General features: G+C 46.4%; 105 protein-coding genes and 1 pseudogene (2 of these 106 running past the window's edge). 75 read left to right on the top strand and 31 right to left on the bottom strand.

The genetic code is table 11. The features are described from left to right. Together GJB61_RS16835 and GJB61_RS16830 are read left to right on the top strand one after the other, a co-directional pair. On the top strand, nucleotides 1–300 hold the final stretch of the coding sequence (locus tag GJB61_RS16835; RefSeq protein ID WP_154119951.1) for a carbohydrate ABC transporter permease. It extends 588 nt beyond the left edge of the window; the window shows 300 of its 888 coding nt (coding positions 589–888); the start codon falls outside the window, past its left edge; its stop codon occupies nucleotides 298–300. A 47-nt stretch (nucleotides 301–347) separates the two neighbouring features. Continuing rightward, nucleotides 348–2,426, top strand: a complete 2,079-nt coding sequence (locus GJB61_RS16830; protein WP_154119949.1) for a glycoside hydrolase family 76 protein — start codon at nucleotides 348–350, stop codon at nucleotides 2,424–2,426. Between the two features lie 120 nt (nucleotides 2,427–2,546). Here the strand turns inward: GJB61_RS16830 and GJB61_RS16825 are convergent, their stop codons facing one another. Then, nucleotides 2,547–4,106: an IS1182 family transposase gene (locus GJB61_RS16825; RefSeq protein ID WP_154119947.1), complete on the bottom strand. Its 1,560-nt coding sequence runs from the start codon at nucleotides 4,104–4,106 to the stop codon at nucleotides 2,547–2,549. Nucleotides 4,107–4,468: 362 nt separating this feature from the next. Next, the gene (locus GJB61_RS16820) at nucleotides 4,469–5,575 is read right to left on the bottom strand and encodes a glycoside hydrolase family 88 protein (RefSeq protein ID WP_154119945.1); all 1,107 of its coding nucleotides are present in this window, start codon (nucleotides 5,573–5,575) and stop codon (nucleotides 4,469–4,471) included. Between the two features lie 258 nt (nucleotides 5,576–5,833). Here GJB61_RS16820 and GJB61_RS16815 point away from each other — a divergent pair, with 258 nt between their 5' ends. Next, nucleotides 5,834–7,420, top strand: coding sequence for a GH39 family glycosyl hydrolase (locus GJB61_RS16815; RefSeq protein WP_154119943.1), 1,587 nt, complete (start codon nucleotides 5,834–5,836; stop codon nucleotides 7,418–7,420). Nucleotides 7,421–7,424: 4 nt separating this feature from the next. After that, the gene (locus GJB61_RS16810; protein ID WP_154119941.1) at nucleotides 7,425–8,867 is read left to right on the top strand and encodes a glycosyl hydrolase family 28 protein; all 1,443 of its coding nucleotides are present in this window, start codon (nucleotides 7,425–7,427) and stop codon (nucleotides 8,865–8,867) included. A 7-nt stretch (nucleotides 8,868–8,874) separates the two neighbouring features. Here the strand turns inward: GJB61_RS16810 and GJB61_RS16805 are convergent, their stop codons facing one another. Then, nucleotides 8,875–9,729, bottom strand: coding sequence for an AraC family transcriptional regulator (locus tag GJB61_RS16805; RefSeq protein WP_195724363.1), 855 nt, complete (start codon nucleotides 9,727–9,729; stop codon nucleotides 8,875–8,877). Nucleotides 9,730–9,848: 119 nt separating this feature from the next. Here GJB61_RS16805 and GJB61_RS16800 point away from each other — a divergent pair, with 119 nt between their 5' ends. Next, entirely contained in the window at nucleotides 9,849–11,441 is a 1,593-nt protein-coding gene (locus tag GJB61_RS16800; RefSeq protein ID WP_154119938.1) for a glycoside hydrolase family 43 protein, read from the top strand. Here the strand turns inward: GJB61_RS16800 and GJB61_RS16795 are convergent. Together GJB61_RS16795 and GJB61_RS16790 are read right to left on the bottom strand one after the other, a co-directional pair. Continuing rightward, nucleotides 11,431–11,880, bottom strand: coding sequence for a GNAT family N-acetyltransferase (locus GJB61_RS16795; protein WP_195724366.1), 450 nt, complete (start codon nucleotides 11,878–11,880; stop codon nucleotides 11,431–11,433). The genes GJB61_RS16800 and GJB61_RS16795 overlap by 11 nt on opposite strands. A gap of 115 nt (nucleotides 11,881–11,995) precedes the next feature. Next, the gene (locus GJB61_RS16790; protein WP_154119934.1) at nucleotides 11,996–12,664 is read right to left on the bottom strand and encodes a TetR/AcrR family transcriptional regulator; all 669 of its coding nucleotides are present in this window, start codon (nucleotides 12,662–12,664) and stop codon (nucleotides 11,996–11,998) included. Between the two features lie 186 nt (nucleotides 12,665–12,850). Between GJB61_RS16790 and GJB61_RS16785 the strand changes: the two genes are divergently transcribed. The 7 genes from GJB61_RS16785 to GJB61_RS32590 all read left to right on the top strand — a co-directional run bounded on the left by GJB61_RS16785 (nucleotide 12,851) and on the right by GJB61_RS32590 (nucleotide 21,746). Then, nucleotides 12,851–13,612: an SDR family oxidoreductase gene (locus tag GJB61_RS16785; protein ID WP_154119932.1), complete on the top strand. Its 762-nt coding sequence runs from the start codon at nucleotides 12,851–12,853 to the stop codon at nucleotides 13,610–13,612. A gap of 263 nt (nucleotides 13,613–13,875) precedes the next feature. Next, nucleotides 13,876–15,408, top strand: coding sequence for a glucose-6-phosphate dehydrogenase (zwf, locus tag GJB61_RS16780; protein WP_338115890.1), 1,533 nt, complete (start codon nucleotides 13,876–13,878; stop codon nucleotides 15,406–15,408). A gap of 244 nt (nucleotides 15,409–15,652) precedes the next feature. Then, nucleotides 15,653–16,336 carry a response regulator transcription factor gene (locus GJB61_RS16775; RefSeq protein ID WP_154119929.1) on the top strand — a complete coding sequence of 228 codons (684 nt, stop codon included), beginning with the start codon at nucleotides 15,653–15,655 and terminating at the stop codon, nucleotides 16,334–16,336. Then, on the top strand, nucleotides 16,329–17,705 hold the full coding sequence (locus tag GJB61_RS16770) for a sensor histidine kinase (protein ID WP_154119927.1): 1,377 nt from the start codon (nucleotides 16,329–16,331) through the stop codon (nucleotides 17,703–17,705). Before GJB61_RS16775 ends, GJB61_RS16770 begins: the two co-directional genes overlap by 8 nt. A gap of 68 nt (nucleotides 17,706–17,773) precedes the next feature. Beyond that, complete coding sequence (locus GJB61_RS16765; protein ID WP_154119925.1) at nucleotides 17,774–20,797, top strand: efflux RND transporter permease subunit; 3,024 nt, start codon at nucleotides 17,774–17,776, stop codon at nucleotides 20,795–20,797. 1 nt (nucleotide 20,798) lies between these two features. Further along, complete coding sequence (locus GJB61_RS16760) at nucleotides 20,799–21,443, top strand: class I SAM-dependent methyltransferase (protein ID WP_195724362.1); 645 nt, start codon at nucleotides 20,799–20,801, stop codon at nucleotides 21,441–21,443. A gap of 195 nt (nucleotides 21,444–21,638) precedes the next feature. Then, entirely contained in the window at nucleotides 21,639–21,746 is a 108-nt protein-coding gene (locus GJB61_RS32590; RefSeq protein ID WP_420819754.1) for a DUF3885 domain-containing protein, read from the top strand. Nucleotides 21,747–22,020: 274 nt separating this feature from the next. On the opposite strand, the gene GJB61_RS16750 is transcribed toward GJB61_RS32590, so the two are convergent. Next, on the bottom strand, nucleotides 22,021–22,776 hold the full coding sequence (locus tag GJB61_RS16750; protein WP_154119924.1) for a DeoR/GlpR family DNA-binding transcription regulator: 756 nt from the start codon (nucleotides 22,774–22,776) through the stop codon (nucleotides 22,021–22,023). 335 nt (nucleotides 22,777–23,111) lie between these two features. Here GJB61_RS16750 and GJB61_RS16745 point away from each other — a divergent pair, with 335 nt between their 5' ends. From GJB61_RS16745 to GJB61_RS16690, 12 genes are all read left to right on the top strand, one after another. Continuing rightward, complete coding sequence (locus tag GJB61_RS16745) at nucleotides 23,112–24,263, top strand: iron-containing alcohol dehydrogenase (protein WP_154119922.1); 1,152 nt, start codon at nucleotides 23,112–23,114, stop codon at nucleotides 24,261–24,263. A gap of 258 nt (nucleotides 24,264–24,521) precedes the next feature. Next, entirely contained in the window at nucleotides 24,522–25,997 is a 1,476-nt protein-coding gene (rhaB, locus tag GJB61_RS16740; RefSeq protein ID WP_154119920.1) for a rhamnulokinase, read from the top strand. Nucleotides 25,998–26,022: 25 nt separating this feature from the next. Continuing rightward, nucleotides 26,023–27,279 (top strand): L-rhamnose isomerase, encoded by a 1,257-nt coding sequence (rhaA, locus tag GJB61_RS16735; protein WP_154119918.1) that lies wholly within the window; start codon nucleotides 26,023–26,025, stop codon nucleotides 27,277–27,279. A 61-nt stretch (nucleotides 27,280–27,340) separates the two neighbouring features. Beyond that, nucleotides 27,341–28,186, top strand: coding sequence for a rhamnulose-1-phosphate aldolase (rhaD, locus tag GJB61_RS16730; RefSeq protein WP_154119916.1), 846 nt, complete (start codon nucleotides 27,341–27,343; stop codon nucleotides 28,184–28,186). Nucleotides 28,187–28,356: 170 nt separating this feature from the next. Next, a complete protein-coding gene (locus GJB61_RS16725) occupies nucleotides 28,357–29,451 on the top strand; it encodes an NADH:flavin oxidoreductase (protein WP_154119914.1) in 1,095 nt (364 codons plus the stop codon). A 240-nt stretch (nucleotides 29,452–29,691) separates the two neighbouring features. Next, complete coding sequence (gene miaB, locus GJB61_RS16720; protein WP_154119912.1) at nucleotides 29,692–31,278, top strand: tRNA (N6-isopentenyl adenosine(37)-C2)-methylthiotransferase MiaB; 1,587 nt, start codon at nucleotides 29,692–29,694, stop codon at nucleotides 31,276–31,278. A gap of 63 nt (nucleotides 31,279–31,341) precedes the next feature. Further along, nucleotides 31,342–31,758: a YlbF/YmcA family competence regulator gene (locus GJB61_RS16715; RefSeq protein ID WP_154120012.1), complete on the top strand. Its 417-nt coding sequence runs from the start codon at nucleotides 31,342–31,344 to the stop codon at nucleotides 31,756–31,758. A 163-nt stretch (nucleotides 31,759–31,921) separates the two neighbouring features. Next, nucleotides 31,922–32,692, top strand: a complete 771-nt coding sequence (locus GJB61_RS16710) for an NUDIX domain-containing protein (RefSeq protein ID WP_420819752.1) — start codon at nucleotides 31,922–31,924, stop codon at nucleotides 32,690–32,692. 20 nt (nucleotides 32,693–32,712) lie between these two features. Continuing rightward, nucleotides 32,713–33,252: a cysteine hydrolase family protein gene (locus GJB61_RS16705; RefSeq protein ID WP_154119910.1), complete on the top strand. Its 540-nt coding sequence runs from the start codon at nucleotides 32,713–32,715 to the stop codon at nucleotides 33,250–33,252. A gap of 23 nt (nucleotides 33,253–33,275) precedes the next feature. Next, a complete protein-coding gene (locus GJB61_RS16700) occupies nucleotides 33,276–34,727 on the top strand; it encodes a nicotinate phosphoribosyltransferase (RefSeq protein ID WP_154119908.1) in 1,452 nt (483 codons plus the stop codon). 409 nt (nucleotides 34,728–35,136) lie between these two features. Then, nucleotides 35,137–36,147, top strand: a complete 1,011-nt coding sequence (locus tag GJB61_RS16695; protein WP_338115896.1) for a 2-oxoacid:acceptor oxidoreductase family protein — start codon at nucleotides 35,137–35,139, stop codon at nucleotides 36,145–36,147. Nucleotides 36,148–36,173: 26 nt separating this feature from the next. Then, complete coding sequence (locus GJB61_RS16690; RefSeq protein ID WP_154119906.1) at nucleotides 36,174–38,480, top strand: thiamine pyrophosphate-dependent enzyme; 2,307 nt, start codon at nucleotides 36,174–36,176, stop codon at nucleotides 38,478–38,480. Nucleotides 38,481–38,611: 131 nt separating this feature from the next. On the opposite strand, the gene GJB61_RS16685 is transcribed toward GJB61_RS16690, so the two are convergent. From GJB61_RS16685 to GJB61_RS16675, 3 genes are read right to left on the bottom strand one after another with little or no spacing between them, the layout of a single operon-like run. Beyond that, nucleotides 38,612–39,700 carry a GerAB/ArcD/ProY family transporter gene (locus GJB61_RS16685; RefSeq protein WP_154119904.1) on the bottom strand — a complete coding sequence of 363 codons (1,089 nt, stop codon included), beginning with the start codon at nucleotides 39,698–39,700 and terminating at the stop codon, nucleotides 38,612–38,614. 42 nt (nucleotides 39,701–39,742) lie between these two features. Beyond that, nucleotides 39,743–40,978 (bottom strand): Ger(x)C family spore germination protein, encoded by a 1,236-nt coding sequence (locus tag GJB61_RS16680; protein WP_154119902.1) that lies wholly within the window; start codon nucleotides 40,976–40,978, stop codon nucleotides 39,743–39,745. Nucleotides 40,979–40,989: 11 nt separating this feature from the next. After that, nucleotides 40,990–42,600, bottom strand: coding sequence for a spore germination protein (locus tag GJB61_RS16675; RefSeq protein WP_154119900.1), 1,611 nt, complete (start codon nucleotides 42,598–42,600; stop codon nucleotides 40,990–40,992). A gap of 186 nt (nucleotides 42,601–42,786) precedes the next feature. Here GJB61_RS16675 and GJB61_RS16670 point away from each other — a divergent pair, with 186 nt between their 5' ends. Both GJB61_RS16670 and GJB61_RS32200 read left to right on the top strand, forming a co-directional pair. Next, entirely contained in the window at nucleotides 42,787–43,302 is a 516-nt protein-coding gene (locus tag GJB61_RS16670; RefSeq protein ID WP_154119898.1) for a hypothetical protein, read from the top strand. A 90-nt stretch (nucleotides 43,303–43,392) separates the two neighbouring features. Further along, nucleotides 43,393–43,497 (top strand): annotated as a pseudogene (locus GJB61_RS32200) (nitrogenase iron protein); the annotation flags it as partial. 136 nt (nucleotides 43,498–43,633) lie between these two features. Here GJB61_RS32200 and GJB61_RS16660 read toward each other — a convergent pair. From GJB61_RS16660 to GJB61_RS16640, 5 genes are all read right to left on the bottom strand, one after another. Next, complete coding sequence (locus GJB61_RS16660) at nucleotides 43,634–44,452, bottom strand: ABC transporter permease (RefSeq protein ID WP_154119897.1); 819 nt, start codon at nucleotides 44,450–44,452, stop codon at nucleotides 43,634–43,636. Beyond that, a complete protein-coding gene (locus GJB61_RS16655) occupies nucleotides 44,449–45,468 on the bottom strand; it encodes an ABC transporter ATP-binding protein (protein ID WP_154119895.1) in 1,020 nt (339 codons plus the stop codon). Before GJB61_RS16655 ends, GJB61_RS16660 begins: the two co-directional genes overlap by 4 nt. A 22-nt stretch (nucleotides 45,469–45,490) precedes the next feature. Continuing rightward, complete coding sequence (locus tag GJB61_RS16650) at nucleotides 45,491–46,288, bottom strand: ABC transporter permease (RefSeq protein ID WP_338115888.1); 798 nt, start codon at nucleotides 46,286–46,288, stop codon at nucleotides 45,491–45,493. A 37-nt stretch (nucleotides 46,289–46,325) separates the two neighbouring features. Further along, the gene (locus tag GJB61_RS16645; RefSeq protein WP_154119891.1) at nucleotides 46,326–47,363 is read right to left on the bottom strand and encodes an ArsR/SmtB family transcription factor; all 1,038 of its coding nucleotides are present in this window, start codon (nucleotides 47,361–47,363) and stop codon (nucleotides 46,326–46,328) included. 180 nt (nucleotides 47,364–47,543) lie between these two features. After that, nucleotides 47,544–48,059: a MogA/MoaB family molybdenum cofactor biosynthesis protein gene (locus GJB61_RS16640; RefSeq protein WP_154119889.1), complete on the bottom strand. Its 516-nt coding sequence runs from the start codon at nucleotides 48,057–48,059 to the stop codon at nucleotides 47,544–47,546. A 184-nt stretch (nucleotides 48,060–48,243) separates the two neighbouring features. On the opposite strand from GJB61_RS16640, the gene GJB61_RS16635 reads away from it, so the two are divergent. The 6 genes from GJB61_RS16635 to GJB61_RS16610 all read left to right on the top strand — a co-directional run bounded on the left by GJB61_RS16635 (nucleotide 48,244) and on the right by GJB61_RS16610 (nucleotide 52,602). Further along, complete coding sequence (locus GJB61_RS16635) at nucleotides 48,244–49,281, top strand: CobW family GTP-binding protein (RefSeq protein ID WP_154119887.1); 1,038 nt, start codon at nucleotides 48,244–48,246, stop codon at nucleotides 49,279–49,281. A gap of 93 nt (nucleotides 49,282–49,374) precedes the next feature. Then, nucleotides 49,375–49,722 (top strand): four-helix bundle copper-binding protein, encoded by a 348-nt coding sequence (locus GJB61_RS16630; protein WP_154119885.1) that lies wholly within the window; start codon nucleotides 49,375–49,377, stop codon nucleotides 49,720–49,722. 165 nt (nucleotides 49,723–49,887) lie between these two features. Continuing rightward, nucleotides 49,888–50,763, top strand: a complete 876-nt coding sequence (locus tag GJB61_RS16625; RefSeq protein ID WP_154119883.1) for an ATP-binding cassette domain-containing protein — start codon at nucleotides 49,888–49,890, stop codon at nucleotides 50,761–50,763. Beyond that, nucleotides 50,760–51,473 (top strand): hypothetical protein, encoded by a 714-nt coding sequence (locus GJB61_RS16620; RefSeq protein ID WP_154119882.1) that lies wholly within the window; start codon nucleotides 50,760–50,762, stop codon nucleotides 51,471–51,473. The genes GJB61_RS16625 and GJB61_RS16620 overlap by 4 nt, the downstream gene beginning before the upstream one ends. Before the next feature lie 59 nt (nucleotides 51,474–51,532). Beyond that, complete coding sequence (locus GJB61_RS16615) at nucleotides 51,533–51,997, top strand: hypothetical protein (RefSeq protein WP_154119880.1); 465 nt, start codon at nucleotides 51,533–51,535, stop codon at nucleotides 51,995–51,997. 2 nt (nucleotides 51,998–51,999) lie between these two features. Further along, nucleotides 52,000–52,602 (top strand): class I SAM-dependent methyltransferase, encoded by a 603-nt coding sequence (locus GJB61_RS16610; RefSeq protein WP_154120010.1) that lies wholly within the window; start codon nucleotides 52,000–52,002, stop codon nucleotides 52,600–52,602. An 85-nt stretch (nucleotides 52,603–52,687) separates the two neighbouring features. Here GJB61_RS16610 and GJB61_RS16605 read toward each other — a convergent pair whose 3' ends face one another. The 3 genes from GJB61_RS16605 to GJB61_RS16595 form a co-directional block, all read right to left on the bottom strand. Further along, nucleotides 52,688–53,950 (bottom strand): winged helix-turn-helix domain-containing protein, encoded by a 1,263-nt coding sequence (locus GJB61_RS16605; RefSeq protein WP_154119878.1) that lies wholly within the window; start codon nucleotides 53,948–53,950, stop codon nucleotides 52,688–52,690. Between the two features lie 145 nt (nucleotides 53,951–54,095). Next, the gene (locus tag GJB61_RS16600) at nucleotides 54,096–56,174 is read right to left on the bottom strand and encodes an ABC transporter ATP-binding protein (protein WP_154119876.1); all 2,079 of its coding nucleotides are present in this window, start codon (nucleotides 56,172–56,174) and stop codon (nucleotides 54,096–54,098) included. Between the two features lie 22 nt (nucleotides 56,175–56,196). Further along, the gene (locus tag GJB61_RS16595; protein WP_154119874.1) at nucleotides 56,197–57,945 is read right to left on the bottom strand and encodes an ABC transporter ATP-binding protein; all 1,749 of its coding nucleotides are present in this window, start codon (nucleotides 57,943–57,945) and stop codon (nucleotides 56,197–56,199) included. Nucleotides 57,946–58,439: 494 nt separating this feature from the next. Here GJB61_RS16595 and GJB61_RS16590 point away from each other — a divergent pair, with 494 nt between their 5' ends. Then, the gene (locus GJB61_RS16590; RefSeq protein ID WP_154119873.1) at nucleotides 58,440–58,757 is read left to right on the top strand and encodes a HesB/YadR/YfhF family protein; all 318 of its coding nucleotides are present in this window, start codon (nucleotides 58,440–58,442) and stop codon (nucleotides 58,755–58,757) included. An 88-nt stretch (nucleotides 58,758–58,845) separates the two neighbouring features. On the opposite strand, the gene GJB61_RS16585 is transcribed toward GJB61_RS16590, so the two are convergent. Next, entirely contained in the window at nucleotides 58,846–59,361 is a 516-nt protein-coding gene (locus GJB61_RS16585; RefSeq protein WP_154119871.1) for an ADP-heptose synthase, read from the bottom strand. Nucleotides 59,362–59,486: 125 nt separating this feature from the next. On the opposite strand from GJB61_RS16585, the gene GJB61_RS16580 reads away from it, so the two are divergent. Beyond that, nucleotides 59,487–61,235, top strand: a complete 1,749-nt coding sequence (locus GJB61_RS16580) for an ABC transporter ATP-binding protein (RefSeq protein WP_338115885.1) — start codon at nucleotides 59,487–59,489, stop codon at nucleotides 61,233–61,235. Nucleotides 61,236–61,502: 267 nt separating this feature from the next. Here GJB61_RS16580 and GJB61_RS16575 read toward each other — a convergent pair whose 3' ends face one another. Continuing rightward, nucleotides 61,503–61,946, bottom strand: coding sequence for a DUF441 domain-containing protein (locus GJB61_RS16575; protein ID WP_154119869.1), 444 nt, complete (start codon nucleotides 61,944–61,946; stop codon nucleotides 61,503–61,505). Nucleotide 61,947: 1 nt separating this feature from the next. Continuing rightward, nucleotides 61,948–62,952: a YpdA family putative bacillithiol disulfide reductase gene (locus GJB61_RS16570; RefSeq protein WP_154119867.1), complete on the bottom strand. Its 1,005-nt coding sequence runs from the start codon at nucleotides 62,950–62,952 to the stop codon at nucleotides 61,948–61,950. 194 nt (nucleotides 62,953–63,146) lie between these two features. On the opposite strand from GJB61_RS16570, the gene GJB61_RS16565 reads away from it, so the two are divergent. From GJB61_RS16565 to rsgA, 4 genes are all read left to right on the top strand, one after another. Next, nucleotides 63,147–63,743, top strand: a complete 597-nt coding sequence (locus GJB61_RS16565; RefSeq protein WP_338115884.1) for a DUF2087 domain-containing protein — start codon at nucleotides 63,147–63,149, stop codon at nucleotides 63,741–63,743. Between the two features lie 121 nt (nucleotides 63,744–63,864). After that, entirely contained in the window at nucleotides 63,865–64,320 is a 456-nt protein-coding gene (locus GJB61_RS16560) for a DUF3939 domain-containing protein (RefSeq protein WP_154119865.1), read from the top strand. Between the two features lie 176 nt (nucleotides 64,321–64,496). Further along, nucleotides 64,497–65,168 carry an HAD family hydrolase gene (locus GJB61_RS16555; RefSeq protein WP_154119863.1) on the top strand — a complete coding sequence of 224 codons (672 nt, stop codon included), beginning with the start codon at nucleotides 64,497–64,499 and terminating at the stop codon, nucleotides 65,166–65,168. 419 nt (nucleotides 65,169–65,587) lie between these two features. Further along, nucleotides 65,588–66,673, top strand: coding sequence for a ribosome small subunit-dependent GTPase A (rsgA, locus tag GJB61_RS16550; protein ID WP_154119861.1), 1,086 nt, complete (start codon nucleotides 65,588–65,590; stop codon nucleotides 66,671–66,673). A gap of 873 nt (nucleotides 66,674–67,546) precedes the next feature. Here rsgA and GJB61_RS16545 read toward each other — a convergent pair. Then, complete coding sequence (locus tag GJB61_RS16545) at nucleotides 67,547–68,173, bottom strand: FMN-dependent NADH-azoreductase (RefSeq protein ID WP_154119859.1); 627 nt, start codon at nucleotides 68,171–68,173, stop codon at nucleotides 67,547–67,549. Between the two features lie 214 nt (nucleotides 68,174–68,387). On the opposite strand from GJB61_RS16545, the gene GJB61_RS31765 reads away from it, so the two are divergent. Continuing rightward, nucleotides 68,388–68,525 carry a hypothetical protein gene (locus tag GJB61_RS31765; protein ID WP_229521849.1) on the top strand — a complete coding sequence of 46 codons (138 nt, stop codon included), beginning with the start codon at nucleotides 68,388–68,390 and terminating at the stop codon, nucleotides 68,523–68,525. Between the two features lie 115 nt (nucleotides 68,526–68,640). On the opposite strand, the gene GJB61_RS31760 is transcribed toward GJB61_RS31765, so the two are convergent. Continuing rightward, the gene (locus GJB61_RS31760; RefSeq protein WP_154119857.1) at nucleotides 68,641–68,880 is read right to left on the bottom strand and encodes a hypothetical protein; all 240 of its coding nucleotides are present in this window, start codon (nucleotides 68,878–68,880) and stop codon (nucleotides 68,641–68,643) included. 170 nt (nucleotides 68,881–69,050) lie between these two features. Here GJB61_RS31760 and GJB61_RS16535 point away from each other — a divergent pair, with 170 nt between their 5' ends. Further along, nucleotides 69,051–69,710, top strand: a complete 660-nt coding sequence (locus GJB61_RS16535; RefSeq protein WP_154119856.1) for a hypothetical protein — start codon at nucleotides 69,051–69,053, stop codon at nucleotides 69,708–69,710. On the opposite strand, the gene GJB61_RS16530 is transcribed toward GJB61_RS16535, so the two are convergent. Beyond that, complete coding sequence (locus GJB61_RS16530) at nucleotides 69,707–71,425, bottom strand: alpha-amylase family glycosyl hydrolase (RefSeq protein WP_154119854.1); 1,719 nt, start codon at nucleotides 71,423–71,425, stop codon at nucleotides 69,707–69,709. The two genes, GJB61_RS16535 and GJB61_RS16530, sit on opposite strands and share 4 nt — an antisense overlap. A gap of 375 nt (nucleotides 71,426–71,800) precedes the next feature. Between GJB61_RS16530 and GJB61_RS16525 the strand changes: the two genes are divergently transcribed. From GJB61_RS16525 to GJB61_RS31225, 7 genes are all read left to right on the top strand, one after another. After that, on the top strand, nucleotides 71,801–72,823 hold the full coding sequence (locus GJB61_RS16525; RefSeq protein ID WP_154119852.1) for an ABC transporter substrate-binding protein: 1,023 nt from the start codon (nucleotides 71,801–71,803) through the stop codon (nucleotides 72,821–72,823). A 58-nt stretch (nucleotides 72,824–72,881) separates the two neighbouring features. After that, a complete protein-coding gene (locus tag GJB61_RS16520) occupies nucleotides 72,882–73,658 on the top strand; it encodes an ABC transporter ATP-binding protein (RefSeq protein ID WP_154119850.1) in 777 nt (258 codons plus the stop codon). Between the two features lie 56 nt (nucleotides 73,659–73,714). Further along, nucleotides 73,715–74,494 carry an ABC transporter permease gene (locus GJB61_RS16515; protein WP_229521897.1) on the top strand — a complete coding sequence of 260 codons (780 nt, stop codon included), beginning with the start codon at nucleotides 73,715–73,717 and terminating at the stop codon, nucleotides 74,492–74,494. A 135-nt stretch (nucleotides 74,495–74,629) separates the two neighbouring features. After that, the gene (locus tag GJB61_RS16510; RefSeq protein WP_154119845.1) at nucleotides 74,630–75,613 is read left to right on the top strand and encodes an aromatic acid exporter family protein; all 984 of its coding nucleotides are present in this window, start codon (nucleotides 74,630–74,632) and stop codon (nucleotides 75,611–75,613) included. Between the two features lie 219 nt (nucleotides 75,614–75,832). Beyond that, nucleotides 75,833–76,855 (top strand): HD-GYP domain-containing protein, encoded by a 1,023-nt coding sequence (locus tag GJB61_RS16505; protein WP_154119843.1) that lies wholly within the window; start codon nucleotides 75,833–75,835, stop codon nucleotides 76,853–76,855. Nucleotides 76,856–77,005: 150 nt separating this feature from the next. Further along, on the top strand, nucleotides 77,006–77,563 hold the full coding sequence (locus GJB61_RS16500; RefSeq protein WP_154119841.1) for an outer spore coat protein CotE: 558 nt from the start codon (nucleotides 77,006–77,008) through the stop codon (nucleotides 77,561–77,563). An 851-nt stretch (nucleotides 77,564–78,414) separates the two neighbouring features. Beyond that, complete coding sequence (locus GJB61_RS31225; protein ID WP_338115881.1) at nucleotides 78,415–79,329, top strand: putative amidoligase domain-containing protein; 915 nt, start codon at nucleotides 78,415–78,417, stop codon at nucleotides 79,327–79,329. Nucleotides 79,330–79,363: 34 nt separating this feature from the next. On the opposite strand, the gene GJB61_RS16490 is transcribed toward GJB61_RS31225, so the two are convergent. Next, entirely contained in the window at nucleotides 79,364–80,161 is a 798-nt protein-coding gene (locus tag GJB61_RS16490; RefSeq protein WP_154119837.1) for a GNAT family N-acetyltransferase, read from the bottom strand. Nucleotides 80,162–80,442: 281 nt separating this feature from the next. On the opposite strand from GJB61_RS16490, the gene mutS reads away from it, so the two are divergent. The 11 genes from mutS (at nucleotide 80,443) to GJB61_RS16435 (ending at nucleotide 95,221) form a co-directional block, all read left to right on the top strand. Continuing rightward, nucleotides 80,443–83,169, top strand: a complete 2,727-nt coding sequence (gene mutS, locus GJB61_RS16485) for a DNA mismatch repair protein MutS (RefSeq protein WP_154119835.1) — start codon at nucleotides 80,443–80,445, stop codon at nucleotides 83,167–83,169. 33 nt (nucleotides 83,170–83,202) lie between these two features. Further along, on the top strand, nucleotides 83,203–85,239 hold the full coding sequence (mutL, locus tag GJB61_RS16480) for a DNA mismatch repair endonuclease MutL (RefSeq protein ID WP_154119834.1): 2,037 nt from the start codon (nucleotides 83,203–83,205) through the stop codon (nucleotides 85,237–85,239). Nucleotides 85,240–85,283: 44 nt separating this feature from the next. Then, on the top strand, nucleotides 85,284–86,063 hold the full coding sequence (locus GJB61_RS16475; protein WP_154119833.1) for a class I SAM-dependent methyltransferase: 780 nt from the start codon (nucleotides 85,284–85,286) through the stop codon (nucleotides 86,061–86,063). Beyond that, on the top strand, nucleotides 86,053–87,033 hold the full coding sequence (gene miaA, locus GJB61_RS16470; protein WP_154119832.1) for a tRNA (adenosine(37)-N6)-dimethylallyltransferase MiaA: 981 nt from the start codon (nucleotides 86,053–86,055) through the stop codon (nucleotides 87,031–87,033). Before GJB61_RS16475 ends, miaA begins: the two co-directional genes overlap by 11 nt. A gap of 19 nt (nucleotides 87,034–87,052) precedes the next feature. Then, entirely contained in the window at nucleotides 87,053–87,292 is a 240-nt protein-coding gene (hfq, locus tag GJB61_RS16465; RefSeq protein ID WP_019910673.1) for an RNA chaperone Hfq, read from the top strand. Between the two features lie 140 nt (nucleotides 87,293–87,432). Continuing rightward, a complete protein-coding gene (locus GJB61_RS16460; RefSeq protein WP_154119830.1) occupies nucleotides 87,433–90,021 on the top strand; it encodes a transglycosylase domain-containing protein in 2,589 nt (862 codons plus the stop codon). A 192-nt stretch (nucleotides 90,022–90,213) separates the two neighbouring features. Then, the gene (locus tag GJB61_RS16455; RefSeq protein ID WP_154119828.1) at nucleotides 90,214–90,768 is read left to right on the top strand and encodes a ribonuclease FAU-1 family protein; all 555 of its coding nucleotides are present in this window, start codon (nucleotides 90,214–90,216) and stop codon (nucleotides 90,766–90,768) included. A gap of 1 nt (nucleotide 90,769) precedes the next feature. Next, nucleotides 90,770–91,426, top strand: a complete 657-nt coding sequence (locus GJB61_RS16450; RefSeq protein ID WP_154119826.1) for a YdcF family protein — start codon at nucleotides 90,770–90,772, stop codon at nucleotides 91,424–91,426. Between the two features lie 94 nt (nucleotides 91,427–91,520). Then, the gene (locus GJB61_RS16445; protein WP_154119824.1) at nucleotides 91,521–92,486 is read left to right on the top strand and encodes an AAA family ATPase; all 966 of its coding nucleotides are present in this window, start codon (nucleotides 91,521–91,523) and stop codon (nucleotides 92,484–92,486) included. A 45-nt stretch (nucleotides 92,487–92,531) separates the two neighbouring features. Then, complete coding sequence (gene hflX, locus GJB61_RS16440) at nucleotides 92,532–93,821, top strand: GTPase HflX (protein ID WP_154119822.1); 1,290 nt, start codon at nucleotides 92,532–92,534, stop codon at nucleotides 93,819–93,821. Between the two features lie 134 nt (nucleotides 93,822–93,955). Beyond that, nucleotides 93,956–95,221 carry a methionine gamma-lyase family protein gene (locus GJB61_RS16435; RefSeq protein ID WP_154119820.1) on the top strand — a complete coding sequence of 422 codons (1,266 nt, stop codon included), beginning with the start codon at nucleotides 93,956–93,958 and terminating at the stop codon, nucleotides 95,219–95,221. Nucleotides 95,222–95,322: 101 nt separating this feature from the next. Here GJB61_RS16435 and GJB61_RS16430 read toward each other — a convergent pair whose 3' ends face one another. Then, on the bottom strand, nucleotides 95,323–95,865 hold the full coding sequence (locus GJB61_RS16430; RefSeq protein ID WP_154119818.1) for an NADPH-dependent FMN reductase: 543 nt from the start codon (nucleotides 95,863–95,865) through the stop codon (nucleotides 95,323–95,325). Nucleotides 95,866–96,039: 174 nt separating this feature from the next. Between GJB61_RS16430 and GJB61_RS16425 the strand changes: the two genes are divergently transcribed. The 4 genes from GJB61_RS16425 (at nucleotide 96,040) to GJB61_RS31755 (ending at nucleotide 98,571) form a co-directional block, all read left to right on the top strand. After that, nucleotides 96,040–96,300: a YolD-like family protein gene (locus GJB61_RS16425; protein ID WP_154119815.1), complete on the top strand. Its 261-nt coding sequence runs from the start codon at nucleotides 96,040–96,042 to the stop codon at nucleotides 96,298–96,300. 241 nt (nucleotides 96,301–96,541) lie between these two features. Beyond that, the gene (locus tag GJB61_RS16420) at nucleotides 96,542–96,952 is read left to right on the top strand and encodes a MerR family transcriptional regulator (RefSeq protein WP_154119813.1); all 411 of its coding nucleotides are present in this window, start codon (nucleotides 96,542–96,544) and stop codon (nucleotides 96,950–96,952) included. A 30-nt stretch (nucleotides 96,953–96,982) separates the two neighbouring features. Then, complete coding sequence (gene glnA / locus GJB61_RS16415; protein WP_338115880.1) at nucleotides 96,983–98,311, top strand: type I glutamate--ammonia ligase; 1,329 nt, start codon at nucleotides 96,983–96,985, stop codon at nucleotides 98,309–98,311. 164 nt (nucleotides 98,312–98,475) lie between these two features. Beyond that, the gene (locus GJB61_RS31755; protein WP_229521847.1) at nucleotides 98,476–98,571 is read left to right on the top strand and encodes a YjcZ family sporulation protein; all 96 of its coding nucleotides are present in this window, start codon (nucleotides 98,476–98,478) and stop codon (nucleotides 98,569–98,571) included. Nucleotides 98,572–98,644: 73 nt separating this feature from the next. Here GJB61_RS31755 and GJB61_RS16410 read toward each other — a convergent pair whose 3' ends face one another. Continuing rightward, nucleotides 98,645–99,223 carry a hypothetical protein gene (locus GJB61_RS16410; protein ID WP_154119811.1) on the bottom strand — a complete coding sequence of 193 codons (579 nt, stop codon included), beginning with the start codon at nucleotides 99,221–99,223 and terminating at the stop codon, nucleotides 98,645–98,647. A gap of 556 nt (nucleotides 99,224–99,779) precedes the next feature. Here GJB61_RS16410 and GJB61_RS16405 point away from each other — a divergent pair. From GJB61_RS16405 to GJB61_RS16395, 3 genes are all read left to right on the top strand, one after another. Continuing rightward, a complete protein-coding gene (locus GJB61_RS16405) occupies nucleotides 99,780–100,826 on the top strand; it encodes an ROK family transcriptional regulator (RefSeq protein ID WP_154119809.1) in 1,047 nt (348 codons plus the stop codon). Continuing rightward, nucleotides 100,826–102,022, top strand: a complete 1,197-nt coding sequence (locus GJB61_RS16400; RefSeq protein WP_154119807.1) for an MFS transporter — start codon at nucleotides 100,826–100,828, stop codon at nucleotides 102,020–102,022. Before GJB61_RS16405 ends, GJB61_RS16400 begins: the two co-directional genes overlap by 1 nt. A gap of 95 nt (nucleotides 102,023–102,117) precedes the next feature. Next, entirely contained in the window at nucleotides 102,118–102,345 is a 228-nt protein-coding gene (locus tag GJB61_RS16395) for a hypothetical protein (protein WP_154119805.1), read from the top strand. A 57-nt stretch (nucleotides 102,346–102,402) separates the two neighbouring features. On the opposite strand, the gene GJB61_RS16390 is transcribed toward GJB61_RS16395, so the two are convergent. From GJB61_RS16390 to lexA, 3 genes are all read right to left on the bottom strand, one after another. Further along, nucleotides 102,403–102,783 carry a hypothetical protein gene (locus GJB61_RS16390; RefSeq protein ID WP_154119803.1) on the bottom strand — a complete coding sequence of 127 codons (381 nt, stop codon included), beginning with the start codon at nucleotides 102,781–102,783 and terminating at the stop codon, nucleotides 102,403–102,405. A 146-nt stretch (nucleotides 102,784–102,929) separates the two neighbouring features. Then, nucleotides 102,930–103,268, bottom strand: a complete 339-nt coding sequence (locus GJB61_RS16385) for a L,D-transpeptidase (RefSeq protein WP_154119801.1) — start codon at nucleotides 103,266–103,268, stop codon at nucleotides 102,930–102,932. A gap of 187 nt (nucleotides 103,269–103,455) precedes the next feature. Beyond that, complete coding sequence (gene lexA / locus GJB61_RS16380) at nucleotides 103,456–104,082, bottom strand: transcriptional repressor LexA (RefSeq protein WP_154119800.1); 627 nt, start codon at nucleotides 104,080–104,082, stop codon at nucleotides 103,456–103,458. A 251-nt stretch (nucleotides 104,083–104,333) separates the two neighbouring features. Here lexA and GJB61_RS16375 point away from each other — a divergent pair, with 251 nt between their 5' ends. The 4 genes from GJB61_RS16375 to GJB61_RS16360 all read left to right on the top strand — a co-directional run bounded on the left by GJB61_RS16375 (nucleotide 104,334) and on the right by GJB61_RS16360 (nucleotide 106,461). Next, the gene (locus GJB61_RS16375) at nucleotides 104,334–104,747 is read left to right on the top strand and encodes a LysM peptidoglycan-binding domain-containing protein (protein ID WP_154119798.1); all 414 of its coding nucleotides are present in this window, start codon (nucleotides 104,334–104,336) and stop codon (nucleotides 104,745–104,747) included. Between the two features lie 111 nt (nucleotides 104,748–104,858). Then, nucleotides 104,859–105,068, top strand: a complete 210-nt coding sequence (locus GJB61_RS16370) for a DUF896 domain-containing protein (protein WP_154119796.1) — start codon at nucleotides 104,859–104,861, stop codon at nucleotides 105,066–105,068. Between the two features lie 50 nt (nucleotides 105,069–105,118). Further along, on the top strand, nucleotides 105,119–105,640 hold the full coding sequence (locus GJB61_RS16365) for a hypothetical protein (protein ID WP_154119794.1): 522 nt from the start codon (nucleotides 105,119–105,121) through the stop codon (nucleotides 105,638–105,640). Nucleotides 105,641–105,675: 35 nt separating this feature from the next. Continuing rightward, complete coding sequence (locus tag GJB61_RS16360; RefSeq protein ID WP_154119792.1) at nucleotides 105,676–106,461, top strand: HAD family hydrolase; 786 nt, start codon at nucleotides 105,676–105,678, stop codon at nucleotides 106,459–106,461. A 576-nt stretch (nucleotides 106,462–107,037) separates the two neighbouring features. Here the strand turns inward: GJB61_RS16360 and GJB61_RS16355 are convergent. Further along, nucleotides 107,038–107,337 (bottom strand): hypothetical protein, encoded by a 300-nt coding sequence (locus GJB61_RS16355; RefSeq protein ID WP_229521845.1) that lies wholly within the window; start codon nucleotides 107,335–107,337, stop codon nucleotides 107,038–107,040. Nucleotides 107,338–107,585: 248 nt separating this feature from the next. After that, a complete protein-coding gene (locus tag GJB61_RS31220; protein ID WP_195724357.1) occupies nucleotides 107,586–107,792 on the bottom strand; it encodes a hypothetical protein in 207 nt (68 codons plus the stop codon). Between the two features lie 254 nt (nucleotides 107,793–108,046). Between GJB61_RS31220 and GJB61_RS16350 the strand changes: the two genes are divergently transcribed. From GJB61_RS16350 to rnz, 6 genes are all read left to right on the top strand, one after another. Continuing rightward, entirely contained in the window at nucleotides 108,047–108,244 is a 198-nt protein-coding gene (locus GJB61_RS16350) for a WYL domain-containing protein (protein ID WP_154119788.1), read from the top strand. Next, a complete protein-coding gene (locus GJB61_RS16345; protein ID WP_154119787.1) occupies nucleotides 108,237–109,499 on the top strand; it encodes a DNA polymerase IV in 1,263 nt (420 codons plus the stop codon). The genes GJB61_RS16350 and GJB61_RS16345 overlap by 8 nt, the downstream gene beginning before the upstream one ends. After that, the gene (locus GJB61_RS16340; protein WP_154119785.1) at nucleotides 109,496–109,975 is read left to right on the top strand and encodes a YhjD family protein; all 480 of its coding nucleotides are present in this window, start codon (nucleotides 109,496–109,498) and stop codon (nucleotides 109,973–109,975) included. Before GJB61_RS16345 ends, GJB61_RS16340 begins: the two co-directional genes overlap by 4 nt. Before the next feature lie 409 nt (nucleotides 109,976–110,384). Continuing rightward, on the top strand, nucleotides 110,385–110,804 hold the full coding sequence (locus GJB61_RS16335; protein ID WP_154119783.1) for a FixH family protein: 420 nt from the start codon (nucleotides 110,385–110,387) through the stop codon (nucleotides 110,802–110,804). Between the two features lie 179 nt (nucleotides 110,805–110,983). After that, nucleotides 110,984–114,361 (top strand): methionine synthase, encoded by a 3,378-nt coding sequence (metH, locus tag GJB61_RS16330; protein WP_420819753.1) that lies wholly within the window; start codon nucleotides 110,984–110,986, stop codon nucleotides 114,359–114,361. 221 nt (nucleotides 114,362–114,582) lie between these two features. Beyond that, nucleotides 114,583–115,343 carry the 5' portion of a ribonuclease Z gene (gene rnz / locus GJB61_RS16325; protein WP_154119779.1) on the top strand. The gene runs 178 nt beyond the window's last position, so only the first 761 of its 939 coding nucleotides appear in the window; its start codon is at nucleotides 114,583–114,585; its stop codon lies beyond the right edge, outside the window.

Here is a 115,343-nt window from a genome sequence, read left to right as displayed (position 1 = left end):
GGGGAATTCAAGATTTTCTGGCGCATCTATCTGCCGCTGACGAAGCCTGCGCTTGCAACGCTGAGTATCTTCACCTTTCAGGCAGGCTGGAACAGCTTTTTGTGGCCGATGATTGTGCTTAATGATCCCGACAAGGCCACCATTCAGATGGGACTGCAAGCCTTCTCTTATAATTTCCAGACCGATTACGGGCCGATGATGGCCGGTGCTCTGGTGGCGATCCTGCCCATTCTAGTGCTGTTCCTGGCATTGCAGCGTTATTTTGTACAGGGAATAGCGTTCAGCGGTATCAAAGGATAAGGAATTCTAGACCAACAGAATAATTAGAGACTAGGGAGAGAAAACATATGAACCCATTGAAGTTTGGTGATTGGGAGGAACGGGCAGATCAGGCGCAGGAAGCGCTGGATACTTTATTTTGGAATGAATCGATCGGTATGTACAACATTGAGACCCCATGCCCAAACGGGGAGAGCGACACGATTTTTCATTATTGGTGGATGGCGCATGCTGTAGATGTGCTGGTGGATGGTCTACAGCGGACGGGTGATAAGCGGTATACGGAGCGGCTGGCAGCCTTGCATGAAGGTCTTCGAAAGCGTAATGGCGGGAGTTGGCCTAACGAGCTATATGACGATATGGAATGGATGGCTCTGGCCTGGCTTCGTGCATATCAAGCAACAGGACAGGAAACGTATAAAGAAACGGCAATTATTCTCTGGAAGGATATTCAGACCGGCTGGAATGGGCATATGGGCGGCGGCATCGCTTGGCAAAAGTCACAGCTGGATTATAAGAACACACCGGCTAATGCTCCGGCTGTCATTCTGGCAGCGCGCCTGTATCAAGCGTTCGGGGATGTTAAGGACCTAGAATGGGCACAGACCATTTATACTTGGGAAAAAGAGCATCTGGTAGACATTGAGACGGGTTTTGTATGGGATGGGATGAACCGTACAGGCGATGGTTCAATCGACAAAGAGTGGAAATACACCTATAACCAAGGGGTGTTTATCGGCGCGGCTGTAGAGCTCTATCGAATCACTAATGATCCTGCCTATCTGGACGATGCCCGTCGAACCTTGGCTGCGGCTATACAGGAGCTTGTTGATACCGACTTTGGGTTGCTGCCGGACGAGGGGAATGGAGATGCTGGACTTTTTAAAGGCATTCTGGTCCGCTATACGGCTGAGCTGGCGAAAGCAGATCCTGCGGCGGATGGGGCAGTCAGTGTGCTTCAGACGAATGCCAAGATTCTATGGGAAAAAGGGAAATCCGCAGATAAGACGTTGTTTGGAACAGATTGGAGTTCTACTCCTGTAGGAGTCATCTCACTTAGCTCACAGCTCAGCGGCATCATGCTGCTGGAGATGAGGGTTGGGCTGACTAATAACTGGAAGGAGCGAGCCGAGTGGTTCCAGCAATGCCTGCAGCATAACTATTTCAATGAAGAGACTGGCATCATGAACCAGTGGTATCCCCGGGATTACAACAAGAAAGACGATAATTTTTATTATTGGTGGCAGGCTCATGTTATTGATATTCTGGTCGATGCCTATGAACGGACGCATAATTCTGTCTACGCCCTTAGAATTCAGGATCTCAGCCGAAGTCTTCGGTTATATAACGGTGGAACGTTCTCTCATAATTACTATGACGATATGGAATGGACCGCACTTGCGTTATTGCGTGCTTATCAGGTTACAGGCAATGAACAATATAAACATGATGTGCTTGAGTTGTGGTCTGATATCAAGACAGCTTGGAACGATCATTTCGGTGGCGGAATGGCGTGGAAGAAGGATCAGATCGATTATAAAAACACTCCGGCCAACGCTCCAGCAGTCATACTAGCTGCCCGCTTGTACGAAATATTACAGGAAGAGGAATATTTAAAATGGGCGATCCGCATTTACGAGTGGAATAAAGCCCATCTGGTTGATCCAGTCACTGGCTTTGTCTGGGACGGAATGAACAGGCTTGGCGATGGCCGGATTGATTACGACTGGGAATTCACTTACTGTCAGGGAGTATTTCTGGGTGCTGGCCTGGAATTGTACCGAAACACAGGGGACAGTAAGTACGCGGAGGACGCAACTAGGACCGCTGAAGCCTGTATGAATCGGCTGTGTGATCCCGTTACACGGATGCTTCCTGATGAGGGCATTGACGACACCGGTTTGTTCAAAGGCATTCTGATCCGCTACTTCTTGCAGCTGTACCGGGAATTTCCGCAGAATACAGAGATCCGTGAGGTAATCCTGCTCAATGCCGGGCAGTTATGGGAGAAAGGCCTGAACAAAGAGCTGGGTTTGTGCAGTCCGTCGTGGGAGAAGGTGCCAGTGTTGCCCACACAGTTGAGCGTCCAGCTCAGTGGGCTTATGCTGCTGGAGGGTGCAGCCGCCCTTCAAAAAATGACGGAATAAGCAGGGAAGAGCAACGGAAATAGTAAAAAGGGGCTGTCTCAAAAGTAGATTTTCTACGAGCAGAGACAGGCCACCTTCAATCTCAAAAGCATAAAAGTCAACAGAGCAGCACACCTCCTGTTATTGGAGGAGTGCTGCTCTATGTTTTTGGTCTATGGCTGCTCGCTTCAGTAAATTGTGGGCAAGCGAAAGCCACCCGACCTCAAGCGTCACTTTTTCCATGCCGCGAAGCAGAAAGCGCCGGAAGCCCCGGTTATTTTTCAGTTGTCCAAATACACTTTCCGGTTCCGTCATTCGGCGTACGGCCAGAGCGTAACCTTCCTCACTTCGCAAGATCTCACGAGCCTGCTTTTGATAACGCAGTCGTTCTAAACTAACAACCACTTCCCGATCTCCGGCTGCCTTCGTGCAGCGTTCCTTCAGCGGACAGCCCTCGCAGCTCTGACTTCGGTAATGACGTTTGTGAATTTCATATCCACTCTGTGAGATTTCCTTGCTTTCTCTGCGGAAATGCAGCACTTTCCCGGCGGGGCACGTCCAGTTATCCTCGGCTGCATCGTATGTCCAGTTCTCGATTTTACCAACATTCGCTTTCCAGGCTTTGCTCTTTTCCTTGTGGTAGCTGCCGTATTTCACCACCGCCTGAATCTCTTTCTTTTCCAGGTAGGCGTAGTTTTCTTCGCTGCCGTAGCCTGCATCCGCAATGACTGTCTTTGGCAGTTTTCCGAGGATCTGCTTCGCTTTTTCCATATGCGGCTCTAAACAGCGGGTGTCGGTCAGTCTTTGGTGTAAACTGTAGGCTAAAATAAATTGGTTTTCGGTCCCGATTTGCACATTGTATCCCGGTTTCAGCTGGCCATTTCGCATGTGGTCTTCTTTCATCCGCATAAACGTTGCATCTGGATCTGTCTTACTGAAACTGTTCCGGTCACCAAGGAGCTTTTGGTATTGTTCGTACTTCAGCAGTCGCGGAAGCCAATCCTTGCGCAGCGTCCGAACAGCCTTTTTTAAGGGCCTATCTTTCGGTTTTTGAGCCAGCTGAGCTTCGAGCTTTTGCACCACCTGTTCAAGTTTCACGCTGCTCACTTCGGAATCTGTGCCGAGTTCAGCCAGGTCTTTGCCTGAATTCTCTTGTTCTTCCTGTTCTTCTGCCGTTTCAATGTCAGCGAACAGGGCCTGCACCTTATCTTGCAGTTTGACTTTGTGTTTACTGACGGCTTTCCCCCAAACAAACGTGTAGCGATTGGCGTTCGCCTCGATTTTGGTTCCGTCCACAAAGTAATGCTCCAGGGAAACGTATTTTTCGTCAGCCAGAAATTGAAGCACGGCGGTAAATACGGTTTGAAGGACGTCTTTCATCCGCTGGGAACGAAAACGGTTGATCGTGCGGAAGTCTGGACGTTGCCGTCCGGCCAGCCACATGAAGGGAATGTTTTCGCGTACCGCTTTGGCGATTTGTCGAGAGGAGTAGATGCGCTGAGTGTAGGCGTAGATGATGATTTTGGTGAGCATTTTGGGGTGGTAGCTGTCGCGGCCACCGCCGGGATAGGCAGCGTCAAAGATGGCGTCATCCAGCCGGTTAACGGCGGTATTGACGACACGAACGAGATGATTTTCTGGAATGTCGTCCTCTAAATCCATTGGCAAGCAAAGTTGGTCCATGGTATATTGAATGTACAAAAGAAACCTCTCCTTGATTTAAAATGGTTGGTCGCACTTCCATTTTACCAAAGAAAGGTTTCTTTTTTTATGATTTTTAGAAGGACTGTAGATACGAGTCCCGCTTAAACAGCGGAGAGGACGGAACGATTGTGGAAAAGCGATAGCGTTCGCCTTGGTCTCCGGATTTTCACCGCTAAGGGGAATGAAAAAAATCTGGAGACCACAGCGATTGAAACAACGGTCCGTTCGCGGAGCGTCCTCACAAGCGCAACGTCTATCTGACTCCAAAAAAAGAGCTGTCCCAAGCAGCCATTTCATGGCTTATGGGACAGCCTGTATTTGTTTAGCTGAGCTGAATGTTTATGCCCTGGATATTCTTCTTAGAAAATCCGGTGCTTCCAGCCGTTTAATTTGGCAACAGCTTCGACGTAATAGTAATCTCCATAAATGACCGACACATCTATGAAGGAGGTACCGCTGCCTGTTGCATGCAGCAGAATAGCTTCATGCTCCGGCTGATCCCAGGTAGCATAGTTCTCGGTCAGTGAACGCAGAATGCGCTCTGCTGCGCAAGCATACAGATTTTGTTCTCCCAGAGGTACGATATCGGCAAGCTCAAGTAGACCCGATGCAGCTATCGCGGCCGCCGAGCTGTCTCTGAACATCCGTTCATCATCCTCAAGCCGAAAATCCCAATAGGGAACTTGATCCTCAGGCAGGGCAGAAATGAAATAATGGGCAATCCGTTTGGCCGTATTCAGGAAACGTTCATCCCCTGTATGACGGTAGGTGTTGATGAAGCCATATAAGCCCCAAGCCGTTCCACGGCTCCACGACGATTCAGGAGAGTAGCCCTGACCCCCAAAGTTCTCGATGTATGCTCCTGTTTCAGCATCGAAGGAGAGGATATGCTTGGTTGAGCCATCTTCACGGATTCCATACTGCATAGCCGTTTCAGCATGGCTGGTGGCAATATGCTTATAGCGGGGATCACCTGTTACTTTACTAGCCCAGAACAGCAGAGAGATGTTTAACATACAGTCAATGATGACCCAGCCGTATTTATCTTCATTCCAGGCTCGAATGAACTTGCCAACAGGATTATAACGGGCAGCCAAGAAGTTGGCAGCTTCAATTCCTCTACGCAGTGCATCCTCATCACCAGTGAGGGTGTGTTTGATAACGGCGGTCGGGAGAAACTGAAAGCCTACATCATGATGCAGCTCAACCGTGGGCTTAACAAACCATTCCTCTAAAGTACCATCCCAGTGCCAAGCCGCCTCTTTGTAGGAATCTTTTCCGGTCATGTCATGCATAATCCAGAGGATACCCGGCCAGAATCCGGTTGTCCACCAGTCGGAGCCGATATCGTCAAATTTGCCGTCTTCACCGGCGAAATGGGGACATTTATCACCGATTTGCTCTATCATGCGTTCAACCTTCGTATCAAGCTTGCTCATCATTTCCTGCCAATACGGTAAATTCATTATTGCTGCCTCCAGTATTTTAGATTGTGTCATGAGTATAGCCCGCAAATGGCTGTGGAAGTTGTAATTTTATATTAGAAAATATTCTAATATTGTCATGATGCTGATAATAACAATATAGCAACATTTCTTCATAACACATTGAAACTTTGTTCCATAAGTAAGCGATATAATGAGGACGAAATACAGGAACTGATACTAAGATGTATGAAAAAGTGGACAAATAGAGCGTTACGTAACTAGGAGGAATGTTTGAAAATGACTCATATTATTTACGCTGGAGCCAAAGATAAGGCCAAGACATTGGTTCCTTATTGGAGCCACTGTGTGGGTGCAGGCCGTGCTCACGAGGGGCTGCGGGTGAACTGGCTGGAGCAGTTGAAACGGGCGGTTAAGGAATGTGGTTTCAAGTATATCCGCTTTCACGGACTGCTGCATGATGAAATGTTTATCTGCAAGAAACGGGATGGAAAAATGGTATTTAACTGGCAGTATGTAGATGAACTGTTTGACCGTCTGCTCCACATCGGCATCCGTCCGTTTGTAGAATTTGGCTTTATGCCTAAGGAGCTTGCTTCAGCAAAAGATACACAGTTCTGGTGGAAGGGGAACGTTACACCACCTGCCGATTATAGCGAGTGGAATTTGTTGATCCGCAGCATCACTCAGCATTGGATCGATCGTTACGGACTTGAAGAAGTTCGTAACTGGTATTTTGAAGTATGGAATGAACCCAATCTCTCTGCTTTCTGGAAAGGGACCAAAAGTGAATACTTCCGGCTCTACAAAGAGACCGTCATAACTCTTAAAGCGCTTGATGCAGGACTTCGGGTCGGAGGTCCGGCAACTAGCAATTTTGTGCCAGATGAGCGTTTTGAGGGGGATAAGGAGGATCCTTCCAAGCACAGAACCTTTCAGGACAGCAATATTGACCATGCGAAATGGCGTCCGGTGTGGGTTCGAGACTTTCTGATTTATTGTCAGACGGAAGGTCTTCCAGTGGATTTCGTTTCCACCCACCCTTATCCTACAGATTTTGCCCTGGACGGCTATGGGAAGACGCGGGGATTCAGTCGTTCAGTTGATTCTACTCGCAATGACTTAAAGTTACTTAAAGAGATTGTAGCTGCAAGTGCTTATCCTACTGCTGAAATTCATTTGACAGAATGGAGCTCCAGCCCTTCACCACGTGATCACAGTCACGATCATCTACCAGCAGCTGCTTTTGTCGTCAAAACAAATCTGGACGCCTCCGGTTTGGCGGACTCACTCTCATATTGGGTCTTTACCGATGTATTCGAAGAATCGGGTGCTGGAGATAGCATCTTCCATGGCGGATTCGGGATGATTAATTTTCAGGGAATAGCCAAACCGACCTACCATGCCTATCGTTTCTTAAATGCACTGGGCGAAGAAGAGCTATGCCGCAGTGAAGCAGGAATTGTTACGCGGCATGCGGTGAACGGAAGAATTACAGCGCTTCTCTATCGATATGATGAGGAGGTTACTCCGACAGCCGTACCGCTTACTGGTAGCTTGAAAGACGCACTGAAAATTCAACAAAAAGGGACATCGCTGGCGTTCACTCTTGAGATTCGTGATTTGCCACCCTATGCGGTGTTCGATCAGGAGATAGTTGACTCTAATCATGGTTATGCGGTGCCTTTATGGGAGGAGCAAGGAACGCCGGAGCCTCCGACACGCGAACAACTGCAAAGTCTTAGGGCTCGTGCAAATAATACTTCCAGTGGAGAATGCCAAGCCGATGCACAGGGCACTCTCAAGCTTCAGCTGGAACTGCCTTCGTGGGGAATTGTACTAGTTAATCAGCAAGGGAGAGAATAGCCTTATGAGTTATTTACAAGTATATGAAACCTTCAAAGGTGTACCGGAACGAGAGGATTTTAAGGTCAGGGTACGCCAGACTGGAGGAGAGTGGCAACCACTGTTTATCTATGAAGTTAAGGTAGACATGCATGAGGTTCGTCCTGCATCTGTGGTTTCTTTTGATCTGGAGGGTGCTGCTGAGGTGGAAATTACATGCCTGTACACAGAAGTCAAAAGCGTAAATATCGCTCCGGCCTCACGGAACATTGCCTTCGTACAGAGCGGACAGACCTTTAGCTTTAGTCTAAGCGGTCCGCAAAAGCTCTCGATTGAAATCAATGGGGATCTCTTTAGAAATCTGCATCTCTTCGCTAATCCACGTGAGGTGGAACCACCGCTGCCGGGTGAGTCTAATGTAGTTCTAGTGCAACCGGGCATTCACCGCATAGCAGATTTATTGCGGTTGCTGAATACTCCAGCATTGAGCACAGGTGTTAAACCAGAGGTGCTGTATTTCACTTCAGGCGCACACTATATAGAAGAAACAGTACTGCCGATTCCCTCAGGAACAACGGTTTATCTTGCGGGAGGTTCAGTGTTGGTGGGCTCTTTGGTCTGCGAAGGTGTTCAGGATGTCAACATCCGTGGGCGCGGAGTGATTTATCTGGCCGCCTTTCACCGTTACTCGGCCTTCCGTGGTGTACGAATTATATTCTCGCACAATGTAAGTGTAGAGGGGATTATGGTTATCGATCCGCCACATTATAGTATTTTTATTGGACAGTCAGAGAAGATAGAGATTACTAATTTCAAATCGTTCAGCACGCGGGGCTGGTCGGACGGCATCGATATCATGTCCAGTTCTGATATTATGATCCGGGATGTCTTTATGCGCAATTCAGATGATTGCATCGCTATATACGGTTCACGGTGGGATTTCTATGGGGATAGCCGCAATATTAACGTACGCGATTCCATTCTCTGGGCAGATGTTGCTCATCCGCTGATGATCGGCACACATGGTGAACATCAGCGCAATGGGGATGTTATTGAAAATATCATATTTGAGAACATCGATATTCTGGAGCATCACGAGCCACAGGAGAATTATTGGGGGGCATTGGCAATCAACGCTGGCGACCGTAATACAGTGCGCAATGTCCTCTACAATAATATCCGGGTGGAGCGGATCGCGATGGGGCAGCTGTTCGATCTACGCGTCATCCGCAACAAGGATTATAATCCTGAACCAGGGACATTGATCGAGAATATTACCTTTCGTGATGTCCAGTTTAACGGGAACAACGTCAATCCCTCAAGAATTTACGGATTTGACGATGAGAGAGTAGTTAAGGGTGTAACCTTTATCAATTTGAAGATCAATGGGGAGCTGCTGGCAGCGCCACGGTCGGAGTGGATAGAGATCAATTCCTACACAGAGGAGATAAAGTTTGTTGTTGAATAATCGCTCGCTAATTACTTTTTCTGTATTTTAGCGGAGTCGTCCCGAGCACTCTTTTGAATAGCTGATTGAAGTAGGAGGCATTCGGAAAACCAACAGCAATGCCAATCTGCTCCACAGGCAGGTCTGTTGTTCCCAGTAGACGGCAGGCCTGTTTAATTCGTCGTGCAGTCAGGTAGTCAACAAGCCGGCCGCCTGTTTCCTGATGGAATATCCGTGAGACATAGGACTTGGACAAATGGGTTTCCTCAGCCAGCTGCTCCAGATTAACCTCCTCGTGGTAATTCTCCTCGATCCAGCTCATGATTTTCTCGGAATAACGGAGGGCCCGTAGTTCACCTGAATGGAGTAGGGCTTGGTCTCCGGTGCCTATGCTGCTTAATAGTTGCAATAGAAACACGGTGATGTTCTCTGTATCTTCTTCTGTACTGCGACTGCACTGCTCATAATTCTCGTATATCCACTCCACAATATCCCTACGGTCCTGAAGATCGAATGCACTGGGGGTCTCCTGACCCTGCCATAATGCTGTGAATAGAGTTTTGCGTTTGGCAAAGCCTTGCAGGAGATTCTCGGCAATATGGGGATCGATATAAAAGATAGAACGTTCAAAAGGAGAATCGGGAGAAACATCTGAATAAATCCGGTGCAGCTGATAAGGCTGGAAAAAAAACAGCATGCCTGCGCGGATATCATACATTTGTTGATTGACGACCACGTTTCCTTGTCCAGCGTGCACATACATAATTTCACAGCATTGATGCCAGTGATAGTAGCCTTTGTAATAGTCGTCCGTATAAATTTTGTAATCCAATATTAAAGTTTGGTGATCCACGAATAAGACAGGTTCAAATAGCTGCTTCATAGCTCCTCCATCATGACAAAATATAAACATTTTCTTATATCTTAGTATAACTTCATTCTCAATGTAAGCGATACAATAAAATCAAAATAATCTGTTCAAAAATTTAGGAGGAATTTATCATGGCTCAAATGATAGTTAATCCGGTGCTGACCGGCTTTCATCCCGATCCGTCTTTTATACGCGTAGGTGATGACTATTATATTGCTACATCAACCTTTGAATGGTTTCCAGGCGTAGAAATCCATCATTCCCGAGATTTGGTGCATTGGCATTCTCTTTCACGTGTGCTCACCGAGTCTGTACAGGTTGACCTGCGTGGTAACGGAAGCTCAGGTTCGATTTGGGCGCCAGCACTTTCCTTTGATCATGGCATTTATTATTTGCTGTTTACTGACGTGAAATCCCGGAAAAGTGTATACAAGGATCTACATAACTATTTGATTACGGCGACTGATATTATGGGGCCGTGGAGTGAACCCGTAAGGCTGAATGGCAGCGGATTTGATCCGTTCCTATTCCACGACAGTGACGGCAGAAAATGGCTGCTGAACATGCGCTGGGATTTCCGCAAGAATCATAGCAGCTTCTCCGGCATTATTATGCAGGAATACGATTCGGAGGCAGGTCAACTGACCGGGCCTATTCATGAAATATATAAAGGAACGCCTATAGGCGTAACGGAAGGCCCACAGTTGTATAAGCGTGACGGCTATTATTATTTGCTGGCAGCTGAAGGCGGCACCGGAGTGAATCATATGGTCACGTTGGCGAGAAGCCGCTGCTTAACCGGACCTTATGAAACGGACCCTAACTATCCTATTATGACAACGGCTCATGATCTGACTTTTCCATTTCAGCAAGCAGGTCACGGATCACTCGTAGAGACGCAGTCTGGTGAATGGTACATGGCTCATTTGTGTACACGTCCGATTCCGGGAACGGCAACGATGAATCCGTTGGGGCGTGAGACAGCGATTCAACGCTGCGAATGGACAGAAGACGGCTGGCTGCGTCTGGCACATGGCGGTAAGTTGCCTGCGCTCAAGACACAGGCGCCGGACCTGCCGGAGTGTCCTTTTCCTGTGCTGCCCGATCGAGATGATTTTGAGGCCACAGAGCTGGGTTATCCGTATCAGAGCTTGCGCGTTCCCTTTGCGGAATCGTGGGTGAGCCTGAGCGAGCGCCCGGGATTCTTGCGGCTTAGAGGGAGAGAGTCACTAGCTTCGTTGTTTGATCAGAGTCTGGTGGGCAGGCCGATCCAGCATTTTGAATGCTCCATATCGACCTGTCTGGAATTCAAACCGGATAATTTCCTGCAAATGGCGGGGTTGGTGCTCTATTACGATGATAGCGATTATTATTATTTGCGTGTGACGGCTGACGAAATCAGAGGGACAAGTCTGGGTGTCGTACTGTGCAAAGGAGGCAAATATGATGAAATCTCCTCGATGCAAATTTCGGTCAAGGATTGGGCTCGTTACTATTTACGAGCGGAGATTTCCGGGCGTGAGCTAATATTCTACGCTTCCCCAGACGGCGAACAATGGACGGCTGTCTGTACACCGCTTGATTTCGGTACCCTTTCGGATGAATATGGCGGGAAGTTGGGTTTTACCGGCGCATATGCCGGCATTTGTGCTCAGGATATGGATCAACAGGCGAAACCGGCATATTTTGACTATTTTGAATATAAAAATATCACTATGGAGTAGCAATAAAGCCTGTTTTCACACCCATTTGGAAACCTGCATTTTCATAGAATTTTAATGTTCCTTCTTCTTTTGAACCTGTCAGCAGCATTACCTTATAGCAATTATGCTCCCATGCAATATCTAGTGATTTTCTTAACAGTTTGGTTCCATAACCTTTTCTTTGGAAATCAGGATGAGCTACAACATTTTCTATTATCCCGTATGGACGGGCGTTTCTGGTTAAATTTGGAATGAGGATTAACACACATGAGGCCACCAATCGCCCCTCTACATCGACTACCAAGTAATGCAAATTCTTGTCATTGTATATTTGCTCCCACAGTGATTGTATCTCCAATAGGTTAAGTTCAGGATCTTCTTCATGTAAGTATTTATATAACTCTAGTAGTTTATGTACTTCATCTTGTTGGATAGATCTAATAACAGCGTTTTTGTTCAACGTTAGTTCACCCCTTAGTTTTCTTGTATTATATACTGAGCCAAAAAGTAAAGCCTCACAAGCGCGGTACAAAAGCTTGTGAGGCTTTATTTTTCCATATGGTTTGTATGTTAGACTACAAGGCTCGATTAAACTTTTCCACAAGAAGTTCAATAACAGGCTCCATTTTAGAGTCGTCGAGCATCGGCAGTTTTTCAGCTTTGAACAATTGTATTTTTTTGAATTGGTAGTAATCATGGAGTACCTGTCTGATGGAGATTTGGTTATATAGCAAATATTTAGCATTGATAATTTCCCGCAGCAAAAGATCGTCTTGAAGCAGCATGAAATTCTCGTTAATCGGATTGAAGATGCCTTTGGTTATTCCATCCCTATAAAACGCCAGGGTCTGCTGTTCGCGCTTAGTTAAAGCGGCTTTTAATAGATCGTACAAATCCGGATAAGCTGTCTGAAGGTCTTTCAGAAATACATCCGTAATGTGCCCGACGAGCGACACGGTCTGCCCAAACCATTGCTGAAACCAAGTTCCAAACGATGTCTCGTCTTCCTCCGGGGCCCGTTCCTCCAACGTCTCTATATAATTCACAAAAACTTGGACTACGCCCTCAATCACTTCCTCTTTGGAAGAAAAGTGTTTATACATGGTGGCTCTACTTACATCCATATGTTTGGCGATGTCATCCATTCTCAGTTGCTGAAAGCCATTCTTCATCATAGAGGCAATCAATTTTTTCAGCAGCTTGCTTCGGCTTCTATCATGCTGATCCTCTGTATGTGTGCTCATTCCGTTCCTCCTACAAGCTTTATTTCTTAATATTATACATGAAAAGTATGATGTATATACAAAATACAAATAAGACAAAATAGACAAAAAAGATTATAAATGTATACATAATATTTTATTTGTGATATTGTTTGGATGTTGAAAGGCTTCCATCTGCAAGATGAATCAACGGAAAGAAGGGTTAACATGAACATCAGCACCGGGATATCGTTATCGGGAATCAAGGACAAGGTCGTTGTAATCACAGGTGCAAGCAGCGGAATTGGCGAGGCGACTGCGCTCATGCTTGCTGAGCGCGGTGCGAAAGTCGTACTTGGAGCACGAGGATTGGATCGCCTTAAGAATCTGGCGGATCGCATCACGGATACGGGTGGTGAAGTCGCTTATGCACGCACCGACGTGAGGCAGCGCGACGACGTATCTGACCTCGTCCAATTGGCATGTGAGCGGTATGGCAAGCTTGACGTTCTCGTCAGCAATGCTGGCGTTATGCCGATTTCCCCCCTTGACGATCTGCGCGTGGAAGATTGGGAAGCGATGATTGACGTCAACATTAAAGGTGTTCTGTACGGTATCGCGGCAGCCCTGCCTGTCTTCCGCAAGCAGGAGTTTGGGCATTTCGTCAACATCGCTTCAACAGCTGCTTTTCGCATTTTACCGAACATGTCGGTTTATGCTGGCACGAAATTCGCTGTGCGTGCGATCTCCGAGGGGCTGCGCCAGGAGGCTGGCGATAAGCTGCGTGTGACGATCGTATCCCCTGGCATGACGCGGACGAACTTCGCGGAATCAATGACAAATCCGGATGTGAAAGCGAAGCTTGAAGAGTCACGGGACTCTTTCGCGATGTCACCTGATGCGATCGCCCGCGCTATTGTGTTCGCGATCGAGCAGCCAGCCGATATTGATGTGGGTGAAATCGTTGTTCGTCCCACTGCGCAAGGGTAGTAATAACCTTTCTATGAACTTAATCTATTGAAGCCAGCAGACTAATAAACCAGCGACAGACTAGGACACTATTTTCACGTCCCAGTCTCTCACTGGTTTATTTGAGATAGGATACTCGAAAAAACATTGTGAAAAGAAGAACTTCCGTAAATGTCGAAATGAGGTTGACGAATGAAAGTTACAGTCGTATGATGAGTGTTATAAAGTTTGCGAGTAATAAATTGTAAGCATATAAATATTTCTTAACAACGGGAGGAATGAAAGTGGAATCATCAACTTTTGTGCTGTTTGGCGCTACCGGAGATTTGGCGAAACGAAAAATATATCCGGCTTTGTATAATCTGTACGTTGATCAAAAAATTTCCACTCCCTTCTCAGTAATCGGTCTCGGCAGACGTGAGATTTCAAAAGATGCTTTTCAGGCACAAGTGCTGAATTCCTTGCAGACCTTTTCTAGACGGCCAATAGCTGATTCCGCAGAATTGCAGGAATTCTTACAGGCCTTTGAATATAGCGTTCTTGATGTAGGGCGACCAGAGGATTATAAGAAGTTGTTACAGCATGTCCGTCAACGGGAACAACAGCTTCATTTACAGGAGAATAGAATGTTCTACTTATCCGTCGGTCCTGAATATTTTGAAGAAATAGCCTCCAATATTAATTCAAGCGGCCTCGGTTCGACCAAGGGCTGGAAACGTCTGATTATCGAGAAGCCCTTTGGAACAGATTTGAAATCGGCAAGAGTACTGAATGACAGCCTGAGCACTACTTTTAAGGAAGAAGAGATCTTCCGGATTGATCATTTCTTGGGGAAACCGATGGTGCAGAATCTTGAAGTGCTGAAGTATTCGAACCCCGTGCTCCGAGCTTTGTGGAAAAATCGCTATATTGCCAATGTCCAGATTACAGCCAGTGAGACGGTTGGAGTTGAAGAACGGGCGGGTTATTACGATAAGGCTGGTGCACTGCGTGATATGTTCCAGAACCATATGCTACAACTGTTGATGATGATCGCCATGCAGCTTCCCAAGGGAAGTACACCAGAAGAGATACGCAGTAAAAAGAGACATGTAATGGAGTCTTTGCGGCCCTTGATGAAGGAAGATTTGGCACAGCATGTTGTTCGCGGACAATATACCGCTGGTGAAATTCAAGGTAAATCAGTTGTTGGTTATACGGAAGAGCCCAATATTGCGCCTACCTCGCAGATTGAGACCTTTATTGCGGCCCGCTTATGGATTGAAGATCCCTTGTGGAGCGAAGTACCTTTTTACATTCGCACCGGTAAACGCATGAAAGAGAAATCTACACGGATTGTCATAGAATTCAAAGAGCCTTTTAATGATTACCATAACTTAAATAGAAGCACTCAGGACCCCAATCTGCTGATCATTGATATTGGACCTGACGAAGCGCTTACCTTGCAGCTCAATACCAAAGATCCTCTGCGGCATGGTGAACTGGAGCCTGTTCCGATTAAATATCAATCAGGCAACGCGGATATGCCTGAGGCTTACGAGAACCTGATCTATGATGCGCTGCGTGGGGATGCAACCTTTTTCGCTCATTGGCGAGAAGTGGAATTATCCTGGCAGTGGGTACAGCCGATTATTGATGCCATTGAAGAGGGTAATTTACCCTTACATCCTTATTCCTCCGGCACTTATGGTCCGGACGCAGCGATGGAGCTGCTGGGGAATGATCGCTGGTGGCAGGACGACGTTTCTGATTCAGTAGAGGATAATGTAATTCCATTACCAGCAAAAGAGCAACAATCTATACGGCCAGGGGCTTAAGCCCCTGGTTTTTTTTGAAAATATAAGAATTTATATGCTTCACGCAATAATTTATCCTTATATTTCTCGAAGAAACGGGTGCCGTCCATATATTAGGACGGCGAAGCCGTTTCATCTTGTAAAGATTATTCATCTTCATTTCTAACTGTACGAATGTAATATTCCGTTCACCCTTAGTTCAAAATAGTAGGGTAGAATGGAGTGATAACATGGGCGAACAATAGAAGCATGAGGTGAAGTTGGAATGACGGCAATTATGGTGGTGGATGATGAGGCGCATATCCGCGAGCTGGTGAGGCTTTTTCTGGAAGATGAAGGTATGGAGATTATAGAGAAAAGCAATGGCACGTCAGCCTGGGAATATTATGAGAATAATTCAGTGGATTTGATCATTATCGATATTATGATGCCCGGAATGGATGGCTGGGAGCTGTGCAGGAGACTCAGGGAGGCAGGGGATAAGCCCATACTGATGATTACGGCAAAAGGCGAGCCAGCCGATAAGATTAAAGGCTTTCGCTTAGGTACGGATGATTATCTGGTGAAGCCTTTTGATCCGATGGAAATGGTCATGCGGGTGAAAGCTCTGCTCAAACGTTACGGCATATCGACCTCGCACACGATCAGACTAGGTGGAGTTATTTTGGATAAGAAAAGCTATCAAGTACATTTTGCAGACTCCAGTGAATCAGTGGTCATTCCGCTAAAAGAGTTCGAGCTGCTCTGCCAGCTAGCTAGCAATCCCGGCCAAATTTTCACCCGGGACATGTTAATTCGCCAAATCTGGGGCTACGAATATGATGGCGATGAGCGGACTATAGATACACATATCAAACGGCTGCGGGAACGGTTTCAGAAATATAATGCTGATTTCAAAATTGTTACGCTGAGAGGAATGGGCTACCGGCTGGAGGTGCTTCATGATTAAATCGCTGTACTTCCGTGTGGTAGGCATCTTTTTGGGTGCCGTAATCATCAGTATTATTGCGGCCTCACTGTTGATTAACCGATTATATGTGGGGCAGATTCAGTCAGCGGTACAGGATAATATGATCTCAAGCGGCAAGATGATTATTCAGGCCTATGAGCAAGGAGACGACCATAATCTAGAATCTCTGATGAAGGGGATTTCATCTCTGCCGTTATACTCGGTTCGTATGTATGATAGCGAAGGAATACAGTTATATACCAGCGGGGAAGCACCGGACAAGCAAAATGTAAGGGACTCAGTCCATCTTCAGAGTGTGCTGCAGGGTGGCGTGTATCGCAGTAACCTGCATCAAGGAAATGGAGGCCTGACTGTCGGATTGCCTTTTTCCGTGAACGGTTCCTCCAGAGCCTTGTTTATCACCCCAGAATTAGGAGAACTATTTAGTATGATAGCTGGTTTCTTGAAGACCCAACTGCTGTTGATACTAGGTTTCGGTAGTGTACTCATTATCATCGCAGCCACCTATATCGTGCGACCTCTGCAGCAATTGACCCGCGCGACCCGAAGGATGTCGAAGGGGGACTTCAAAGTCAGCCTGCACACGAAGCGGAAGGATGAAATTGGCGAATTGACCCGCAGCTTTAATGTCATGGCTCAAGAGTTAGGAACGCTTGAGGCTATCCGCAAACAGTTTGTCTCGGATGTGTCCCATGAAATCCAGTCCCCATTAACTTCTATTAAAGGCTTTACGCAAGCACTGAAGCACAAGCAATTAGATGAACCCAGTCGGATGCGACTGCTGAATATTATTGAAGAGGAAAGTGATCGTCTATCCCGCCTCAGTGGAGATCTGCTGCAATTATCTACGCTAGAATATGAGCATCTTGAGCTAGAGTCGGATCGCTACTCTTTAGATGAACAGCTTCGCAAAATTGTGATTGCCTTTGAACCGCAATGGTCAGTCAAGCTCATTGATGTTGAGCTCGAACTACAGCCGCTAAACATCGTAGCCGATGAGGATAAGCTTAGCCAGATCTGGACTAACCTGATTAGTAACAGCATCAAATTCACCGGTTCAGGCGGGAGGATCACGATCACAGCTGCCGAAAAGGGGGACCAGCTCGTAGTTCAGATTGCCGATAATGGTGTTGGAGTGCCAGAAGAAGAGCTCAGCCATATTTTCAAGCCTTTTTATAAAATTGATAAATCAAGAGACCGGCTAGTAGGCGGCAGTGGAATCGGATTGTCAATCGTCAAAAGAATTGTTGATCTGCATCATGGTCAGATTGAAGTAAGCTCCAAGCCGGGCAAGGGAACAACCTTTACCGTATGGCTCCCCCTAATCTACACCAAGCTCGAATTGTAATCCTCAGTACACACTGAGGACAAATTCGGGCTTTATACTGTGCTCAGATAGAGGAGGGAGAAAGAGCTATGAGCTTTCTAAGTAAATTAAGTTTAAAAAATTCAGTAGCAGTCATTATTTTATTTGCCCTTATTCTAGGTTATGGTGCGTTCTCCGCCACACAGATTAAGCAGCAAACCTACCCGGACATTGAATTCCCAGCAGTATTTATTCAAGCGGTCGACCCTGGAGCTTCCACAGAGGAAATAGAAACGGGTATTACAAAGCCCATAGAGGACACCTTGAAGGCAATGACTGGATATGATTCTTTCACCAGTACAACGTCCGAGAACGCTGCCAGCATTTCAATTCAATATCCGTTTGGCTCTGATATGGATAAGCTCTCCGCAGATATCGAAGCGCTGCTGGCCAAGCTGAATTTGCCGGAGAATGCGAACGTAACCCTTCATCGTCTGTCAGCTGGAGCGTCGCCCATTTATCAAGCAGCTTTATTCTCAGACAACAACGATTCGCAGGCGCTCAGCAAGAAGCTGGAGGAGGAAATCGTTCCTTCCCTGCAAAAGCTGAATGGAGTCAGCTCGGTTACGCTGAAGGGTATTTCCAGCGATAAACTGCAAATTGTCGTTGATAAGGAAAAGGCCGCTAGTTTAGGCATTACATTAAGTGCGATTCAAAGTGCTTTACAGGGCTTGAATTATGCACTTCCGTTAGGATCAGTCAGTGAGAATGAAATCACCATTCCTATTCGCCTCTCTGGTTCTGTATCTACCCTGCAGCAGATTCAGGATTTAGCATTAGGCTCTACAGCAGCTATTAAACTCTCCGATTTGGCGACGATAACAACGGTTTCTACAGCTGATGAGATCACTCGCTTTAATGGTGAGCCAAGCTATATGCTGGAAGTTATCAAGAATCAGGACGCCAATACTGCTGATGTTGCGGATGCCGTGCAAAGTCAGCTGGATTCCTATAAAGGCGACAATTTGGATATCCATGTCATTATGAATCAGGGAGATGAGATTAAAGCGTCCGTATCCTCGCTCATTCGTGAAGGCCTATATGGAGCTTTATTCTGCATCATTATCATCTTCCTCTTCTTGCGCAATGTGCGTGCGACATTAATTTCAATTCTATCCTTACCGATTTCCATCTTTGCCACAATGGCTGTGATGAATCAGCTGGGCTATACCCTGAATATTATGACGCTGGGCGGAATCGCTGTCTCGATTGGGCGTATTGTCGATGACAGTATCGTCGTCATCGAGAATATTTACAGATGGCGCCAGGAAAAAGGAAATACCCTTAAGGGCAAGGAATTAGCTTATCGGGCAACGAAGGAAGTTATTAGTCCGGTCTTTTCCTCGACCTTAGCCACGGTTGTTGTATTTGCTCCGTTGGCTTTTGTCAGCGGCATTATCGGCGAGTTCTTCCGCCCCTTCTCTTTAGCTGTGGTTATTTCCATTGTGACCAGTCTGCTGGTGGCAGTGATGCTTATTCCGGTACTTGGGGCCGCGTTCTTTAATAACGTTAAGCCGCACAAGAAGGAAAGTAAACTCACGGGATATTACGCACGGATTATTCATGTGTCCCTGAAGCGCAAATGGCTCGTTATAAGCCTAGCTCTTGTGCTGCTTGTCGGCTCACTTAGTACCATTCCGCTAATTGGTGTGGCTTTCCTACCGGCTGACTCCTTGCCGACAGCTTCGATTAATTTGACACTGCCAGCAGGAAGCGGGCTAGAGCAGAGCAATAAGGTTAGCCAGGAAGTGGAGAAATATATAAGCAAGCTTGAAGGTGTGAACAATTACCAGGTCTCCATTGGGGGTTCTGCCGATAATCCTTTTAGATCCTCGGGTGGAGGAAACCAAGCATCGGTTACAGTGCAATTTGCCGATGGAACAGACATGGACGGGATCATTGATAAAGCGAAAGCTACGCTCCCAGCCCTTGTAGAAGCGAGTGTATCTGGGACTACAGTGGCTGTCAAAGAAGGAGAACAGCAGGGCTTGCCATCAGGCAATAATATTGATGTTAGTCTGTATTCAGATAATATAGATGATCTCTCGAAGGCTTCTAAACAGGTGGAAGCCTTGATGAAACAAAGTGTTGATCTAAAAGATGTTACCAATAATATGAATGAAGTAACGCCCAAATGGGAATTGACGCTGAATCAGAAGGGGATCGACGAGAAGATTAGCCCGTTCGTTCTTATGCAGGCCGTTACCGAACAGCTAAAGCCGGTTAACGCGGGTACTTTCACGCTGGACAATCAGACAAGAGCAATTGTGTTATCTTATCAGCAAAAGATTACTTCTCTGGAAGAACTGAAAGGAATTCAACTGCCAACAGCTGGTGGAATGAGAACGCTGAGTGAAGTGGCAGATGTGACGGTTGAGGATGCGCTAGTAACCGTTAATCATAGCGAAGGCAAGACGTATGCCCAGGTTAGTGGTACCGTCAAGGGTGAAGATACTGCTGCAGTGACGAAAGCTGTCAAAGCGGACATTGGCAGTCTTACTTTGCCGAAGGATGTAGAGATTAATTATGGCGGTGGATTAGCCATGATAACAGAGGGCTTTACGAATCTGGGAATTGCTATGGCCGTGGCTGTGGGTCTCGTATTTCTGGTTATGAGCTTCACCTTCGGTGGTGTAGTTACACCGCTGATTATCTTATCTTCACTGGTGTTCATCCCAGTGGGTTCACTGGGAGCACTATTGATAACAGGGCAAGCCTTATCCATGAGCTCGATGATCGGCATGCTGATGCTGGTGGGTATCGTCGTAACCAACGCAGTGGTACTGCTAGATCGCGTTGAGAAGAACCGCAAATCAGGACAACCCATTACTGAAGCTATTGTGGAAGCCAGCACCACCCGTCTCAGACCTATCCTGATGACTGCACTTGCGACAATGCTGGCTTTGTTGCCACTGGCCTTGTCAGGCTCCTCAACAAGCTTGATCTCTGGAGGTTTAGCAGTCACAGTAATCGGTGGTCTGTTCTCTTCAACACTACTGACTCTTATTGTTGTACCGGTACTATACGAACTGGTATGGAAGAAGCGGAAAGTGAAGGTTAAGGAGAATTTTTAAAATGCGTAACGGAATTCGCGACAGACTTCTGTTCCTGTATAAATTTCTGCGCTCACCCCGGCAATTCGGCAGTATGACTCCAAGTTCACGATGGTTGGCTCGAGCGATAATCTCTCCGTTACCGTGGAATGAGCTGTTTAATATTGCCGAGCTGGGAGCAGGTACGGGAGCCATCACCAAATATTTGAAAGCTGTGACTACGAAGCGGACGAACGTCATTCTTTTTGAGAAGGACTCTGATCTTCGCCGTCAATTACATCTTCGCTTTCCAGGCTACAGGCTCTATAAAGATTGCTTGCGGCTGCGGCTTGCGTTGCACAACAGCAACCTTGAGAAGCTGGATTGTATTGTTAGCAGTTTATCTTTTCGTAATTTCTCTATGGTCGGCCGTGTCCAGTTTATGGAGCAGATTACGGCCTCCTTGAAGGAGGAGGGCTTGTTCATAGCCTTTGAGTATTTCTTCCCTCGGATGAAGAGAGAGTTGCAGCAGCATTTCGATATCTTGAGCATCCAGTACGTGCCACTGAATTTCCCGCCCGCCATAGTTTATATTTGCCGGAAGAAGACTGCAGCTAATGCCAAACAGCAGACTGGAAGATCACTATCGCTTGTCCCTGCAAATAATCTGGTCTTCCTCGAAAGATAATCGGATTATGAGATGCTCGTGGTGAGTAACAGCTTAAGGTAATCTTTATATAGTCTTCATGCTGGCTTAAGCTAGGAGGATTATAGTAAACACATACCCCCCTTATAATATATGTTGACCCTGCCGGATGTTGGCGGGGTTATTTTTTTGTTGTTATCTGGCTCAAAACCTAAATTAACGGTTGACCGCTTGTGAATCAAGCTCCTACGGGTTCGTAGGTCAATCGGTCAATCCATTTATTTTGTGAATATTGAAAAGGATCTTGTGTTTAATATGTATGATGAGAGAAACCTATTTATATAAAGCACAACGTTTGGCTCGTAGATTATTGGAGAGAGTACTTTAAAAGCATTTTTGACGAATGACGAATAGAAGTTTCATCGCTCATTGTCTTTGGGAAATGAACATTTTATTCGGGTTTGATGATGAAAGGGATTTTGATAAAGTATGATTCACTGATTGGATAAGTTTCAATCCATACGGTAAATATCATCGGTTATAATCATTTTTTAACCAGAGAATAATCTTTAAATAGGCCGTTTCCTAATTAAATTGGAGACGGCCTATTTCTATTTCTTTAGTACAAAACCTCAATATTATCCTCTTTCAGTCGTTTCATCCAAGCCTCAGACGGTTTACGGTCAGTTATCAGTACATCAATTCTGTTCAGTTCAACCAGCTTCGTAAAAGCGGTTTTGTCGAACTTGGTGTGATCGGCGAGCAGCACAACCTTGCTGGCTTGGCGCAGCATATATTTTTTGAGCTCACATTCGGGCTCGTTAGAATCGGTGACACCTCGCTCCAAATCAATACCTTTACAGCTAATGACAGCCGTATCTACATTATAGCGCTCGATAGTGTCATGAGCGATAGGACCGACCAGCGAGAGGGAGCGGTAACGCAGGGAGCCGCCGGATGAGATAATGTTTAGACCGGAATTCGCAAATTCATGCAAAATATTGATCGAGTTCGTAATGATCGTCAGATTGTTTTTGTTGCCCAGCAGCTTTAGGAATTCAAAGGCAGTGGAGCTGGGATCAACCATCAGCGTGTCCCCATCATTAATTAAATCGAGCGCTTTGAGCGCAATATTGCGTTTGATATCTGTATTCAGAGCGTTGCGTGTTACAAAAGGCAAATCCTCATTCGTATGACGATTCAGCATCGCCCCTCCATAGGTGCGGCTTAGAATGCCGTCCTTCTCCAATTTCTCCAGATCCCGGCGGATCGTTTCTTCTGTCACCTCAAACATCCGGCTTAAATCGGAGACGAGCACCCGTTTATCCTGATGGACTAGATCTATGATTTTCTTGCGTCTTTCGGCTGCCAGCATCGTAATCACCTTTCCGAGTCATATTCCCTAATCATAGCTCTGTATATCTGTGTTTTGCAATAAAACAAAGATAATCAACAACTATTTTATTATAATCTTCACAAAACAGACAGTAAACAAATAAATACAACATTATTAATATTTTATTTGTTGACAACAAAGATTCGGGAAGCTACGATGGATGAGTAGATAAGCACCTTTGAAAACGCATACTATTATTGAAGGATATCAGAGCCGGCCAGCTGCGATTCATTCAGAGGCCAGCCTGAAGAGCTGAGCAGAAGCATGGATATGGATAGGTTTCTCACCAAAATTATCAGGAGGCTGGTCAAGCAATGAGTACTCATGTGTATTATGTGCCATCGATCAACATTATGGGCAAAGGCTGTTTGCAGGAAATAGGTCCTTTCATTCAAGAACTACAATTGAAGAAGGCGCTCGTCGTAACCGACAAATTTCTGGTGAGCAGTGGAATTGCCGGCAGATTGCTAACAGTATTGGATGCAGCGGATGTTGAATATGTCGTTTATGATGAAGTAAAACCTAACCCAACCTGTAAAAATGTTCATGACGGCGTGGATTTCCTCAAAGCGCATAACTGTGATTATCTCATCTCCATTGGCGGCGGCTCGCCACAGGATACGGCCAAGGCCATCGGCATTATCGCTACGAACGGCGGACATATTTCTGAATACGAAGGCGTACACAAATCCAAATATAAATCACTGCCCATAGTGGCAGTAAATACAACGGCTGGAACCTCCAGTGAAGTGACGATTAACTATGTAATTACGGATGAAGAACGTAAAGTGAAGATGGTTATGGTTGATAAGAATAGCATCGCTACCATTTCGGTTAATGATCCTGAGTTAATGGTAGATAAACCAGCTGCTCTTACGGCGGCAACCGGTATGGATGCCTTGACACATGCTATTGAAGCATTGGTAACTCCGGGTGCATATCCGGTAACAGATGCGACGGCACTGGCGGCAGTGGAGCTTATTTTTGGCAATCTGGCCCGCACTGTAAAGAATGGACATGACATTGAAGCCCGCGAACAAATGGTTTATGCGATCTTCTTGGGTGGCCTGGCTTTTAACAATGCCGGACTTGGTTATGTACATGCGATGGCGCATCAGCTTGGTGGCGTGTACGACTTGCCACATGGTGTCTGTAATGCCATGCTGCTGCCGATTGTGGAAGAAGAGAACGCCAAATACGTACCAGAGAAATTCAGATCGATCGCCAAGGTGATTGGCTTCGATGTATTAGGTAAAGGTGACAAGGAATGCGCAGATTTTGTAATTGAATCGATTAAGGCGTTGTCCAAAGAAGTGGGTATTCCATCCAAATTGTCCGAGCTGGGTGTGAACGAGGTTGATCTGGATCTGCTTGCCGAGAATTCCATGAAAGACGCCTGCGCTCCCGGAAATCCGTTTATCCCTACTAAAGCAGAAGCCATTGCTATGTTTAAAAAAATTCTTTAGCAATAAATTTGGCTCTATCTAAAAAACAGAGGTTGACTAAACGTGCGGATGGAGCGGAGGGTCGGAGGGATTCTGGAGAAACGAAGGGGTCGCCTTTAAAGCCCGATTTCACCCTATATTCATTATTCAATCAGGAAATCGGGCTTTAACAGCGATCGTAAGAACCCTCCGAACCGTAGCGGCTATACTCACAACAGGTCAACCGCTGATTTTGGTTTTGAGCCATAAATTCCATTCCATTGAATAAGGAGATTCCCTATGAACAATCATATCGCCGTCGATATCGGCGCCTCCAGCGGGCGGCTTGTGCTCGGAACATTCGATAATGGGACGCTCTCTCTGGAGGAGATTCACAGGTTCAGCAATGCTTTCTCAGAACGGGACGGTTCCTGCTTCTGGGATATTGATTATTTATACGAACAGATTATAGTCGGCCTACAGAAAGCGAAAGCCAAAGGCATAAATAAATGTACCCTTGGAATTGATACCTGGGCTGTAGATTATGTGCTTCTGGATGCGGAAGGCAACCGTGTCCAGGAAGTCTATGCTTACCGCGACCGCCGTACGGAGCATGTGATGGAAGAGGTGGCGAAGCATATTTCCCCTACTATCGTGTATGGGAAAACAGGGATACAACAGCTTACCTTTAATACGTTATACCAGTTGTATGCTCATAGTCCGGAGGAGCTGGCCCTGGCAGACCAAATTCTGCTCGTGCCTGATTACCTCTACTACAGACTATGTGGGCGCAAGATCAATGAGGTTACTAACGCGTCTACGACGCAGTTGCTAAACTTGGCAACCCGTGATTATGATGAGGATTTGCTGAAACTACTGCATCTCAGAAGAGAGCAGTTCGCTGCATTGACAGAACCGGGTGAGGTGCTTGGCTTTATGAGCGAGATTCTTGTCCAGCAATATGATCTTCCACAGGAGTGTCTGTTGATCTGTGCGGCAACCCATGACACAGCTTCAGCAGTACTGGGCATTCCCCTTGCAAGTGACAAGTCATCGGCATATATCAGCAGCGGTACGTGGTCATTACTTGGTGTGGAGCTGAGTCAGCCGATTAATAATAAACAAGCCATGGAAGCCAACTATACGAATGAATGGGGTGCCTTCGGCACCTACCGGTTTCTCAAAAATATTATGGGACTCTGGCTCATCCAGGAGGTGCGCCGGCTGGATGGTGATCGTTACAGCTTTGCTAAGCTGGCTGAGCTTGCCGGAGAAGCGGACGCGTTCCGCAGTCTTATTCCATGCAATGACCCGCGATTTATGAATCCGGACAACATGATTGAAGAGATCCGTAAAGCTTGTATGGAGAGCGGACAGCCCGTCCCTGAGACGGTGGGGCAGCTGGCACGCTGTATTTTTGACAGTCTGGCCTTATCCTATCTTACTTATCTGTTGGAACTGGAAACGCTGACTGGAACAGCGATTGAGGTGCTGCAAATTGGCGGTGGCGGTGCCAACAACGAGCTGCTCTGCCAGCTGACTGCCGATATTATTGGCAGAGAGGTACAGGCCGGACCCGTGGAATCAACGGCGCTTGGCAATCTGGCGGTACAGATCATCAGAGCAGGTAATATTGCCAATATTACGGAAGCCAGAACGATAATCAGGAACTCTTTTGAGATTAAATCCTATGCGCCACGGCCACTTCCACAGTTAGAAGAGATTCTTAGCCTTTGGGAGACGCTTCAACCAGGTACAGTAAGCGAAACTATATAAGCTCAAACTTTTAGGAGGTAGCAGCATGGATCAGAGCCTAATGAACAGTTATAACGAAGCCAAAAAATTGTACGAAGCACACGGAATCAACGTAGAAGAAGTATTGGAGAAGCTGGCGCAGATCAAAATTTCCCTGCATTGCTGGCAGGGTGACGATGTAAAAGGTTTTCTTTTCAAGGATAAAGCACTAAGTGGTGGAATTGCTGTAACTGGCAGCTATCCAGGCCGTGCAGGTACACCGGATGAGCTGCGGCAGGATTTGGAAAAGGCGCTATCGCTGATCCCCGGTAAACACAAAGTGAATTTACATGCGATCTATGCTGACACGGATGAAGAGGTAGACTTGGACGAATTAGAACCACGCCATTTTGCTTCATGGGTTGACTGGGCTAAGGAACAGGGACTGGGGCTTGATTTCAACCCAACCTGCTTCTCTCATCCAAAAGCGGCGGACGGCTTCACCTTAAGCCATGTAGATGATGAAATCCGCAATTTCTGGATTACCCACTGCAAAGCCTCCCGCAAAATTGCTGAACATTTCGGCCGGGAACTGGGACAGCCTTGTGTAACTAATTTCTGGATTCCGGATGGATATAAGGATACTCCAGTTGATCGCTTATCCCCAAGAGTTCGCTTGAAAGAATCGCTGGATGAAATTTTTAGTGAGCAAATTGATCCACAATACAACATTGATGCTGTAGAGAGTAAGTTGTTTGGCCTAGGTTCGGAGAGTTATGTAGTCGGTTCGCATGAATTCTACATGGGTTATGGAATGACCCGTGGCGTAGCGATCTGCCTGGATGCCGGACATTTCCATCCCACAGAGGTTATCTCCAATAAACTGTCCTCGATTCTCATGTTCAGCGAGCAACTCTTGCTGCATGTCAGCAGACCCGTACGCTGGGACAGTGACCATGTAGTTACGATGGATGATGAATTGCTGGAAATTGCCCGTGAACTGGTACGTGGAGATTTGCTCTCCCGCACGAATATCGGTCTCGATTTCTTCGATGGCAGCATCAATCATATCGCTGCTTGGGTCATTGGCACACGCAATACGATTAAGGCGTTGCTGCGTGCGATGCTGGAGCCTATTGCCGTGCTTAAGCAGATCGAGCTGGATGGAGATTACACCTCACGTCTGGCACTAGTCGAAGAATTCAAATCCTATCCATTTGGAGCGATCTGGGATTATTATTGTGCAACGCAAAATACACCGGTACGCGAGCAATGGCTGGCTGATGTGAAGAGCTATGAGCAGGAAGTACTGTCTGCAAGATAAGAAGGGTATAGAAGGCAACACAAGGACATGGAGTAATACCTATAAAAAGGAGAGATACGAAATGAGTACATCCGTGATTGAATCCAAAGGTTATATTGCCAGCATTGAAGCACCGTTTATCCAGGAAATGGCTGAAATTACCCACCATATGTGGGAACTGGGTTGGGATGAGCTGAACGGCGGTAACGTCAGCTATCTGCTGGATGAAGAAGAGGTTGCCAAGTATATCAACATTCTGGAGCCGCTGCGTGTTATTAACCTTACTTTTCCGGTAACGGAACTAGCCGGTAAATATTTTATCGTAACGGGTTCCGGCAAATATTTTAGAAATGTAATCAAAGACCCTGAAGCTAATATGGGCGTACTTCGGGTCAGCAAAAACGGCGAGAGTGTAGAAGTGCTGTGGGGGCTGCGTAACGGAGCAGTGCCAACAAGTGAACTTGCTTCCCATTTCATGAGCCATATCGAACGGTTGAAGGTTGATCCAACGCACCGTATCGTGCTGCACACACATGCTACTAATGTTATCGCTATGACCTTCACCCATGATTTGGATGAACTGAAGTTCACCAAGACACTCTGGGAAATGTGCACCGAATGCCTCGTTGTATTTCCAGATGGCGTAAGTGTTATTCCTTGGATCGTTCCGGGCAGCAGCGAAATTGGCCGTGAAACCGCTAAGAAAATGAAGGATCACCGTGTAGTGATCTGGCCGCAACATGGTATTTTCGGCACAGGTTCAACTATGGATTCCACATTCGGATTGGTTGAAACTGTAGAGAAGGCAGCAATTGTGTATAACCTGATCGGTGGCAGAGAGATCAAACAAAAAATCACCGACCAACAGCTGGCAGATTTGGCAAAAGCTTTTAACGTTACGCCTAAGGCTGGGATTCTTAACGTCTAATTCGTAGCTTCAACTTGAATTCATTCCTATTCTTCTCGGTGCAAGCCGGGCATCGGCAGACTAAACTGCTATGCCCGGCTTTTTGTTATATCTCAATTTGCAAATGATCTCAAAGAGAGCGATAATAAGACTTACTTAAAGTAATCAAATTATGATACGGAGGCCAATTTATGAATACAGAAATTTTATTTACACCTTTTCAGGCAGGCAATCTAAGCCTCTCCAACCGGATTGTTATGGCACCGATGACACGGGTGTTTTCCCCTAACGGAGTTCCCGGTAGTGAAGTTGCCGCCTATTACCGCCGCCGGGCGGAAGGTGGGGTCGGTCTAATCATTACTGAAGGTACAGCGATTAACCATCCTTCGGCAGTCAGCCATGCGAACATTCCTAACTTTCACGGGGAAGAAGCCTTGAAGGGCTGGGCACATGTGGTTGAAGAAGTCCATGCAGCAGGTGGCAAAATTATTCCGCAACTGTGGCATGTGGGAATGGCGCGTTCCGTAGGTTCATTACCTAATGCTGAGGCTCTGCCGATTGGGCCTTCCGGCTTGAATCTGGCTGGAGAACAGGTTACAGAGCCAATGACTGAGGATGAAATTCAGGGAATTATCACAGCTTTCGCACAAGCGGCGGCAGATGCCAAACGAATTGGTTTTGACGGTATCGAGCTGCATGGCGCGCATGGTTATTTAATCGACCAGTTCTTTTGGGAAAAAACAAACCTGCGCACAGACCGTTATGGTGGCGACATGGAAGCGCGTACTACGTTTGCCGTAGAGATCGTTGACGCCTGCCGCCGCGCAGTCGGACCGGACTTCCCGATTGTGCTGCGTTTCTCACAGTGGAAATCTGGGGATTATAATGCTAAGCTCGCTCGGAATCCCGAAGAGTTAACCCGTTTCCTGGCGCCGCTCAGCAATGCTGGCGTAGATATTTTCCATTGCTCCACCCGCCGTTTCTGGCTGCCTGAATTCGAAGGCTCTGAGCTGAATTTGGCAGGTTGGACGAAGAAAATAACAGGCAAACCAAGCATCACTGTCGGCTCCGTTGGCCTGAACAGCGAGTTTGTATCCGCGGTTCCCGATGAGAATGAAGAGGATAATCTGGATCGTCTGGTAGAGAAGCTGGAGAAAGAGGAATTCGATCTAGTCGCAGTAGGCAGAGCACTGATCAGTGATCCCGAGTGGCCTGCAAAGGTTCAGAGTGGCAGAACAGACGAGATTCTTCCATTTACTTCCGAGTCGACCAAAACGTTATACTGAGCTTAAATAACGAAATCCCACATTGCTGAACTGCATGCAATGCAGCTATATAAAGGAAAAGAGCTGTCCATAGGCGATTTCTGCTTGGTGGGCAGCTCTTTTTTATCTATAAATTTGTAAGCGATTGAATCTTCAGTGAAGGATTATCAACTCCGACCATACCTATGAATAAGTAGATATGTTATAATTTTAAATTAGCAGAATAAAAATAATTGTTTATCAATAGAGGACGTGAGCAGCATGACTAAGGGGAACAATAACTCACCGGACTTAAAATCCGGCAAGGGTGCCAAAGATTACGCGCAATATTTTGATTTCAGTGATGCCAAGCTGATCAGTGAAACTGAAGGCAAGACTACTTACCGGATTAAGGGCAGAAACGTGCAGATCAATAGCCAGCCTGACTATAAGGAAGGCAAACGACGGGGCAAGGAAGATATTGAAGTCCATTATGACTTCGAAATTCCGGCTGATATGGTTGATATTGGGGAGAATAAATTCTACCATATCACAACCTATGGCTGCCAAATGAACGAGCATGACACAGAAACAATGAAGGGCCTGCTGGAGCAGATGGGCTATAGCAGCACCCCTGATCGGAATCTGGCGGATATTATTTTGCTTAATACCTGCGCGATTCGCGAGAACGCAGAGGATAAAGTGTTTGGCGAACTCGGTCATCTTAAAGTACTGAAGATCGAGAAACCGGGACTACTGCTCGGCATCTGCGGCTGCATGTCGCAGGAAGAAGGCGTTGTGAACCGGATCATGCAAAAGCACAGCTTCGTGGATATGATCTTCGGTACGCATAACATTCACCGGCTGCCGCAGCTGATTAAGGAAGCTTTGTTCAGCAAAGAGCTGGTCGTGGAAGTATGGTCCAAGGAAGGCGACATTATTGAGAATCTGCCGAAGAAGCGTGAAGGTATGCGCGCTTGGGTAAACATCATGTATGGCTGCGATAAGTTCTGTACCTACTGTATCGTACCTTTTACACGTGGCAAGGAGCGCAGCAGACGTCCAGAGGACGTCATTGCCGAGGTGCGGGAGCTGGCCCGTCAAGGCTTTAAGGAAGTGACCCTGCTGGGGCAGAATGTGAACGCCTATGGCAAGGATTTTACGGATATCGATTATACATTCGGCGATCTGATGGATGACATGCGGCTAATCGACATTCCGCGCATCCGCTTCATGACCTCACATCCCCGTGATTTTGATGATAAATTGATTCAAGTGCTCGGCAAAGGTGGCAATCTGGTGGAGCATATCCATCTGCCGGTTCAATCCGGGAGCACAGCTGTGTTGAAGAAAATGAGCCGCAAATATACCCGCGAAGCTTATCAGGAACTTGTCCGCAAGATCAAGGCCAATGTACCAGGTGCTGTGCTGTCTACCGATATCATTGTCGGCTTCCCCGGTGAAACGGAGGAACAGTTCGAGGATACGCTATCGCTTGTTCGCGAGGTAGGTTATGATATGGCTTACACGTTCATTTATTCTCCACGCGAGGGTACCCCTGCAGCGGCTATGGAGGATAATGTACCAATGGATGTTAAGAGTGAACGTCTGCAAAGGCTGAATAGTCTCATTAAAGAGAATAGCCGGATCATTAATGACGGAATGCTGGGAGAGGTCGTCGAGGTTCTGGTAGAGGGTGAGAGTAAGAACAACGCTAACATGCTCTCCGGTCGTTCCCGCACGAACAAGCTCGTGCATTTTGAAGGTACGAAAGAGCTTATCGGTACCTTTGTGCAGGTGAAAATTACAGATACTAAGACTTGGTACATTAAAGGCGATCGCGTAGTCGAAGCTGCTGTGATCCATTAATCATATACGAAAAGGGGCGTGTGAGCAGTGAGCCAGAAGGAACAGCATCTGAATGAATACGGAATGCAGTCCCACAATACCCGTGATCTAATCGTCCGCGAAGATATTATGGGCAAGGCGAAAGAGCTAGCTTCCTTGATCTCGACCAGTGAGGAAGTACGGCATTTTCAGCAGGCCGAGTTAAAAGTCAATAACCACGAACGGGTACAGGGATTGATCGCGACGATTAAGAAGAAACAGAAGGAGATTGTTGCCTTCGAAAGCTTCAAGAATAAAGCCATGGTGGCCAAGATTGAAGCCGAGATCGAGGTGTTGCAGGATGAAATCGACGGGATTCCCGTGGTGAATGAATTCCAGCAAAGCCAGACCGATATCAATTATTTGCTGCAGCTTGTTATTTCTGTAATCAGAGACACGGTTTCGGACAAAATCAATGTGGAAGCCGGCACTGAAGCACCTCCATCCACATGCGGCGATTAACTCAGAATAGATCAGGGGCGGATATAGATCCGCTCCTTTATTTTTAAATCTCGCTGAATGATGTAAACTATGTTACATAGGGTAGTTGATTTTATCAGTTCAAGTTTGGTACATTTAAAGATACGAATAGTAAACTAAAGCTGCGGCAAAGGATGGATCTATAGTGAGCGAGAACGGGGAACAAACCTATAACGCCAAAAAGTACCGCACGCCGGATGGTGTTCCGGCTGATATTGTTATGTTTACATTGACCAAGCGCGAGCGGAAGACGGTTACCAAGACACTGCCTCTGCGTGAATTGAAGGTAATGCTGATCAGACGTAAGAAATGGCCTTATGCCGGGATGTGGGCTTTACCAGGTGGGTTTTGTCAGGAGGACGAATCCATATACGATGCAGCAACCCGTGAACTGAAGGAAGAGACGGGTGTGAACGGTGGGCATTTGGAGTATCTTGGAGTCTATAGCACACCGGGCCGCGATCCCCGCGGTTGGATCATCAGCCACGCCTTCTTCGCGTTGGTTGAAGAGTGGATGCTAGAGCAAAGACAGGCCTCCGATGACGCAGGCGAAGTCGGTTTATTCACCCTGCAGGAAGCGCTTGAGGAGTTGGAATTAGCGTTCGATCATCATAATATTATTACAGACGCCTACTTGCGTATTCAGCAGCAAATGCTGCAGACAACGATTGCGAGACAGTTTCTACCTCAGCATTTTACGCTCAGTGAGCTGTATCAGGTTATCCAGACGGTAGTGCCTGAGTTCAAGGAACCTAACTTTATTCGCAAAATCACTTCAACCCGCAGCCGCCAGGGTATATTAGTAGAAGTGAATGATGAAGCGGGCAATTCGCTCAGCTCCAACCAGTACTCACAGCGTCCGGCTCAGCTGTACATGTTCACAGATCATGAGCCTTTATTATCCATCTATACTTAGTTTCTTAGGGGGTTCAACTCATGAAAGCATTGATCGTGATTGATTTTACGAATGATTTTGTGGATGGAAGTCTGCCGGTTGGACAGCCGGGTATTGATATTGAACCTAGGATAGCTCAATTGACCGCAGAATTTGTACAGCAAGGCGATTATGTCGTTATGGCTGTAGATCTCCATGATGAGAATGACACCTTTCATCCGGAGAGTAAGCTGTTTCCACCGCATAATCTGCGGGGCAGCAGAGGCCGTGAGCTGTACGGAAGCTTGAAGAATGTTTATGAGGATAACCGCGCTTATATCTATTGGATGGACAAGACCCGGTACAGTGCATTTAGTGGCACCGATTTGGAATTGAAGCTGCGGGAGCGGGGCATCACTGAACTGCATCTTTGCGGTGTCTGTACGGATATCTGTGTGCTGCACACAGCAGTTGACGCCTATAATCAAGGATTTGCTATCACTGTTCACCAGGACGCAGTAGCCAGCTTTAACGCCGAAGGTCATACCTGGGCGCTTGGACACTTCGAGAACAGTCTGGGAGCAAGGATTGTGAAGGCGTAGCACAGCAACTAGGAGATGAGCACTTGAGAAGAGAACTTGCTCTACATACTGATAAATATCAAATCAACATGATGTATGCCCATTGGGTGAACGGGACCCACAAACGCAAGGCTGTGTTCGAGGCCTACTTCCGCAAGCTGCCGTTTGGCAACGGCTTTGCCGTATTCGCGGGTTTGGAGCGCATCATCGGATATATTGGGTCCTTACGCTTCAGTGAGGATGATATCCGCTACTTATCGGAGCAGGAGGAGAACTACGCACCTGCTTTTCTGGAGGAGCTGCTGCAGTTCCATTTCCAGGGGACCATCCATTCGATGAAAGAAGGGGCTCTGGTCTTCCCTGATGAACCGTTGATCCGCGTTGAAGGTACAATTATGGAAGCACAGCTGGTGGAGACGGCAATTCTGAACTTTATGAATTATCAGACACTGATAGCAACCAAGGCGTCCCGGATCAAGCAGGTGGCCCCTAATGATATTCTGCTTGAATTCGGTACTCGGCGTGCACAGGAAGCGGATGCGGCGGTGTGGGGTGCTCGTGCGACCTATATCGGCGGCTTCGATGCAACCTCGAATATGCTTGCCGGCAAATTGTTCGGTATCCCTACCAAAGGGACACACGCGCATTCCTGGGTCCAGAGCTTCAATAGCGAGCTGGAGGCCTTTGACGCCTATGCCAAGGTAATGCCGGATTTGGTTACGCTGCTGGTGGATACCTTTGATACCCTACGCAGCGGCGTTCCGAATGCGATTATTACCGCTAAGAAGCTGGAGGCGCAGGGCAAACGGATGAATGCCATCCGTCTGGACAGCGGTGACTTGGCCTATTTATCGCGGCAAGCGCGGAAGATGCTGGATGAGGCAGGGTTGCCGTATGTCAAGATAGTGGCTTCCAATGATCTGGATGAGAATACGATTATGGATTTGAAGCTGCAAGGAGCGGCTATAGATACCTGGGGCGTGGGTACGCAGCTTATTACAGCTTCCGATCAACCGTCTCTAGGAGGAGTCTACAAGCTGGTGGAAATAGAATCAGCGAGTGGAGAAATGGTGCCAACGATCAAGATTTCCTCCAACCCTGAGAAAGTATCTACTCCCGGCAAAAAAGATGTCTTTCGTATTATTGGCACCAACGGAAAAGCGCTAGCTGATTACATCAGCTTTCCTGAAGAGGCAGCACCGCGAAGCGGTGCAAAGCTGAAGCTGTTTAATCCACTGCACCCTTATATGCAAAAGCGTGTCGACCGCTATGAGGCACTCTCGATGCTGGAGCCGATTTACGTCAATGGTTTTCAGGTGTATTCGTTACCTGACCTCAGTGAAATTCGCCGCTATCACAAGGAACAGCTCGACTTGTTCTGGCCGGAGTATCTGCGTAAGCTGAATCCCGAGGTTTACCGGGTGAACCTTAGCCAGCAGGTATGGTCACGCAAGCAGCAGTTGCTGGCTCAGCATATGGAACCTGACATAGAATAGATGCTGGACATAATAAATAAAGAAACTAAGAGACGCTCCTGTGTTATTCAGGAGCGTCTCTTTAGTGTGATTTATATCATGTTTACTGTGACAAATTTAACATCTTAATTTTTAATTAATTGCTAAATTAAGGTTGCAGGTAACTCTATGATAACCTGTAAAAACATCCGTTTTCATATAGTTTTCACACAATTTTCACACAATGTTGTTTTTGTGGCAGATTATCTTCTATTAAAGTAACGCAGCTCTGTCGCATATAAAGAAATCGATTGAAATCTATAAAAAATTGTGATTCCTAAAGGGTAGAGAATGCAAGATTTGTCACTTCCTTACCTGCAAATTCAAGTTACAATCGTTGAAAAAGTCAAAGTATGTTATTTAAAATGACATTTTGAAAGGGGCTATGTCGGTGGTACAGTTGCCAAAAGTAAACGAGCTCGGATTTTTTGAGATTCGTCTGGAATCAATAGGAGGCCTGGGTGCAAACTTGGCTGGGAAAATGCTTGCTGAAGCAGGCGTTGTCGGTGCCGGAATGAATGGGGTGAGTTTCTCATCTTATGGTTCGGAGAAGAAAGGATCTGCTGTTAAAGCGCATATCCGCTTCTGTGATATGAACACACATATCCGCGATACCACTCCAGTAGAACGTCCTCATGTTGTTGGGATATTTCATGAGTCGTTGGCCAAGACCGTAAATGTAACAAGTGGAATCTATGCAGACAGCACCGTGCTGATCAATTCAAACAAATCGCCTGAGGAACTGAAAGAATTATTGAATATGAAGGCAGGTACGATAGCTGTTATTGATGCGACAAGCATTGCACTGAAAGAGAAGAACCGTGTAAACATGGCCATGTTGGGCGCGTTGTTCCGGATGTGTGATTTTCTCGATCCGGACATTATGAAGGAAGTCATCGAGAAATCGCTTGGCAAGAAATATCCGCAAGCGGTGCAGTCGGCTATTACTACTTTTGATCGTGGATTTAATGAAGTGAAGTTTCTGCATTTCGATCTGCCAGCAGGTGAGAGCATGCCGCAGTATGTCCGTTCTGATATTTCGGCGCTTGGATATGATACGCAGCCGATTGGTGGCGTCATTATCAATCCGGGGAACAGTTTCTTAAAGAACCTAAGCATTTCCCGTTCCGGAATGCTGCCAACCTACGACCAAGAGTCTTGTATTAACTGCGCGCAATGCGACACGGTTTGTCCGGATATGTGTTTTGTGTGGGAAGAACGGATTGATAAGAAGGGCCGGTCGCAAATGTACCTGCAGGGCATCGATTACCAATATTGCAAAGGCTGCTTGAAATGTGTGGAAGCTTGCCCAACCTCAGCCCTGGCAAGTCAGCGTGAACACGAAGGCTACGCCGACAGTCATACCGTGCACCATCAGTTTGATCTTATTACACAGTCTTAATATTGGGAAGAAAGGTGGAACAACACATGGCTATCGATTATGAAAAAGAAATCGGCTCTGCCAAGGTAGAGCAGAAATCTCTATATGAATCCGGCAATGAAATGGCAGCCTATGCTGCTCATCAGATCAATTATCATGTTATGGGATACTTTCCGATTTCGCCATCGACAGAAGTTGCCCAGTTTCTGGATACAATGAAGGCTAATGGACAGCATGATATTAAGCTGATTCCTTCAGACGGTGAGCACAGCTCTGCCGGTATTTGTTATGGTGCTTCTACAGCTGGTGGACGAGTATTCAATGCGACCAGCGCGCAAGGCTATATGTTTATGCTTGAGCAATTGCCAGTACAGTCTGGATCACGTATGCCAATGGTTATGAATTTGATTTGCCGCGCGATTTCTGGACCACTTAACATCCACGGTGACCATTCCGATTTATACTTCGCATTAAATACAGGCTGGCCGATTCTGATGTGTCGTGACCCACAGTCCGTCTATGATATGAACCTGATGGCGCTTAAGCTTGCTGAGCATGCCAAGGTCCGCCTGCCAGTGATGATTGCTTCAGACGGCTACTTTACTTCTCACCAAAAACGACGGGTGCAGGCTTTCGCCCACCGTGCAGATGTGCAAAAATTTGTGGGAGAACAACCACCAACGGGCTTTACAGATACATTGGATCGTAATAATCCGGTTTCTGTTGGTGCTTACATGAATGAACCTGACTCTATCAATAACAGCTATCAGCAATCAGTAGCCATGTATAATGCTGGCGATGTTTTTGAAGAAATATCCAAAGAATTCGGTGAATTAACCGGACGTCATTATCCGATCGTTGAAGAATATCGTATGGAGGATGCTGATGTAGCCGTATTCCTGATGAACTCCGCTTCGGAGATTATCAAGGACGTTGTAGATCAGCTTCGCCTGCAAGGTGTCAAAGCCGGTTCAATCTCCCCGAATATGATCCGTCCTTTTCCGCAGAAGCAAATTGCTGAAGCCCTGAAGAATGTTAAAGCTATCACAGTAGGCGATCGTGCAGATTCTATTGGCGGACATGGCGGCAACATGGTGAATGAGATTAAAGCTGCATTGTTCACTTACAACAATACGACTACCCAAGTCATCAGCCGGATTTACGGGTTGGGTGGCAAGGATTTCTACGCTGAGGACGGTCATAACTTCTTCCAATTGGCAATGGATGCTGTTGCCGCAGGTAAGGTCGAAGTACCTTTTGATTATTATGGTCATAATGCTGGTGCTCCAGAAAAAGCACCACAACGTCTGTTGAAGCCGATGAACTTTGAGTCACTCAAAACAGGTCTGATTACTGTGAAGCAGGATGAAGTTACAGGCAAGTTGAGTGTAAAGATTCCACCGCTGCGCAGCTTAACGAAGAAACCTAAGCGTGTATCCCCTGGTCATGGTGCATGTCCGGGCTGCGGAATTTTCTCAGGCTTGGAAACATTCTTCAAAGGGATTGAAGGAGATATTGTAGCCCTCTATCACACAGGCTGTGCAATGGTAACGACTACGGGCTATCCGTATTCTTCGCATAAATCAACATTTATTCATAACCTGTTCCAGAATGGTGCAGCTACGCTGTCTGGTGTAGTAGAGATGTTCTGGGAGCGCAAACGCCGTGGTGAGCTTGATGAACTTGGTATTCAAGAGGACTTCACGTTCGTTATGGTTACAGGTGATGGTGGGATGGACATCGGTATGGGACCCGCAATAGGGGCTGCACTGCGTGGTCACAAGATGATTATCATTGAGTATGATAATGAGGGTTATATGAATACTGGTGCTCAGCAGACTTATTCTACGCCGCTCGGTCACCGTACTACAACCTCGAGCATTGGTAAGTTCCAGCAAGGTAAATCGACACAACATAAGGATACAGCGCAGATTATGGCGGCTACCAACATTCCTTACGTGTTCACTGGCTCTGAGGCATTTCCACAGGATCTCGTGAAGAAAGCGGCTAAAGCACAGTGGTATGCGCAGAATGAAGGTCTGGTGTATGGTAAAATCTTAACGGCTTGTCCGCTAAACTGGATGTCCGAAGATAAAGAGGGCTCTAACATTGTATCCCTGGCCGTAGAAACCTGCTTCTTCCCTCTGTATGAAGTAGAACAGGGAATTACGAATATCACGTACAATCCGGAAGAGAAAGATAAACGTGTCGAGCTTTCTGCTTGGCTCAAGACGATGGGCAAGACCCGCCATCTGCTTAAACCAGAGAATGAACCTGCCCTGCACATCTTTGAAGATGAAGTACAGCGCCGCTGGAACCGTCTGAAAGTGAAACATGAGCATCCAGATTTGTAAGATCAAAGCAGTTGTTATCATTTCATAATCTACGATTGAGAAGATGAATAGCCAGTCTCCAAGTTATTGGAGGCTGGCTGTTTTATGTTTCGGTCAGTATATCGTGGAGATAGATTTTATTTAAGTGAAGGTTATTTCTTCTTGGGTTTGCGAATTAACATGATTACAAAGAGCAACAAAGGCAGAACAAACTGGAAGATGGGCCACCAGTATTTGACCGCAACAACTCGGCCGATCTCCATGTGATAGGTGTAATTGGGCGATAGAAAGGAAAGCCCCAAAATGATAGCTCCCAAAGGAAGTATCCATTTTTTAGAACGAACCCCGGTTATTCTTTCTAACCCTATTACTGCACCATTGAAAAAGGCGGTCATCTTGATTCCTAAACCGAGAAAGAGAATCATGATAAACAGTGCATCCATCCGTTCGAAAACCTCCGCTAATTGAATCAATTGTACCGTTTCCAGAAGAGGAAGAGTGCTGTTAGCCGCAATTTTGGGTCCCAGAACAAGTATGTTCAGCTGATTAAATAGAGTCAGAAAAAGCGCAACAACTATATAGGAAATGATTACCGCTCTAGAGAGATTCCGTCCTTTCGTTGCCAGCGGGTAAAAAACAAGGAATAATACCGTCTGTCCGAACGGAAAAGAGACGATATCGGGAATTGCTGTTTTTAGAACCGGCTTTAGCCCATTCTCCAGAATCGGAAACATGAAATCATAATGAATAAGGCCAGAGGCCGGTATTAATATACCAATTACCATATAAGTGAATAACATAAAGGGAAAAAGAACCACACAAATTAGAAAGAATATTTCAGGCCCGTAGCGGACATTATTGCTGATAACCAGGATTGTTATCAAAATAATAATCCACATTGGTGTTTGGTTCAGTAAAGTCATTACGGTCAGCTCGCCTAAATCACGTAAATTTCGGGAAGTCTCATAGGTGAAGTAGCCAACAAACATTAGGTTTATGCACGTACCCAGATACTTGCCCATATAACGGCGGAACAAGAGAAACAAATCCAGACTAGGGTTCTGACGGTGGATAGCCAGATGAAGTAAAAGAAGGAACAGGCCCAATAATGCCCCAATCAACACGGCTAACCAAGCATCTTGTTTAGCTTCCCCACCTAGAAGAAATAATGTGGTACTGCCAACCTCAAATAATACAAGACAAATGATCAGCTCGGAGACACGGGTTATATTTTGATTCATTGGGTTCTTGTCATCTCCTTTCGTTGATTTGCTGTTCAGGCTTTATTGATCGGACTTGGACTTTAATAGACTGCTAAAAGACTTCTGAAAAAGTCCAGGTCGTTTAATGGAGGCTTGTACATCAATGTTAATATCCATTCTAGATAATTCTTCAGGCCAGGTATCCCTATTTTCTTTCCAATACTCCGGATACTTTCGATGGATTTTATCGGCGATTCCCACAAGATCGATCTGCAGCTTCTGAACGGTTTTCCAGCCCTCCTCAATTTGCTGCTCTATGACCTTTTCCACTTGCTGTTGCATTTTTTTTATATTATTCGTCTTAGCGGGATCTTCTTCGGAATTAGATATGACCAACTCTCCGGCCACTTTTACCTTAACCTCTAAGGAGAAATGCAGCGGGCCCTTTACAGGGGTAACTTTAACTTTAGCTGTATTGATCCGGAAAGAGGATAGTGCCTTTTCAGCGTTCTTGGCATTCTCATCTTCAAATGACAGGGTGTTGCTCTTCACATGGTTGGTTAGCCACGAAATACCCAGACTTTCCTTTTGGTTTAATGTCTTGACCTTCCTGGCCCTATCGAATATACATAGTCCGGATAACTTTAAATTTGCCTTGGAAGATGTTTTTTTGAAAATATCGGAGGATTCCAGTGTTTCCCTATCAGAGCCTACTATAGATACCTCAGGAACTCCTGCCGCACCGCTGTCGGAGCTGAGCTTCAGAGCTAATTCATATATAGAGATAGAGGGGTAAAATGAGCCTGTTTGATCATCTTTTTGCAGGATTTTTGAGAGTGCTTGACCAGGAATCTTTTCCGGTGGGATGAGCTGCATTAGGAGTTCACGAGCTTTCCGGTCAGCTACTAATACCTTCACGGTTTCCCTGGCGTCAGGATTACGGAAATAGTTATCAATAACTTCCTCAATACCTGCTTCCGCAGCCTCTTTACCTATGACTAACACATTATTATGGGCAAAATACAGCTTGCGTGGATTCTCCAGGTTACTGATATCAATAGCATCTCGAATGGTCTTTCCTTGAGTTGAGAAGGTGTGCACGGCGGCTTGAGAAGAACCTCCACCTGCAGATCCGCCTAAGCTGGAGGACATTGCCGAAGGAACAATAACCTGATAAGTTACCGTCCATTCCCCTTTATGACCATCTATTCCGGTTGCTGTTGTAATCCCTAATTCGTTCAACTCGATACGGCTTCCGCATCCTGTGAGCAATGACCCTATAATAAGCACAGCGGAAATAACCCACAGTCGACGCATAGTTTCTCTCCTTATTTCTGTTTATTGGGTTCATCACAACGCTCTTTTTTAGCTGAATTGACGGGATATTGATGAGGTGCTTGTCTGGTCTTGTTGGGACCAGATATACCATTGGGTCTGGTCTTCATGGCCCACCAAGGTACTCTAATGAAAAAGTCCTTCATATTGGATTTAGTGAAAGGAGCGAAGGGCGTAAGATATCTAACGCCGAAAGATTGGAGCGCGACAAGATGAAATAAAATAGGGATAAGCCCGGCCAATATCCCAAATAATCCGAGCATTCCTGCCATAAGCATGAGAAAAAAACGGATAAGCCGGACAGTCGATGCCATATTAAAAGAAGGGATTACAAAGTTTGATATTGCCGTAAAGGAGACTACGATAACCATTGCAGCAGAGACCAGACCGGCTTGCACTGCTGCTTGGCCAATGACAAGTGCTCCTACTATGGATATAGCTGGGCCAATGACCCGGGGCATCCGAACACCGGCTTCACGAATAACTTCAAAGATTAATTCCATGATCAGGGCCTCCAATAAAGCAGGGAATGGCGTTCCCTCCCGCTGTGAGGCTAGAGTAATCAAAAGGGTAGTAGGCAGCATTTCTTGGTGAAAGGTCGTGATGGCAATATACAAGGACGGAAGCAGTAGGGCAATTAGGAAAGAGAACAAACGGATAATCCGTAGAAAGGATGAAATGTCATATCGCTGGTAATAATCTTCACTCGAATGAAAGAATTTAATAAAGGTAACAGGTGCAAGCAGTACAAAAGGCGTTCCATCAATGAAGATAGCTATTTGTCCATCCAATAAGCTTCCTGCTACGGTATCAGGGCGCTCTGTATTTAAGAGTGTCGGGAATGGAGAAAGCGGCGCATCTTGAATGAACTCTTCTATATACCCACTTTCAAGTATGCTGTCCGTATCTATGGATTCCAGACGTTTTTTCGCTTCTTCTATCACTTCTGGCTGGGCAAGTCCTTCAATATAGGCCAATACGACTCTGGTTTGTGTGTATCGACCGATATTGCGACTAGCGAACTTGAGGTCGGGTGTCCGCAGCTTTCGTCTAAGCAATGTTATGTTGGTGGAAAGCTCCTCTGTAAACCCTTCTTTCGGGCCACGAATTACAGTTTGTGTGGTGGGTTCTTCAACGGCTCTCCTAATCCCGCCTTGGATGGAGGCGGCCAAAGCAACTTGAACACCATCCACCAGAATTACGACATTTCCAGCAAGGATAGCCGCGATCATTTGATTTTCTGCATGGATGATTTTTATATTTCCCGTAGGTATTTTTTGCTTTAGGGCATTAATTGTACTGTGTACGTCAGATGTAAAAGAGGTTTTAGAGGCCTGTTCTGCAATTAAGGCTTCCATTAAATCCGAGAGCAGGTTTTGTTCGATTAGCCCCTCAATATAACAAATGGCAATAGGACCGGGCTCGGAGGGGCTGTCGCTAAAATTACGCATGATAAAGTCAGGGCTATCACCAAGTATTTTATGAAGTAAAGTCAATGTGTGAGGTAATGAAGAATTTATGGGTTCAGGAGTCTGTGTTATTGGATTTGTGTTCTTTAGTGGACGACGTTTGGCGGGTTTTAGTATAGTCTTCATCCAATGCATTGGCACAGGCCTCCCTTGTTCAACTATAACTTTTACTTTTCAAGTAGGAAATATTCATAGAATGGGAATAGCAAGCCCGTGCTTCTTCATTTAACTTTTTTCAAAGAAAGTATATAAGTCATGTTCTCAGCCATCCTATAGATAACAGGATTGTAGCTAGAAGAGAGGAAGAGGGTGGTTGACACGATGCAACGCATAGCAAGTTTATTGGCTGCTGTAATGGTGCTAGGCATGGTCCTGGCAGGCTGCAGTCAAGAGCAAGTACAGAAAGAAGCTGGAAGATATAAGCTGCAGTCTTATCAAGATGGTGTAATGCTCGCGCAATCCCAGGGGAAAGGTCTGAATGGACGTTTTATCAACGAAATGCGGCACTCTTTTGCCAGAGAGAAGATTAAGCTGACCCACGATATGTTCGCCGAAGACAGCAGAGGCAATATCAGCTATCAGTTCCTGATTAATAGCAAGCCTTCACAAACGATTACACTGCATGTATTCTCAAGTCCACAGATGCTGCTGAATAAGATTCCAAGCTGGTATGGAAATGAACAAATCGCCGAAACCACGACCACAAAGACAGAGATATATACTAAAGATAATGCTTCGCTCGTGTATACCTCAATGGGAAAAGAGAAGGGGAAATATTCGAAAAAGGTCAAAGCATTATTCACAAATCTGTTTGAACGAATGGATACACATTTTTGATCGCACATGTTTAATTAGCCAAGCGGTTAACCGCAGGCCGGTCAGCATCTTTGTAGATGCCGTTCCTTCAGGAGTGGTGGCGGTTTCGCCGTACCGATTCGTGAGGGGATTACTGAGCATGTCTATACGGTCACATCAGCGGATTTCAGGGCGATCTATGCGGCGAGAATAATCGTGTTGGGAACCTATCGCTAGGATCAAATTTATAGCATGGTGTACAATCTGCATCTTTGCCTATACCGACATATATAAAAACCCAAACTACTCCTCTCAGGAAGTGGTTTGGGTTAACTTGCGTCTGAGAATATTTCACATTACCTCACACTGGTGCTCAGAATAAAGTCCAGTTTCCTTTCACTCGTGCATGTTTTTCCGCGCGGATCAGTATATAACGTGTGGCGGCTATAAGCGCAATGTTGCCTAAGATAAGAATAGAAAGTGACCACCACCAACTGCTGCCTATATGGTTGTTTAAGGCTCCGCGCACGAGGATCAGACTATAGGTTAGCGGAAAGAGCAACGAGAGTCCGGTTGCCCACGCTGGGAATACTGCAGGAGGAATACGCACGCCACCAAACAGCTCCATCGGAGCTTGGAAAATGTAATACAGCAGCCCGGAATCTCTGGAGAACAGCGATATCGCACAGAGTGCCGCTCCCCAGATTATTGCCGACACCATAATAAGCAGTAATGCTGGAAGTAAAGCTAGCCAATTAATGGTCGAAATATCTGCTACGAAGACGAATGTCAGTCCCGAAAAGACGGCAAACATCCAGATTCCGTGGAAAAGGGAATACAGGGAGCGGCCGTACAGAAACGCCATTTTGGAAGCCGGACTGAGAAAAACCATCTCCAGCGTGCCCCCTTTACGCTCTAGTTCAAAAAGCCAGGCCGCCTGAACGACGGTCCAGAATAGCTGGAATACCAGATAACCGCTTAGCAAAAATAACGGTACCCGACCATCCGGTATCACGCGTGAGAGGACAGAACCTGCACCGGTTCTGTAAGGCAGCATCGTATAATAGGAAGTCAGAAAAGTCAGCGCAGGCCACAAGAGCAGCGAGAAAAATACGGCCCGCCCCTTCGTACGATTCTGGTGCTGCTTGCTCACCTCCGCGCGGACTGTCAGCCAGAAACCTCTGGATATCATGATTTCTTCCCCTCCGAGAGCAGGATAATGGCGTCCTCCAGATTAGGCTTTTCGGAGGCAAAGCCGGTTATATGTAGTCCATGCAAGGTTGTCCACGGCAGCAGTTCCGTAATCAGGCGGTCGGCAGAAGGGGTCTGAACCGAGATACGATAAGGCTCATCACTTCTTAGGGTGTTGATTCCTACAGAGTCAGCACTGACCAGTGCAGCAGGATACTCCCTTGCGGCAAGCTGCTCAGCCAGCAGCGGGCGCAGCTGTTCGCTCCAGCCTGTGACATCCAGATGGGCGGTTTGCGTGCCCGCGACCTGCTGGACAATACGCTCAGGCGTATCACACAGTAATAGTTCACCTTGGTTCAGCACATAGACCCGGTCACAGAGCTCTTCGACCTCCTGCAGATAATGGCTGGTCAGCAGGATGCCCTTGCCCTTCTCCAGTGCAAGCTTCCGCACGGTACTGCGCAGTTGTCTGGCAATAGGCGCATCCAAGCCCAGCGTTGGTTCATCCAGGAATAAGTACATCGGGTCGTTGATTAAGCCACGGGCAATCTGCAGGCGTTGCTTCATGCCTTTTGAATATTGCTCAACCGGCTGGTCGGCGGCATCTGTTAATCCAACTTCGCGCAGCAGTGCTTCAGCTTCCCGCTCAATCTGGGAGCGCTTAAGACCATATAGCTTACCGAAGTATTGGAGATTCTCACGGCCGGTGAGCCGCCAGTACAGCATCCGTTCACCTCCGGCGATCATATTCACCTTTTGCTGGATAACCTGTCGGTTCGTAGCCATGGAAACGCCGTCTACCTCAATGCTGCCGGAGGTAGGTTCGAGGAGTGTAGACAGCATGCGGATCGTAGTAGTTTTGCCTGCACCATTGAGCCCGAGAAGGCCTACAATCTCCCCGGAAGCGATGGTCATACTCAGAGATTTTACCGCACTTACCGATCTTTTCTCAGAGTGGAACCAGCCCTGTCTATGTTTGGTTTCATAAATTTTGCTGACTTCATTTAATTTAATCATCTTCAGATTATCCCTCCTGTATCTAGAACCGCTCAAACAACCTTCGTTCCACCAGTCGATTGCTCCATAGACCTACCGCAATATATACCGTACTTAGTAGTACGATTGGCAAGATATCCATTAACCTAATCACATCTCCGGTAAGGAGAGCGCCCCGCAGTAATTGAAGCGAGTGCGTCAACGGAAAGATCTCACCTGCGTGCTGCAACATTTCAGGTAAATACTGCCGCGGAAATTGAAAACCGCATAGCAGAGCGGTAACTGCAAATAAGGTGTTCTGCACAATGTACGTATCCCGTGTGAAGAGCATGATGCTCCCTAGTACCAGCGCCATCGCATAACAGGAGAGTAAATAAATTAATCCTCCGACAATGACGGACCACAAATGGGGGAAGGGCAGCCGTAGACCTGCCAGAAGCCCGAAACTGAGCACTACGAGTAACTCCAAGCCGCTGCGGTATAGCTGTTGAATGGCATTGCCCACAAAATACCCGCTTCGATTGGAAGGTGAGAGCAGCAGCGCTTCCAATGTGCCTTCCCGCCATTCGGTGATCAGTGCTCTCGATATATTCATCATCATGCTGATGGAGAAAATATTTAGCAGACCTCCGATAATGACGTAGGTTAAATAATCATTGCTGCCTGTATAAACTGCAAATTGTGAATCTACATCTCCTTGAATGAGATAGACATAAGAGAAAAAAGAGATGAGGACAAGATATGCCCCATCAATGATATGACCTAAGGTAAAAGTCCAGGGATAGGCTCGGCGATTAGCCCGCTGGTTCCTGACCAAGGTCGCGATAGCGGTTTGCCACACTAGCGACAGCTCCTTTTTAGTCAATATTGATAAAGTTTCATTGTTCAAGAAATTGCCTCTGCAGGACGATAAGCGCATCAAAGGCATCTTTGCAGCCACTGTAGAATAGGTAGTTTCCCTTTCGTTCAGACCTGGCGAACCCTGCTTCACTGAGCTGCTTCAGCTGTTTGGAGACTGCTGCTTCAGAGATGCCCAGGATGGGAGCCAGCTGCTTGGTGCAATATGGTCCCTTCCATAGCAGCTTCAAGATACGCAGACGCGTATCGTCGCCTAGTGCCTTGAGCTGGCGCAGCAGATCAGCAGGTGGACCATCACTGTAGGATAGGCCGGGAATGTCCACCGCAAGCGGCAGGTATAATGTATCCTCACTTGAACCGATCAGCAGATGTGGAAAAATAAATGTCGAAGGAAACACATAGACATGCTGCAGACGCTCATAAGGATAGTAATAAGTGACCGCTTTTTGCGCGGTTACCGTTCCGTTCTCCGCATGTAGGCGGGGATGCAGGGTATTTATTGCTTTTTCCGGAGTTCGGGTGGCAGTTTCCTGAAACTCTGCGGCAGCTAGGTTCATCCACGGCTCAATATAGTGCCATTCCTGGCGAAAATAATCCCGTTCATACGTCTCCAGCGTTGATATGAGCAGCTTACGGACAGTATTTACGTTCGCAAGCAGGTACTGCACATCTGCATCCATTTCCTCTTTAGGCAGTAACCCCTCTGTCCCGTGCATTTTGTAAATAATAGTGCTTAGGGAAACCTTGTTATTGAGTAATAGAAGTACAAGCTCTGCATCCGGCAGTTGGCTAAGTTCGATGATTCCGTCAACACAGGACACGGGTGTCCCGGCATGATCCGGTAGATCGATGAGAGCTGTCCAGCTATCCGACAATTTCCCTACAGAGTGTATTGCCTCTTGCAGAGGAAGTGGCATTTGCGCTTTGAGTCCCAGTGCCCATTGCAAACGTTTCGGGTGATGCTCCGGCTGATCCAAGACATGCAGACTGCATAACAATTCATGAAAAGGGCTAACAATCGTCTTAATCTTACGGTTTAATGTTGGGAGTGAGCTCATCTCTTTCCTTTCCGATTAACCATTTGGTTAATCAAAAACCACTTTCGCGTAAAGTGTTCAAAATTATAGGTTGGATCACTGTTATTGTCAATTGAAATTAAAAAAGGCGAGAGAACCCTTGTGCATTTAGCGCACAACTGTGGTTCTTTCGCCTTCATTGTATTCGGCAGATTTTCTGTGTTAAGAGCGTTTGTAAATCTCCCTCATTACATGGCGCAGCTCAGGGATGATCAGCCGTTCCATGGCCAGCCTAACCGCTCCTTCAGAGCCGGGCATGGAGAAGATGGCAGTGTGCCCAATCGTACCGGCGATGGCTCGGCTCAGGATCGCGGCAGAGCCAATGTCCTCCGTAAAGCTGAGATGCCGGAAAATTTCACCAAAGCCCGGCATCGATTTATCGAGCAGGGAGGCAACGGCCTCATAGGTTGTATCCCGGGGAGAAATGCCGGTTCCACCGGTCAGTAGTAAGGCTTCTATTCCAGAGTGAACAGAGTTCTTATAAACCAACTCACGAATCTCCTCGTAATCATCTTTAACGATAGTGCGGCCTGTAACCGTATAACCGGCTTGTTCCAGCAGAGATTGAATTAACGCTCCGCCCGTATCGGTTTCAAGGGTTCGGGTGTCTGAGACGGTAATGATATAACAGGAAACTGTTTGCGGCGCCTCCCGGCGATGCTCATCAACAGATGACATATTTACCAACTCCTTGATAAGGGATAATCGCTATTGGTATCTATGATAGGTGATGACTGTGGCAAAGACAAGTCAGTCCGGTGTCAGCGGTCATGATTGTTCTGAGGTAAGGGTGTGCTTGCACGGAAGTGACCACATGTAGTACACTCGCTACCATAACCGTATTTTAGGGGAGAGATGAAACATGGAACAGGTTGTACCTGTGTATATATTGTCAGGATTTCTGGGGAGCGGCAAAACAACGCTGTTGCAGCGGCTCCTGGATCATTGGAAGGAGCAGGGACTGCGTCCGGCTGTGGTGATGAATGAGCTGGGCGAGGTGAACCTCGATGGCTTGTTATTAGAGCAATCTATTCCTATGGCGGAATTGTTGGGCGGTTGTATCTGTTGCTCCATTCGTGGTGATCTCAGTACAGAGCTAGCTACCCTGGTCAAAAAAGAATCGCCGGACGTGGTGGTGATCGAAGCGACTGGAGCTGCGAATCCGTTGGAAATTGTCGACGGTGTGACCGAGACCTCGTTGTACCAGAGAGTAGAGCTAAAGAGTCTGATTACAGTCGTTGATGCCGCGCATCTGTTAGGATTATATCGTGCACAGCAGGGTGCCACCTACAGGCTGATGCAGGAGCAGATCCGCTGCGCCTCCGTCCTGTTATTGAACAAGACGGACCGGATATCGCCAGCAGAGGCGGAAGAGATAACCACTGTGCTGCGAAAATGGAATGCGTATGCGACAATCATGCCTGCTGTGCGCTGTGAGGTGGATACAGAGGAGCTGTTGAGCGTCGCTGGAGGAGTTCTCACCGAAGATCAGATGGAAGAGGATATAGAAGATAATAGTGCTGCTACGGAGACGACTGAACAAGCTGGAGTTGACCAAGAAACAGGTTCTACACATGCATCACATGATCACGTAATGGCATATACCCATTATTTCAAACGTCCGGTCAATAGTGAGGAATTTGAGCAATTCGTCAAGGATCTGCCGCGTGATGTATATCGGGCTAAAGGAATCGTGACCTTTAATGACACGTCTAGTCGCTTTCTTTTTCAATATGCTTATCGGGAATCGGATTTCATGAAAATCACCCCTCAAGGCGAGGTGCCAGACGTTGCCGTATTCATCGGCGAGCATTTCTCGTCAAGTGAGCTTCGCAGCAAGTTGCTGGTGTTGGAGAAGCGTACATTAGTCCGGCCCGGCACCATCAGAAGAAGTTTATAGTTCGAATTCGGAAGTCATAAAGTGTGGTTCGTTCCTTTTTGTGCAGGTTAATAGATAGGCATACCTATAAAAAAATTGCAGGAGGTTGTTGCAATGACCCCAATTCTATATCAGGAATGTATTGATGCTTGTCTCAAAAGTATGAATGCCTGTAACCATAGCTATGTTGCTAGTCTGAAGGAATACGATCTTGCCGTGCTTCGCCACAGCATCCGGCTGGACCGGGAATGTGCTGATATTTGTTCCTTCGCCATTCAGGCGATGACCCGGCAAAGTCCGTTTGTGGGTAGTATTCTTCGACTCTGTGCTGAGATTTGCGATGCCTGTGCCGCGGAGAACAGTAACCACATACATATCCACTGCCAAGCGTGTATTGATGCCTGCCGAAGTTGCGCCGAAGCCTGCCGCTCCATTAGTGAAGTCGTTGAAGTGTATGCATAAGGCTGAGAAGAGCCTCTATTCTTCAAAAAACAACCAGACTTTTTACAGTTTTTTCTACTGTAGGAGTCTGGTTGTTTTTTATTAAGGCTATGTTAATTTGTTTTTCTAAGAGGGAAAAGACAAAGATCTGGCGAATAAAAGAAGGAGGTGAAGGGAGCACAGCGTATGAGTGTGAGGGTTCCTTTAATAGAGCTGAAGCAAGCTAGTAAACTTTATGGAGGTCAACGGGTACTGGATGAAGTGTCGATGAGTATTGAGCAAGGGACTGCAACTGCACTTATTGGCCGGAATGGTTCTGGCAAAAGTACGCTACTCTCGATTCTCGCTGGATTGATCCATACCTCATCTGGTCGCTTGATCAGACAACCTAACGTCATAATCGGTTATGCACCAGAGATGTTCCCGGGACTGAAGGTTACACCAGAGCAATATTTACGCAGCATGGGCCGGATCAGCGGACTGGCAGCGGGAGAATTAGAGCATCGCATTCAGGAGCTTCTTGCGGGCTTTTATCTGGAACAATTTCGTCATGAGATTATGATGAATTTCTCTAAAGGGATGCTGCAAAAAATAAATCTGATTCAAGCCCTGCTGGTATCACCAGCGCTTCTTTTGCTAGACGAGCCCTTATCAGGTCTGGATCTTCCAGCTATAGATCAATTAATTGCTCTGCTGCGCGAGCTACAAAAAGAGGGAACGGCTATTATATTCTCCGCTCATGAACCGCAAATGGTTGAGGCTTTGGCAGACCAAGTCCTTGTGCTCCAAGCGGGGAAGATGATAAGGAATATAAAAGGTACAGAGAACTTGTGGGTTAAACCAACTACATACATATACTGTACAGGCTTATCTTCCTCTGAACAGATGGAACTGACGGATAGACCCGGCTTCATTTCTTTAAATATAATTATGGATGCTGACAGGGGCGAAGGGGTTGGTTTGACTGTCCAACCGGAAGCCACAGATGATTTTCTACGGCAGGTGCTGGGTGCTGGCGGTTCTATTGTTTCTGTGGAGCCCCAAGGGGAGTCGGGAATATGATGGCCCTAATAGCTTATTTACTGCGAAGTTATACCCGCTCACAGCGGTATTTTGCTCCTTTTACGGGCCTGGTAATAGCCGTATTGGTTCTGTATTCTTATAAGCCTAATCCGGTTATGAATAGTTATGCAGCAACCGCGGTGTTGTTATTTATCGGCTGTGCTTGGATGGGGCTTAGTTTTCTGAACCATGAGCATTCCGTGCAGACACAGATCACGATTGTTCACCTGCGCAGTGCCAGGAAATATACCGCTGGCAGATTATTAACACTTGCCCTGCTGACCTGGCTGCTCGATCTACTGATCGTAGTCTATCCGTTAGTAAGCGATCGGTTTGACGAACCAGCAGGTGGATATCGGATTTTAATAGCTTTAGCAGGTCATGGATTATTGGGTATGATTGGTGTAGCGATCGCCCTTTACCTACAAGCCTCTTGGGTAAAAAAAAGCAGCCATGCCGTCGGTATCTTGTTAGCAATCATCGCTATATCGATTGGAGCGACTAAGATAAGCAGTCTTTTACCCGCTCAGTGGCTAATGCTTACTCTGCTTCTGCCACCGGTATCACCGGTGATGGATGCTTTAATGAATGCCGACACCCTGCTGGTATCCGGTGTACTGCTGTCTTTCATTCATATTTTTCTATATACAGCAGTGCTTGTCGCTTTACATATCTATCTCTCGGGTCGTAAGGATAATAATAAGAACTAACACTAATGAATCCAAAGAACAGTAACAAAAATAAACAAGTGACTAAAGTGGGAGGAAAGATGAAGGATACACAAATACCGGGGAGTGAGCAGTCCAAAGAGTTATTCGCTTATTTCGGATTGGCAGTCTACTATTGTCAGGCATTGGAACAACAGTTAACGAATCTACTGCTGCTTACCAAGATGTCTCAAGGAAAGACACCTACGGAAGCGGAACTCGCTGATCTATATCAGCGTAAGCTCAGCAACTCACTCGGCCAGCTCATCAAAGAAATCCAGCATCATTTTCCTTTCTCAGAACAAGAGACAGCCCAATTGCAGGAGGTCTGGAAGCAACGGAACCATATTGTACATGATTATTTTAAAGAACGGATTCAGGAGACCTTTACGCCAGCAGGCCGGGCCCAAATGATTCGTGAGCTGAAACGGTTCAAGAATAAAGCCAGCAGGCTGGAGATCAAATTACAGGGATATTGCACGGAAATGTACACTAAATTAGGGCTTGAAGAGGAGCATTTAATGTGAACATGATATACAAGCAAACACCGTTATACCGTTTTTTGATGTTCTGTAATGAAACCAATCTGGAAAGAACTATTCTGGACTGTGGAGCGGGAGGAGAGACCCCACCGTTAGGCTTGTTTGCAGAGCATGGGTATACGACTTATGGTATTGAGTGTGATCCAGTGCAAATTGAGATCGCCAATACATATGCTAGGGAAAAGGGATACACTCTTAACATTAATCAGGGAGACATGCGGAAGCTTGATTTTGCAGACCACTCATTCAGTTTCGTCTATTCCTACAACTCTATATTTCATATGAGAAAAAAAGAGGTTAATCAGTCCATACAAGAATTGAAGCGGGTATTGAAACCAGGTGGACTGTTATTCGCCAACTTTCTGACAGTCAACGATTTCCGCTGTGGTGATGGTGGTGATCTGGGAGAGAATCAATATGAACAGTTCGATGATGATCTGCCCGTAATTCATTCCTACTACAGCTCTGATGAACCGGATGTTATGTTCAGCGATATGGAGCTTCTCTACAAGGAAGATCGGGTGCTGGAGAGGATTTATGAAGGAACACAGATACGGCAGGGTTTTGTGGATTATATTATGAAGAAATAAGCAAATAAACGTCAAACCCCCAACCTTCTGGAGATTTGACGTTTATTTACGTTGGAGGTCCTCCTAAGCATTTCTCTAATCTCTGTTAAACACGGGATGAGTGAAGTGCTTCTTCTAATTTCTCAAGTCCGCAGTCAGCAGCAACGATGGGGAGAAACTGTATCGACGCAGCCCCTATGCAGTGAGCTAGCGAAGAGAGGGCATTCTTAAGCGCTGGAATCATGTCCGCTGTTAGAGCTTCTCCGGGTTCCCACCACCAATTCACAATATTCAGAATACTGCTCTTCTTATCCATAACTGGCTCGAATCGGCCGACGAAACGATCCTCGTACAGCAGAGGAAGCACATAATAGCCGTATTCTCGTTCAATCGCAGGCTTATATACCTCCCAGCGGTAGTGGAAACCGAACAACTGACGGATTAGTTCACGATCCCATATCAGATTGTCGAGCGGTGCCAAAGCTGCTGCGAATGGGATATGGGTAGGCTGGATACCTATACTTTCTGCTTCTTCCTGCAGAATATGATCCAAGGTGGGGGCATCCATGGTGCGCATGTATAACGGCAGCTTTACGTCTTCGACTCTCACTTCTCTGAGCCTGTCCTGCAGCAACAGCCGCTCGACCGCAGCGGTCCGTTCCTTGCTCTTTAGACCGGAGATGCCCAGCCAGCCGTCACCGGATTTATTCCATTGCAGCCCTATACTGCCGATCCGCCGCAGCACATACCAGTCATGATACTGCTCCGGCGTAGGATTAGGCTCGTCAGCCTGAAGCAGATGTTCAGGCAGTAGCTTAGCGGCAAAGTCGTAATAGCGGCGCGTATGCACCCGATGGTGTACAACCAGCTCGCCCCAATAAAACATACTCTCCAGCGCGGCCCGCGACAATCTGGCTGGAGCCCAGGCCCAGTTGATCTTCTCCGTCCGTTCGAAATCAAGCGAGCAGAGGGGGCCGCGCTTTAACAGCGCTTCGCGGACCTCGGAGACAGTGGACATTAAGATATCATTTCCTTCATGGCGTGTGGAGGCAGGTACCCTAAGCCTGTGAAAATAAGGCCAGTCCTCTGTGCAATAAATGGACATATTCTTATCCCATCCGTCCACCAGCAGCCTGTCCTTGTAAAGCAGCTCTTGTACCAGCTCTGGCGTAAATCCGGGAACACGCGCCTGCAGTACAAGCTCGTGATTATGCCCGGCGATGCTGAGTGGATCATATTGAATACAGCCCACATGGCGGACGTAATCATAAATGCTTTGTTTGCCTTCTGGTAATGCCTCGGAGGTTAATTTCTGGTGACGCAGCAGAAAAAGTCGGGCCTGCCTCTTGGTTAATGTATAGGAAATCATCAACTATCACTCCGCTCTTATGTATATATTCCCATTATACGGAACAAACGTTCTGGGTTCAAGCAGCAAGATTTCTTATTTTAAAAAAAGCCCTTGGACTGCAACGAGGCAGTACCAAGGGCTAACAAATGTTAAGCTGGTTTGATTACAACGGTGAGCTTGCTGCTATCGCCGGAGTTATGGGAACAGCAGAGATGCCTGCTCCTCCTGCGGCTCCAGCACCAACTTGCAACTGGTACATATTGAAGTATCTTCCGCCAATCGCCATCAGTTCCTCATGGCTGCCGCGTTCTACGATCTCGCCGCGATGCAGCACCAGGATCTGGTCTGCGCTACGGATCGTGGACAGGCGATGCGCGATGATGAAGGTGGTGCGTCCTTTCTTAAGCACTTCCAGTGCATCTTGAATGACGCTCTCCGTTTCCGTATCAATGTTGGAGGTTGCTTCATCCAGAATGAGAATGGCTGGATCGAAGGACAAGGCTCTGGCAAAAGAAATCAACTGGCGCTGACCGGCGGAAAGAGTACTTCCTTTCTCTACAACCGGCTCATCAAACCCTTGGGGAAGATGGGATAACAGCTTATCGGCACCGACCTCGCGCAAGGCCCGTTCCACCCGTTCACGGGAAATCCGGTTGTCTCCCAGACTGACATTGGAGGCGATGGTACCCGTGAAGAGGTAAGGGTCTTGCAATACAATGCCCATGTGGCTGCGCAGCCACTGTTTCGGCATATCGGTAACCTCTTGCCCGTCAATCGTGATCGATCCGCGTTGCGGATCATAGAAACGGAACAGCAGGTTAATGATCGAGCTTTTGCCAGAGCCGGTATGTCCGACGAGCGCTACCGTTTCGCCTGGACGAGCCTCAAAGGAGATATCGCGCAGCACGAAGTCTTTTTTATAAGCAAATGAGACATCCTTGAAGACTACTTTCCCTTTGTAGCGCGGCATGGAGCCGTCGGTGACCAGTTCTCCGGGTTCGTCCATCAACGTAAATACACGTCCGGCTGACACCATAGAGGAATCGAGGTTGGCTAGCTGATTGACCATACCGGTAATAGGCTGGAACATCCGACCCAAGACATCGACGAAGGCATACAGTACACCAAGTGACACAAAAGTCGTGCCGTTGAGGCTGCCAAAGCCGAAATACCACAAGACCAATACAAAAGAGAGACTGCGTAAGGAATTAACCAGATTGTGGGACGTAAAGGCATTTAGATTGAGCATTTTATTCTGATATTTCAAGTAATCATCGTTCAGTCCCTCGAATTCTTCTCTGCGCTGCTTCTGGCGGCGGAAAATTCGGATGATCGACATCCCCTGAATCGATTCATTAATAATGGCGTTGATCTCACTGAGACGTGAGCGGATAATCGTGTTGTATTTGGTGGCGATTTTGCGGTATAGAATGATCCAGAGCACAAGAATGGGGATGAGAAACAGGCTGAGCAGGCCGAGACGGACGTCAAGCAGGAACATCGCCACATAGACCCCAATAATATTGATAATACCTGTGCTGAAATTGGATAGAACGGCAATAAATAGATCTTTGATCGCTTCCGTATCATTGGTTACCCGGGAAACGACCTTGCCCGCTGGCAAATTGTCAAAAAAGTAAACGGGCAGGCGCTGGATATGCGCATATACATCGGTCCGCAGCTTGCGGATGACCTGATTGGCCGAGGATTGAAGCCAGTAGGTTTTACCAAACTCTGCGAAGATCGAGATGACCAGAAACAGAGCGTATAATCCTACCAGCTCATAAATACCGGGCAACTCAGGCTTGTAAAAGGAAAACAATTCAGTTGCGGAAAGCTTGACTGCAGGGTAGCTTAGCTCGTTGTCACCGCGCTGAATATATAGCACTCCGTCACGGTACGTTCTTTGTCCTTCTGGCTGTGCTACTGCTTCATTAATGAAATAGAAGCTTCGTCCCTCCTGAAGCAGGCGGATTTCCTGACCCTTGGCTTCTCCCGGTTCAAACCGATCGCCACGTTTATAATAAGTATCGTTATATTCCGCGGCCTCTTTGGAGGAATCTACGGTCTGGAAATAGGGCTTCTCAATCGCTAGCATATGATTGTCGATCATGCTTTTGGCGATAAAAGGGCCGGCAAGCTCAGCTGCAACTCCGATGGATAGGAGGAGCAGGGCGGCGATAAAGGTTTTTTTGGCTGTTAATGCGTATTGCAGCAGGCGTTTGCCTGTACTTTGTGTCAACGGTGACACCCCCTAAAAGTAATTATTCATTTGTTAAGTTATTCTCAAGTTGTTGCCGATCGTACTGTTCACGATACCAGCCATTCATACCAAGCAGCTCTTGATGTGTGCCCCGTTCAATAATATGTCCGTTATCGAGAACAACGATGATGTCAGCATGTTCGATGGCGGAGAGGCGGTGCGTTGAGATTAACGTTGTCTTACCTGAACGCTCTTGCCGGATGTTCTCGATGATTCGAGCTTCCGTGCGTGCATCCACTGCTGACAAGGCATCATCCAGAATCAGAATATCGGGATTGGCGATAAAAGCTCTGGAGAGGGAGACACGTTGTTTCTGCCCGCCGGAGAGGGAGACACCCCGTTCTCCTACCAAGGTATCCAGACCTTCGGACAAGGTTCCGAGGTCGTTCTGGAAGGCAGCGGCGGTTATGGCTTCCATTATCGTATCATCATCAGCGTTATCGAGACCGAACTGAATGTTCTGGCGCACGCTTTTGGAGAATAGGATCTGCTCCTGCGGAACATAACCCATCCAGCTGTGCAAGCGGTCGAGTGCGATATTGCCTATCGGCACACCAGAGATAAGGAGTTCACCACTGCCACTCGGATATTCATGCAGCAGCTGCTTCAACAGTGTTGATTTGCCGCTACCAGTACGACCTACTACACCTAGTGTCTGACCTTGGGATAAAGACAGGCTAACTCCACTAAGGTTATCAATGGTTGATGTGGGATAGCGGAAGGTCACATTTTTGAGTTCGATACTGCTTGGACTGGCAACCTCTACTGGCTGCGCTACATCCTGTACATCTGGTACTGAATTCAACGTTTCATCAATGCGTTCGAGTGAAGCGCCACCCCGTTGCATGATATTGATCAGCTCACCGATGGCGAACATCGGCCACACAATCATTCCAAGGTACATATTAAAGGAGACAAGATCCCCAAGGGTGATTTGATTGCGGAAGACGAGATAAATACCGTAAGTGAGCCCAATAATGTAGCTCAGTCCGACACAGAAGCGGATCGTCGGTTCAAAAAAGGCATCGACACGGGCCACGGCCATATTTTTGCGGTATACATCTTCTGTAATGTCCGAGAAACGCTGCTCATCCAGTCGTTCCTGTACATACGCACGGATAACCCGCACTCCAGAGACGGATTCAAGCACTTGGTCATTCATATCGCCAAAAGCGTCCTGTGCCAGGCTATACCGGTCATGAATAGCTCTGCCATAAAAAATCATTGCTACCGCTATTAGCGGTAGTGGTAATACGGCAGCTAGTGTAAGCTTCCAACTGACCAGAGAGCCCATCGCCAGCAGCACGACTGACAGAAAGATCGTAGAATCACACAGTGTCAGCATCCCGAAGCCCACCGTTGCTGAGACCGCACGGATATCATTGGTAGCTCGCGCCATCAAGTCTCCGGTACGATTGCGTTCAAAGAAGGATGGAGTCATGCTCATAAGACGGTTCATGTAGCGGGAGCGCAGCAAGCGCTCTACAAGGTTGGAACCACCGAACAGCTTATGCATCCATATGTAAGTGATCCAATAGATGATGAGCAGCATAGCGATGATTGCCGAAATATACTTAATCAAAGATGTAGCTGTAATGGAGCCACTTACAATCTCGTCGATGGCATTACCGAGGAGACGTGGAGGAAGAAGTTCAAGTACACCGGCAATGATAAGCAGAATAAGGCCGATAAAATAACGTTTTTTCTCCCGGCGAAAGAACCACCCGAGATTTTTGAGAACAGAGAACAAGGTAAATCCCTTCCTTTCGAGTTAAATGGTTGTCGGCTGTTTGCAGGGAAGTCAGAATAGTGGTCCGCTCAAAAGCATACAAAAAGGCATATCATCCGAAAACGGACGATATGCCTGTAATTTACAGCTTATCATGCGCACGGTGCTAAGACAGCACCAGGCATGGAGAGATTGTCATGTACTGAAATCAAGCGCTACGCGTATATCGCTAGATATTCAGGATGGTTCCACCACTTGGGCTGCTTCGGTATTTGGTTGTGTGTAATTGCCGACAATAGTATAAGATTGCACTGGTACAATATTAAACACCGCTCTCACCCTTTCTTTCATTTGGTAATAACTTGAAGACGCTTCGTTATGAAACGAGTTTATCACTCACTTCGAGACCTTGTCAAATGTATTTTTGAACAAATTGCGAATCCCTTATTGTATAAAGTAATTTGGATTATTAGCATTTTTTCAGTATGATAAGAATCACAAAGGAGCTGAGAGAGATGTGTATGGAAATAAGTCAAGCTGCGGCTGCCTGGTTCAGAAGAGAGCTTGGCCTAGCAAATGGAGATTATATTCGTTTATTTCCCCGATATAGTTCGGGTGGTGGACTTCACCCTGGATTCTCACTGGGTATAGCTACTGAAGCTCCGGGACGCCCGGCGAACAGAGTGGAACAAGAAGGAATAGTGTTCTATATGGAAGAGCAGGACTTATGGTATATGGATGGACACAGCCTTTCTATCGAGTACTCTGAGGCTGAGGATGATATTGAGTATAAGTACAAAGCATTGCCAGCAACCGAAACTTTACGGGAGTAAATATACAGATTAATATTCCGGAAATGGGTAGTTTATGCATAATATAAAAGCCCTTGCCAAAAGGCATGGGCTATTATACATATTTGTGTTAAGGTGAACTGCGAAAGGATTCTTCTTCCATGGCGAAATCGAAATCATCAATATCGTATACCTGAACTGGAATCCCACCCTCAATAATGCGCTGGATCAGCTCAAATTGATCGGTTAGGATAGGCACCTTCTCACGCTGAGATGACAACAGAAGTTCGGTTTCGATCGGATCGAATACTTCTCCATAGGTTTCAGTATCCATGCTGTTAATGATTGTGATCTGCGCCTGTCCACCGAGCAGGATGGCGGAGCTTTTGGCCCAGGGGATGGAGAGGCATCGATTGATTTTCTTGGAATTCAGCGGCTCTTCGAAATAATTGATCAGCTCACGAATCTTAAGTTTGACATGCTTGTCATCGTCCGGACGGTTCATTAACGGTTCATCGCTATCCCGCAATTCATACAATTCCATTATAGTTGTGTAAGGCACTATATATTCCACAGGGCTGCTCGGAACGAGCAGTTGACCGTAGATCGCCATCATGACGGCTTCCGTCACAAATTGTCTAGACATCGTTATCCTCCTGAAGTTCGGGTACTGCAATCGTACTTATGGACTTAAAAATATAAAAACATTGTAGAGCGCAAAAGTCAACAACACCTTGTAATCTCGATGAAGTGAAGGGACAGAACAATTCAGTGAAGCAATGGAAATCCTATTACCCTTTTGTTCGGCCCTATATGAAATTGATAATAATTACGCTCATTATTGGCATGATTAAATTCAGCATTCCCCTAACCCTACCCATGATCCTGAAATATATTGTGGATGATCTGCTGTTGAATCCGAATATGACGATTGAGGAGCGGGTGTCCCAGCTAATGCTTATTTTGGGTGGAGCTTTTATTTTGTTTGTAATCGTTAGGGGGCCGGTGGAATACTTCCGTCAATATTTTGCCCAGCTGATTACCAGCAAAGTACTTTTCGACATGCGAAACAAGCTGTACAGCCACTTGCAGCGTTTATCGCTGCGGTATTACCAGAATACCAAGGTGGGAGAGGCCATCTCCAGATTCATTAATGATGTGGAGCAGACCAAGAATTTGGTAGAAGTGGGGATGATGAACATATGGCTGGATATGTTCACACTTGTGTTCGCATTGGCGTTTATGTTCTATCTTAATCCGACGCTTGCCCTTGTATCTATCGCCATTTTGCCGTTTTACGCGATTGCTGTAAATACACTTTACAAGCGGCTCAAGGTACTGACCAAAGATCGTTCACAGGCACTAGCCGGGATTCAGGGTTATCTGCATGAACGGATTCAGGGCATTGCGATCATTCGCAGCTTCACAATGGAACAAGTGGATCATAAACAATTCGAATCTATCAATAAACATTTTTTGGAAAAAGCGATGGCCCAAACGCGCTGGAATGCGATCACCTTCGCTATTATCAATACGTTGACAGATATTGCACCGCTGCTCGTCATTGGTTATGGGGGATATCAGGTTATTCTAGGGAATTTGACCTTGGGAACCTTTGTTGCGTTCTTCGGTTACCTTGACCGTATGTATGCGCCCTTGCGCCGCTTGATCAACTCCTCGACAGTGTTGACCCAAGCCTCTGCTTCGCTGGAGCGCGTGCTTGAGCTGTTGGACGAGCCTTATGATATCGTGGATGCGCCTGGAGCAAAACCACTGCTTGGTGCAACAGGGGCCATTGATTTCAAGGATGTTTGGTTTAAATACAACGATGAGAACGAATGGGTGCTGAAGGATATTTCTTTAAGCATCAAGCCGGGGCAGACGATAGCTTTTGTTGGAATGAGCGGTGGCGGCAAGTCATCCTTGATCAGCTTGATTCCGCGTTTCTATGATATTAGCGAAGGCAGCCTCCAAATGGACGGGCACGATATAAGGGAGCTGACGCAGGAGAGTCTGCGCAGGACCGTCGGTATGGTGCTTCAGGATAACTTCCTGTTCAGCGGCTCGGTGCGTGACAATATTCTGTTTGGCAATCCGGAAGCTCCGGAGGAAGATATTATTGCTGCTGCTCAGGCGGCCAATGCCCATGATTTCATTCTGCAACTGCCACAGGGATATGACACCGAGGTTGGCGAGCGGGGAGTAAAGCTGTCCGGTGGACAGAAGCAGAGGGTAGCTATCGCGCGGGTATTTCTTAAGGACCCGAAGGTGCTCATTCTGGACGAAGCTACCTCGGCCCTGGATTTGGAGTCGGAGTATCTGATCCAGCAAGCCTTGCAGGCGCTAGCTTCCGAGCGCACCACCTTGATAGTTGCTCATAGGTTGTCAACAATAACACACGCTGACCAGATTGTGGTGCTGGAGAACGGTGAAATTACAGAGCGAGGTTCACACGAGCAGCTGATGGCTGTGGAGGGAAGTTACGCCAGACTGTTTAATGTACAGCGGTTGGATGCTTGACTACTGATAGTAAGGTGTTAGAATGAGAAATTCATCTCATACATTTACGGGTCGCCTGATGAAGGCGGCCATTTTTTTGCATTGAACGGCTCACACTGAAAGTAGTGGAGAGGACGGGACGATTGTGGAAAAGCGAAGCGTTCGCCCGAAAGCTTTCCGAAGGAAAGCTCACTTCGAAAGCATATGCTGTGTCCCGAAATCAAAAAAATCTGGACACAACAGTGATTGGAGCAACGGTCCGTTCGCGGAGCGTCTACTCAGCGTAAATTACATTCTCCCAATTACCAGTGACAAAATGCCAGCCGCGATAAGCGGGCCCACCGGGACACCCTTGAAGAAGGCCACCCCGATAACTGTACCGATCAGGAGCCCGGCAACAACAGTAGGCTGGCTGCCCATAAGTACCGCTCCTCGTCCACCGAGGTAGGCGACAAGAATACCGATGGCGATCGCCAACAGAGATTTCCAGTTCAGGAATGACTGGCCAACCATCTGCAGCGATATTTTACCGCTGGCCAGCGGTGTCATCACACCGATGGTCAATACGATGATCCCGACGGTCAGGCCATACTTCTCCAGCCACGGGAAGGCCTGCTGCAATCCGAGCACTCGCAGCAGCAAAAGGACGACCATGGCGATGGTCACAGGTGAATTGCTGCTGATAATACCCAGTGCCGCTAGTCCAAGTAAAAGTAAAGAGGTCAAGTCCATGTTAGTGATCCATCTCCTTCTCTTTACTCGACTGTTTCATGAGGATATGGTCCACAATAAGCTTGCCATGTCCCCGACCGGTCTCAATAAAGACCTCATTAGCATTGCGGCCGGAAGCGATTACGCCTGCTACATACAGTCCGGGCACATTACTCTCCATGGTGGAGTGATCGAATGCTGGTTTCTCCAGCTCGTCATCCATGACAACGCCTGCTGAAGTCAGGAGGGTGCGACTAGGACGGAAACCGGTTAAGGCCAGCACAAAATCATTATCCACAACTTCAGTTTCTCCATTAGGCAACTGAATGATTACAGAATGTGGTGTAATTTCGACTACACGTGATTGAATATGCAGCGTGATTTTTTCTTTTTTCACCAGGCTTTCAAAGATTGGCCGAACCCAGGGTTTAATATTCTCTGAGATACTATCTCCGCGATACACCATGTCTACGGTAGCTCCTACACGGATCAGCTCAAGCGCAGCATCCACTGCCGAATTGCTGCCGCCAATAACGGTAACCTTCATACCGGTATAAGGATGGGCTTCTCCAAAATAATGAGTCACTTTGGGCAGCTCTTCACCGGGGATTCCGATCATATTGGGCTGGTCAAAGTAACCTGTCGCGATCACAACGTGGGCAGCCTGCCGGGTCTTGTGCTCACCTCGCGAATTTGAAGTATGGATGGCAAACGTTCCATCATCTAGAGGCTCAACAGATAAAGCTTCTTCATAGGCGGCGATTTCCAGACCATGCTGCTGTGCAGCGCGACGATAATAGACTAGTGCTTCATGACGGAAGGGCTTATCATTTGGCGATGTAAAAGGGACACCACCGATTTCCAGCAGCTCGGCTGTACTGAAAAATTGCATATTGGTCGGGTATAAATAAATGGAATGTACGATAAAATTTTTCTCGATGATCAAGCTGGTAAGCCCTTGGCGCTGGCACTCCATGGCTGTCGAGAGCCCACAGGGACCTGCTCCGATAATAATTACATCTTTCATTTTGCTGGCAACCTCCCGATAATTCCTGTTCGTTTCTTTAAATCCTACCCCAAACACAAGTTTTTTTCCATAAAGAGCGAATTTTATTGTGGCAGTGGTTGATAAGCAGTATTAATTGTCTTATAATTAGATATATATCTAAACTGTTTCATGGCGTTATATTCAGTTTATGAATATTAGAGGAGTGTCTACCTGTGCAACTTGATAAAATTGTGAAATATCATAAAGCTTTAGCTGATCCTACCCGTCTGCGCATGATGCTGATTCTGTCCCAGGGAGAAATGCATGGACATGCTCTAGCTGAGAAATTGAATTTATCGCAGCCTACGGTAACTCATCATGCCTCCAAATTGCGTGAGGCTGCGCTGATTAAAGAACGTCGTGATAAGAACACAGTATATTTCAAGCTGAACCCTGAATTTATTACGGCTTCAGCAGAGGCTTCATTGCAATTTATTTTTGCTAAGGGGGTAGAAGGTATGGAAGAACAATCATCGGATAACAGTCTCAAAGAAACGGTGCTGCGCAATTTTTTTTCCAAGGATGGCCGTCTGCGGCAAATTCCCGCACAGTATAAGAAAAAATTGATCGCCCTGCAATGTATTGTGGAGAAACTGGAGCCCGGAGTCATCTACACGGAAAAAGAAATAAATGAGTTTATTAAGCCCTTTCATGATGATTTTGCGACCATCCGCCGTGAGTTTATCATGCATCAGTTCATGTACAGGGAGAATGATAAATATGAACTTAACCCGCAGGAGATGTGGACTCACTGGGAATATGTCAAATAATGATCTTATAAATGGTAACTTTCTGTGAATATTGGGAATAATACTGATTAAATATTCAGAAAACGAATAAAATGGAATTGTAAGCGTTATCTGACATATCCTTCGAAAGGAGACTTTCAGTATGATATTTAAACGCTCGAAGAAAAATACCAATTCAGATCAAGTAAGGGTCACATTGCCACAGGTCAAGCAGGCTGTAAAGCAATTCGAAGCCGATATGCCCACTCCGATTAATCGCACGGTTCTTATCATGGCAGATAAAAGTATAGATCTTGCTCGTCTAAAACGTTATTTGGGTGGTGTACCGCAGCAAAAGTTCTACATGTCGCGTGAAACATTCGAAATCTTTGCCGAAGAAGACAAGCTAGTCCCTTATTATCTCGATTTGGTTCAGTCTGCGGTGGACAATTATATTAATGACACAGGTAAGCTGCCGCTAATCGAGGATGCATGGTTACCTGAGGTACATTACCGACTGCTCTCCACAGAAAGTTATCTTAAGGAAACCCCACCTTTTCCATTATATATCACGGACGAGGAAATGATGCTGACACACAGGCCGGAGCATTTTGAGTAAGGAAGTGACCGATGGATCTATGCAAATGATTAATGAATTTGATCAGTAAGACTGTTTTGAAAAGAGGAGGATCGAATTCCTTTTTTCAGAATGGTCTTTTCTTTGTTTGTAAAGGCATAGTACAATGAATTCCTGAAGTGGCGGATTGAAATTAAGTACATAAGGGGAATCATTGCATGAAAGATATACAAGCCTTGTTATTTGATCTGGACAATACATTAATGGATCGTGATCATACCTTTCGCAGTTTTAGCACACAATTCGTCCGTGATTTTCTTGGATATTTGAATCCCAAGCAGGCGCAAGAGGTAATCGAAGATATCATTCTCCGGGACGCTGATGGTTACAGAGATAAAGACGGCTTTTTTGCGGAGCTCGCTCAGGAGCTGCCTTGGCGAACACCAGTCTCAGCTTCAGCCATCCGTGAGTATTATGATGAAAGCTATATAAAGCATGGAGCATTGATGAAGCATGCTCTTGATGTATTGAGTTACTGCCGGGATCGTGGTTATATCCTCGGACTGGTTACTAACGGAAAGACGGATATCCAATATGGCAAAATCGACTCCATCAATCTGCGCGACTACTTTAAAACCATCGTTATCTCTGGAGAAGTAGGGATCAGCAAGCCGGACCCGGATATTTATCTACTGGCTCTTGCACGGCTGGGCACAAAGGCTGGACAGACCTTGTTTATCGGCGATCATCCTGTGAATGATATCTGGGGAGCGGGTAAAGCCGGGATGGAAAGCATATGGCTGCGAAGGAACCATGACTGGGACGATTCGCTGGTTGTACATCCATGGAAGACCATTAACGAGCTGGATGAGCTTAAGGACATTTTGTAAATTTCGGCTGTGTATTGAAGATTAGGTTGACATTATGTGGGATCACCGTTTATGCTAACAACAGATTATTTCGGAAGGGGATGATATTTATGACAGTCTATACATTATCGGTTGCAACTGTTGTGGATACGTGTCTTCCGGGAACAGCTACTGCGCAGTAAGAATTAGTGCAGTTTAGCGCGTAAACTCTAATTTAACTATTAGAGCCGTCGGGGACCGTATCGGTTCCGGCGGCTTTTTTTGCGTGTCTATCTAAGATTCGCTCTACTTTCTTACAAAGGGAGCAGTCTATAGCAGACCAGCCGCCGGAACCTAAACGTTCCGGCGGTTTTTTGCTTTGTGGCAAAGTTTATGTTCCCGAAGACAGGTTGATTTGAATGCAGGTAAGGGCTATAACCACATCATTTAGGAGGAATTGGATGAGTATTAAGCAATATGGCTGGAATGAAAATTGGAGTAGAAAATGGAATGAGAAGTGGCTTGATACTGGAGGACCAGAGCTTGTACCTGGCCGGATTGTCGGTGATTTTGGCACTAAGTACCGTGTAATGGCGGAGTCGGGGGAGACCTGGGGTGAACTTGCGGGCAAGCTGAGGCATGGGCTAGTAGTATCGGGGGATTATCCGGCTATCGGTGACTGGGTGGGGCTCTCCATGCAGGATGGCGGTGAGCATGCGGTAATTCATGGTGTTCTACCGCGGCATAGTGTCATCTCACGCAAAGTAGCGGGAACGTCTCAAGAGGAGCAAATCGTGGCCGCTAATGTGGATACTTTATTTCTGGTCAGCGCCTTGAACGATGACTTTAATGTGCGGCGGATGGAGAGATATCTCATTATGGCGTGGAACAGTGGAGCGAATCCGGTTATTCTGCTTACAAAAGCAGACCTCTGTACGGATGCAGAGAGCAAGATAGCCGAGATGGAACGAGCTGCTCCAGGCGTGGCTGTGCATGCGGTCAGTGCCTTACAAGGTGAAGGGCTAGAGAGTCTTCTTCCTTATCTTGGCAGTGGCCAGACCGTTGCCCTGACAGGTTCCTCCGGCTGTGGTAAATCGACAATGGTCAACCGGTTGTGCGGAAAGGACCTGCAAGTAACCCAGGATATAAGAGAGGGTGACAGTCGAGGTCGGCACACAACGACGCATCGTGAGCTGTTTGTAATGCCGGATGGAGGCATTATCGTGGACACACCAGGCATGCGGGAGCTGCAGTTGTGGGAGGATGACGGCGGACTGGAACGGGCTTTTGCTGATATAAACAGCTTGGCGGCAGAATGCCGTTACAAGGATTGCAGCCATGACCGCGAAGAAGGCTGTGCTGTGCTGGAGGCGGTGCAGAGCGGTGTGCTGGAACAGAACCGGCTGTTGAATTATCGCAAAACACAACGTGAGCTTCTGTACCAAAGCAGCAAAGAAAAGAAGACAAAGCGGAAAAACGCCAACACTTCCTTAAAAGTCAGTCCATCACGGTCCAGAGGTTGGCGCAGTGGACTGGATGATTTTTAAGCAGAACTCAAGATATTCTATGTAAAAGGAAAGAGTGCTGTCCCCAAAAAAGATATTTTTCACGTATGAGACAGTTAGTTGAAAACTTCAAAGCTGTAAAAGCTAAAAAACGAGCCATTCTCTGGGTTATTGGAGACTGGCTCGTTTTCGAACCGCAAGCGTATTTCCATGCCGGGCTTCGGTAACGTAAGGACTTCATGCTGATGGTGACTTCTCGGTTTCCCGCGGCCTTTCTGACTAGTAAATACGTTGGGTGCAGGCGTAATTAAAGACATTGGTTAGCATTTTTGGAGGATAGTTGCCCTGCCTGCCGTCCGTCCGGAAATGCTGCAGCAAAGATAGGCGACGTTTAGCTGGGTGACGGCTGTATTGACGACCACGAACGAGGTGTTGGCTCGGTATTCTTTTTCTAATTCTATTGGCAAGTGTAGTGGGTCCATGGTCTATTGAATGTACAAAGAAATTGCTCCTTAGAATGGTTAATAGACGTTCATTTTACCAAAGGACGCTCTCTTTTTTGTGATTTTTAAGAAGATTTTGAGTATGATTTTTCCGCTGAAATCAGCGGAGAGGACGGAACGATTGCGGAAAAGCGGTAGCGTTCGCCTTTGTCTCCGGATGTACACGGACAAGTGTAATTCAATACATCTGGAGACAACAGCGATTGGAGCAACGTGCCATTCGCGGAGCGTCTCTCCGAACACTTACTTACGAATTGCTCAAAAAAAAGGGATATCCCAGCAACCATTTGCATGGCTTATGAGAAACCCCCTTGTGAATCTATATATAAATAAAAGTCCGGTTGATGCAGAAAATCTATCTGAAAAAGTTGCGGTATATCACTATAACCAGACTTTTAATACTGGAGGCAGATTAGAATGATACTGCCGTAGTCTTAGCCAATTGCAAGCCTTTTTCGATGATTTCTGTGGCTTGTTGTGGAAGCTGGTTATGTCCTTCAATGATGACTTGCTCAATATCCGTAACTCCCCAGAAGCCTAACATTCCCAAGATAAAGTTTACGGCCATTTCAGCACCAGCAGCAGGTCCTTCGGAATAAATACCACCTCTGGCATTCAAAAGAACGACTTTTTTGCCGCCTAGCAGACCATTTGGTCCTTCAGCAGTGTACTGGAACGTTTTGCCGGCTTGGCTCAGGTAGTCAATATAAGTATGCAATACAGCCGGAACAGTCATGTTCCACAGCGGGAACGCGATGACTACTTTTTCAGCAGCAATAAATTGTTCCAGATATTTGTTGACCAGCGCAGCGCCTGCAGCTTCTTCAGGTGTTGCTTCATAACCTTGGGCTGCTTTGTACATTCCGGTAATTAATGTGTTGTCATAATACGGAAGTTGTTCTGCAAACAGATCCAATTCAGTAATTTCATCTTGTGGATGACTTTGTTTGTAGCTCTCCAGAAATTCGTGGTACAACTTAACACTTACGGATTGTTCAACAGGGCGGTTATTAGCTTTGATAAAAAGGACATTTGTCATTATGATTTCTCCTTATATATATAATAGGTATTTACTTTATTTAATATAGCACTTAATTTTTTGTTTGTAAATAACTTTTTTCGAATGATAAAATTAGTTAGAATAAGTGCGTTTAGATCGTTGAATTCACGTTTATATAGGAGATACGGGGGCAGGGAATTATTCCCTATTAACCTGATTAGGAAGAATGGAAGTATGAAAGGAAGCGAAGGACATGTCCATTGACCGTTTCATAATAAAGAAATTGGACAGCTGTCATGAAGAACGCACACGTCTGAATTTAGTGAAGTTATTCAAGCTGCGGATTCAAAAAGCCGAAAAAGCAGAAAATGCGAATTATAAAACCGGCTGAAGAGCAGCCGCCAATCAAATAGAGCGGTGTTAAAATATAATAAGGCATATTCCTGTAACTTTAAGGAGTATGCCTTATTATATGTGCTGTAGTTAGGCAAAAAAATATCCCTCTATTAATAGAGGGATAGAGCTAATGAATCGTTTTCACTGTAACTGTGCAATATAGCTTCAGAGCCTTTAATTTCGATACTAATCAGAGAATTGAGACATTTCTTGAGGGCAGTTTTGCCTTTTTGAATTTTGAGCTCCAGCGTACTGTTAAGTAATCTAAGTACTTTTTGAGTGGGCTGTTTATTTTCTGTTGTGAAATACACAGGTACAAGTTTGTTCTGAAATGTTATGACCATTCTCATTTTGAAATCACCTCGCTACAAGTATTTCATGTTTTGATCTTAACCTTTATTTCTTAATTTTACCTTAAAATTAGCTTATGATAACATAAAGATTGCGATTTATATCACGAAGACGCATTTATTTTGCTTGGATTTTAAATTTTTATTGATTTAAGGAAGGATACGATGGTGTGAATGATAAAGACAGCGTATATTTAGCGCATTTTCTGTTCCCTGATTGTGCTATGAATGAAAATGTAATGGAACAGCTGCGTACGGCGACAGCCGCGGAACGAATGTGCCGATTGCGATATAGTGAAGGCGAGCATGTTCAAGACGTATGTCTGCAAGTATATAAGGATAGGATTCTGTTGATCTCTAATCAAAAGGGTGGCGCCATAAAGTTTGAACGGATTGAACTTGCAGCAGTAGAGCAGGCCTGCCTTCAGCTGTTCAATATAATTGAACCACTTGAGCCGAGTTACCCGCTTGTTCCAGCTCTGATGATGTCCAAACATAAGTATGAAGAGCTCAAAGAGAGCTCAGTTTCATCCACTCTACATAGTTTAACTCAAAGTTTATTTGCTGAAACCGGAGAATATGAGCACTCCGTCCAACTTGCCAAGGTCATTAAATATTATTGCACCGAGGGTGAATTGCGGCTCTGTTCTCGGAGCGATAGCGGTTGGGAAGTACATTATGCTGCCTATATCGGTGATTTCTCCTCTGGTTGGCTGCTGCGCATGAACTGCAGTGCTGCAGAGGACTGGATGATTGCTTTTCCGATGAATAAATCTCAGCTATGCAATACTTTTACAGAATGGGTCTGGCAACCCGCTTCTATTCTTTAGTTCAGAATGGCAGATGAATAGGGAGGTAAGTTTAGGGATTCTCCCTTCAAGACGGCTACGTCGGAGATGTACTTAAGAACTTTGTGATAACTGTCTCCATTCACATTGGGATGGAGCGAGACCTGTTGTTCTTTACCGGTAAGATTATGCACAACTAGTACTTGTTCCTGAGCGGTCACTCTTTCATAAGCCATAACACCGGGATTGCCAGAGGTATAATCACGAATTCCTCCGTCACGCAAGGCAGGCACTTCATTACGGAGGGAGATGAGCTCACGGTATCGCTCCAGCAGCGAGTGGTCATCTTTACTTTGACTTTTCACATTATTTTCTGCGTTAAATATGTTATTGTTGCTGTCTTCCCAGGTTGTTTGACCTTTGCCATCTTCCTCAGGTACCCATCTCATAGGCTCGCGGATGCCTTCATCCGGCTTCACACCGAGCATCCCAATCTCCTCACCATAATAGATGAAAGGATTTCCGGGTAGGGTTAGCAGCATGGCTGCAGCCATTTTAGCATGATCCAAGTTGTCTTGCAGCTGGCTCATAACTCTATTCTGATCATGATTTGTTAGAAATATGGCATCGGTAAAAGCGTTCTTTGAGATTTGTGAGTAAAGCTTATACGTACGTTCTAGCGTATAGGCTGCCCCACTGTCTTTCTCTGCTTCTACGGAATGGAGCAAGGTCTCTGCCAAGCCAAAGTTAAAGCCCGAATCGAAAGCCTGATTCAGATAAGCACCAACAGAAACGGCAGAATTCTCCCATACCTCGCCTACAATATAAGCCTGCGGATTGACCGCATTCATAGCTTTGCGGAATTCCTGCCACCAGGTTACATTTTTAGCGGTTGTAGCTGCACTTTTGTCTGTTAGCAGATCCTCATAGATATGTTTGGCTGCATCCAGTCGAAAGCCATCTACGCCTTTTTCCAGCCAGAATTGTCCGATGTCCAACATTTCACTGCGAACTGCTGGATTATCGAAATTCAAATCAGGCATCCCCTCCCAAAAAGTGCCCATATAGTGACTCCCAAGCAGGCTATGCCACGGATTGCCACTGCCCGCAGCACTGGTTCCGCTTGCTGGTCGATTCTGATCCTCTGCCCAAATATACCAGTCTCGGTATTTACCCTCTTCATTCTTAGCAGAATCAACAAACCACGGATGTTCCTTCGAGGTGTGATTCACCACCAAATCCATAATCACTTTGATGCCTCTTTGATGTGCCGCTTGAATAAGCTCCTGCAGATCCTCTAGAGTTCCGTAATCAGGATTAATATTGCGATAATCGGTTACATCGTAGCCATGATAACTTGGGGAAGGATTAATAGGCATAAGCCAAATACCTCCAATGCCTAGATCATCTGTGGTAGCGGGATCGCCATCATTCAAATAATCGAGTTTCTCCGTAACTCCCTGCAAATCACCAATTCCGTCGCCATCCGAGTCAAAGAAGGAACGCACAAATATTTCATAAAAGACAGTGGAGGGCTGCTCATCAACAGCCGTCACAGATTTGTTAGTACTCTGTTGGGTAACTGCTGGAGCAACTGTGTGATTCTGCTGTGCTGTCGTTTGAGGAGAGGCGGTCGATAGAGCAGATCCTTTCGGAGGATTACCAGAGCAACCGACCAGCATTACAGCAGTTAAGGCTGTGGCAGTAACAGTCTGGAGGGTGCGTTTTGAAGGTAGATATGTAAACTGTGGATACATAGTAGACAACCTCTTTCATGGCAAGTTCGCTTTTTATAGTAAGGTAAGCGCTTTATCATTAATATTACCTGAAAATACCCACAATATTAAAACGTTTGCACAACTCTAAAAATCCGGAATAGTCTAATAATCTGGCATCTGTTCTAAATATCTTCTTATTTACTTTGATATTCTATAAATTCCCCGTGATTAATAGGAATATCTCAAATAAGGTTCAGTATTAACGAAGGAGATAAATGATCTCAGCTGTATTCAGCTCTGTAAATCACAATAAATCTGTGCAAACGGTATCATTAGCTCTTCTTAACCTTTCACTAGGCAGCAGCATATGCTTTAGATAAGGGTAATAGACCCGGTAAGAAAGGAGAATGAAGAATGAAGAGAAGGAACAAGAGGTCCCTGTCACTCATGCTCATTACATTATGTTTTTCAATACTTGCCGGCTGTGGTGGAGATTCAACGGGGGTAAAGGTGAAGATTGGCGAAGTTACCCGCTCTGTCTTTTATGCGCCAGAATATGTGGCTTTGTCGCAGAACTTTTTTAAGGATGAGGGGTTGGAGGTAGAACTACAGACGATTCCAGGCGGAGACAAGACTATGACTGCGCTTCTCTCGGGAGCCATTGATGTGGCGCTGGTAGGCTCGGAAACTTCCATTTATGTGTACCAGCAGGGTGCGGATGATCCTGTCATTAACTTTGCGCAGTTGACTCAACGGGATGGGACATTTCTGTTCGCCCGTAAGGATGTAGATGATTTCAGCTGGGATAAAGTGGAGGGCTCAACCTTTCTCGGCCAAAGAAAAGGCGGAATGCCACAAATGGCCGGGGCGTATAGCTTATTGCAAAAAGGGATAGATCCTGCCAAGGATATTACTCTAATTCAGAATATCGACTTCGCTAACATTGCCGGAGCCTTTGCTTCGGGGACAGGGGATTACGTGCAGCTGTTTGAACCTCAGGCATCCATCTTCGAACGTGAAGGCCGGGGTAAAGTTGTAGCTTCGTTCGGGATAGAGAGCGGCTATTTACCTTATACGGTATTTATGTCCAAAGACAGCTATATCAGCAAAAATGGAGACACCGTCCAGAAGTTCACCAATGCGATCCAGCGTGCACAGCTATGGGTGAAGGAGCACAGTCCAGAGGAGATTACCGATGCAATTCTTCCCTTTTTTGAGAATACAGACCGGGATATTGTAGTCTCGTCGGTCAAGCGTTACAAGGAACAGGATACCTATGCCGTTAATCCGGTTGTGGATAACGAGGAATGGAACAATCTGTTGGATGTCATGGAGAATGCCGGGGAATTGAAAGCACGTGTTCCAGTAGAGAAAATTGTCAATAACAGCTTTGCCGAAAAAGCAGAAGCAAGCCTTAAGGCTGACGTCTCAAAATAACAAGTTACACAACATTAGAGGGGGGTTCAAGCACTACAACCTAAAAGGAGGGGCCGATATGCTTCCAGTAGTGCAGCTAAAGGGAGTTACGCATGCCTATCTTGGCGATCTTGAGGCTTCATTAGCCGTTGAGGACCTGAATCTTACTGTTGAAAAGGGAGAATTCGTCAGCCTGGTTGGTCCCAGTGGTTGCGGTAAGACAACTATATTATCGATCATAGCCGGGCTGCTACAACCTTCGCGCGGTGAAGTGGTTATCAATGGCCGGCCCATGAATGGACCCTCTCCAGAGGTAGGGTATATGCTGCAGCAGGACTATCTTTTTCCCTGGCGCAGCATATTGGACAATGCGGTGCTAGGTCTGGAGTTAACGGGATGTTTGAATGATGATACAAAAAAGAAGACTTTGGAGCTGCTCCAAGACATGGGGCTTAAGGATAAGGCTCAAGCTTACCCAGCGCAGCTGTCTGGAGGCATGCGCCAAAGGGTGGCGCTGGTGCGCACCTTGGCCACTGACCCTGGACTGCTGCTGCTGGATGAACCCTTCTCGGCGCTGGATTACCAGATCAAGCTGCAGCTTGAGGACCTGGTGTCAGAGACACTGCGCCGCCGCGGGACAACGGCAGTGCTGGTAACACATGACCTGTCCGAGGCGATTGCGGTCAGCAGCCGGGTTATTCTGTTGCAGCGGAATCCGGGCAAGATCCGCAAAGTCTTTCCAGTACCGGAGGTTATCCGGGCCGCACCTCCTTTATATGCGCGTGATCAGGCAGGCTTCGCGGAGCTTTTTCATGAAATATGGCAGGAAATGGAGTCTGCAGGGAGGGAAAGCTAGTGAAGCATAACGGGCAAACCGGGGACGCAGCTTCCCGAGAGTTATGGCTGCAGCAAATGCATGGAGAATTTAAGAAGAAAAAGCAGCGGCGGCGCAATCAGGTTCTTGCTGTGCGCAGCGGTGTGCTGCTGCTGTTCTTCGTCCTTTGGGAAGCGGGGGCCAGACTGGGCTATATTGATGAGTTGTTGTTCAGCTATCCGACTAAGGTCTTCCGGCAGATCTGGGGGGATATGGTTAGCGGCAGTCTCTGGCCGCATCTCGGGATAACAGTAGGCGAGACTGCCGTAGGCTTTGTGTTGGGTACTCTGCTTGGGACTCTGCTGGCTGTTATCATCTGGTGGTCGCCTTTTCTATCAGCAGTCCTTGATCCGTATATGGTCGTCTTTAACAGCATGCCGAAAGTGGCGCTCGGCCCAATATTTATCGTAATGTTTGGTGCGGGATTCACTGCTATCGTTGTCACTACATTATCGATTACAGTCATCATAACCACGCTGGTTGTGTATAACAGTTTCTGCAGCGTGGACCCTAATTTAATCAAGGTAGTCCGCTCCTTCGGAGCAACTCGGGTACAGGTATTCTTCAAGGTTATTTTACCTGCATCCTTCCCAACGGTTGTCTCTACACTAAAAGTGAATGTGGGCATGTCCTGGGTGGGGGTCATTGTTGGTGAGTTTCTGGTCGCGAAGTCAGGGCTTGGCTATCTGATTATTTATGGCTTTCAGGTATTTAATTTCACGCTGGTCATGTCCAGTCTGCTTATCATCGCAGCAGTGGCAACGGCAATGTATCAGTTGGTCTTATATATGGAAAAGATTCTATTGTCGAGACAATGAAAATAATGTCTTATTGTGTCTCTGCGGAAAATCTTGTACCATGACTATATCTTTACCTAAGCTTCCGAAGCGAGTTTTGTATGAAGCTATTTCGGAGAAGCATGACTTACAAAACTTTCAAGGAGAGATATCTTCATGGGATTTCGAATTATCAAAACAGCGGCTGCAACCGTCCTGTCCGTATTGTTGGCAGCTGCTGTAGGAATACCAAATGCGCAGAGTGCGGGTCTGTTAGCGATTCTGGGTGTGGAAACCACCCGCAAGAGGAGTCTCCGGACGATAACGGCACGTTTTACGGCCTCGCTCGTGGGACTCTTTTTTGGCTGTATTTTATTCTGGGTCTTGGGTTTTCATTATTGGGTGCTTGGAATGTACGTGCTGTTCGGCTTTCCGCTTATTGTGAAATCTGGCTTTAAGGAAGGTATCGTTACTAGCTCCGTTATCGTCTTTCGTGTATTTGGACAAGCTGAGATTACGCTGCATATCCTGCTTCAGCAGATTGAATTGTTGGTAATTGGTCTCGGCTCCGCCGGGCTGGTGAATCTGATCTACATGCCGCAGACCGAAGGGGCGATGTATGTCATCCGCAAGGAAGTCGATGGCTTCTTTTCAGTTATTTTCACCCAACTGGCACGGACACTGCGTGAACCTGGATATATCTGGGATGGAAAAGAGCTTATTGGGGCGAACACGGCGGTACAACGCGGTCTGAGCGCTGCAGCCAGGGAAATGGAGAATCATGTGATAAATCCGGATGCGGCGTGGAATGTTTACTTCTACATGCGGAAGGAACAGCTGGAATCGATTCAAAATATGCTGCAGCTGTTGTCGCAGGTCTATCGCCAACTGCCGCACGGTGATATGGTCGCTGAATTGTTCGATCAGCTCAGCGGAGATGTTCTGGCAGAAGAATACACAGGCCGGACAGAACGACTGCTCTATGGTCTGGAGGAGGAGTTTCAAAAAATGGAGCTGCCAGAGACTCGTGAGGAATTTGAAGTGCGATCTGCTATTTTGCAGTTGTGTCGGGAACTGGCACTGTATTTGAAAATTGCCAAGCGGCATAAAATGCCGGTAGGACTGAAGCAGGAGAATCGAACACTCACTGCAGGCAAATGATGGACCTGAGGATTGTTAATAACCAATCAAGTATTAACATTCTTTAGTGAAAGAACGATAGAATATGTATGAACTAAAATCTATTGTTGCTGACTATGATTTTTTATTCAGTTTACGTTCAGGAGACGAGAATACTGTGAATAATAAAATAAATAGTGAGGGTTCCAATACAGCAGGGGTTCGCCACAAGCGAATTTTCCGCTCTGGCAGGTGAAGAGTATGGACAAAAGCAATGACAACTTTATTGGTAAACAGCTTATAACCAACCTCTTTAATGAAAAGGGTGTATTTGTTTTACCCGCAAATACTTTATTAAGCACAGACCATATACGACTGATCAAGCAGCATAAGATTATTTTGGATGCTAGTGATGTCATTCAGCTGGATAAAGCGGCTTTTTTTCAGATTGCTGTAGATGATTGCACGTCGGCAATGGAAAACATTTTTGAACAGATTCGTTATAACAAAAGTAAACGTCTGCCGATGATTGAGCTCAGGAATGAGGTTATTCCTTTTATCCAACAGGTGTCTGAGCGGAATGATTTCTACGGAATTTTGGCTGCCCTGCAGTCCAAGGATGATTATACATACAGGCATAACGTTGCAGTGGGTATATTGTCCACACTGCTTGGCAAATGGCTCAAATTAAAGCCGGAAGATCTCGGCATGCTGACTATCGCCGCTACTCTTCATGATATTGGAAAAATGATGATCCCTGCGGAAATACTGAGCAAAGAGGGACCCTTAACGGATGAAGAATACCAGTTGATGAAGAAGCATACCACTTACGGATACGAGATGATCAGAGATACGGTGGGCACCAATCATTTGCAGGCGCTTGTGGCTCTGCAGCATCATGAACGAATGGATGGCAGTGGATATCCATTTGGCCTGCTCGGACATCGAATAACGGATTTCAGCAAAATTGTTGCGGTAGTCGATATTTTTCATGCGATGACCTCTGATCGTTTCTACCGAAAAGCATCACCACTATATCAGGTTCTAATTCAGATGCAGGATGATGTATTTGGCAAGCTTGACCCTTATATTTCCAGAGTATTTATAGATAAGTTGATGCAGTCGATGCTAGGGAACGAGGTCGAACTGACGGATGGTAGGATCGGGAAGATTATTCTAATTCTTTCTCATGATCCATTGCGTCCACTTGTGAACATCGGGGAGGATTTCGTTGATCTTAGCAGGGAAAGAACACTAGGGATTGTACGAGTAATCCCGCAATAGACTACATGTTTTTCTTCTGAAATGTACTATGAGTCTCAGGATGAAGGCCGTTTGAGGGCTTACCCAAATTTATTTATAGACTAACAATCAACAAATGCCCAGATCCTGCATACACTTGATAGTGAATGATTGTATGGAGGAGGTTCAAAGATGTCATTAAGCCATAAACGTCAAACAAGGGAGATCATTACGAAGGCAATTTGCGGCAAAGGTCGTAAGTTCTCTACCGCAACCCATACCGTGACTCCGCCACATCATCCGACTAGTATTCTGGGGGCTTGGATTATCAACCACCAATACGAAGCGGTTGCCGCCGGGAACGGAATCGAAGTAATTGGTACTTATGATGTTAACATCTGGTACTCGTACGACAAAAACAAGCAGACCGAGGTAGCCAAAGAAACGGTCTCCTATGTGGAGCTTATTCCGCTGTCGTATCTGGACCCAAGACACCGTGCTTCCACGGTAGAGGTATCTGCGGATGCAACGCAGGAACCAAACTGTGTGGAAGCTGGCGTATCTCCAGGTGGTGGCAGTGTAACGCTCCGTGTAGAGCGCGAATTCGAGGCGGAGATGGTGGCTGAGACCAAAGTCCGCGTGTATGTCAGCGATCAAAGTGATGATCTGGAAGACAAGGATTATGATTTTGATGGTGAAAGCTTTGATTATGATGATTTGGACCCTGACGCCCTGGATGATGAGTTGTAAGGAAGGTTTCGCCGCCGCTAACTGAATAGCAATGGGTTATGCTCCCATTATATGTAGGAAGGGCGGCGGCGAAGAGGGCTAATGCCCTCCTTTTTTTGAAAATTTTTTTGCGTTCGGGAATGACTTCGCTAGGGGGATTATTCAGCTTACTCTGCGATGCAAAAACGGTGCCGTCCCTTGGACGGAAGGCCGTTTTTTGCTGTTGTTGTAAAGACGGCGGGTAGGATGGATGCTCAGGTTGCTTCATGGCATCAATATTGTAATGAAATAAGCTTCATAGTCAAGATTCTATTTGAGGCAAGGTTTCTTGTTGTCAGGTGCGTGCTGCCGTATTCGGCGGTGCTTTGAGGGAGGGCATGTCCATGAATGAGGGAGTTCAGGGTTATCGCGCATGGTCTATAGAGCAGAGAGAACAAAGACTGCAGCGCAGTGGCCTGGAAGTTGCCTTAACACCGGCTAGCAGGAAGAAGCTGCTGGGAATATCCGGTCTTTATAATCAACAGCGGGCGCTTAATGAGCATGAGCATATCGAGTTGGAGCATGCCAATCATACATATAAAGCAGGTTTAACTCAGCGTAGCCATAGACAGCGATATCGAATTTTAGTTTATAATCTAACCGTACTGGAGATTGTGCCACTTGGAGCAGGCCCGGCTATGATTGCTGCCTCCAGCAATCCAGTTAGCGCAAGCTTACAAAACGAAGGGAATAGCTCACTAACCTTAGCTCCTCCAATAGAGCAACGTGGAGTGACAAAGCTGCTCCAGGAGCTGGCAGTTCGGACGTTATACAGCTTAGGGCTAGACAGCGGGGAAGTACTGCTAACGGATATGGGTAGCCGCAGATATGTGGTGGAGGCAATCACTCCACTGCTAGAGCAGCCCAGCACAACGTTGCCAGAGCCTTACCGCACTGCTGCGCAGGTGCTGGCAAGGAAGCTCGCTCTGGAGCAGCCCGGCCGTCCTGGGCTGCTCATGGGCATGGACCCGGAGTTTCTACTACTCCGGGAGACCTCGGACCGCGTCGTGCGTGCGTCGCGGTTCCTGCCTATGGCTGGCGTCGCGGGCTGCGACGCCGGGCCTCCGGGAACGCGCGGCGCGTTCCCGGTCGCCGAGCTGCGCCCGGAGCCGCGCGGGGAACCGCGCGCGCTCTTGGCGCAGCTGATGTCCGCCGTCGCCGCGGCGGACCGGCTCATCACCGACCGCTCGCTCCGCTGGCGGGCGGGAGGCATGCCGCTGCGGGGCTGGGCCCTTGGCGGCCACCTGCACTTCAGCGGCGTGACGCTGAGCGGGCCGCTATTGCGTGCGCTCGACAACTATCTCGCGCTGCCGATGCTACTGCTGGAGGACGCCCGGGCCGGGGCGCGGCGTCCGCGTTACGGAGTGCTCGGCGATTTCAGGTATCAGCCGCATGGCGGCTTTGAGTACCGCACCCTGCCGAGCTTTCTGGTCTCTCCGGTCGTCGCCAAGGGTGCGGTCTATCTGGCTCACCTTATAGTGAGCCATTATGAGGAGCTTCCGCTGCGCCCGCTCGACCGGGAAGAGCTGCATGCCGCCTATTACAGCGGCGACAAACCCCCGCTACGCGCCGCATTTACTCCCCTGCTGGCACAACTGCGCGCTTTAAGCGGCTACGAGCAGGCCGCCCGTTACATCGAGCCGCTGTTTCACTATATAGCCGCAGAACGGACGTGGGATGAATCCCGTGATATCCGGGAGCTGTGGATACAGCGGGAACCACACACAATTTCACCTACACATAAATAAGGATTTGCTCATAGATAATGTTTCGATGACCAACCTAGAAATACATCATGGACCATGCACCGATATCTTGGAAGCCAAGCCGTTTATAAATGGCTCCAGCTCGCGGGTTGTCATAGAATAAACATAATGATCTTCCTTCAGCGAGGAGATCTGCACATAGCTGAACAACTACACGTGTAGCTAATCCTTGTTCTCGATAGGCCTGGTGAGTGGCTACAGCAATAACCATCGCCGACATGGAATTTTCCGCCGCTGTGGACGCGGTTGCCACCACCTCGCCTTGGCATTCTACATAATAAGTGCGACCGGTGCCACTCACTAGCGTTTGGTGTAAGCTTTTGCGCGAGCCTTCCGAGCTACTCTCAAATTCCTGGATGCCATCCGTAAGTGCACAAATCGCGTTCACTTCAGATATTGTAGCTTTTTTGATAGTGCCTGGGGCCGATAATCCGCTATATATTTCCGCATTCATTTCTTTTAACTCTGCGAAATATAAATGTTTTTCTTTGCGAAAGCTCATGATTCTGCCAAATGCCTTCACTATCTCCGACGATCCAGAGATCATTTCGACGTCCTTATCTTTCCTCAGAAGTGCGGCAAAGCCCTCTACATCAAAAGGTCCTTCTGCATAGGGCAAATAGCTTTTGTAGAAACGCAGCAGAACTGCTTTAATATGGAAATCTACAGGATCAAATTCCCCCCATAATTCCATGAATTCTTGTTCAAACCCGAAATTCTCCACATCGCCAATCAAAAATAAATTTAATGCAGGTTCTTTAATTAACAATGCCATCAATGGTTTCCTGTCAATCTCTGTTAGTTTGCGAATCATTTCACAATCTCCTTCAGTAATAATAATTCACTATGTATAATTAGAACTGCTGCTTGTTATTATTTTACATTACATGACCGTAAAAAGCACAGATATTAGGATTCATCCTAACCGACAAAGATAAATGCAGCTATAATAGCATCGACTAAGTGTTCTGACGAATGAGCAGTAACCTTCTCTCAATCAGTGGACTAAAGGTTTGCTTATCTTCACCGGATATCGTAGTGTGGCAACTTTCTGCTATAATAGAGGACAGTATTAAATAGGCGTGGAGGTTGACCATGGCAGAATATACACCGATGATAGAGCAATATTTACGGGTAAAAGAAGGGGCAAAGGACGCCTTTCTATTTTTTCGGTTGGGCGATTTCTATGAAATGTTCTTTGAGGATGCTCTGCTTGCTTCGAAGGAACTTGAAATAACATTGACAGCTCGCGCGGGTGGAGGCGATGAGCGTATTCCGATGTGTGGCGTGCCTTACCATGCTGCAGAGGGCTATATTCAACGATTGATTGAAAAAGGCTACAAGGTTGCTATCTGTGAGCAGCTTGATGATCCGACGACAACCAAGGGCATGGTACGGCGGGATATCGTGCGTGTCGTAACTCCGGGAACGGTCATGGATGGCAAGATCATTAGTGACAAGAGTAACAATTACCTGGTCTGTGTCACAGAGAACGACGGGATGATGGCTCTAGCGGCTTGTGACTTAACTACAGGTGAGCTGTATGTAACCTCCGTACTCTCGGGAGCAGAATGGCTGCGGGATGAGATTGGCATTTATGAGCCTGCTGAGATTATTGGCGATCCTGCTCTTTTGGAGCTTTTGCGTAGGGATACACCACTTCTGGCGAAACCTGTAGTATACACTCCCTGGGAGAAACGTGATGAGGAAATGGCGCGCCGGCAGTTTGGTGAAGCGGCCTGGGTACGACTGGAGAAAGAACGGGGCCACAATCTAGCCTTGCTGATCTCCTATTTAAGCGAGACCCAGCGGCGTTCACTTGGACAGCTGAGCCAGATATCTCCTTATGAGCCTGGCAATTATATGATTCTTGATCCGTTCACACGGCGGAATCTGGAGCTTACGGAAACAGTGCGGGAACGGTCCAAGAAGGGTTCCCTGCTCTGGTTGCTGGACCATACCGAAACGTCGATGGGCGCGCGGCTGTTGCGGCGCAGAATTGATAAGCCACTGCTGCAGCGGGCACCGATTGAACGACGGCTAGAAGCGGTGGATTTCTTGTACAACCAGTTTATCGTCCGTGAGGACTTGCGTCTTGCACTCAAAGAAATTTATGATCTGGAGCGGCTGGTCGGACGTATCGCCTTTGGCAGCGCCAATGGCCGGGATCTGAATGCCCTGAAGCTGTCACTGCTGCAGATCCCGACGCTGAAGGAAATGTGCCTGTCTTCCGGTTCAGCAACGCTGCGGGAGATCGGGGCAGCGATGGACGAATGCGCTGAACTGCGAGAGGATATTGACCGCGCTATCGTTGAGGATGCGCCAGTATCCGTCCGTGACGGCGGGATGATCCGTTCGGGTTATCATGCTCGACTGGATGAACTCCGGGAAGCGAGCACAAACGGCAAGCGCTGGATTGCCGAACTCGAAGCGAAGGAACGCCTGGCGACAGGCATTAAGTCACTGAAGATCGGTTACAACAAAATTTTTGGCTATTATATAGAAATTACTCGTTCAAACCTGGCTTCATTGCCGGAAGGTCGGTATGAACGCAAACAGACGCTGGCAAATGCAGAGCGTTATGTTACCCCGGAGCTGAAAGAGAAGGAAGCACTTATTCTGGAAGCACAGGACAAGATGACTGATCTGGAGTATAGCCTGTTTACAGAACTGCGTGAACGAATTAGCGGCGAGATTCCGCGTCTACAGAGCCTTGCGGAGAAGGTAGCAGAGATAGATGTATACCAATGTCTTGCAGCGGTCAGTGCGGAGCACCGCTTTGTGAAGCCGAAGCTGACAGACAGCTATGATATGCATATTGAAGGTGGACGGCATCCCGTAGTCGAGGCTGTACTGAAGGATTCTGCTTTTATTGCCAATGGGAGTCATCTCAGTAAGGCTGAAGGAAACATTCTGCTGATTACCGGTCCTAATATGGCGGGCAAAAGCACCTATATGCGTCAGGTTGCTCTTATTTGTATTTTGGCGCAGATCGGCTGCTTTGTGCCTGCGGCAAGTGCAGAGGTGTCGCTGATTGACCGTATCTTTACGCGTATCGGGGCGGCTGATGATCTAATTGGCGGGCAGAGCACGTTCATGGTGGAAATGGCTGACATTCAGGTTATGACGGAGAAAGCAACCGCCCGCAGTCTGATCATTATTGATGAGTTGGGACGGGGTACTTCTACTAGCGAGGGGATGGCAATCGCTCAAGCGGTAATTGAATACGTGCACGATACCATTGCCTGCAAAGCACTTGTCTCGACTCATTTTCATGAGCTGGCCCATTTGGAGCAGAGCCTGCAGGGCTTGCGCAATTATTCTATGGCCGTCCAAGAAAGTGGCGACAAAGTAAACTTCCTGCGCAAGCTTGTGCCAGGAGCTGCAGACAGCAGCTATGGTATATATTGCGCTCGATTAGCCGGACTGCCCGAAGGGATTATCGACCGTGCCTATGGGTTGCTTCAGAACATCGAGCTAGCGGCTGCACCCGGTGCAGTGAGCCTTAATTATGGTGTGGGTTATGAAGGACAAGCAGGAGCGAAAGAGAATAAATCTGCTTATGCTGAAGCCGCGGTAACACTGGCTCCTTCGGAGCAAGTTGTGGAACGTGAAGTGGTGCAGCTGTCTATTTTCGGTGAGGAAGAGCCGCGCAAGAGCCGCAAAGGCGGTGCCGGTGTTATTGCTGCAGTTGGAGTGAAAGAAAATCCAGTGCTCAAAGAATTAATCGCAGCCGTTCAGAGTGTGGATCTGATGAACATGACCCCTCTGCAGGCGATGGGCCTGTTGAACGATTTGAAGATGAAAGCCAAAGATCTTTAAGAAGTAAATTGCCTAAGATTGAGGTGAAAGAAATTGGCCAAAATTCATATATTGGATGAGCATATTGCCAACCAGATTGCTGCCGGGGAAGTTGTAGAACGACCTGCTTCGGTCGTGAAGGAACTGGTGGAGAATGCCATTGATGCAGGCAGTACCCGAATTGAAGTGACTGTTGAGGAAGGTGGCCTGCAGAGCATCCGGGTCAAGGACAATGGTTCAGGCATTGAGCCTGAGGATTGCGAGACTGCTTTTTACCGCCATGCGACAAGTAAAATAGCGAACGGGCGCGATCTGTTCCTCATAACGAGCCTCGGCTTCCGCGGCGAGGCACTGCCCAGTATCGCTGCGGTATCCAAGGTATCTTTGCTTACCGCAACCGCTGATGACGGCAAGGGCCGCCTTATTGATATTGAAGGTGGCAAACTGATCCGTAATGAGGATTCACCATCCGGTGTAGGCAGTGATCTTGCCGTACGGGAATTGTTTTTTAATACGCCGGCAAGGTTGAAATATATGAAGAGTATTCAAACCGAGCTTGGGCATATCTCGGATGCGATGTACCGGATGGCGTTGGCTCATCCAACGATCTCGTTTACGCTGCATCATAACGGCAACCAACTGCTGCACACGCTGGGCAATGGAGATCAACTGCAAGTGATTGCCGCCGTATACGGCACCTCTGCGGCGAAGGCGATGCTGCCGATAGCAGCAGAGGATCTCGATTACCGGATCTCCGGCTTTATCAGCCGCCCGGAATGGACGCGTTCTAATCGGAATGGGATTACTACCATTGTGGGTGGTCGATATATCCGCAACAATGGTCTGAACGCAGCAATTCTACGCGCCTACCATACACTCCTACCGATCAACCGCTACCCGCTGCTGGTGCTGCAGCTTGATATGCATCCTTCTCTTGTGGATGTTAATGTACATCCAGCCAAGTTGGAGGTTCGCTTCAGCAAGGAGATTGAGCTGTATAAATTTGTGGAGGATGAGATCCGCAAGGTGCTGCTGGGTCAAAGTCTGATCCTCCGTCCGGGTAAAGAAATGATCGGACAGAAGGGGAGCAGTTCTTTTATTCAAGAACAGTTTGCTTTCTCCAAGGGGAATATTCCCCAGGCTCCAACAGGCGAAGTTCCAAATCAAGAATCGCAGGTATCAGGAGATTTGCCGAGTGGAGGCCGTCTAGATTCGACATTCGAGCAGTTCAGTAACAATAAAGCAGCACCTGATATGAATAGCGCTGGGAATCCAGCAAGTAATCGCTACACTGGTGGAAATAGCCAATCAGCGGAACAGGCAGGACTCCATCAAACGCGTGAGTCGGCAGCATCCTATGGCAGCAGTACCCAACAGTCTCCTTCACGAGGCCCTCAGAGTGTCATGGGCAATAGCTACCGTCCGATGGCAGCATCATTACCGCGTGGGCAGATGCCTGCAGCAGAAGAGCTGTGGGCGCCCGCAAACAGCGAAGCCTCCAGTCTTCCGGAATTTCCGGAGCTGAATTATATCGGCCAGCATCACGGCACGTATATTATTGCCCAGAATGACGGAGGATTGTACCTGATCGATCAGCATGCAGCACATGAACGGATTAATTATGAATACTATTATGAGAAATTTGGCCGTCCAGAAGAGGCTTCGCAGGAACTGCTCCTGCCGATAACCTTGGAGTTCACACCTTCCGAGAGCCGGCAGCTTAGTGAACGGCTGCATTGGTTCCAGCAGGCTGGTGTGTATCTGGAGCATTTTGGAGGCCAGACATTTCTGGTCCGATCTTTGCCGTATTGGTTCCCGGAAGGGGACGAGAAGGCTGTGATCGAAGAGATGGCTGAGTGGGTGCTGAGTGAAAGGTTTATAGATCTGGCGAAGCTGCGCGAGAAATCATCCATCCTCTGCTCCTGCAAAGCCTCCATTAAGGCTAATCAGAAACTCACTGAGTTGGAAGTGGATTCACTGCTGTCGCGTTTGGCGGCCTGTCGCCAGCCGTATACCTGCCCACATGGACGGCCGATCGTGGTCTCTTTTTCATCCTATGATTTAGAGAAGCTGTTCAAGCGTGTAATGTAATTGCAGTGCTGCTACTTAAAGAAGAGAGCAAGACAGGAGGCATCATGATTATAACAACGGGTACTAACCCGATACCGGAAATTGTACAGCGGGCACAGAGTCTTGCGGAACGTACGGGCTGTGTTTATGCTCCTCGTGGTACTCTTTCCTTACCCAAGCTTGTCGAACGTAGCAAGGACGAAGAGGTTCTGGTTGTACTGCAGGAAGCAGTCCGTCTCTTGCGGCCAGGAATGGCAACGATGGAGTTCCATCCCAGTATGGGGTTTGTCCGCGCTAAACGGATACTGAAGGGCGAGGTTGACCCCATGCTTACCGCTGCCGGGATGCTTCCCGGGGACAGTGTACTTGATTGTACTGCAGGTCTGGGTACGGATTCTTTGCTGTTTGCGGTCTATGGCAGCGAGAGCTCTATAGTAACCGCTCTTGAGAGTTCACTCCCGTTATACGGACTGCTGCTGGAGGGGATGAGTCATTATATCTCTGGACAAGAGAAAGTGAATGCAGCTCTGCGTCGTATTCATGTGGTGCATAGTGATCATTTGGACTATTTGCGGGCACAGCCGGATCGCAGCGTTGATATCATTTACTTTGATCCCATGTTCCGCGTGCCGCTGACCGATTCGGCGGCGATTTCTCCGCTACGCCAGTTCGCAAACGGAGACGCATTGTCGATGGTGAGTGTTGCTGAGGCGGTGAGAGTAGCCCGCAAAACCGTTCTTTTGAAGGAAAAAGCTTTAAGTGGTGAATTTGCACGGCTGGGCTTCACCGAGCTGCTCCGTAGTAATTCTAAAACATCGTACGGGGTGATACAAATTGACCAGTGAAACTAGACGCAAGGTGCTGGTGCTTCTGGGGCCAACTGCTGTCGGCAAAACAAGACTGAGTTTGGAGCTTGCTGCTGCATACGGCGCAGAGATCATTTCCGGCGATTCCATGCAGGTCTATCGGGGGATGGATATTGGTACGGCGAAAATATCACCGGCAGAGATGCAGGGGATTCCACACCATCTGATCGATATTCATGATCCGCAGGATGCCTACTCCGCAGCTGAATTTCAGGAGCAGGGTGGTCATCTGATTGAAGAGATTAGCGACAAGGGCAAACTTCCCTTTATTGTGGGGGGGACAGGGTTGTATATTGAGTCCTTGTGCTACGGATTTCGCTTCTCTGAAGCTGTGGCAGATGAAGCCTTCCGCAAGGAGATGGATGACTTTGCGGAAAGGGAGGGAGCGCTTGCACTGCATGCCCGGCTTGAGCTTGTGGACCCGGTCAGCGCAGCCAGATTACATCCGAATGACCGCCGGAGAATTATTCGTGCCCTGGAGATTCATCTCCAGACGGACACCACTCTTTCAGCTTCTCATGCGGCCCAAAATAAGGAATCACCCTATGATTTATGCCTCATAGGTTTGACAATGGACCGGAAAATACTATATAAACGTATTGAAGACCGAATTGACAGCATGCTGGCGGAGGGACTTGTCGCCGAGGTGAAAGGGCTGCTCGAACATGGCTACGGCAGAAGCCTTGTATCTATGCAGGGACTGGGCTACAAGGAGATTGCCTCCTATCTCGAAGGCGAAATGACGCTTGCTGAGGCTGTGACACTGCTGAAGCGCGATACTCGCCGATTCGCCAAGAGACAGTTGTCATGGTTTCGCCACATGAACGAAATTCAGTGGATTGACGTCGAAGGCGAACAAAACTTTTCTGAGAATTTTGCAAAAATACGTGCTATAATAGCAGGAAAGTTTCTCTCAGGTCTTGAATATACATCTGAACAATCTAATTGAACCATTGGGGGTACGTCATATGAACAAGTCCATTAACATCCAAGATACGTTCTTGAACCAACTGCGTAAAGAGAATATCCCTGCTACAGTATATTTGACCAACGGTTTTCAGATCCGAGGGATTATTAAAGCTTTCGACAATTTTACCATTGTCATTGACAGTGACGGTCGGCAGCAAATGGTGTACAAGCACGCAATCTCGACCTTTACACCGCAGCGTAGTGTTTCACTTATGCAGGATAGCGGAAGCGAAGAGTAATATTTTACAAGCTTGAAGTGAAACCTTTTTGTTTATAAATCGTTTAAATAGGGTAGATGAGAGAGCAACCTGAGAAGGTTGTTCTTTTCATTCGTGGATGACCATTTATAAATGGTTCCGAAAGGGAGTCAGGAGGCAACATGTCCAGAGAAGATATAACAAGACCGAACCGCAATAGAGATAGAGGATCGAATCCATCGAAACCTAAAAAGAAAAAGAAGTTTTTGACTAAGAAACGTGTGCTATGGAGTCTATTCTTTGCAACGGCGTTGGCGATTTTTTGTGCGCTTGGGGGTTATCTCTTCATTATGCTTAGCGGAGAGAAGCTGCTTGAGGAGAATCAGGATAAATTAACAATAAATCCAACAACGAAGGTATACGATCGCAATGCGAATCTTATCGGTGAATTATCACTCGAGAAGAGCGATCCTGTGGAATATGAGAATCTCCCTCCGCTGCTGGTCAGTGCCTTTATCGCTACAGAGGATAAACGCTTTCTTGAGCACAGTGGAGTCGACTTTTGGTCGATCGGACGCGCAGCAGTCAAGGATATTGCGGCACGAAGCATGGTTGAAGGCGGCAGTACCATTACGCAGCAGCTGGCCAAAAATATTTTCCTGACGCGGGATAAAACTTTTTTTCGCAAAGCGACGGAAGTTTCAATCGCAGTAGCTTTGGAGAATAACAATACTAAAGAGCAGATCATTACGATGTATCTGAACCGGATTAACTTCGGGGGGACCATTTACGGAATCAAAGCAGCATCCATCCGTTATTTTGGTAAAAGTGATTTGAATAAGCTCGAGATATGGGAGATTGCCACGCTGGCTGCGATGCCAAAAGGGCCTTCACGCTATAACCCACTCCGCAATCCGGAGCTTTCCAAGGAACGCCGTGCGGTGGTACTTCAGCTCATGAACGAGCAGGGTTTCATTACTGAACAGGAGATGAATGAGGCTAAGGCCGTAGATTACAATTATAAACCGCCGGAAAGCAAGCAGCGCTATCAGGCATTTATTGATTATGCAGTTGACGAGGCAGAAGACAAGTTTGGTCTGTCCGAAGACGATCTGAATATCGGCGGATACAAAATTTATACCACGATGGATAAGCATGCCCAGGAGACTGTTGAGGATGCTTTTGCCGATAGTGACAACTTTGAGAAGAGTGTGGACGATGAGCCGGTACAAGGTTCTATGACCATCATTAATCAGGAGAATGGCAGTATTGTGGCATTATTGGGCGGACGGAACTATGAGAAAAAAGGCTACAGCCGCGTTAACGGCAGCCGGCGTTCTCCTGGATCGGCCTTCAAGCCACTCGTTGCTTATGCACCTGCGCTGGAGTCCGGCAAGTTTACACCAGATTCTAGTCTTAGCAATGAGAAACAATGTTTCGGTAAATACTGTCCAAACAACCTGCATGGATATTCTTCGACCATCAGTATGAGTGATGCCTTGCAGAAGTCGGAAAATATTCCGGCTGTATGGCTTCTGAATGAGATCGGTGTGGATACCGGTTTTGAATTCGCCAAGAAGATGGGCATTGGTCTGGCAGATGAGGATAAGAATCTCTCTCTGGCACTCGGAGGTATGAGCAAAGGAACGAACACGCTGGAAATGGCTCAAGCCTACAGTGCCTTTGCGAATGGCGGAGAGTTACGAGATGCTTATACTATCAAATCTATCACGGATAGTACGGGTGAGACGGTTTATAAAGCTGATACGACACCAGAACGTGTCATGAGCGAAGTAACGGCTTACCAAATGACGCAAATGATGCAGAAGGTCGTGGAAGACGGTACCGGTAAAAAAGCGAAAATTAACCGTCCTGTTGCCGGTAAAACCGGTACGACCCAAAGTGGATATACGGGTATCAGCTCGAACCGCGATGTCTGGTTCGTGGGGTATACACCGGAATGGACCGCTGCTGTGTGGATGGGCTATGACAAGCCTAGTAAGCAGCACTTGCTCAAGAACAGCAGCCCTCTTGCGGCTGCATTCTGGGGTAAGGTCATGGAGGAGGCACTCCGAGATATTCCGGCGAAATCTTTCCCACATCCGGATAATGTCGATGCCTCTGAACCTACCGCAACCCCTGAGACTGCTCAGGCGGTTAGTGGACTGACAGCAGAGTATGATCCAACGATAATGACTGTTAACCTTAACTGGCAGGCTGTCCCTACTGCAGGCGTGGAATACCGAGTTTATCGCCGTGAGACGTCTGAGGCAGACTTTAGCCCATTGTTAAATACGGTATCTACAAATGCAGGGGATATTAGCGCCATGCCAGGTTTGACGTATGAGTATTATGTGAAGGTATATTATCCTGAATTGGATATAGAAAGCGAACCTTCCAACACCGCTTCTTTATCTGTGCAGGATGAACTGCCGACGCAAGAGCCAGAAGCCACACTTGATCCAAACCTGCCAACGGCAACACCTGAGAATGGTGGTAACAACGGTGGCCCAGGTAATGGAAATGGAGGTAATAACGGAAATGGCAATAACGGAAATGGCAATAACGGAAATGGCGGTAATCATGGAGGCGGAAATGGTGGAGAAGGAACACCACCAGATGCTACGCCACCTCCTGTACTAGAGACGCCTATCCCTACCCCACCCCCTGCGGCAACGTCAGACCCAGGGAATCCCGGTGCCGATAATGGTGCTATTGCCAATCCTGATCCGACAACGGGGATAGTTGACAATGGGGTCACTGCACCATAATACTCAACAGCTGTTTTAAAGATGAATTACACTGCCCTGGCAGACCTTGTGCTCTGGTTACATAGGAGTATAGGCTCTGCCGGGGCTTATTTATGAGTGATAGGAATTAAAAGTTGTATAATACAGGGATATTTTGAGTGTATCCGCTAAATGTGGTAAGCTGAAGACACCATACTGGAGAGGGTTATATCTATGAAACGTAAATTCGGAGACCGGGCCAACTGGCGCCGGATTACGCGCCGCCATTTTGCCTGCCGTTATGTGGAGAGCCGGGAATTCAACGGTTACATCACGCTGTACACCATCTACGGATTGAAAGAACCACTGTGGAAGAGCTATGGCAGGCATACATACCGCATTGCGGACAAAGGGTATTCGTGGCTGCAATATTTCCCTAAAGACAGTCACTATATTGTGACGGCTATGTTCGATGAAAGGCAGAATATCATTCAATGGTATATAGATACCTGCAAAGTTCAGGGTGTCACCGATCAGGGAGTTCCGTGGTTTGATGATTTATATCTGGATGTTGTAGTACTGTGGAATGGAGAGGTTTTTTTACTTGATGAGGATGAGCTCGAGGAAGCGTTGGAACGGGAAGATATTTCGGATAGCGATTACAATTTGGCCTGGAATACAGCTAACGCTATTCTTCACAGCATCGACGCTCACGCCTTTCCTTATTTCTCCCTCTCTTTGAAGCATCGTGCGGAATTGTTTCATCATGGAGAATTCAGGAGGAAATAAAATGGATTGGTATGTCTACGAAAGAGGCTCATCCCCGATTCGGAGGGTGAACCGAAAACGCCGGTTTTGGTCTAGACGCTTTTGGTTGATTGTTTTAGCAGCTCTTGTGATTTTGGGGTTGCTTTGGGGTGCTTTTGCCCTATGGAATATTAATCGTGCAGCTACAACCGACCCAATGAATCAAGCGGATGCAGGCATTATTCTAGGGATGTCTATGTGGGGAGATGAACCCAGTCCCGGGTTACAGGAACGTCTGGATTACGGGCTTAAGCTTTATCAGGCAGGTAAATTCTCGCATATTATTGTAACTGGTGGTTTGGATCAAGCTGATCTCAAATACACCGAGGCTCAAGGAATGCGTAATTATTTAGTTAAGCAAGGAGTACCGGACAGCGCCATTTATATGGAGAATAAGGCTACCAGCACTTACGAGAATCTTTCATTTAGCAAAGAGATTATGAATCGTGAAGGTTTATCTACGGCGATTATCATTACCCATACTTACCATGGTCGACGGGCTCAGGAAATTGCGGACGAGCTTGACTACAATAAGCCTCAACTTGGACTAACGGATTCTCAGGTTCTGTCTATGCTCCGCCATAAGACACGCGAGGTGTTGGCCTACACTAAATGGAAGCTCCAACAGTTATTCTTGTGATTTGTCCGAGAAAATCCCGAATCTGCTAATAAGACTTCATATGCTGGAATAGACTTGATTAGAGAAGTCAGCCCTGGATAATGAGGTGAACCCGATGAACGGACGCGTAGCGGCGGCAAGCGGGCGGGAGGAAGGCAGACCGTCACGACAAATCAATGTAGTATTGCGGAATCAGGAGCCTCCGGCTATTACCCATATAGTTGGAGATAGTCAGGTGGGACCTCCCAAGACGCCAGGCCACAGTAGCTTGTTTCAAGAATTAAGCCAAGAACTTGATGCCTTGGTAGGTTTGGATAATATCAAGGAACTGGTATTTGAAATATATGCGCTACTGCAGGTTGCCCAGATGCGCAGCGAAGCTGGGCTAGCGAGTGGTGGTCAAGCGTATCATATGGTGTTTAAGGGCAATCCAGGTACCGGAAAAACGACTGTGGCGCGAATTATCGCCAAGTTGTTTCAACGCATGGGTGTATTAAGTAAAGGTCATCTCATTGAGGTAGAAAGAGCAGATCTAGTAGGTGAATATATTGGACACACCGCACAAAAGACAAGGGATCTAGTTAAGAAGGCGCTGGGAGGCATCCTTTTTATCGACGAAGCTTATAGTCTGGCCCGCGGTGGTGATAAAGACTTTGGCAAAGAAGCAATTGATACACTTGTAAAGTCCATGGAGGATCATCGGAGTCAATTTGTGCTGATTCTGGCGGGCTACTCTGGTGAAATTGATTATTTTCTGATGAGTAATCCTGGCCTGCCCTCGCGCTTTCCGATTCAGGTCGAATTTCCTGACTATACACTTGACCAGCTGCTGCAGATTGCGGAATTGATGGCCAAGGAGCGCGATTATATTTTGATGCCACAGGCGATACTCAAGTTAAAGCAGCATTTGCTGCTGGAGAGAACCGAAGGCGTGCACGCTTTCAGCAATGCTCGATATGTACGCAACGCCATTGAGAAGGCCGTACGCGCTCAAGCTGTGCGCCTGTTGAACCAGTATGAGAGCATTAGCCCTGGGAAACAGGAGCTGATGAGCTTGCGAACAGAAGACTTTAAGCTGTAGATAATGTAATATGGACAATATTAAGTCATAAGGAGCACGGCATTCATGGCAATAACCACGCATGACACGGAAACAGAATTTCAAGACAGGGCTATACTGGTCAGTCTTGTCACAGATAAGATCAAACGTACTGGAATCGATCCAGAGCTTTCTCTGCAGGAATTAGTTCAGTTGGCGGAGACTGCAGGAGTTGAAGTGCTGGATGTGTTACGCCAGAATAAAGCAACCCCTGATTCGAAATGGTTTATTGGTAAAGGTAAGGTTGAAGAGCTTAGGATGATCGCTGATGGACTAGGAGCTACAACAGCTATATTTGATCAAGAGCTTTCAGGCGCTCAGGTGCGAAATTTGGAAGAAGCTTTGGATTTGAAAATCATCGACCGGACGCAGCTAATTCTAGATATATTCGCTGGGCGCGCGAAAACACGCGAGGGTATCATCCAAGTGGAACTGGCCCAAATGTCGTATCTGCTGCCCCGCTTGTCTGGCCAAGGTAAGAATTTATCCAGACTAGGTGGCGGTGTGGGCACAAGAGGTCCAGGGGAAACCAAGCTTGAGACAGACCGTCGCCACATCCGCGATCAGATTGTCGAGCTGAAACGGCTACTGGATGAAGTTGTGAAGACACGTGAGCTGCATCGTGAACGCCGTCGTAAAAGCGGGGCGGTACAGGTTGCTTTGGTTGGCTATACCAATGCCGGTAAATCAACACTTCTGAAACAACTTACGAATGCGGATGTATATATTGAGAACCAGTTATTCGCTACACTAGATCCTACTTCGCGTGTATTGCAGCTGCCCGGCGGCAAGGAAGTCGTATTAACGGATACCGTTGGGTTTATTCAGAATCTGCCCCATGATCTGGTAGCCTCCTTCCGGGCGACGCTGGAAGAAGTGAATGAAGCGGATCTGGTGCTGCACGTAGTGGATTCTTCTTCACCGATGCGCCAGGAGCAGATGGATGTAGTGCAGTCCATTCTGCAGGATCTTGGTGCAGCAAGTAAACCGCAGATTGTCCTGTTTAACAAAATTGATTTGTGTCAACCAGAACAACTGGAAATGTTGCCGACAGGTACGGGCTATCTGAAGATCAGTGCTTATAATCCTGAAGATCTGACCCGGCTTACAGGGATCATCTCAGATGAACTGGCCGGTGAAACGTTGGTTTTCCGTATTCCCGGAGATCGTGGAGATTTGTCCGCATTATTGTATAGAGTGGGTGAGATCTTAGAACAAAATTTTGACGAGAATGATGTTCTCTACAGCGTCCGCTTGAATAAAGAGGATTATGAAAAATGGGGTTATAAGTTAGTCGATTTTGTGGAACCGAACTAACAAAGCAGCTCACAACAAATAGTAAACTAATTATTGAACCACATTATAGCGTTAACTCACACAGGAAAGCGTCAGGAAACTGACGCTTTCCTGTCATTATGATGGCATGTGAATGTAAGGAGAGAATAGGGGAAATGGTAGTATTTGCAGAGGATATCTTACAGGCAGCAGAGCAAGCGGAAATCGAAATAGAGAGTGCGGTAAAGCTGCTGGACCGCGTGGTAGACAAGAACCAGTGGAAGGTAATAGAAGCGTTTCAACGGCATCAGGTCAGTGATTTCCACTTTGCTGGCTCTACGGGTTATGCATATAATGACCGGGGGCGGGAAGTGCTGGATCTCGTCTATGCGGACGTATTCGGTGCAGAGGCGGCATTAGTACGTCCTCATTTTGCTTCTGGAACACACACCATTTCAACAGCGCTCTTTGGCGTGCTTCGACCAGGGGACGAACTGCTCTACATCACCGGACGTCCCTATGATACGCTGCACAAGGTTGTAGGCAAGTCAGGTGACGGAACGGGGTCACTAGCTGATTTTGGCATTACCTACCGCGAGGTGGCCCTTACAGACGATGGGAAAGTGGACTGGGCTGAAGTGGCTCTATCTATTCATGCAAAGACTAAGGTGATCGGCATTCAGCGGTCGCGTGGTTATGATTGGCGGTCTTCCTTTACTATTGCTGAAATCGGTGAGATGACGTCTCAGGTAAAAGCACTAAAATCCGATGTTATAGTGTTTGTGGACAACTGTTATGGCGAGTTTACCGAAGAGCTGGAGCCACCGCAGGTGGGTGCTGATCTTGTCGCCGGATCATTAATCAAGAATCCAGGCGGAGGTATTGCTGAGACAGGTGGCTATATATGTGGTCGCCGCGATCTTGTCGAACTCTCAGCCTACCGCTTGACAGCTCCGGGTATCGGAGCAGAAGTAGGAGCGATGCTGGGAACAACCCGGGGGATTTACCAAGGGCTGTTCATGGCACCTCATACGGTTGGACAAGCCGTTAAGGGGAGTATTTTTGCTGCGGCTGTATTTGAACGATGTGGATTCACGACAAAACCCGCCTGGTACGAACCCCGCACGGATCTGATTCAGGCTGTAGCCTTTGACGGTCCGGAGCACCTGATAGCCTTTGTACAGGGAATTCAGCGTGCTGCAGCTGTAGACAGTCATGTGGTTCCAGAGCCGTGGGACATGCCTGGATATGAGCATCCTGTTATTATGGCGGCCGGTACCTTCATCCAGGGCGGGAGCTTGGAGTTATCTGCAGATGCGCCTATTCGTGCTCCATATATCGGATATATGCAAGGCGGTTTAACGTATTCCCATGTCAAATACGGAGTCCTAATGGCGCTACAAAGTATGCGAGATCAAAATTTGCTGAAATTGCAGAGTTGATTATTAGCAGGATAATGGATTGTCATCAACAAAAAAAGCCACTTCGTTGTTTGAAGTGGCTATCTTTTATTATAAAGGAACTACTCTTAGGTAAATAGTGATTATTGACGTAAAGTCTTTAATGCCCCACTCCAAGCGAGCACTTGATCCAGCATGGCATTCACATTAGCAACATGTAATTCAGCGGGTTTAAAAACAGTTCCGTTTTCAAAGTCTGTGAACAATGACAATAGTGGGTGTACACGAACGTCGGCTATTTGTAATTCTCCCAGAATACCGCGTAAATGTTCTGCTGCACGAGCTCCGCCAGCTGAACCATAGCTTACGATACCTGCAGCTTTATTGATCCATGCATCACGTGCATAATCCAGTGCATTTTTCAGAGATGCTGAAATACTATGGTTATATTCTTGAACAATGAATACGAATCCATCCAGGCCGGCGAGTTTTGAATTCCAAGCAGTGGCTTGCTCTGTAGCATCAACTTCTCCTAAAAGCGGAAGTTTGAAGTCTGCGATATCTACGATTTCATAATTTGCATCTCCACGCTGATCCGCAATCCCTTTTACCCATTCGCCTACTTGTGGACTCACGCGGCCTTGTCGTGTGCTTCCCAATATAATTCCGATGTTTAATTTACTCATTTCAGTCTCCTTCTTCGAAATTTAATAGCCCAACATATGTAAGGGCCTCTACGGTAAATTATAGCACTTAACCTTTTTAAAACATAACTATGGGCCATTATGAAATGTGCATTGTACTACGAACGTTTATTCGTATATAATAAAGTGACGGACGTTCGAAAGGGGTGAGTGGTTATGACCGCAGACTTGAACTTGAAATATTACGATCTTCCCAACTACGATGAGTTTGCATTGCAGGAACTTGGAGAATCACTAGAAGCAGCAGCGAGTAGCAAAAGGCCAACTACATTGATGGTTTTTAAGATAGGGGAGGTAACTGGAGTTATTGAAAAGATGGATGCCACAACCCGAAAGATTCACCTGCAAACGGAAGAACAAGGATTGTTTAAAATTCCCTTCTTAGAAATATGGAGTGTAGAAGATCCAGCATCTTAATGCTTGGATCTTTTTTTGGCTACACACCATTCGCCCACTTAGTAGATGGGTATTTTTGCTTGTCGATCGTTCAATGTGATATACTGCGGAAAAGTCCAGTCCTATATAGCTCACACTCACTTCACCTGGATTCCTGTAGATTACAATTGATGTTGTGAGAATATCTTACACACCATTGACACGCCAGAACAGGAAATGTACAATGAGATGAGAAAAAGATCATTGGAAGGTTGGATGAGTCATGGGTGATGAAATCCGCAGAAATATGGCATTATTCCCTATAGGAATCGTAATGAAGCTAACCGATTTATCTGCGCGACAAATTCGTTATTATGAGCAGCACGGCCTGATCGTACCAGCGCGTACTTCAGGCAACCAGCGTTTGTTCTCGTTTAATGATGTAGAACGATTGTTGGAGATTAAAGCTTTGATTGAGAAGGGCGTCAATATTGCTGGCATCAAGCAAGTGATGAATCCTGTCTCTAAGGAATCTGATGAAGCTACAGTTATAACCCCTGACACAGAGGTTAGACGTAGAGAATTGTCCGACTCCCAGCTCCATCGTCTGTTGAAGCAAGAACTGGTTTCCGGTAAAAGACCGGGACAAGTTTCTCTGATTCAAGGTGAGCTATCCCGGTTTTTTAATAAATAAGATAAAGAAGCTTGAAAGGGAGAGGGTAAAGTGAGCTTTTCTAAAGAGGATATAGTGCGCATTGCCAAGGAAGAAAATGTCCGTTTTATTCGTCTGCAATTTACCGACCTGCTCGGTACAATCAAGAATGTAGAAATTCCAGTAAGTCAGTTAGAGAAAGCACTTGATAACAAAATGATGTTCGATGGCTCTTCCATCGAAGGTTATGTACGTATCGAGGAATCTGACATGTACCTGTATCCTGACCTTAGTACTTGGGTAATCTTCCCGTGGGTGACCGATAATCGTGTGGCACGTATGATTTGTGATGTGTACATGCCTGATGGTACTCCTTTTGCTGGAGATCCACGAGGTATTCTCAAACGTTGCTTAAATGAAGCCAAAGAAATGGGTTTCACTGCTATGAACGTAGGACCTGAACCTGAATTCTTCTTATTCAGAACGGATGAAAAAGGTAATCCTACCACGGAATTAAATGATCAGGGTGGATATTTTGATTTGGCGCCGATGGATCTTGGGGAGAACTGCCGCCGCGAAATCGTATTGACACTTGAAGAAATGGGCTTTGAAGTTGAAGCCTCTCATCACGAGGTAGCTTATGGCCAGCATGAGATCGACTTCAAATATGCTGACGCAATCAAAGCTGCTGACCAAATTCAAACCTTTAAGCTTGTCGTGAAGACGGTTGCCCGCCAGCACGGCTTGCATGCAACATTTATGCCTAAACCTTTATTTGGAATGAACGGATCAGGCATGCACGCTCACCAATCCTTGTTCAAGGGCGAAGAGAATATGTTCTATGATGAAAGCGATTCTCTTGGTTTGAGTAAAACTGCACGGTACTACATGGCTGGCATATTGAAGCATGCACGTGCTTTTGCTGCCATTACGAACCCGACAGTGAACTCTTACAAACGTCTTGTTCCTGGTTATGAAGCGCCTTGTTATGTAGCTTGGTCCGCGAGCAATCGTAGTCCAATGATTCGTATTCCAGCTTCAAGAGGGCTTAGCACACGCGTTGAGGTCCGCAATCCAGACCCGGCAGCTAACCCGTATCTCGCACTTGCTGTAATGTTGAAGGCAGGGCTCGATGGCATTAAGCGCAAACTTGATCTTCCAGCTCCAATTGACCGTAACATCTACATCATGTCTGAGGAAGAACGTATTGAAGAAGGTATTCCAAGCTTGCCAGGAGATTTGAAAGAAGCGTTGAGCGAAATGATTCGCAGTCATGTGATTACAGAAGCACTCGGCGAACATGCGCTTGCACATTTTTATGAACTGAAAGAAATCGAATGGGATATCTACCGCACCCAAGTCCATGAATGGGAAAGAGCGCAGTACATGACTCTTTACTAGAAGATTAAAGACTAAACCCTAGATGCTGAATGCAGCGTCTAGGGTTTTTGTGTGTGGAAGATATAGCTGAATTCACTAAAGAGAGGCAATTACATTCCATAATACCCAAACGTACCTGAGTGATTCTTCATATTCTAAGTTGTATTTAATTATAAGGAGGGAATATGATGGGTGACTTTGCTGGAGGGTTTACTTCAACGAGTGCAATTCTGGTGCTATTTATCTTGTTAGTAATCATTTCTAAGGCTTTCTTGATCTAACCTAATTCATAGCCCATTTCCTATTTCCGTCAATCCACTATGGACTGACGGATTTTTTAATGAGAATAGGATGCTATTTCTTCAGTTTTGCCAAAGCTTTATTCATTTGCTCTTCATTTGATTTAATACTGTCACTATCGGCGGCATGTACACCTTGGTACGTATATTTTGTGTTTTGATAAAAATCGACGGCAAAATCACTTATCGCTTCATCATCACTATGCTGATCTCCTACAACAATAGCTTTAAATATATTGTTCAGCATATACTCGGCATCTTTGATATTAGCCAGATAGTTCTCGGATGTGTATTCCTCAACAATGGACGATTCGAAATCCAGTAATTCATCTTTACTCGGTTTGTAATTCCTTGCTAATGCTTCAGCAGCTGTAGATTTTTCTGTAGCCGATGCATCTGATTGAGCAAGTCTTTTTAGCGTGGATTCCCAGTTTTCATTCGTCTGTTCAGTCGTTGCTGGTATATCGCTTGGCACATTTGTAGGGGGTTCTGTTGTTTGTGTTGGTTCAATAGTAGCAGTAGGAACTGCCTGGTCTATTGTTGTCTTCTTGCCTCCATTGGTGATGACCAAGAATCCTACAAGCACAATGATGATACACCAGAACAACCACTTTCTGTAAAATGGAATTTTCATGTTGTTCCTCCCTATGTCTAACGCTCATTCTTAATCCAGTTTACCAATGAAGTCGTGGGATAGCCATTTGTTCTTCCAAAAAAATATTTAGGTAAAATTCAGCGGAGATTTATGTGCCTTTAAGGTTCAGGGGTTATAGTTAAGGCCTCCACTCCCCGGTGGATTCATTCTTTCCTAGATCCTACCAAACATTTGGTAGGATCTTCTCTTATTGAACAGAGCTCTGTGAGTTATATTTCGAGGCCAAAAGCGTGCCCCAGCTTTTCTGTTTCTAGAATAAGCTCAGGGTGATCAGAGGGAAGAATACAGTAGCAACGGGTATGTGAAACTTTAAAGGTTCATTCAGAAACCTACTGTCATCCATGTTAATTCATCTCCTGATTTAAGTTTCTATGAGATAAACTAAATTAAGTATAAATAATTGGTTGTATAATTATTATCTCTCTCATATCTGATAATTACCCAATAGAGCGGGCATAGAATAAAATTTTGAAAAATAATGATTTATTAAAATACTTTTATAAAGTATTATATTAAGTGAGGTGATTATTGTAGTATGGAGAATATCGGAGGAAATGCTCTTGTCACTAGGGAGGTTAACGTCAATTTGGTGCGCAGAGTCTTGAAGGAGAAACAGCAAGCAACCAAACGAGAAATTGCTGAGACAACAGGCTTGAGTGTGGTGACAGTCGCTACAGTGCTGCAGCATTTGGTGAAGCACAATGAAGTTCTCGAGTCTGGGGTGATTTCATCCAGTGGAGGAAGACCTGCGCAACAATATACATACAACGAGGAGTACGCGCTTGTCTTCATTGTCTATCCGTATGAGAAGGAAGGTTGTACCTTTATTCATGGCACCGTTGTTAATCTTTCTGGAAAAAGCATGTACGAAACAGATGTATTGGTGGAATATGTAGATTTGGAAAGCTTTGAACAAATCATAGATCAATGTATTAATCTGTATCCTTCAATACAGGCGCTTGGCTTCGGTTTACCCGGTGCAGAATATGATGGGAAAATGATTGTGTCAGACTATGAAGCCTTACTGGGCATTCCGGTTACAGAGCATTTTAGAACGCGCTATCAAAAACCAGTTGTCATGGAAAATGATGTGAATGCTGCAGTTATTGGGTTCTGCAGACGTACGCAGGTGGCTACTGATGCTTCCATAGTCTATTTGTATTTTCCTGAGAAATTCCCTCCGGGTGCCGGTATTTATCTTCATGGGAAGCTATACAGGGGGAGACGGAATTTCGCCGGTGAAGTTGCCAATATACCATTGGGGATAGCGTGGGGGGAAGCAGCCTTGCTGAGCTCACCAGAACGGCTATGTGAAGCGATAGCAAAACTTACGGTGGCAATCTGTAGTGTGCTGAATCCTGATGCTGTAGTGCTGTATGGAAGTTTTTTAAGTAGGGAGCATATCCTCCATGACCTCACCCAAAGATGCAGTACACAACTTCCTGCAAGTGCGATGCCAAAGCTGTTGCTTTCCGAGGATTTTGCAGCTGATTATAGAGAGGGAATGATTGTGCAAACGCTAAGTACGCTGGAACCAGAGTTACATTTAATTAAATATGACAGTATGGGTGGGAATCGCTAATGGCTACATTATTCTTAATCATTATCTATTTAGCTTTCATTAGTTTGGGATTGCCTGATTCTATGCTGGGAAGTGCGTGGCCGGTCATGCAAATCGAGTATGGAACACCCATTGAAATGGCTGGTGTGCTCTCCATGGTCATTGTGGCTGGTACGATCATCTCCAGCTTAGCAAGTGAGGCTGTGCTCAATCGATTGGGTACTGGAAAGGTCACTTTTATTAGTGTTGCAATCACTGCTGTTTCGCTGTTAGGCTTCTCCCTATCACCCTCTATTCTATGGCTTGCTATCTGCGCCTTGCCGCTTGGACTAGGTGCGGGGTCAATTGATGCCGGGTTGAACAACTATGTGGCTACCCACTACAAAGCGCACCATATGAGCTGGCTGCACTGTTTCTGGGGGGTTGGAGCTATGCTCGGACCTATAATTATGTCCCATAATATAGCAGGCGGGCATTCTTGGAGAGATGGCTATACTGTCGTTAGCATGATTCAGTTCGGATTGGTTGTGGTGTTATTCCTCACACTACCATTATGGAAACGGGTTGAGCAAACGAACCATACAGTGGAAAAAGAGGAACAAAACATATCCATCGATACATTTCTTCCTGAGACCCATGAGAAACCCTTGAAGATTAAAGGTGTTAAGTTTGCCCTATTTACTTTTTTATTTTATGTGGGCGTTGAAGCTACGATGGGGTTGTGGGGGAGTAGTTTTCTTGTGAATGTGAAAGGACTGTCTGCCTCATCGGCAGCGCAATGGGTATCTATGTATTATGCAGGCATAACAGTAGGCAGGTTGCTCACCGGATTCGTAACTTTTAGATTCAGCAACCGGGATCTTATCCGTGCGGGACAAATGATAGCTTTACTAGGGGCTATATTACTGGTAATACCGTTACCGGAGATATTTTCGCTAATTGGTTTTATTTTGGTTGGCTTAGGATCTGCCCCAATATTTCCTTGTATGCTGCATGAAACACCAGTCCGCTTTGGGAAAAAGCACTCCCAAAAGATCATGGGCTATCAAATGGCTGTCGCCTATGTAGGAGGAGCAATCTTACCGCCGCTGCTGGGATGGGTGGCTGCCCATACCTCTTTTATTATATTTCCGTTTGTCATTGTAGCCTATATTATTATTATGCTCATTAGTTCAGAGAGAATAAATAGCCTGATGAACAAACGTCAGACGATTTGACATTATTTATAAGAGTGTACAACCTGAATGCAGGAAGTGATATACTCTTTTGTGAAGTTATAACATCCGAACTATGTTCATATAGGAGTGATATCATGAGTAATACCTATAAAGTCCTGTCTACAGATGCCGACCTGTTCACCGCAGCGCTCGCACAAGTTCAAGTATATGTTATCCAGAAGAACAAGGAGCAGCCGGATTGTATTGTAGATTATTGTGGACCGATTCGAGAGTATACACCGGATTTTGTGAATATGGGTGATATTAATTATAGAAGAGCTGGATTTGAATTCCGTGTTCATATTCCTAAAAAAGCATTTTGAGCATCCCTCGGAAAATATCAGATGAGCAAGTTTTCAGAGGGACGCGCACAAAATAGATTACAAGAAATTAAAAGCTGTTATTTGATCAGCATAAACAATCAACTGCTTATATTCAATCGCGAGCTCATGGTTGGCGAATGGTCTTACAATAACGTTATCTAGGACTATGAAGTTATAATTGAAGTTCTTGTCCGGATGCTCAGACTCCAGATACGATATGTACTCGTCTACAATGACATCATCCATTAACGATTTTAGGTTGAATAGATCATCCTTATTGGAACTGTTGGGAGATACATTTCCTTGAATACTGCCAAAGGCCGTAAGCAGGTTAACCTTTCGCTCACTAACGAGCTCGTTGTTTAATAATAAATTGGAGAGCTTCCCCAGTGTATCCACCTTAAAATCCACGAGGGTTCTTATTTTTGAATTATTCAATCCTGACACTTCCCTTCAAGTATTTATACCAGTTACAATATTCGACATATAATTGCAAAAGTCCTCGCGGATCAGTAAAAATATTTAGAAGTTGCAAGAGGCTGCCCTAGAAGCCATTTCCATGTATTGTAGGACAGGCCCCTTTTTTAATCTCTTATGGTCACTCGGGTTCCTACAGGAAGTATGGCTGCGAGAGCTGTAACGTCCTCATTATACATGCGTATGCAGCCATGGGAGACCTCTTTTCCGATGGAGGCAGGGTCATTGGTTCCGTGGATACCGTAATGCGGTTTCGATAATCCCATCCAAAAGGCTCCGAACGGGCCACCAGGGTTAGGCTGCTTGTTGATTATAGTATAATCGCCCAAGGGAGATTGGGTCAGCATTTTACCAATCCCTACAGGAAACCCTCTGACAACGGTATTATCATCAAGCAGATATAACATACGTTGTGATAAGTCAACGATAATTCGATAATTTGGCAACGTATTCGTCACTCCCTTCAGGATAGAGTATGTGTGGAGTGTCAGGGCTGTTAATACAATAAGGGCATTGTAAGGTTGCGCGTAGTGAAGATTTGTTAAACATATATTCATTATCTAAATAAAGACTAAAGGCTGTTCCGCATAGAAGCGAAACAGCCTTTAGTCTTTATTGGAGGAGGGCATGATACTAGTGGATATCGCGGAACAATCCGATCACTCTGCCCAAGATGGTAACGCGGTTTAGACGTAAGGGTTCATAGGCGGAATTCTCTGGTTGCAGGCGTATATGATCACGTTCTTTATAAAAAGTCTTAACGGTTGCCTCATCTTCTTCGGTCATAGCTACAACGATATCTCCGTTATCGGCAGTTTGCTGTTGACGCACGATAACATAATCACCATTCAAAATACCAGCGTCTATCATACTGTCACCAAGTACAGATAACATAAATACTTTGTTGTCACCAATGAAATGAGCAGGTAGTGGAAAGTAATCTTCAATATTCTCTGTGGCTGTAATTGGAATTCCGGCTGTGACTTTACCGAGAACAGGAACACGGGTAACTGTTTGGGAAAATTGATGAACATTATCGGAATCATCTTGACCAAGCACTTCAATCGCACGTGGTTTCGTTGGGTCACGACGGATTAGACCTTTCTTCTCGAGCCGGTCCAAGTGACCGTGTACTGTTGAACTGGAGGCAAGGCCAACGGCTTCACCAATTTCGCGGACGGAAGGTGGATAACCCTTGCTGCGGACTTCGTTACGTATAAATTCCAGGATCGCCAGCTGGCGACTCGAAATCTTGGACATCGGAATCAACCCCATATAGTAATGTTTGGGAAAATTATAACATAGAACTACCGTTCGCACAAACATAAGTTCTAATCTACCCATTTAAAATGAAGAAGAGTGGCTAAATATTGATATTTTATAATATAGAACTGGGAAATTGGCATCCTGAAAAAAGAGAACAATTGTTCGAAAAAAGCTATTGATCAAAACACATGTTCGTGTTATATTATTTTTGAAAGTAAGAACAAGTGTTTGGAGGGCGATGTTTGATGATGAAGTATAGCACATACCGCAGTATCTATGATGAGGCTCAGAAGGTCGAAGCAGTTGGGCAGATTTCTGTATCTGATAGATTGAAATTAAGTAGAGAAATTACGGGTCGACTGGTAGATAGAGTGTTGAAGATGTTCAAACAAGATCAATTGGTAAAGTTAGCCTTAATAATCCTACTTGTGGTATCTGGCTTTACGGTGGTTGGCAATGTTTTTGCAGGATCAGTGTCTTTAATGAAACAAGAGAAGCGGGTTGTTGTGGAACGTGGAGATACCCTTTGGAGTATCGCACTTGAGAATAAACCGTCTGATATGAAAACGGCTGTATATATAGAAGGAATTAAACGATTCAGTGGATTAGAGGACAGCAATATTAAGGCTGGAGATATTATTACATTGCCTATTTATTAATTTATTATGAACAGCACACATGAATAAGACAGAGCTTGCAGGGAGTAGACCTTGACAAGCTCTTTTTCTCATGGCAAAGTTAGAATGAATTTATTAGGGGAGGGGAAAGTTTTGGACTTCGATAAAATGGTCGCACGCATTAACGAATTAGCACGCAAGCAGAAGAGTGATGGCCTTAGTGAAGAGGAAACGGCTGAACGCGCCAAGCTCCGCGAATTGTATCTTGCTAATTTCCGCAGTAATTTCCGTACTCAGCTGAATACTATTGAAGTTGTAGATAATGATGAGCATGGACAAGGCAACAAGGGGCTAAAGCATTAGCTCCTTTGTACCTTTTCATAGATATTACAGTATGACTAGGGGGAAATGACATGGCCCGTTCTTGGGAAAGAATGGTTCAACGCAACACGCAGAATATTAATAAGCAAAGAAAGAAACAGGGCAAGGAGACTCTTTACGCTACGAAAACCCCTGCAAAGAATGTTGATGTTTTTAAAGGACGCAATATTGTGTTTCCAGTCGTTTTATTTGCGCTTGGTGTGATGTTTTGGGCAGTGGGAACGATAGATTCGCAAAGGTCTGAGGGTCTTCTAGCCAACTGGCTGGGTGTTGTACTTTACTTTGTTCTGGCGGCACTTATCTATTTCCGTCGGCCATACTTAAAAGTAGATCGCAACAAACTCTCCACGTCCAAATTCAATCGTGAACGTTTTCTGCCTGCTGCTGAAATTGAGAACATCACTCTTTCGCGTGGTGCGGTTACGATTAAGCATAAAGGCAAACGGACAAGATGGGTTTTCACCAGACTGATTAACCGTTATAACACGTCCGCCATGGGTGAACGGCTGGAGCAGTTTGCAAAGGCTAACAACATTGAAATCGAACACCTATAACATTAGAGTCCATCTTAGGGAGAAGGAGCGCTATAATGCCGATTGCCGCTGTACTATTTGACCTTGATGATACACTGTTATGGGATGACCGGAGTATTGAAGAAGCGTTCCGGTTTGCCTGTGAAGCGGCTGGAGACTCCATTAATCCTCAGGAACTTGAAGTTGCTGTCCGCAGGGAAGCAAGAGGTCTGTATGAATCTTATGAGACCTTTCCGTTCACTCAGATGATCGGGATTAATCCCTTTGAAGCTCTTTGGGCTAACTTCACTGCAGGGGAGCAACCGGAATTCCGCAAGTTGGAGCAGCTTGCACCGGCGTATCGGAAAGAATCTTGGAGACGTGGACTTGCAGCTCTGGGTGTGAATGATGAAGCGTTAGCTGAGACGCTAGCTGCTAAATTTGCCGCAGAGCGCCGCAGTCGCCCTTATATTTATGAGGAAACGATCCAGGTGCTAGAACAGCTACGTGGAGAAGTGAAGCTACTACTGCTTACAAATGGCTGCCCAGCCCTGCAGCAGGAGAAGCTAGATGGTGTACCGGAGTTGATTCCATACTTTGACCATGTTGTTATTTCGGGGGATTTTGGCAAAGGCAAGCCTGACAAGGATATCTTCTTACATGCGCTTGAACTGCTTGAGATAACACCGGAGCAAGGAATAATGGTTGGTGATAAACTCACCACGGATATTCGTGGAGGACTGGCAGCGGGTTTGACTACAGTCTGGATTAATCGGACTGCCAAAATTCCAGACCCGGCGATCCACCCCGACTATGAAATTGGACATCTTTCTGAGCTCCTTCCGCTAGTACAATCTCTATAATGAACAGTTAGAAAGTCAGTGTCCCTTATAGGGATACTGACTTTTTTTTGAAAGTACATATTAAGATTGCTCAACAATTGTGTGAATTATGTCATTAATAACTAAGTGATTGAGATTCTGAAAACCCGTATAACATCAATGTTTATAAAGAGTTTTTAAGCGAATATTCGTTACGTGAGTATATATGTCCAAGCTTGTTTTTGGGTCATCATGTCTGACGCGGTCCATATTGGTTTTTGAATCAATTTAAGAGCCTGCTTCCAGGCTTGCCTCGATTAGTAATGTAATATGTGTATGCGGAAAATATGTGGGGCTAAAAGACGGCTTGCAAAGCGGAAGAATTCTGAAAATGCATCGTTGGCGATGTGAGTACCTCAAATTAAGCAGCAGTCCTCTATAGATTATGTACGATTGATTAAACAATGAGATATTGTGCGCCAAGTATGATAATCATTTGCACCTAGTCCTATTGTTATTGTTCCAGCAAATTTTATATACCCTATCCACGAATCGCTAGGTTCACGATCATCATAGCACTACCAAGTAATAAACAAAAAAAGAACATTTTATCAAGCCTTATTCAACTCTGCTCTCAAAATCTGTGATGAAGTAGCGCCCTGCTTGAGTTAGCCTACTTTCATTAACAAAGACCATCTTAATTCGATTTAGTAAGCCGCCTCGACTGAAAGTAATATTTGTTGCAAAGTCTGCTTTGTTGATCTGTTCTAAAGCAGCATGGAAATCTTTCTTTTCAACGCCTATTTCTCGGAATTCAGGTTGTTCTTCTTGCTCGATATATTTCAAAATCAGATATACAATAGCTTCACTTTTTTTATTTTCATTATAAAAAATCCTTTCAGAGTCCAAGTAAGGCATGACTGGTACGGCGTAACACAAATGAGGGCATAGCCCCAGAAAGGATATGACACATGAAGGTTGCACTATCCTGGCAGCAAGTCCCCGCACTCGAGGCAGGAATATTATCAGAGCTATGAATCTGCAGAAGATGATTTGGAACGTGCGCGACGTTTAGTAGTCAGACTGTGGAAAGGCAGATGCTTGGAATATCTGATCAAAAAAAGACACCATAAGGTGTCTTAGTACAGATGCTTTTCGCTCGGATCTCACGAGCTCGTCAGTGAACTGAGTTCAAAAGCAAGACCGGCTACGGCAAACAAATGAATAGATACATTAATATTAATGTTGAAATTTGCGGCAATATTAATATTCATAGATAACCACGCTCCTACAGTGAAAATAAACATCAAGACAACAATATAGAGCTTTTGGCTTGCCATCATCAGTGCAGAGTAGCCATCCTGTACAGACACTTTAAGCGTTTCGGCAATAAGATTGTACTACAATTTTTTGTGATTTGTAAAGAAATGACTGTATCTAACATCGAAATTTTAGTTTTAATTGATGATTCTGTCTAAACATAAATGTCTATATTTGGGATTGGATTTCTTTATTCATGATTTATACATATATATATTACATATAAGTAAAAAGTTACTGCGTATACATAGAACATATGTTTGGTTATAATACAAACAGACGTTCCTATATTCGGAGGCGACCCATTATGAAAATGAATGTCGGTCAAACCATTGAAATTATATACCAAAGCAAAGCCGGGAAGATCACGCAGCGGAAGATTGAGATCATAGGCATCCGAGACGGACGTATCCGGGCGAACTGTTTGACCACTGGAGCCCCCCGGGTGTTTTTGGTTTCGAGTATTCTGGCCTGGCAACAGGTGACACAGAAACGCTATGCTTAAAGATCGTGTTATCCTGCTGTCTGATTGCCAAAGTTTCTATGCCTCAGTGGAGAAGGCAGCCCATCCCGAATATCGAGATAGACCAATCGCTGTAGGAGACCCAACCCGCATGAACGGCATTGTGTTGGCTGCCTGCCCCATCGCCAAAGCCCAGGGAGTAACAACGGCATCTAGAGTAGGGGAAGCCATGACAAAATGCCCGGGGTTGATCGTTGTCCGGCCCCGCATGGGGACTTACATTAAAGTATCACTCTTGATATCGGAGATATATCGGACCTATACCGACCTGGTAGAACCCTACAGCATCGACGAGCAGTTCTTAGATGTTACGGGTTCACTTGCTTATTTTGGAGGATCGCTACAAGATATGATTCGGAAAATTCAGCATCATGTTTTGCTTTCAACAGGAGTTTGGACTCGGGTAGGTATTGGACCGACAAAGACACTTGCTAAGACAGCAACTGATAATTACGCTAAAAAAGCAGCGGGCGGAATTTATGAACTTACGTATGACCGGCTGGAGTCCACGCTTTGGACATTGCCGGTACAGGATATGTTTATGGTTGCAGGCAGAATGACCAGGAATTTTTGGCGCATGGGTATTACCACAGTTGGAGATATTGCCCGCATGGAGCTGGGAGAGTTTAAGCGGAGAATGCGCACGACCATGGGCAAGCAGAGCGATATCCAAGCGGAATATTATTGGCAGACTGCCCGTGGAATAGATCCTAGCCCCGTAGTAACTGGAATACGGCACCAAATCAAATCGGTCGGGCATGGCAAGGCTTTGCGCTGGAATTTGTATACCCGACTACCTGAAATTGAGGTCGTCTTGCTGGAACTGGTGATCGAGGTTTGCCAGCGGGCGCGGAAATACCGGTATATGGGAGCGGTGGTCTCTATCGCGGTGTCAGAGACGGACGGCAACAAATCAAACTCATATAGCAGACAAATGACAATGCCAGAGCCTTCCTCTTTAACTCATGAGGTGGCAGCGGCGGCATATCGCTTATTTGTCAATCATTGGACCGGTATGCCTGTAAGTCGATTAGCTATATCTATATCTCAGTTGACCGATGACAGAGTCATGCAACTCACCTTATTCGATGACCGTATCCGAACATACAACCGCGAGCGAGCCATTGATCAGATCAAAACCCGATACGGTAGCCGAGCGCTCATTCGCGCATCCTCGTTACTCGAATCTGGAGTTGCCCTGGAAAGGGCCGAACAGATCGGAGGACACTATAAATGAGTAAATTAGATGAAAATGAAAGATGGAAATCCAAAATGGTAATGACAGAGCACGTTGAGCAATATGAGCAAAAGCAAGAGGATGAGGTAAGGAAGTTGATAACTATTGATGAGCGAACGATGGTTCGTGACCTCATTTTACTTCCTTACATTGATACCATGGTTAGTAAGAGCCTGAAGGAGATCGAGCACTCCAGCAACATCCTCAAACGCGCCTATTTGATGGCCGGTCAAACCATCCAACGCAGGATTATGCAGGATACCTATCAGTTGCAAAAAGAGCTGAAGCAGCGGAATATCAGGGTGCTAGCGGATGAACAGGAGGAATTCTTAGTGTATTACAAAATTTTTTGCCGAGGCTATCAGGAACGTTTTGGCTTAACACGTGATGTTATTCGATCTGAGATAAGCCTGCGGCTGACAAAGTATACAGCGGAGGTAGGTGAACTGTTGAAAAATAATTCAAAAAAGGATTAGCTATATAAAAATTCCCTGTCAGTGATTATACTGACGGGGATGTTTTGTCTTTGGGAGAATGCTCGGTATCATGAGTGGCAACTCGATTTGCAGCGGAAACTAGAAGTACTATGGTTGACGGGGCGGGTCCCAAAGATTTAGTCTGTATAATAGAAGGAACGTGAATTACAGCTTTTTTTGAGTGCTTTTGGTTAATGAAATCACAAAAAGATCACTATAATGCTTTTCGCCACTTTATCTTAAATGATAAAAATAGCTCGTTAGTATCCATAACCAGTTAAAATAGGCACTTGATTTACACTGATTTATGCTGAGTCACTCGTTAAACATATGTGTATAATAGAACAAGAAAGCATTACGCCAGATGTCAGTATAGATCCGCCCTACACTTAAACCGGGAGGATAACAAATGATGATCCGCAGGAAAATGGTCTTTCTATTATCAGTTGTCACTATTTTGGGGCTTGGGGGTTGCTCCTCAGGTAGTCATGGACAGTCCCATATGAATAGCGCGGATCTTTCCATGGTTGCGATTAAGGTGGAGTTACATTGGAATCCAGATGAGGTTTCCGTCAATCAAAAGGTGACTTTTGAAGCTGCGGTGACACAAGATGATCAGCCAGTTGATGACGCGAAAGAGGTTAAGTTCGAAATTGTTAATAAAGCTGATGCTACACAGAACCTGGAGCTGAATGGGAAGTCTGCGGGAAACGGGTTGTATAAGGCCGAGGGTGTACTCAAGCTAGAAGGTTTGTATACGGTCACTTCCCATGTAACTGCACGAACGCAGCATTCTATGCCAAGTAAAGAGCTTACCGTACAACCATAAATGGAAAGGGCGGGATTATCCGCCACAGAATACGGATTATGCAGGGTGGAAAGGAAGGCTTTCCGAATTCCCTTAATTCTGCTAAACTTACTTTATTGTTTTACTGGGGGGATTTGAAGTTGGCTAAATTTACACTTGCTGAAAGCTTGCAGCAACGCATATTAATTCTTGATGGTGCTATGGGTACCATGATCCAACAGGTGCCACTTACCGGCGAAGATTTCGGCGGAGAAGACCTTGATGGTTGTAATGAAATGCTGGTGCTTACCCGGCCGGAGGTTATTCAGAAAATACATGAGCAGTACCTGGAAGCTGGTGCTGATCTCATCGAGACTAATACATTCGGTGCAACGTCAGTAGTTCTTGCTGAATATGATATTCCGCAGCGGGCACGCGAGATCAATCTGGTGGCCGCGCAATTGGCTCGGAACGCCGCAGATAAATATGATACGCCTGATCGTCCCCGTTATGTTATAGGGGCCATGGGTCCAACAACTAAGACGCTTTCCGTTACCGGTGGTGTAACCTTTCAGGAGCTTGTAGACAGCTATGAGGAGCAGGCTGTGGCGCTGATTGATGGTAAGGTTGACGCTTTGCTATTGGAGACTTCTCAAGATACTTTAAATGTGAAAGCCGGAAGTATTGGTATCCGTAATGCTTTTGAGAAGACGGGTATCACGCTCCCAATCATGATCTCGGGCACAATAGAGCCTATGGGCACAACATTGGCTGGACAGAATATAGAATCCTTTTACATTTCACTGGAGCACTTGAAGCCGATTTCGTTTGGACTGAATTGTGCGACCGGACCGGAGTTCATGCGTGATCATATTCGTTCGTTATCTGAAATTTCGTCAGCAGCAGTAAGCTGCTACCCTAATGCGGGATTGCCGGATGAGAATGGGAACTATCATGAATCACCGGAATCACTTGCCCATAAGGTTGCAGCTTTTGCTGAGAAGGGCTGGCTTAATATTGCCGGAGGCTGCTGCGGAACAACACCAGAACATATTCGCAAAATGGCAGAAGCACTTTCCCAATTCCCTCCACGTCCACTTACGGGAAGTCATCCACCTGCATTGTCAGGTATTGAGCCTATCTATATTGAAAGCGATAATCGTCCATATATGGTCGGAGAACGCACGAATGTACTTGGTTCACGGAAGTTCAAACGTTTGATCGTTGAAGGTAAGTATGAGGAAGCGGCAGAAATCGCCCGTGCTCAGGTCAAGAGTGGAGCACAGGTCATAGATGTGTGTGTACAGGACCCTGACCGTGATGAGACTGAGGATATTAAGCTTTTTCTGGATTTGGTTGTGAAAAAGGTTAAGGTACCCTTAATGATTGACACCACTGATCCCAAGGTTATTGACTTGGCCTTGCAGTACTGCCAAGGTAAAGCAATAATTAACTCTATTAACCTTGAAGATGGTGAAGAAAAATTCGAGTTGGTAACTCCACTTATTCATAAATATGGCGCAGCTATTGTGGTAGGTACTATTGATGAGACAGGACAGGCTATTAAAGCGACCGACAAGCTGGCAGTCGCTATACGCTCCCACGATTTGCTGGTCAACAAGTACGGTCTGGCCGCAGAGGATATTATTTTTGATACACTAGTCTTTCCTGTGGGCACTGGTGATGAGCAATATATCGGTTCGGCCAAAGAAACCATTGACGGGATTCGCTTAATTAAAGAAGCACTGCCAGCTGTGCATACGATTCTGGGGATCAGTAACGTCTCCTTCGGTCTGCCGGAAGCGGGGCGCGAGGTGCTGAATTCTGTATTCCTGTATGAGTGCACCAAGGCGGGTCTTGATTATGCGATTGTTAATACGGAGAAGCTGGAACGCTATGCCTCTATACCTGAAGAGGAACGTTATTTAGCCGAGCAGTTGATTTATAATACGAATGACGAGACGCTTGCGACTTTTGTAGCTGCATACCGTGGTAAAAAGGTAGATAAGAAAGAGAAAATCTCCAATCTTTCCTTGGAGGAACGTCTGGCTTCTTATGTGGTTGAAGGGACGAAGGAAGGACTCATTCCCGATCTCAATGAAGCATTGCTCAAATCAGGTGCGTTAGAGATTATTAACGGCCCGTTAATGGCGGGAATGTCTGAGGTTGGGCGGCTGTTTAACAATAACGAACTGATTGTTGCTGAAGTACTGCAAAGTGCTGAGGTGATGAAGGCCTCTGTAGGTCATCTAGAGCAGTTTATGAAAAAAGATGAGACTTCTGTAAAAGGGAAGATTATGCTTGCCACTGTCAAGGGTGATGTACATGATATAGGCAAGAATCTGGTAGAGATCATTCTCTCCAATAATGGTTACCAAATTATTAATTTGGGTATAAAAGTACCACCACAGGCGATTATTGAAGCCTTCAAACGTGAGAAAGCGGATGCCATTGGTTTATCTGGCTTGCTGGTGAAGTCTGCTCAGCAGATGGTGCTGACTGCTCAGGATTTGCGTTCAGCGGGTATTGATGTCCCGATCATGGTCGGTGGAGCAGCTTTAACGCGTAAGTTCACCAAAACACGTATTCGACCTGAATATGAAGGCTTGGTGCTGTATGCGAAGGATGCTATGGATGGGTTGGCCATTGCTAACCGTCTGATGAATCCCGACGAACGGCTCAAAATTGAGGAAGAGGTTCGTACCGAAGAAGACGCTGCAGTTGCAGTTGCCCCGAAACAGGAACTTCCAGTATTGACAAGAGCGGTTCGCTCGAAGATTTCTCCGGATGCTCCTGTATTTATCCCACCGGATTTGGACCGTCACGTGCTACGTAATTATCCTTTGGGGCATATTATCCCCTATGTGAATATGCAAATGCTGCTTGGACATCATCTGGGACTGCGAGGTTCAGTTGAGACCCTGCTCAGTGCGGGGGATAAGCGCACTTTAGAACTAAAGGAAACAGTGGATGACATTATCCAACAAGCCATGGTCGAAGGTACAATTACACCCCATGCGCTGTACCGCTTCTTTCCGGCGCAGTCACGTGGCAACGACATCCTGATCTATGATCCACAGGATGTCAGTAAAATACTGCATACTTTCACATTCCCGCGACAGGGAGTAGAACCTTACTTATGTTTGGCTGATTTTTTGAAGTCGGTAGATAGTGGTATTATGGATTACGTTGGATTCTTGGTAGTAACAGCGGGGCACGGTGTCCGTGAACGATCGACAGTGCTTAAGGACAAGGGAGATTACTTACGATCCCATGCTCTCCAGGCAGTGGCGCTTGAAGTAGCCGAAGGACTGGCTGAGCGTGTTCATCATATGATGCGGGATACTTGGGGTTTCCCCGATTCGGCAGATATGACCATGAAGAAAAGACATGGTGCGAGATATCAAGGTATCCGCGTATCCTTCGGCTATCCAGCTTGTCCGGATCTGGAAGATCAGGGTCCACTGTTTAAACTGCTGTCACCAGAGGATATTGGAGTTGAGCTTACAGAAGGCTTTATGATGGAGCCTGAGGCTTCTGTATCAGCGATGGTATTCGCTCATCCCGAGGCCCAGTATTTCAATGTAGAGAAGCTGTAATAATCTTTTAGCTATAATCCCTGTCTGAAGGTGGGGCTAAACCCCTTCAGCGGAACCTCCCGGTTACGGGAGGTTTTTTGGAAATTTAAGAATTTATTCGCAATAATTTATCCTTATATTTCTTGAAGAAACGGGTGCCGTCCATTTAAGGACGGTGAAGCCGTTTCTTCTTGCTGGTAATAGAAGAACAATCGAAAAAAAGACAAGAGAGGAGGATGGTTATGGAATTATATTTTTTGGGTACAAATGCTGGAGTACCGACTCTGCAGCGCAATGTGACATCTGTGGCTTTGCGGCTACTTGAAGAACGGCGCAGCTTCTGGATGTTCGATTGCGGAGAAGCTACGCAGCATCAGATTCTACGTTCACCACTGCGGCTAGGCAAGTTGGAAAAGCTGTTTATCACTCACCTGCATGGTGACCACTTGTTCGGGCTGCCTGGATTGTTATCCAGCCGTGGTTATCAGGGCGGTATTGCGCCGCTGACCGTTTACGGACCTCCGGGTTTGAAGAATTATTTGGATATCTCTCTGTCAGTAAGTCAGTCCCGTATCCCATACAAACTTGAGATTGTAGAGCATACCGGAGGTTTGGTGTTCGAGGATGACAGTTTTAAGGTAGAAGCTGGATTGCTGGAGCATCGAATTGATAGCTACGGCTACCGGGTAACGGAAAAGGATAGTCCGGGCAGCCTTAACACAGAGCTGTTACAGAGCTATGGCTTGAAACCAGGGCCTCTTTACGGCAAATTGAAGAAGGGCGAGAATGTCACTACAGAAGAAGGTATTGTAATTTACGCTGCTGAGGTAGTAAGCGAGCCTAAGCGGGGACGGATTGTTACAATACTTGGCGATACAAGACCGTGTGAGGGTACACTTCCATTGTCAGTAAATGCAGATCTAGTCGTTCACGAGGCGACCTTTGCTCATGACTTGGCAGATATGGCCTACCAATATCATCATAGCACTGCTCGTCAGGCTGC

It is taken from the genome of Paenibacillus monticola (assembly GCF_009664975.1).
In the GTDB taxonomy this organism is placed as follows: Bacteria; Bacillota; Bacilli; order Paenibacillales; family Paenibacillaceae; genus Paenibacillus_AQ; species Paenibacillus_AQ monticola.
This window is presented reverse-complemented; position numbering and strand designations above follow the sequence as displayed.

Coding starts and splice junctions, on each gene's coding strand:
- GJB61_RS16830 (WP_154119949.1), top strand. CDS start 348: ATGAACCCATTGAAGTTTGGTGATTGGGAGGAACGGGCAGATCAGGCG.
- GJB61_RS16820 (WP_154119945.1), bottom strand. CDS start 5,575: ATGAATTTACCGTATTGGCAGGAAATGATGAGCAAGCTTGATACGAAG.
- GJB61_RS16815 (WP_154119943.1), top strand. CDS start 5,834: ATGACTCATATTATTTACGCTGGAGCCAAAGATAAGGCCAAGACATTG.
- GJB61_RS16810 (WP_154119941.1), top strand. CDS start 7,425: ATGAGTTATTTACAAGTATATGAAACCTTCAAAGGTGTACCGGAACGA.
- GJB61_RS16805 (WP_195724363.1), bottom strand. CDS start 9,729: ATGAAGCAGCTATTTGAACCTGTCTTATTCGTGGATCACCAAACTTTA.
- GJB61_RS16800 (WP_154119938.1), top strand. CDS start 9,849: ATGGCTCAAATGATAGTTAATCCGGTGCTGACCGGCTTTCATCCCGAT.
- GJB61_RS16790 (WP_154119934.1), bottom strand. CDS start 12,664: ATGAGCACACATACAGAGGATCAGCATGATAGAAGCCGAAGCAAGCTG.
- GJB61_RS16785 (WP_154119932.1), top strand. CDS start 12,851: ATGAACATCAGCACCGGGATATCGTTATCGGGAATCAAGGACAAGGTC.
- GJB61_RS16775 (WP_154119929.1), top strand. CDS start 15,653: ATGACGGCAATTATGGTGGTGGATGATGAGGCGCATATCCGCGAGCTG.
- GJB61_RS16770 (WP_154119927.1), top strand. CDS start 16,329: ATGATTAAATCGCTGTACTTCCGTGTGGTAGGCATCTTTTTGGGTGCC.
- GJB61_RS16765 (WP_154119925.1), top strand. CDS start 17,774: ATGAGCTTTCTAAGTAAATTAAGTTTAAAAAATTCAGTAGCAGTCATT.
- GJB61_RS16760 (WP_195724362.1), top strand. CDS start 20,799: ATGCGTAACGGAATTCGCGACAGACTTCTGTTCCTGTATAAATTTCTG.
- GJB61_RS16750 (WP_154119924.1), bottom strand. CDS start 22,776: ATGCTGGCAGCCGAAAGACGCAAGAAAATCATAGATCTAGTCCATCAG.
- GJB61_RS16745 (WP_154119922.1), top strand. CDS start 23,112: ATGAGTACTCATGTGTATTATGTGCCATCGATCAACATTATGGGCAAA.
- rhaB (WP_154119920.1), top strand. CDS start 24,522: ATGAACAATCATATCGCCGTCGATATCGGCGCCTCCAGCGGGCGGCTT.
- rhaA (WP_154119918.1), top strand. CDS start 26,023: ATGGATCAGAGCCTAATGAACAGTTATAACGAAGCCAAAAAATTGTAC.
- rhaD (WP_154119916.1), top strand. CDS start 27,341: ATGAGTACATCCGTGATTGAATCCAAAGGTTATATTGCCAGCATTGAA.
- GJB61_RS16725 (WP_154119914.1), top strand. CDS start 28,357: ATGAATACAGAAATTTTATTTACACCTTTTCAGGCAGGCAATCTAAGC.
- miaB (WP_154119912.1), top strand. CDS start 29,692: ATGACTAAGGGGAACAATAACTCACCGGACTTAAAATCCGGCAAGGGT.
- GJB61_RS16715 (WP_154120012.1), top strand. CDS start 31,342: ATGCAGTCCCACAATACCCGTGATCTAATCGTCCGCGAAGATATTATG.
- GJB61_RS16705 (WP_154119910.1), top strand. CDS start 32,713: ATGAAAGCATTGATCGTGATTGATTTTACGAATGATTTTGTGGATGGA.
- GJB61_RS16690 (WP_154119906.1), top strand. CDS start 36,174: ATGGCTATCGATTATGAAAAAGAAATCGGCTCTGCCAAGGTAGAGCAG.
- GJB61_RS16685 (WP_154119904.1), bottom strand. CDS start 39,700: ATGAATCAAAATATAACCCGTGTCTCCGAGCTGATCATTTGTCTTGTA.
- GJB61_RS16680 (WP_154119902.1), bottom strand. CDS start 40,978: ATGCGTCGACTGTGGGTTATTTCCGCTGTGCTTATTATAGGGTCATTG.
- GJB61_RS16675 (WP_154119900.1), bottom strand. CDS start 42,600: ATGCATTGGATGAAGACTATACTAAAACCCGCCAAACGTCGTCCACTA.
- GJB61_RS16670 (WP_154119898.1), top strand. CDS start 42,787: ATGCAACGCATAGCAAGTTTATTGGCTGCTGTAATGGTGCTAGGCATG.
- GJB61_RS16660 (WP_154119897.1), bottom strand. CDS start 44,452: ATGATATCCAGAGGTTTCTGGCTGACAGTCCGCGCGGAGGTGAGCAAG.
- GJB61_RS16655 (WP_154119895.1), bottom strand. CDS start 45,468: ATGATTAAATTAAATGAAGTCAGCAAAATTTATGAAACCAAACATAGA.
- GJB61_RS16645 (WP_154119891.1), bottom strand. CDS start 47,363: ATGAGCTCACTCCCAACATTAAACCGTAAGATTAAGACGATTGTTAGC.
- GJB61_RS16640 (WP_154119889.1), bottom strand. CDS start 48,059: ATGTCATCTGTTGATGAGCATCGCCGGGAGGCGCCGCAAACAGTTTCC.
- GJB61_RS16635 (WP_154119887.1), top strand. CDS start 48,244: ATGGAACAGGTTGTACCTGTGTATATATTGTCAGGATTTCTGGGGAGC.
- GJB61_RS16630 (WP_154119885.1), top strand. CDS start 49,375: ATGACCCCAATTCTATATCAGGAATGTATTGATGCTTGTCTCAAAAGT.
- GJB61_RS16625 (WP_154119883.1), top strand. CDS start 49,888: ATGAGTGTGAGGGTTCCTTTAATAGAGCTGAAGCAAGCTAGTAAACTT.
- GJB61_RS16620 (WP_154119882.1), top strand. CDS start 50,760: ATGATGGCCCTAATAGCTTATTTACTGCGAAGTTATACCCGCTCACAG.
- GJB61_RS16615 (WP_154119880.1), top strand. CDS start 51,533: ATGAAGGATACACAAATACCGGGGAGTGAGCAGTCCAAAGAGTTATTC.
- GJB61_RS16610 (WP_154120010.1), top strand. CDS start 52,000: ATGATATACAAGCAAACACCGTTATACCGTTTTTTGATGTTCTGTAAT.
- GJB61_RS16605 (WP_154119878.1), bottom strand. CDS start 53,950: ATGATTTCCTATACATTAACCAAGAGGCAGGCCCGACTTTTTCTGCTG.
- GJB61_RS16590 (WP_154119873.1), top strand. CDS start 58,440: ATGTGTATGGAAATAAGTCAAGCTGCGGCTGCCTGGTTCAGAAGAGAG.
- GJB61_RS16585 (WP_154119871.1), bottom strand. CDS start 59,361: ATGTCTAGACAATTTGTGACGGAAGCCGTCATGATGGCGATCTACGGT.
- GJB61_RS16575 (WP_154119869.1), bottom strand. CDS start 61,946: ATGGACTTGACCTCTTTACTTTTACTTGGACTAGCGGCACTGGGTATT.
- GJB61_RS16570 (WP_154119867.1), bottom strand. CDS start 62,952: ATGAAAGATGTAATTATTATCGGAGCAGGTCCCTGTGGGCTCTCGACA.
- GJB61_RS16560 (WP_154119865.1), top strand. CDS start 63,865: ATGATATTTAAACGCTCGAAGAAAAATACCAATTCAGATCAAGTAAGG.
- GJB61_RS16555 (WP_154119863.1), top strand. CDS start 64,497: ATGAAAGATATACAAGCCTTGTTATTTGATCTGGACAATACATTAATG.
- rsgA (WP_154119861.1), top strand. CDS start 65,588: ATGAGTATTAAGCAATATGGCTGGAATGAAAATTGGAGTAGAAAATGG.
- GJB61_RS16545 (WP_154119859.1), bottom strand. CDS start 68,173: ATGACAAATGTCCTTTTTATCAAAGCTAATAACCGCCCTGTTGAACAA.
- GJB61_RS31765 (WP_229521849.1), top strand. CDS start 68,388: ATGTCCATTGACCGTTTCATAATAAAGAAATTGGACAGCTGTCATGAA.
- GJB61_RS31760 (WP_154119857.1), bottom strand. CDS start 68,880: ATGAGAATGGTCATAACATTTCAGAACAAACTTGTACCTGTGTATTTC.
- GJB61_RS16530 (WP_154119854.1), bottom strand. CDS start 71,425: ATGTATCCACAGTTTACATATCTACCTTCAAAACGCACCCTCCAGACT.
- GJB61_RS16525 (WP_154119852.1), top strand. CDS start 71,801: ATGAAGAGAAGGAACAAGAGGTCCCTGTCACTCATGCTCATTACATTA.
- GJB61_RS16520 (WP_154119850.1), top strand. CDS start 72,882: ATGCTTCCAGTAGTGCAGCTAAAGGGAGTTACGCATGCCTATCTTGGC.
- GJB61_RS16515 (WP_229521897.1), top strand. CDS start 73,715: ATGCATGGAGAATTTAAGAAGAAAAAGCAGCGGCGGCGCAATCAGGTT.
- GJB61_RS16510 (WP_154119845.1), top strand. CDS start 74,630: ATGGGATTTCGAATTATCAAAACAGCGGCTGCAACCGTCCTGTCCGTA.
- GJB61_RS16505 (WP_154119843.1), top strand. CDS start 75,833: ATGGACAAAAGCAATGACAACTTTATTGGTAAACAGCTTATAACCAAC.
- GJB61_RS16500 (WP_154119841.1), top strand. CDS start 77,006: ATGTCATTAAGCCATAAACGTCAAACAAGGGAGATCATTACGAAGGCA.
- GJB61_RS16490 (WP_154119837.1), bottom strand. CDS start 80,161: ATGATTCGCAAACTAACAGAGATTGACAGGAAACCATTGATGGCATTG.
- mutS (WP_154119835.1), top strand. CDS start 80,443: ATGGCAGAATATACACCGATGATAGAGCAATATTTACGGGTAAAAGAA.
- GJB61_RS16475 (WP_154119833.1), top strand. CDS start 85,284: ATGATTATAACAACGGGTACTAACCCGATACCGGAAATTGTACAGCGG.
- hfq (WP_019910673.1), top strand. CDS start 87,053: ATGAACAAGTCCATTAACATCCAAGATACGTTCTTGAACCAACTGCGT.
- GJB61_RS16460 (WP_154119830.1), top strand. CDS start 87,433: ATGTCCAGAGAAGATATAACAAGACCGAACCGCAATAGAGATAGAGGA.
- GJB61_RS16455 (WP_154119828.1), top strand. CDS start 90,214: ATGAAACGTAAATTCGGAGACCGGGCCAACTGGCGCCGGATTACGCGC.
- GJB61_RS16450 (WP_154119826.1), top strand. CDS start 90,770: ATGGATTGGTATGTCTACGAAAGAGGCTCATCCCCGATTCGGAGGGTG.
- GJB61_RS16445 (WP_154119824.1), top strand. CDS start 91,521: ATGAACGGACGCGTAGCGGCGGCAAGCGGGCGGGAGGAAGGCAGACCG.
- hflX (WP_154119822.1), top strand. CDS start 92,532: ATGGCAATAACCACGCATGACACGGAAACAGAATTTCAAGACAGGGCT.
- GJB61_RS16435 (WP_154119820.1), top strand. CDS start 93,956: ATGGTAGTATTTGCAGAGGATATCTTACAGGCAGCAGAGCAAGCGGAA.
- GJB61_RS16430 (WP_154119818.1), bottom strand. CDS start 95,865: ATGAGTAAATTAAACATCGGAATTATATTGGGAAGCACACGACAAGGC.
- GJB61_RS16425 (WP_154119815.1), top strand. CDS start 96,040: ATGACCGCAGACTTGAACTTGAAATATTACGATCTTCCCAACTACGAT.
- GJB61_RS16420 (WP_154119813.1), top strand. CDS start 96,542: ATGGGTGATGAAATCCGCAGAAATATGGCATTATTCCCTATAGGAATC.
- GJB61_RS31755 (WP_229521847.1), top strand. CDS start 98,476: ATGATGGGTGACTTTGCTGGAGGGTTTACTTCAACGAGTGCAATTCTG.
- GJB61_RS16410 (WP_154119811.1), bottom strand. CDS start 99,223: ATGAAAATTCCATTTTACAGAAAGTGGTTGTTCTGGTGTATCATCATT.
- GJB61_RS16405 (WP_154119809.1), top strand. CDS start 99,780: ATGGAGAATATCGGAGGAAATGCTCTTGTCACTAGGGAGGTTAACGTC.
- GJB61_RS16400 (WP_154119807.1), top strand. CDS start 100,826: ATGGCTACATTATTCTTAATCATTATCTATTTAGCTTTCATTAGTTTG.
- GJB61_RS16395 (WP_154119805.1), top strand. CDS start 102,118: ATGAGTAATACCTATAAAGTCCTGTCTACAGATGCCGACCTGTTCACC.
- lexA (WP_154119800.1), bottom strand. CDS start 104,082: ATGTCCAAGATTTCGAGTCGCCAGCTGGCGATCCTGGAATTTATACGT.
- GJB61_RS16375 (WP_154119798.1), top strand. CDS start 104,334: ATGATGAAGTATAGCACATACCGCAGTATCTATGATGAGGCTCAGAAG.
- GJB61_RS16365 (WP_154119794.1), top strand. CDS start 105,119: ATGGCCCGTTCTTGGGAAAGAATGGTTCAACGCAACACGCAGAATATT.
- GJB61_RS16360 (WP_154119792.1), top strand. CDS start 105,676: ATGCCGATTGCCGCTGTACTATTTGACCTTGATGATACACTGTTATGG.
- GJB61_RS16355 (WP_229521845.1), bottom strand. CDS start 107,337: ATGCCTTACTTGGACTCTGAAAGGATTTTTTATAATGAAAATAAAAAA.
- GJB61_RS16350 (WP_154119788.1), top strand. CDS start 108,047: ATGAAAATGAATGTCGGTCAAACCATTGAAATTATATACCAAAGCAAA.
- GJB61_RS16345 (WP_154119787.1), top strand. CDS start 108,237: ATGCTTAAAGATCGTGTTATCCTGCTGTCTGATTGCCAAAGTTTCTAT.
- GJB61_RS16340 (WP_154119785.1), top strand. CDS start 109,496: ATGAGTAAATTAGATGAAAATGAAAGATGGAAATCCAAAATGGTAATG.
- GJB61_RS16335 (WP_154119783.1), top strand. CDS start 110,385: ATGATGATCCGCAGGAAAATGGTCTTTCTATTATCAGTTGTCACTATT.
- metH (WP_420819753.1), top strand. CDS start 110,984: ATGGGTACCATGATCCAACAGGTGCCACTTACCGGCGAAGATTTCGGC.